Genomic DNA, 112,650 nt, shown 5'->3' with positions numbered 1-112,650 from the left:
GACCAGCTTCTTGAGCAGGCCACCGATCAGGAAGTACAGCTGTCGCAGGCCCATCAGCGCGAAGGCGTTGGCGGTGAAGACGATGTACGGGTCCTGGGTGAGGCCGAAGATCGCGGGTATCGAGTCCAGCGCGAACAGGACGTCCGTGGTGCCGATCGCCAGCATGACGATCAGCATCGGGGTCATCAGCCGCTTGCCGTTCTCCATGATGAACAGCTTGGTGCCGTGGTACTGGTCGGTGGACGGGAACCGCTTCTCGACCGCCTTGAGCAGCCGGTTCTCCTCGAACTCCTCTTCCTCCTCATCGGCCCGCGCCTCCTGGACGAGCTTCCAGGCCGTCCAGATGAGGAAGGCACCGAAGATGAAGAAGACCCACGAGAAGGTCGAGACGATCGCGGCGCCGGCGGCGATGAAGACCGCGCGCAGCACGAGGGCGATGAGCACGCCCACCATGAGCACACGCTGCTGGTAGATCGTCGGCACGGAGAACTTCGCCATGATCAGGACGAAGACGAAGAGGTTGTCGACGCTCAGCGACTTCTCGGTGATGAAGCCCGCGAAGAACTCACCGGAGGGCTGGCCGCCCGCGAAGACCAGCAGCCCGAGCCCGAAGAGCGCGGCGAGAGCGACCCAGACGGCCGTCCAGATCCCGGCCTCCTTGATGGAGACCTCATGCGGTTTGCGGCCGCCTATGAAGAAGTCGGCGGCGATGAGGGCGCAGAGGCCGACGATCGTCAGCCCCCACATGGTCACGGAAACGTCCACAGTTCCTCCGGCATTCGTACGGCAATCTCAGCGTCGTCGCTGCCGGAGGTCTCTTCCGCCCATGGACCGCGCCACGGACCGGCGCCCCGGGATTCCGTCCGGCCTCCTGGGGCCGGACGGAATCCGTGGTGACGGGAACACCGCTACAGGAGTACTCCCCTCCGCGTATACGAGGGTACAGGAATCCCCATGGAAGAGTAAAGAGATGGGCAAAAGACCAGGTCAGTTGCCATATGACGGACGGGCCCTGGCAGCCTTCAGAGCCTTCGCGGCCCGGCCCGCCTCCCCCAGGACCTGGTCCAGCACCCGGCTGCCCCGCGGCACCATCGACGGCTCGTACGTCCACGCATGGCCCACCCAGGGGTCGGCGAGGTGGTCGTCGGCGACCGGCGTGAGCCGCAGCAGCGACCGCCACAGCGGGTCCAGCACCGGACCGTAGGCCCGCGCGTCCTCGCGGTCGGCGACCATCATCAGATGCACGCCCACGGCGGGCCCCTCGTCCGCCAGATAGCGCAGCTGGGTGACGGCCCGGTCGTCGAAACCGTGCGGGAAGTCGTGGACGATCAGCAGCTGCTCGGCGGTGTCCAGATCGGGCGGCAGCGCGTCCGTGGCGCCGCTGCGGACCGCCATCTGCACCAGGTCGACGCGGCGGGTCAGGGCGGCCAGCACCGAGGAGACCCCCTGGGCTCCGGCCGCCGGCGGCTCGGCCAGCGCACCCGACCCCACCAGCGGGGCGAACGAGCCCGCGGCCGAACCCGCCGGGTCGATCACCTGCACCGCGATCTCCCCCGCCGGATAGACGGCCAGCAGCCGCGCGGCGATGGCGACCGCCGCGTCCGCGGCCAGCCTGCGCAGCTCACCGGAGTCGGCCGGCCCCTCGTCGAACCCGCCCGAACGCCCGGCGTCGATCCACAGCCCCCGCTCCAGCGGCAGCCGCACCAGCATGGGGATGCGCAGACCGGTGCGCTCCGGGAGGTGCAGATCGCCCACACGCAGGGCCATCGGGATCTCCATCGGCACCTGGTACGCCTGCCACACCGGGCTGTCCCAGCGGGCGTAGGCGGGCGGCAGTGCGGGCTCCACCACCTCGGCCTCGGCGGTGAGCTGTGCCAGATCGCGGTCGAGGGCGGCGCGGGCCTGCTCGACGAGGTCGGCGTGCTTGGCGCGCGCCTCGGCGCGGGCGGAGTCGGCGGCCGGGCCCACCCGGGAGCGCGGGTCGGAGAGCACCCGGTCCAGCTCCTGCTCCATCCGGGACTCGGCGAAGTCCACGGCGCTGCGGTAGGCCGCGGCCGTCCGGGCCAGGTCCTCGAACATCCCCCAGACCTGGTTGTAGAGCCGCTCGTCCATGGTCCAGCCGGAGGCGTCGCCCGCGACCGGCTGGGCGGGCTGTCCGGGTGCGGCGGGCGGCGCGGCGGGCGCGGGCGTGGGCGGCGCGGCCGTACGGCGGCCCGGGTGCTCGTAGTTGACCGGCCCTCCGGGGGCGGGCGCGCCCTGTGGCTGCTGCGAAGGGGTCTGCGGCTGGGCGGGGGCCGGGTCGGCGCCGCCACCCGCAGGCACCGGATCGCCACCGCCGCTCGCAGGTGCCGGGGCGGCGCCGCCGCCCGTGGCGGCCGTGCGCACCCGGCCGTCGCCCTCGGAGCGGGGCGGGGGCTGGGCGACCGAGCGGGCCATGCCCCGCGCCACCGCCTCGTTGATCCGCGCCGCGAGGTCGGCGGCCTCCGCCAGCCCCTGGTCGTGCAGCATGGCGGCCAGCCCACCCGCGTACCCCTGGCCGACGGCGCGCACCTTCCAGGCGCCCTGCCTGCGGTAGAGCTCCAGGGCGGTCACCGCGGACTCCGAGTCCAGATCGGTGATGGTGTAGCCGGCGATCTCAGTGCCGTCGAGGCCGGTGACGGCGACGAACGGCGCGGCCATGACGCCGAACCGGGCCGGGCCGCCGACGCCGGCCGGCAGCGCGAGCAGCACGGTGACCCGGTGGATGTGGCCGGGCATCGCGTCGAGGTCGACGGCGAGCCGGTGGTCGGCCGCCGCCTGTTTGGGCACCTCTATCCCGGCCAGTTGGGGCGAGGCGGGATGCGCGACCCATTCCGCGCCATGCACCGTGCCCCGCTCATCGCCGAGTGTCGCCCCGGCCACGATCGGATTGCCCGCAGAGATCCGGATCTCCAAACGGGTCTGGGGCAGGGGGTGGTTCTGCCCTCGGACCAGCTCGGCCGTCATGGCTGCGTCCCCTCGTTGTATTCCGCTGATGCCGTAGGTGTGCGGTGAGCGCGTCGGCCCGGCGAGCTGTGCTCCACCGGGCCGACGCGCTCATCTGGGCGGTTCGCCTCCGGGGCGGATCCGCTGATCGACTTGTCCGCCGCTCGTCCGAGCGGCGGTGACAGGCCCTTTTACAGATGCGGCACGATGTGCGGCATCAGGTCCTGGAAGGTGCGCCCGTTGGCCGGCTCGCCGACCGCCTTCATCTGCCAGGCGCTGCCCGCGCGCTGGACCGTGGCCATGATCTGGGCGGTGTACTGACCGCCACCGGTGAGGGTGTAGCGGGCGAGCTCCTGCCCGTTGGTCTCGTCCACCAGCCGGCAGAACGCGTTCTGCACCTCGGCGAAGGTCTGGCCGGTGAAGGAGTTCACCGTGAAGACGATCTGGTCGATGTGGACGGGCACCCGCTGCAGATCGACCAGGATCGCCTCGTCGTCGCCGCCCTGCCCGGCCCCGCCCACGAGATTGTCACCGGTGTGGCGGACCGAGCCGTCATCGCTGACCAGGTGGCGGAAGAAGACGACATCGGTCGGCTGCTTGTCGGCGAAGAGCACGGCCGACGCATCGAGGTCGATCTCCCTCGTACGGGAGCCGAACAGTCCGCGGCGGGGCGCCGCCTGCCAGCCCAGCCCCATCCGCACTGCGGTCAGGGCGCCCCCGTCGGCCTTCTGCAGGCTGATGGCCTGTCCCTTGGACATGTTGACCGTCACGCGCTGTCCCTACTCTCGTCTCTCGATTCCCCGTGGCCGCCGCGGGTGTGCGGCCGTGGCCGCGCCGTATGCACGGCCCTCCGAAAACCCTATGCACTGCCGCCAGGGCTCCGGCCGGACGAGCGGGCTTTTGTGTCGGTCTTGCAACACAGCGAAGCTGCGGGCGCCCCGGCGCAGGCCCGGGGCGCCCGGCTGTCAGGAGACTCCCGCCTCCCTCATCTGCCGCAGCTCCTTCTTCAACTCCGAGACCTCGTCGCGCAGTCGCGCCGCCACCTCGAACTGGAGCTCCGCCGCCGCGGCCCGCATGCGGTCGGTCATCTCCTCGATCTGCTCGGCGAGCTCGGCCGCGGGCCGGTCGGTCAGCACTTCTTCCTTGGCCTTGCCCTTGGCGGCCTTACCGCCCTTGGCCGCCTTGCCGCCGGCCGCCGGCACGGGCGTCTTCGCGTCCTTGCCGTCCTTCACCTTGCGGTAGCCGGTGCCGAGCAGCTGCTCCGTGTCGACGTCCTCGCGGGCGATCTGGGCCACGATGTCGTTGATCTTCTTGCGCAGCGGCTGCGGATCGATCTTGTTCGCCTTGTTGTACGCGATCTGCTTGTCGCGGCGGCGGTTGGTCTCGTCGATGGCCTTCGCCATCGCCGGGGTGACCTTGTCGGCGTACATATGCACCTGGCCCGACACGTTACGAGCGGCACGGCCGATGGTCTGGATCAGCGAGGTGCCCGAGCGCAGGAAGCCCTCCTTGTCGGCATCGAGGATGGCGACCAGGGAGACCTCCGGAAGGTCGAGGCCCTCCCGCAGCAGGTTGATGCCCACCAGCACGTCGAACTCACCGGCGCGCAGCTCGCGCAGCAGCTCGACCCGGCGCAGGGTGTCCACATCGCTGTGCAGATAGCGCACCTGGATGCCCAGCTCGAGCATGTAGTCGGTCAGGTCCTCGGCCATCTTCTTGGTGAGGGTGGTGACCAGGACGCGCTCGTCCTTCTCGGTGCGGGTGCGGATCTCGTGGATGAGATCGTCGATCTGGCCCTCGGTCGGCTTGACGACGACCTCGGGGTCGATCAGGCCGGTCGGGCGGATGATCTGCTCCACGAAGCCATCGCCCCGGGAGAGCTCGAACGGGCCCGGGGTCGCGGAGAGATAGACCGTCTGGCCGACCCGCTTCAGGAACTCCTCCCACTTCAGCGGGCGGTTGTCGAGCGCGGAGGGCAGCCGGAAGCCGTGCTCGATCAGGGTCCGCTTACGGGAGGCGTCGCCCTCGTACATCGCGCCGATCTGCGGCACCGTGACATGCGACTCGTCGATGACCAGGAGGAAGTCCTCCGGGAAGTAGTCCAGCAGGGTGTGCGGCGGGGAGCCGGACTCACGGCCGTCGATGTGCAGCGAGTAGTTCTCGATGCCCGAGCAGGTGCCGATCTGGCGCATCATCTCGATGTCGTAGGTGGTGCGCATCCGCAGCCGCTGGGCCTCCAGCAGCTTGCCCTGCTTCTCCATCCGGGCCAGGGTCTCCGTGAGCTCGGCCTCGATCCCGGCGATGGCCTTCTCCATGCGCTCGGGCCCGGCCACATAGTGGCTGGCCGGGAAGACATAGAGCTCCCGGTCCTCGCTGATCACCTCACCGGTGAGCGGGTGGAGCGTGGAGAGCGCCTCGATCTCGTCGCCGAACATCTCGATGCGGACCGCGAGCTCCTCGTAGACCGGGAAGATCTCGATGGTGTCGCCGCGGACCCGGAAGGTGCCCCGGGTGAAGGCCATGTCATTACGGGCGTACTGGATATCGACAAAGCGACGCAGCAGTTGATCGCGGTCGATCTCCTCGCCGACCTTGAGCGGCACCATGCGGTCCACGTACTCCTGCGGCGTACCGAGGCCGTAGATACAGGAGACGGATGCCACCACGATCACGTCACGCCGGGTGAGCAGCGAATTCGTGGCCGAGTGGCGCAACCGCTCCACCTCCTCGTTGATCGAGGAGTCCTTCTCGATATAGGTGTCCGACTGCGGGACGTACGCCTCGGGCTGGTAGTAGTCGTAGTACGAGACGAAGTACTCGACCGCGTTGTTCGGCAGCAGCTCGCGGAACTCATTGGCCAGCTGGGCGGCGAGTGTCTTGTTCGGAGCCATGACCAGCGTGGGCCGCTGCAGTTTCTCGATCATCCACGCGGTGGTCGCGGACTTACCGGTGCCGGTCGCGCCGAGCAGCACGACATCCTTCTCACCCCCGCGCACGCGCCGTTCGAGGTCGGCGATGGCGGTGGGCTGGTCACCGCTGGGCTGATAGGGGCTGACGACCTCGAAGGGCGCCACCTTGCGTTCGAGCTGAGTTACGGGCCGCATGAGACCAACCGTACGACTCGCCACTGACAACGGCGGGGCGTTCCCGCGCGCCGCCCGCCGCAGACCCTCTGGCCGAATTTAGATGATCATGTGCCTGATGTCGCCCGTGGCATGAATTTTACGTCCATCCGATATCTATCCTCCGCTACCGCGCATCTGGGACCCTCTGCCCGTCCATGAGTCAGACGAGAGTCAGACGACGCGAGGAGTCCGTATGCAGATCCGCCCGGCCGCCGCGTTAACCGGCGCGCTCATCGGGATGTCCGCGCTCTTCCTCCCCACGGCCACGGCGACGGCCCAGGCCACCGGCCAGACGCACCACCACACGGTCACCGTGGCCCATCGCGGCGCCTCCGCCTACGCCCCCGAGAACACCCTGGCCGCCGTCGACGCCGCCGACGACCTGGGCATCGACTGGGTGGAGAACGACGTCCAGCGCACCAGGGACGGCGAGCTGATCGTGATGCACGACACCACGCTGAACCGGACCACCGACGTCGAGCAGGTCTTCCCGGACCGGGCGCCCTGGAACATCTCCGACTTCACCCTCGACGAGATCGAGAAGCTGGACGCCGGAAGCTGGTTCGGCGCCGAGTTCCAGGGCGAGACGGTGCCGACCCTGGAGGAGTACATGGACCGGGTTTCGGACAACCACCAAAAGCTCCTGCTGGAGCTCAAGGCTCCTGAGCTCTATCCGGGGATCGAACGCCAGACGCTGCGGGAGCTGCGAAGAGAGGGCTGGCTGGACCACCGGCACAAGCGCCGGCTGATCATCCAGAGCTTCAGCGCCGACTCCGTGCGGTCGGTCCACCGGCTGCGACCGGACCTCAAGACCGGCTTCCTGGGCACCCCGGCCGTCGCCGACCTGCCGGAGTACGCCGAGTTCTCCGACCAGATCAACCCCAGCTACAAGACCATCGACGCCGGCTACGTGGCCGCGGTGCGGTCGGTGGACGGGGCGCACGGCAAGCCGCTGGAGGTCTACACCTGGACCGTCAACGACGGCCCGTCGGCGGTCTCGGTCGCGGGCATGGGCGTGAACGGCATCATCACCAACAAGCCCGATGTGATCCGGGACGCCCTCGACGACGCCTCGTAACCCACGGCTCCCGGACGAGTCGCCCCGCCGGCCGACCGGCGGGGCGCTGTCGGTGGTGGGTTCTACGCTGAGGGCGTGACGATCGCAGAGCGGCAGACACAGCGGGACCCGCACGAGGGGCCGGAGCGGCGGGACGCGCGCGCCTGGGCCTGGGCGGTCCCCGCCACGCCCATCGGCCCGCTGCTGCTCGCGGCCACGGACGAGGGGCTGGTCCAGGTGGTCTTCCACGCGGAGGAGAAGACGGCGGCCGAGGCCGTCGCCAGGCTTACGCGCCGCCTCGGCGCCGAGCCCACGCCCATGCCGTCCGCGGGCTCCGGCACCGCGGCCACCCCGGTGGCGCCTCGCTGCGCCGAGCATCTCGCCGAGGCGATCCGGCAGGTGGAGAGCTATTTCGCCGAGGACACCAAGGCGTTCACCCTCTCCCTGGACTGGTCCCTGACCACCGGCTTCAACCGCCGGGTGCTGCGCGAGCTGGCCGCCCATGTCCCCTACGGCACGGTCGTCGGCTATCAGGACCTCGCCGACCGGGTGGGCGAGCCGGGCGCGGCCCGCGCCGTCGGCATGGCCATGGGCAGCAATCCACTGCCGGTCGTGGTCCCCTGCCACCGGGTGGTCGAGAGCGACGGCGGCATCGGCGGCTTCGGCGGCGGGCTGGAGACCAAGCGCTCCCTGCTGGCACTGGAAGGCGTTCTTCCGCAACCGCTCTTCTGAATCGTTCTTCCCGGCCGGGACGGAAATATCTTGTTCCGGAATTCCTCGGCCGTCTTGTGGCGCTTGCCTATCACCCCTATCTTAAGAGCGCCCATCGCCCTGGCTTTCCGTCACCCGCCGGGCATGGGGCTCTCATTGCGTTCGGCCGTACGAACCGTACCGCGCGATAACGCTCTTCCCCGCTCTTCTGCTCTTCCGCTCTTCCCCGTTCCACCGATCTTCCGCTCCACCCGCTCCCGCGGTTCCCCCTGCCCTGCCCCCGCACGCCCTGTTCTTCCCGCTCCTTGGAAATTCACCGCTCAACTACGTCCCCACAAGTGATCGAATTGGAGAGCCATGTCCGGTGTTCTGCTCGCGGGCGGCGCAGCCGCGGCGCTATTCGCCTCGGCCCTTTCCACCCAAGGTGTTTCCTCGGCTCCTGATGGGCCGCCGGAAAAGATCCAGATAAGCGTCAAGACGGTGAACGGCTCGGGCTGCCCCAAGGGCACCGCCGCCGTGGCTGCCGCCGCCGACAACTCCGCCTTCACCGTGACCTACAGCGACTATCTCGCCCAGGTGGGCCCCGACTCGGATCCGACCGACATCCGTAAGAACTGCCAGCTCAGCCTCGGCGTGCATGTGCCGCAGGGATTCACGTACGCCATCGCCCAGGTCGACTACCGGGGTTATGGCTACCTCGAAAAGGGCGCCAAGGGCACCGAGAAGGCGAGCTACTACTTCCAGGGCTCGGCGGACACCGCGTCACGGACCCATGAATTCAGCGGCCCGTACAACGACAACTGGCAGACCACCGACAGCACCGACTACAGCGCCCTGGTGTGGGCCCCCTGCGGCCAGGACCGCAACTTCAACGTCAACACCGAGCTGCGGGTCAGCGCCGGCACCTCCTCCGCGGGCAGCACCAGCTTCATGGCCATGGACTCGACGGACGGCGGCGTCAGCACCATTTACCACCTCGCCTGGAAGGAATGCCCCTCCGCCGTCCAGTAGCACGGTAAATCCACCATCGAATGGAGAATCATGCCCGGTGTTCTGTACGCAGGCGGCGTGGTCGCGGCGTTATTCGCCTCGACGCTCACTTCCCAGGCATATGCGCAACCCCCGTTCGACACCGTGCCACCCGACAAGATCGTGATCACGGTCGCGACCGTGAATGGATCGGGCTGCCCGGCGGGCACCGCGGCGATCGCCGTCTCCCCCGACAACACGGCCTTCACCGTGACCTACAGCGAGTATCTCGCCCAGGTGGGCGTGGGATCCAAGCCGACGGACTTCAGAAAGAACTGTCAGCTGAGCCTGGTCACGCATGTGCCACAGGGCTTCTCCTACGCCATCGCCAGTGTCGACTACCGTGGTTTCGCCCATCTGGAAAAGGGCGCGTCCGCCACCCAGAAAGCCTCGTACTACTTCCAGGGGCAGTCGCAGACCTCGTCCAACACGCATGAGTTCGCCGGTTCCTACGACGACAACTGGCAGGTCACCGACACGGCCGATATCGCGACCGTGGTGTGGTCGCCCTGCGGTGAACTCCGCAACTTCAATATCAACACCGAGTTGCGGGCCAACGCCGGAACGTCCAACACCAAGGAAACGACCAGCTTCATCGCGATGGACTCGACCGACGGCGATGTGAGCACCACCTATCACTTCGCCTGGAAGGAATGCCCGTCGGCCAAGAAGTGACCTTTCGCGCACCACCCCGGACATGACGTCCTGCGCACCGCCCCGAGACGTACCCGGTTACGGCTCGGGGCGGTGCCAGGCCGGATGCCGGGGGTCGTCCATCCGCACCACCACATCCGCCGCCTCACCGGGACCCACCTCGTCCTCGTAGCGCGCGAAGGCCGGCAGCGTCCAGTGGTCGTCCTCCTCCGTGCGGCGGGCGAGGGCGGCCGGGGACAGCCGCAGATGCACCGACAGATCGAACGGGAACCAGTGCCCCAGCAGCAGAGCGCCGTGCAGCAGCAGCACCCCGCCCCGCGGAAGTTCGGCGTACGGGCTGCGTGTGGCCCGGTCGGTCACCGGATCCCACAGGTCGGGCAGCACCCGCCCGGTGCCGCCCGCCCCCGGGTCCAGCGGATCGAAGACCTCGCGCCACAGGGCGCCGGTGTCCAGCCAGCGGTCGTAGTACGCGTCGGGGTCCCGCTTCCCGTACTCGTAGCGGAGCGAGGCGGGCCGCCAGAACCCCGCCGACCCGACCACCAGCACCGGACGCCCCCGGATCCGCAGCGCCTCCGACAGATCCCGCGCCAGCTCGGCGGTGGGCGCCGCCGGAGGCCCGTCGACGGCCACCCTCAGCCAGGGGCCGCCGTCCGCCGCCGTCAGCCCGGCGATGCGGTCGGCGGTCGCGTCGGTCAGCCGTTCCCAGGTGATCGCTTCGAGCCGCACGCCCCCATCATGCCGTGGGCCCCACGCCATGGGCCGCGGGGGCCCGGCTCCCCGGCTCAGGGAGAGGTACCCTCCGGCCATGGCATTTCAGATAGCGCTGCTCCGCGGCATCAATGTGGGCGGGAACAGGAAGTTCCCCATGGCCCGGCAGCGTGAGCTGATGGCCGAGCTGGGCTTCGAGGACGTCACCGTCCACCTCCAGACCGGCAATATCGTCTTCGCCGACCCCGGCACCCCGCCCGAGCGGACGGCCCGCACCCTCGAGGACGGCTTCGCCGCCGACCTCGGCTTTCCCGTGCCCGTCATGGTCCGTACGCGCGATGAGCTGGCCGCGGCGATCGAGGCCAACCCCTATCCGGAGGCCGCGGCCGAGCCCAAGACCCTACATGTGGTCTTCCTGGCGGACGTGCCCACGGACACGGCCATGCTGGACGCGGTGGATCCGGCCACCTACGCCCCGGACGAGTTCCGCCTCATCGGCCGCGAGATCTTCCTGCGCTGCCCGGACGGGGTCGGCCGCTCCAAGCTGGCGGCGAAGGTCACCAACGCCCGGCTCGGCGTGCCGGCCACCGCCCGCAACTGGAACACGGTCACCAAGCTGCTGGCGCTGGCCGACGCCTGAGACGTCTCCTCGGCGAGAGGCACGTCCCGCAACGGCCGAGGCGCGTTCCCCAGCGTGAGGCGCATTCCCCAGCGTGAGGCGCGTTCCCCACCCTGAGGCGCGTTCCCCAGCGTGAGGCTTTCTCAGCTCCAGCCGTACCGCTGCCGCAGCCGCATCACGACCAGGTCGAAGCGCGGCCGGTCGAGCGCGCACGCCTCGCGCCGCATCCCGTCCGGGTGCACCCGCAGCACCCGGTCCACATCGACCCAGGAGTCCCGCCCGGCCCGGTCCCAGGGCCCGGAGCCGATCGGCACCCACTCGCGGTCGGCGTCATGCCGCTTGCTCGACAGCTGCACGGCGAGCAGCGTCCCGCCCTGCTCCCGCGCGACCACCAGCACCGGCCGGTCCTTGCCGCGGCCGTCGTTCTCCTCGTACGGCACCCATGTCCAGACGATCTCCCCGGGGTCCGGGTCCCCGTCCGGATCGGGTGCGTACTCCGTCCGTACCCGCCCGACCTGGCGCGGATGAGCCTCGACGGTGGCGGCGGGACCGGTGCTTCCGGGAAGCGCCGCGCCGTCCTCCGTCCCCTGCGTTCCGTTGAATGGCCTGATCACGCGCGACACGTTAACCCGTACGCGGCGGCCGATGACATGGCGGCCCCCTCCGCGTGGAAGAGGCATGTACGTGCCTGATGTTCCCGACCCGGTGGCAGAGTTCGTCAAACGGCGCCACGATCCGGTCGTCGTCCAGACAGTGCGTTCCACGGCGGCCGCGACCATCGCGTACGTCGTCGCCCTCGAGCTCAGCAAGGAACCCGCCCCGCTCACCGCCCCGCTCACCGCCCTCCTCGTCGTCCAGGTCACCCTCTACGCGACCCTCACCCGGAGCCTGCGCAGGGTCGAGGCCGTGATCGTGGGCGTCCTGATCGCCGTCGCCTTCAGCGTGCTGGTGGGGCTGACCTGGTGGAGTCTGTGCCTGATCATCCTCGCCGCCCAGACCGCCGGCTATCTCACCCGGGTGGGCGACTGGGTCCAGGAGGTGGCGATCAGCGCGATGCTGGTCCTCGGCGTGACGCAGGTGACCACCTACGCCTGGGACCGAGTGCTGGAGACCCTCATCGGAGCCGGTGTCGGGATGGCCTTCAACTTCTTCCTCGCCCCTCCGGTGTGGGTCGAGACGGCCGGCAAGTCGATCGAGGACCTGGCCCGCCGGATGCGTCAGCTCATGCTGCACATCGGCCAGGAGCTGGGCAGCCAGATGGCCGTCGACCGCGCCGCCGCCCGTCTCTACGAGGCCCGGCGGCTCGACCACGACATCACCCAGGTCGACGCCGCACTCCGCCAGGCGGAGGACAGCGTGCGGCTCAACCCCCGCGTCAAGGAGGGCCTCCTCTACCGCGTGGTGCTCCGCACCGGCCTGGACACGCTGGAGATCTGCACCGTCATCCTGCGCGTCATGTCCCGGACCCTGACCGACCTCGCCAAGGCACGGACGGAGGAACCGCTCTTCCCCCCGGAGGTGGCGGAGGCCCTCAAGGACCTCTTCGTCCATCTCGCCGCCGCCGTCGAGAGCTTCGCCGTCCTGGTCACCACGCAGGTCAGCGCGAACGCCGAAGAAGCCGAATCCCGCCTCTCCAGCGAGCTTGTGAAGGCCCACGCCAGCCGCGACCGGGGCGCCGATCTCCTGCTGCGCCGCGTCCAGGAGCACCCTCGCCAGTGGCAGCTCCACGGTGCCCTGCTCGCGGAGATCGACCGCATCCTCGACGAACTCGACATGGAGCAGCGCTCCAAGCGCCTCATGGAAGAGCTCGACCGCAGCACCCGCGAGAAGCGCGAGCGCTTTCTCTTCCTCCACAAGATCCAGCGCTGGATCCGGCGCGACCGTAAGGACGGCTCCACGGCTGTCTGAGCGGGATCCGGGGGCCGCCGCTCACCCCGGCTCCCGGGCACGGTCAGCTGAGCACTGCCGGGCGCGGTCAGCTGAGCGGGTAGCGGTCGCGGGGGAAGACCACGTCGTCGTAGGGCTCGTACAGCTCCACGGAGCGGTGGAACTCGGAGGCGAAGTCGTCGGCGAGCTCGGCGATCGTGCCGCGGCCCTCGGTCCGGGCCAGCCAGGACAGGGGAAGGCGGAGGTCGCCGAGGTGGGCGCCGAGGAGGTTGCCGCAGATCGAGCCCGTCGAGTCGCTGTCGCCGGAGTGGTTGACGGAGAGCAGAAGGGCCGCCTGGACGGGGGTGCGCGGGGGCGCCGGATCGTAGCTGATCTTGCCGCCGGGGCCGTAGAGGATCTGCTGGGCGGGGGTACGGGCCAGGGCGCTGTAGACCGCGATGGCCAGCGCCTCCTCGGCGACCCAGCCGCCGCCGAGCGATTCGGCCTTCTCGGCGGTCGGATCGCCCTCGGCCGCCAGCTCGACCGCCTTACGGAGGGCGGCGGTGGTCTCCTCGTGGCGGGGGTAGCGGGCGAGGAGTTCCAGGGCGCGCAGGGTCGCGCCTTCGAGGGACTCGCCGTCGAGCAGGCACGCGATCATGGCGGCCAGGGCACCGGCCGCGTAGGAGCCCGTCGGATGGCCATGGGTGATCGTGGCGCAGCGGGCGGCGAGTTCGAAGCAGTCGCGGGGGTCGAGCCCGGTGAGGCCGAACGGCGCCGAGCGCATCACGGTGCCGCAGCCCTTGGAGCCGGGGTTCACCGGGCCGGGGATGCCGTCCAGGGGCGCCCGCGGGGCGGGGACATGTTCCTTGGTGAGGCCGGAGAGGCAGGCGTTGCCGGGGGCGCGGCGGGCGTACAGCCAGGGCTGGGTGCGCAGCCAGCCGGTGCGGACCAGGTCGCCGGTGCCCTCGGCGGGCGGCGGCCCGGGGTGGTTCTGGGTGTCCAGCCAGCGCAGATAGGCATGGCGGACGACGGCGGTCTCGGATCCTTCGATGCCCTTGGACGAGGATCTGGCGTGGGCCCGTATCAGGCCCTCCGCCGTGAAGAGCGTCATCTGGGTGTCATCGGTGACCCGGCCCACGACTCCGCTGCCGTCCGGGACGAGGGTGGTGATGCCCGTGCCGCCATAGGTCTCGCGGATCGACCGCAGGGAGAGGAACTCGATCGGATTGCCGAGAGCGTCCCCGATCGCCCCGCCCAGCAGGCAGCCGCGGATACGGGCCCGCTTGGCGGCCGATTCGTCCCATGACTGGCGGATCACTGGCAGCTCCTCATCGTCCTGGTCCCATGCCGTCCCGTGTGGATGCTCACGACAGGATCTCAGGTATCGGGGGGCGCCCCTCGGCGGTAGATTCGAGGAGTCACAAAGCGGAGGAAAATAGAAGAAGGCTGCCGAAAACGGGAGATACGATGCCCATGCCGACGCGGTTGATCCGAACGGGTGACGAACCGGTACACGCGCGCAGCCCGCTGCGGATGCGGCTTGGGCTGGCCACGTGGGGGCTGCTCTGGACGCTCGGCGGCGCGGTGGCCTTCGCGGTCGTGGGCCGGCCGGGATGGGCGGCCGCGTGTGGGGCGCTCGCCGTCGTCACCCTGGTCGATCTGATCCTGGTCATCCGGCACATCCGGCAGGGGCCGCATTATCAGCCCGGCCCGGATGTGCCGCCGTACGCGCCGATCGGCGAGCGCAGGCGGAGCCGCGGGCGGCGCCGGACACCGTAAGGCATGCACGGGGTGGCGGCCACAAGGCATGGACGCCGTAAGGCGTGCACGGCGCTCCGGGGGTGACGGGATATCGACGGCCGGGAGCCCCGCATTCCGGGAGATACTGCCGAGTACCTGCTGAGTACCTGCCGCGACAGGGGGCCGTCATGGGGGTGCTGGCGATCGGCATCGCGCTCTGTGCGCTGGGGCTGATGCTCTCCGGAACCGGAGAGCCGTACGGGCGGCGGGAGGCGCGGCCGGGACAGGAGGCCGACCCGTACGACCTCGTCCGGCAGCGCGGAGTGGCGCTGGGGCTCGGCGGGGTGGTGCTGCTGGGCGCGGTGGTCCTCGGCGGGTTCGCCCTCTGGCGCTGACCGGGGCCGGGCCGCCGCACAGCGGCCCGGTATGGGCCGCCGTGTACGGATCGGCGGATGGGGCGGAGTCCGGGCCCGGCAAGCGCCGCGGACGAGCCCGCGCCCCGCCTGTCCGGCCCTTCAGCCCCGCTCGCCGAACCGGGCCGCCTCGACGAAGTCCGGGCGCGGATCGAGCGCCGCGGCCAGCCGGAAGTGGCGGGTGGCCTCGGCCGAGCGGTTGGCCCGCTCCAGGGTGCGGGCCAGGGCGAAGTGGGCGAACGCGTTGTCCGGCTCGCGCTCGATGACGAGCTGGAACTCCAGCTCCGCCGAGCGCAGCTGCGCCGCGAGGAAGAACGCGCGCGCCCGCAGCAGCCGGGCCGCCGTGTTCTCGGGGTGGGAGCTGATGACGGAGTCGAGCAGCTTCACGGCGCCCCGTGGATCTCGGGCGGCGAGCAGTTGCTCGGCGGCGCGGTAGTCGATGACGTGGGTCTCGGGCGTGGGCTCGGGCACAGCCGTTTCCTTCCCCGGGTACGTGCTCGGTGATGAGGCGGTGGATCGGGTGAGGGGACGGGATGAACTGTCACGGATGATCGTTCGCCACGAGGACCACAACAATCACCCCGCACGCCGCATTCCCCGCCACGGGCGCGCGCACGCTCCGCGCCGCGCCCCGGCTCAGCCCCGCGCGCTCCGCGCCACGCCCTCGCTCAGCCCTCCGCGCCGACCGCCCGCGCCACCAGATCCGCCCAGACCTTGGTGATCTGCGGCTCCAGCGCCTCGATCGGGCCATTGTTGTCGATCACGACATCGGCGATCGCCAGCCGGTCGGCGCGGGTGGCCTGCGCCGCCATCCGGGCCCGCGCCTCGTCCTCGGCCATGCCGCGCAGCCGTATCAGCCGGCCGAGCTGGGTCTCGGGCGTGGCGTCCACGACCATGACCAGGTCGTAGAGCGAGGCCAGCTTATTCTCGGCCAGGAGCGGGACGTCATGGACCACGACGGCATCGGGGGCGACCGCCGCCTGGAGCTCGGCGGAGCGGTCCCGGACCAGGGGGTGGATGATCGCGTTCAGCGCGCTCAGCCGCTCCGGGTCGTTGAAGACGATCCCGCCGAGTTTGGGCCGGTCGAGATGGCCGTCGGCGGTCAGCACCTCGGGGCCGAACTCGGTCACGACGGCGGCCAGTCCAGGAGTCCCCGGCTCGACCACCTCGCGAGCGATTCGATCCGAGTCGATCAGCACCGCTCCCAATGAGGTCAGGATCCGTGAGACCTCGCTCTTGCCCGCGCCGATTCCGCCCGTGAGCCCCAGCTTCAGCATGGGGCCCACGCTATACGGCGCACCGGCCGGGCCCTCGCTCAGGCTCCACCCTCGCCCTCCCGCTCGGCCAGGAACCGCTCGAACTCCGCCGCCAGTTCGTCCGCCGAGGGCAGCTCGGCCGGCTCCGCGACCAGATTGCCGCGGCTCTCGGCCCCGGCCACCGCGTCGTACTGGTGCTCAAGACCCCGTACGAGCGCGACCAGCTCCTCGTCCCCCTCGGAAATCTGCCGCTCGATCTCCTCCTGCGTCTTGAGGGCGTCGTTGCGCAGGGCGTGCGTGGGCCCCGGCAGGACCAGACCGGTGGCCGCGGTGATGGCCTCCAGCGCGGTGAGCGCCGCGTCCGGATAGGCCGACCGGGCCAGATAGTGCGGCACATGCGCGGCGACGCCGAGCACATCGCGTCCCGCCTCGGCGAGCCGGTACTCGATCAGGGATTCGGCGCTGCCGGGCACTTGGGCCTCGTCGAAGAAGCCGCGATGACCCGGTGTCAGATCGATGCGGTTTCCATGCGGGGTGATGCCGACCGGCCGGGTGTGCGGCACGCCCATCGGGATGCCGTGAAAGTTCACCGCGAGCCGTACGTTCAGCCGCTCCACCATCTGGCGTACGGCCGCCGCGAACCGCTCCCACTCCACGTCCGGCTCCGGCCCGGCGAGCAGCAGGAACGGGGCCGCGGTCGCGTCGCGCACCAGATACAGCTCGAGCTTCGGGGTCTCGTACGCCGTCCAGCGGTCGCGCTGGAAGGTGAGCAGGGGGCGCCGGGCCCGGTAGTCGACCAGCCGGTCATGGTCGAAGCGCGCGACGACCTTGCGTGGCAGGCCGTCGAGCAGCCGCTCGACGATCTGGTCCCCCGTCTCGCCGGCGTCGATATAGCCGTCGAAGTGGTACAGCAGCACCAGCCCGGCCGAGTCCCGCGAGGCTATCGCGTCGACCTCCGCCAGCCCGCTCGGTTCCCATGCGTACAACTCCTGCGGATCTTGCACTGTGACCGCTCCTCCTTGTGTCCGCTCCGAAGAACACCGAACGAGGGCGGGGGCATTCCCCGAGCCGGAGCCGCGATGGCCCGGCGGCCGTGAACCGCGTTGCGGAGGAGCTCATTTGGGCTAACGGGAGCGGCCCGAACTCGACGTCGGCGCACTTCGCGGGGTTGACGCGCATATGCGGCACGCCTATCTTCGCCAGCCGTCAGCGGTTCATCATGTCATCCGGCGTTCACTGACCAGAACCCAGCGTGTTCACCTCTGGCCACGGCACAGGAAGGCAGCCTCCTATGCACTCCCCCGGCCGCACTCCCACCCGATTACGCACCTTCGTCACCGCCTCCGCCGCCGGGCTGGTCGCCGCCGGCGGGCTGATCGCGGCCGGTACGACCGCGCGGGAGGCCCCCGCCGCCACCACCGTCCCGATCTCCGTGAACGACGCGGACGGGCTCAGGGAGGCCCTCGCCGGGGCCCGGCCCGGCGATACGATCCGGCTCGCCGACGGCAGGTATCGGGGCAGCTTCGAGATCACCGCCTCCGGCACCTCCGGCTCGCGGATCACCCTCACCGGCTCGTCGAAGGCGGTCCTCACCGCGAGCGGCGGCTATGGGCTGCGGCTGAACGGCGCCTCGTACTGGACCGTCAGGGGGATCACGGTCCGCGGCGGCCGGGAGGGCATCAGGATCGACGCCGCCCGGAGCGTGACCGTGGACTCCGTTTCGGTCAGTGTGCGGCGACCCGGGCATGCGTAAGGCCCGCCCCCCAGGGGGAGCGGGCCTTACCCATTCAACTGGTGCCGACTAGCGGCCGGTGATCAGCTCTGGCCGCCGGCCAGCTTCTCGCGAAGCGCGGCCAGCGCCTCGTCCGAAGCCAGGGCGCCGGAGTTGTCGGCCGACTCCGAGGAGTACGAACCGCCGCCGCCACCGGACGCCTGCCCGCCGGGCGCCGGAGCGGCGCCGCTGCCCGCCTCGGCAGCGGCCTGCTCGTCGGCCTCGCGGGACTTGATGACCTGCGCCTGGTGCTGCTCGAAGCGCTGCTGCGCCTCGGCGTACTGGGTCTCCCACGCCTCCCGCTGGGTCTCGAAGCCCTCGAGCCAGTCGTTGGTCTCGGGGTCGAAGCCCTCGGGGTAGATGTAGTTCCCCTGGTCGTCGTAGGACGCGGCCATGCCGTACAGGGTCGGGTCGAACTCGACCACGGACGGGTCGGCACCGAACGCCTCGTTGGCCTGCTTCAGCGAGAGGCTGATGCGGCGGCGCTCGAGGTCGATGTCGATGACCTTGACGAAGATCTCGTCGTTGACCTGGACGACCTGCTCCGGGATCTCCACGTGGCGCTCGGCCAGCTCGGAGATGTGGACCAGGCCCTCGATGCCCTCGTCCACGCGGACGAACGCACCGAACGGAACGAGCTTGGTGACCTTACCCGGGACGACCTGGCCGATCTGGTGGGTCCGGGCGAACTGCTGCCACGGGTCTTCCTGGGTCGCCTTGAGCGACAGGGAGACGCGCTCGCGGTCCATGTCGACGTCCAGGACCTCGACCGTGACCTCCTGGCCGACCTCGACAACCTCGGAGGGGTGGTCGATGTGCTTCCAGGACAGCTCCGAGACGTGGACGAGACCGTCGACGCCGCCGAGGTCCACGAACGCACCGAAGTTGACGATGGAGGAGACGACGCCGGAGCGCACCTGACCCTTCTGGAGGGTGGTGAGGAAGGTCTGGCGGACCTCGCTCTGGGTCTGCTCCAGCCAGGCACGGCGGGACAGGACCACGTTGTTGCGGTTCTTGTCCAGCTCGATGATCTTCGCCTCGAGCTCCTTGCCCACGTAGGGCTGGAGGTCGCGGACGCGACGCATCTCCACCAGGGAGGCGGGGAGGAAGCCACGGAGGCCGATGTCGAGGATGAGACCACCCTTGACGACCTCGATGACGGTACCGGTGACGATCCCGTCCTCTTCCTTGATCTTCTCGATGGTGCCCCAGGCGCGCTCGTACTGGGCGCGCTTCTTCGAGAGGATCAGGCGGCCTTCCTTGTCCTCCTTCTGGAGAACCAGGGCCTCGATCTCGTCGCCGACGGCCACGACCTCATTGGGGTCGACGTCGTGCTTGATCGAAAGCTCGCGGGAAGGGATGACGCCTTCGGTCTTGTAACCAATGTCGAGCAGGACCTCGTCCCGGTCGACCTTCACGATGACGCCGTCGACGATGTCGCCGTCGTTGAAGTACTTGATCGTCTCGTCGATCGCGGCGAGGAAGGCTTCCTCGGAACCGATGTCGTTTACCGCCACCTGCGGAGTGGTGCGGGTTGCCTCGGTGCTGCTCGTCATGTGGGAAAGGGCTCCGGTACGGACATTGAGTCGTAGGTACTGCTACGCCGGGGCCCTTATCGCACTGCCGATGCCGGACAGCCTTGGAGGCACCGAATCTTTCCGATTTCGAATGATCGAAAAGCCCATGCACCTCGACAACCGAGGGGACATACAACAGATGCGAGTGCGGCCTGCTCGGTCCGAGGCGCACATGCCCGCAGCGCAACTTGTAGCATACGGGGGCAGCCGGGCATGGTCAATGCACGAAGAGCACACGTGGGGATTAACTCCCCGAACCCGGCAAATTGCATGGTCCGTACTGCGACGCGGTCTTCACCGTGCCCCGCAGCCACAGGTCGATACAGAGAGTACGACGACGCGCGCGATGGTCCAAGAACACGAGCCCAGCACCCCTGCGGAGGCGGCCGATCCGACGGCCACCCGCCGGATCGCCGACGAGGCGGAGAGCAGCCGGGCCAGCCGGGGGTGGTGGGACCGCAACGCGGACGAGTACCAGGAGGAACACGGCGCCTTCCTGGGCGACGACCGGTTCATATGGGGCCCGGAGGGGCTGGACGAGGCGGAGACCGGGCTGCTGGGCCCGGTGGAGGCGCTCAAGGGGCGCGATGTGCTGGAGGTGGGCGCGGGCGCCGCACAGTGCGCCCGCTGGCTGGCCGCCCAGGGGGCGCGGCCGGTGGCGCTGGACCTCTCCCACCGGCAGCTACGGCACGCGCGGCGGATCGACACGGAGGCCGCCGCCGGGGGCGGCGACGGGACGGGCGACGGGGCCGGGGTCGCGCTGGTGCAGGCGGACGCCACGGCCCTGCCCTTCCGGGACGGCTCGTTCGACCTGGCGTGCTCGGCGTACGGGGCGGTGCCGTTCGTGGCCGAGCCGGTGCGGGTGATGCGCGAGGTGCGCCGGGTGCTGCGGCCGGGCGGACGGTGGGTCTTCTCGGTGACGCACCCGATCCGCTGGGCGTTCCCCGACGAACCCGGCCCCGAGGGGCTGTCCGTCGCCGGCTCCTACTTCGACCGCACGCCCTATGTGGAGCAGGACGAGTCGGGCCGGGCCGTCTACGTGGAGCACCACCGGACGCTGGGCGACCGGGTGCGGGACGTGGTGGCCGGGGGCTTCCGGCTGCTCGACCTGATCGAGCCGGAGTGGCCCGCGTGGAACCACCAGGAGTGGGGCGGCTGGTCCCCCCTGCGCGGGAACCTCATCCCGGGCACGGCGATCTTCGTATGCGAGCGGGACTGAGCGGAATCGGAGCAGAGGCGTTGACCACTCCTGGGGACCCGCGCGCCGAGGCCCTCGACCGCCTTCCCGTGCGCGAGGCCGTGCCCGCGCTGCTGCGCGCGCTCGAGGACCGCGGGGTCGCCGTGCTGTGCGCGCCTCCGGGGACCGGTAAGACGACGCTCGTGCCACTGGTGCTCGCCGGGCTGGTGGGCGGCGGACCGGTGCGGCGGGTGCTGGTCGCCGAGCCGCGGCGGATCGCGGCACGGGCCGCCGCGCGGCGGATGGCGTGGCTGCTGGGCGAGCGGCCGGGCGGGAAGGTCGGCTTCACCGTGCGCGGGGAGCGGCAGGCCGGCCGCGGGACCGTGGTCGAGGTGGTCACCACCGGCGTGCTGCTGCAACGGCTGCAACGCGACCAGGAGCTGACCGGCGTCGATGTGGTCGTTCTCGACGAATGCCATGAGCGCCATCTGGACGCGGACACGGCCGCCGCCTTCCTGCTGGACGTCCGGGCCGCCCTGCGCCCCGACCTCCGGCTGATCGCCGCCTCGGCGACCACGGACGCGGAGGGCTGGGCGCGGCTGCTCGGCGACGGCGGGGAGAGCGGGGAGAGCGGGACGGACGTCGGGGACGGTCCTGAGGGGCCCGCGCCGGTCGTCTCGGCACCGGGCGTGTCCCATCCGGTGGAGGTGGTCTGGGCGCCGTCCGAGCGCCCCGTACGGCCGCCGCACGGGATGCGGGTGGACCCCGCCCTGCTGGACCATGTCGCGGCCGTGGTGCGGCGGGCGCTGCGCGAGCGGGAGGGCGATGTGCTGTGCTTCCTGCCGGGCGTGGGCGAGATCTCCCGGGTGGCCGGGAAGCTGGGCGGGCTCGCCGAGGCGGAGGTCCTGCAGGTGCACGGGCGGGCGCCGGCCGCCGTACAGGAGGCGGTGCTGGCGGGCTCGGACGGCGGACGGCGGCGGGTGGTGCTGGCCACCTCGGTCGCCGAGTCGAGCCTGACCGTGCCGGGCGTGAGGATCGTCGTGGACTGCGGGCTGGCGCGTGAGCCCCGGATGGACCACGCACGCGGGCTGAGCGCGCTGACGACCGTAAGGGCGTCACGAGCGGCCGCCCGGCAGCGCGCGGGCCGTGCGGGGCGTGAGGCGCCCGGGGTGGTCTACCGCTGCTGGCCGGAGGCGGAGGACGCCCGGCTGCCGCGTTTCCCGTCCCCGGAGATCGCCGGCGCCGACCTTACGGCCTTCGCGCTGCAGACGGCGTGCTGGGGCGATCCGGACGCCTCGGGGCTGGCCCTGCTCGATCCGCCGCCCACCGGGGCGATGACGGCCGCCCGCGAGACGCTGACCGCGATCGGCGCCGTGGACGCCGCCGGACGGGCCACCGAGCGCGGCACCCGGATGGCCCGCCTCGGCCTCCACCCCCGCCTCGCGCGGGCGCTCATCGACGGCGCGAAGGAGGTCGGCGCACGCCGGGCGGCCGAGGTGGTGGCCCTGCTGAGCGAGGAGCCCCCGAGGGAGTACGGCGACGACCTCGCCGCCGCCTGGCGCACCGCCCGCCACGGCGGCGACCCCTACGCCGCCCGCTGGCGCCAGGAGGCCCGGCGGCTCGAACAGGCCCTGACCGGCGCGGGCGACGCGCGGCCCGATGGCGCACGTGGCGCACAGCGGGCGGCGCGCGGCGATGACGCCGTGGCGGGGATGCTGGCCGCGCTGGCGTTTCCGGAGCGAGTGGCCCGGCGGCGCGGCGAGCGGGTGTACCTCATGGCCGCGGGGACGGGCGCGGAGCTGGGCGACGGCTCGCGGCTGGGCGGGTCGCCGTGGCTCGCGGTGGCCGTCGCGGACCGGCCGGTGACCTCCGCGTCGGCGCGGGTGCGGCTCGCGGCCGTGACCGACGAGGACACCGCCCGGGCGGCAGCAGCGGCGCTGGCCTCGGAGGGTGCGGAGGTGCGCTGGGCCGACGGGGACGTCGTGGCGCGCCGGGTGGCCCGGCTCGGCGCGATCGAGCTGGTGTCCCGGCCGCTGGCCAAGCCCGATCCGGAGCTGGTGCGGCGGGCGCTGCTGGAGGGGCTGCGCCGCGAGGGGACGGGGCTGCTGCGCTGGTCGGCGCAGGCCACGGCGGTCCGGCAGCGGATGGCGTTTCTCCATCAGGAGCTGGGCGGGGCCTGGCCGGATGTCTCCGACGCGGCGCTGCTGGACCGCACGGACGACTGGCTCGGGACGGAGCTGGCGCGGGCCCGCGGGCGGGCCGATCTGGGGCGGGTGGACGCGGGACAGGCGCTGGCCCGGCTGATGCCGTGGGCCACGGGCGAGGCCGCGCGGTTCGAGGAGCTGGCGCCGGAGCGGATCGAGGTGCCGAGCGGCTCGCGGGTGCGGGTGGACTACGGCGCGGACCGGCCCGTGCTGGCGGTGAAGCTGCAGGAGCTGTTCGGCTGGCAGGAGGCGCCCCGGATCGCGGGCGGACGGGTGCCGCTGCTGGTGCATCTGCTGTCCCCGGCGGGGCGTCCGGCCGCGGTCACCGCCGATCTGGCGTCGTTCTGGAAGGACGGCTACCGCTCGGTGCGGGCCGAGCTGCGCGGCCGGTATCCCAAACATCCGTGGCCGGAGGACCCGGCGACGGCCGAGCCGACCCGGCGGACCAACTCCCGCCGCTGAGCCGCCCAACGTCAGCCGCTGAGCCCGGCTGACGCCCGCCGCTGAACCCACAGCCGCCGAGCCCGCCCAACGCCACCGCTCAGCCCACAACCGATGGGGGCCGTACAGCGGGCCGTATCGGACATCGGCGGGCCACGTCGGGCATCGGCAGGCCGCGCCGGGCATCGGCGGGCCACGTCGGGCGTCAGTCGGCCCAGTCGCGCAGCCTGCGGGCGGTCTCGCCGAGCCGGAATCCGCTGATCTCCCGTATCTCGCGGACGAGTTTGACCATGCCACCCGGCGGAGGCGTGATCGGCTCTCCCGACTCCTCCATGTACATCCGCGCGCAGGCCGCACCGATCGTGGCGTTGTAGTCGGAGAACGGCTCAAGGATCAGTGAGGTGTGCAGAAAGGTCGCGGCGCGGGCGGCGGCCTCCTCGTAATAGGGCTCGCCCGAGAACCGCTCATAGCGGTGGCGTTCGGTCATGCAGTGCAGCGCACCCCAGTCCCGGACCGGGGTGTTCACCGGGGAGACCTCGACCTGGACGTTCAGCACCCAACCGGCGTCGACATACAGGATCACCGCATGCCGTGCGGGAACTCCCGCTCGAACTCGGGCTTGTACTCCAGGGCGAACTTCACGGCGCCCTCGACGAAACGCTGCTTCTGACGCCGCCGGACCACGTCCTCGGTCAGTATGTCGTGCGCCAGGCGCTTGATCGCGACGCCCTTCTCCCTCGCCTCGGCACGCAGCTCGGCCAGCTCCTGCTCGGTGAACTCAATCGTGATGCCAGGCATGGGCGGCATGCTAGCCACGCCTCTGCCCTGATCACTACTGGCTTGGCCACCACGAGCGAATCGCGGGGACGCAGGTTGACGCGGGGATTGACACGGCGATTGACGCGACGGCCGCGCGGCTCAGCACTCCAGCCTCAGGGCGAACTGCTCGCCCGTCGGGAACGGTTCGTCCACGGGGTGCGGTCCGACCCATATGAGCGCCTGCTCGAAGGTCATATACGAGCCGTTGTCGACGCACTGGCCGACCACCACCGCATTGCCGCCGCAGCGCCACGCGGCGTAGTTCCACGGGTGGTCGCCCTTCTCGTCCCGCACGACGGTCTCCGGCTCGCCCAGGCGCTCGCCGAAGGCGTCCACGGCGGCGCGCCACCGGCCGTCGAAGACGGAGCGGTCGGCGTCGCGGTGGAAGACCCATGCGGGGTCCTCGGAGTGGTACTCGGCGAGCCAGTCGACATTGCCGCTGAGCCCGTCGGCCTGCAACTCCGCGTCGAAGTCGTCCGGCTCGTAGTAGTAGCAGAACGGGATCAGGCATTCGGTGTCCGCGTCATCGGGCCCGCCGAACCACTCGGGGCGGACATAGTGCCCGGTGTTGGTGGCGTGCGAGGACGCATGGGAGCCGTCGGGCACCCAGCCGAAGCGCTCGGCGGCGGCCGCCGTGGCACCCGGAGTCCATTCCAGGCGCGCCAATTCGACGATGTGGCCGACGAGTTCGGGCCCGGGGACGCAGCTGTTCACTGGCATGGTCATACGCTACGGCCCGCCACTGACAACGGGGTCGGCGCCGCCGGGGCCGACGGCGGGCGCGCCGCGCGCCCGCGGGCCTCCAGCAGCAGGGCGAGCGCGAGCAGGGCCATGCCGAGGGTCAGGAAGCCCCATGGCAGATAGGCCGTGAGCAGCAGGACGAGCTGGCGCTGGGACTTCACCATGTCGACCGTGTGCCGGATGTAGTCCTCGCGCATCTTCACATGGCCGGAGAAGACGGTCACCCGGTCGCGGTCGCCCAGCAGTGTGCCGCCGCGCAGCTCTTCCTTGTGGATCTCCTGTCCGTTGACCGGGGCGCCGGTGGTGGGCTCGACCCAGAACATCCGCTTGGTGCTGTACCAGCGGGAGGTGCCGGCCTTGCGGACGGTCTCGGGGGTGACGCCCTCGACCGGCATGGTCTTGGGCAGCGCCACCTTGGTCCAGGGGATGGTCTGTTCGAAGTAGTAGACCTTCAGGCCGCGGAAGGTCTGGGTGCCCTTGTAGTGGATGGGGGCGGAGGTGCGGGTCTGGGCGTCGAAGTAGCGGTAGTCGCGCTTCTCGGTGAGGAACGGCCATTTGAACTCGATGCCGTCGCGGCGGACCGCGTCCCCGTCGACATGTTCCCCGCCCGCGTGCACCGGGTCCTGGGAGTGGGCGTCGAAGACATAGCGCTCGGGGATCTTGGAGACCATCTTGCCGTCGGGCCCGGCCACATAGGACAGGGCGTCCCAGACGACGACATCGCGCCCGGTCGCCTTCCCGGTCTTCTCGGCGGCGGGCACATTGCCGCGCAGGGTCTGCACGATGCTGACCTTGGAGACCTTGCGGGGCTGCATGGTGCCGTAGTCGAGCAGGGTGGCCGGGCTGGCCTCCAGGACCGCCGTCTGGTACTCGCTGGGCGGGATCTTGGCCAGCCGGGGATAGGCGTACCAGCGCAGCAGCGGCGCGAGTGCGGCGAAGAAGACGGCGAAGGCCAGCAGCACCAGGCTTGCTCTGCGGCGCATGGCGGATGTCCCTCCCTCAGGGGTGCTTGGGGACGGTGGTGAGCAGGGGTTTCGGGGAGGTCTCACCGCTGGGGGCGCCGATGGCCGTCATCGTGAGGACGATGGCGAGGGCGGCGGCGAGTCCGATCGCGGCGGCGGCGAGGGCGCGCATACGGGCCTCCTCGTGGTCCGGTACGAGGCACTGCCTGACGGTTCGTCAGGGATGGGGCACCGTAGCAACGGGGGCCGCAGATGAGAACACGAAGGCGGAAAAGCGTCGCGCCGCCCCTGGCCCGGTGGGGGCTCAGGGGCGGCGCGAGGAACCGCGTGATCCGCGGCGGTGTTCGGTTACCGGGCGGCTTACGAGGCGGGGGCCTGGGCCTGGGTGACCGTCAGCTCGATGTCCAGGACGGCGCCGCCCTCGGCGGTGAGGCGGAGCAGGAAGGTGCCCGCGTGGTCATCGGTGAGGATCTTCGGCAGGGTGAGCTGCCCGAGGGCGTTGGTCTTCAGGGCGGTCAGGGTGCGCACCGGCTTGCCCTTGTCGTCCAGGAAGTAGGGCCCCTTGTCGGCCGGCTCGGGGTCCTTCGCCGAGGTGATCATCGTGGCGGTCACCGGCACATCCGCCGTGGCCTTGCCCTTGCTGGTGGCCGTGACGGTGAGCGCGTCGGCGAAGGAGGCGCCGGTCTGGGCCGTGAGCTCCTTGTCGCCGAGGCGGGCCAGCGCATCGGCCTGCGGTACGGGACGGGCCTTGACGGTCGCGGTGAACTCGACCGGGGCGGCCTCCCGCCCCACGGCGGTGGCGCGCACGGTGAAGGTGCCGGTCTTCTCGCCCGCGAGCAGCTTCGGCGCGGTGGCGGTGCCATCGATGCCGGTCACCATGGTGGCGGACTTGACGAGGCCGATGAAGCGCGCGTCGGTCTCGCCGAGGATCTCGTACCTCACGCGCGCACCGGCCACCGGCTTGCCCGCGGCGTCCACGGCCTTGACGCGCGGCGACTGGGCGAATCCGGTGCCCGCGGTGGCGGACAGCTCCTTCGCGCCGACCGTGGTGAGCTTGCTGGTGCCGCTCGGGGTGGACGGCGGAGTGGTCGGGGGCTTGGGGGTCGGGGTCCCGGTGCCGGGGGTCCCGCCGTGCTCGCCGGACGGAGGGGTCGGGGTGGAGGTGTCGGGCTCGTCGTCGGGCTTGGGCAGGGTGTGGGCGTCCTGGCCCTTCCCGGTGTCCTTGCCGTTTCCGCCGCCCTTGCCCGAGTCCTTGCCCTTGTCGCCCGAGCCGCCGGAGCCGTCCCCCGAGGGCAGCACGCCGGTGCCGTCGGGGACCTCGTGGGTGCCGCGCTTGTAGTACTCGAACCACGACAGGACGGTGTTCAGATACTCCTGCGAGTGGTTGTAGCCGAGGATCGCGCGGTCCAGATCGGCCTTGACGGACAGATCGCGGCCGTCCGCGCAGAGGTAGTTGCCCGCGGCGAGGGCGGCGTCATAGACGTTGTTGGGGTCCTTCTCGCCGTCACCATTGCCGTCCCGCCCCCAGTTGGCCCAGGTGGACGGGATGAACTGCATGGGGCCGACCGCTCGGTCATGCGTGCTGTCGCCGTCGTAGGCACCGCCGTCGGTGTCCTTGATCAGGGCGAAGCCGTCGCCGTTGAGGACCGGGCCGAGGATGGGCGAGACGGTGGTGCCGTCGGCCTCCACATTGCCGCCGCGGGCCTGGCCGGACTCGACCTTGCCGATCGCGGCGAGCAACTGCCAGGGCAGATTGCAGCCGGGGTTGGACTCCTTCAGGGCCGCTTCCACCTTCTTGTAGGCGTCCAGCACGCTCGCGGGTATGCCCGCCTCGGCCTTGGTGTTGCCACTCCCGGGGAGCCCGGGCAGATCGATCGAGGAGCCCGGCTTGTCGGGGGTGACCAGCGGTGGCAGATCAGTGTGGTACGACGAACCACCGTCAATGGGGGTGTCGTCGGGCGCCGGTGCCTCCCCCGCCCGCTGCTCCCGGTTCCGGTCGCCCTGGTCGGAGTGGGCGAACCCGGGTGCCTGGGACGCGGTGAGGGCGGCCATCGCGGCGGCCGCCACCGCCGTCGTGGCGGCCCCCTTGCGCAGTCGTCGGCCGATAAGCGGTGCCATCCGTGTGTCCCTCCCGTCGAACACAGTGCGCTCCCCCGGCGCGTCAACTCTGGTGACACTACGACAACTTATGGCCCGCAGCTACCGGTGCAAACGCCACATCAGTGGAACCCTCAGTGAGCCGCCGATTCCCAGTCCGACCCGGATCCTACCGATACGCCCAGCGGAGCGCTCAGACTGAAGGCGCCCGTCATCTCCCGGCGGACCAGCTCCTCGACCCGCTCCCGCTCACCGGGCGCGATCTCCAGCACGATTTCGTCGTGGACCTGCAACAGCATCCGCGACGAGAGTTTCTCCCCCGTCAACGCCGCGTCCACCTTGAGCATCGCGATCTTCACGATATCGGCGGCGGTGCCCTGGATCGGGGCGTTGAGCGCCATCCGCTCGGCCATCTCGCGGCGCTGGCGGTTGTCGCTGGTGAGGTCCGGGAGATAGCGGCGGCGGCCGAGCATGGTCTCGGTATAGCCGGTGGCGCGCGCCTCCTCGACGACCCGCTGCAGATAGTCGCGCACCCCGCCGAACCGCTCGAAGAAGGTCTCCATCAGCTTGCGGGCCTCATCGGGGGTGATGCCCAGCTGCTGGGAGAGACCGAACGCCGAAAGGCCGTACGCCAGCCCGTAGGACATGGCCTTGATCTTGCGGCGCATCTCCGGGTCGACCGCCGACTTGTCGACGGAGAAGACCTGGGAGGCGACCGTGGTGTGCAGGTCCTCACCGGAGGTGAACGCCTCGATCAGGCCCTCGTCCTCGGAGAGATGGGCCATGACGCGCAGCTCGATCTGGCTGTAGTCGGCGGTCATCAGCGACTCGAAGCCGTCACCGACGACGAAGCCGCGCCGGATCGCCCGGCCCTCGTCCGTGCGCACCGGGATGTTCTGCAGATTGGGGTCGGTGGAGGAGAGCCGGCCGGTGGCCGCCACGGTCTGGTTGAAGGTGGTGTGGATGCGGCCGCCGGGGGCGATCGTCTTGATCAGGCCCTCGACGGTGGAGCGCAGCCGCGCCTGCTCCCGGTGGCGCAGCATGATCACCGGGAGTTCGTGGTCGGTCTGCCCGGCGAGCCACGCCAGCGCGTCGGCGTCCGTGGTGTACCCGGTCTTGGTCTTCTTGGTCTTGGGCAGGCCCAGCTCGCCGAAGAGCACCTCCTGGAGCTGCTTGGGCGAGCCGAGGTTGAACTCATGGCCCACCGCGGCGTGCGCCTCCTGCACGGCGTGCTGCACGGCGGCCGCGAACTGCTGCTCCATGCGCTCCAGCCACCCGCGGTCGGCGGCGATACCCGACCGCTCCATCCGGGCCAGCAGCTCTGAGACGGGCAGCTCCATGTCGTGCAGCAGCCCGGCCGCGCCCACGTCCTTCAGCCGGCCGCCGAACGCCTCGCCCAGGTCCAGGATCGTCCGCGCCTTGATCATCAAGGCGTCCCGCTCGGCCTCGTCATCGGCGCCGAAGGCCAGCTGGCCGCTGTCGGCGGCGACCGCCGGGGACAGCTCACGGCCCAGGTACTCCACCGACAGGGCGTCCAGCTCGAAGGAGCGGCGGCCGGGCTTGACCAGATAGGCCGCCAGCGCGGTGTCCATGGTGACGCCCGCGACGGACCAGCCGTGCTCGGCGAAGACCCGCATGATCCCCTTGGCGTTGTGCAGCACCTTGGGGCGGTCCGGGTCCGAGATCCACTCGGCGAACGCCCGCTCGTCGGCCTCGTCCAGCTGCGAGGGGTCGAAGAACGCGGCGGGGCCGGAACCGGTGGCCAGCGCGATCTCGCTGACGCTGCCGCTGCCCAGCGCCCAGGTGTCGACGGTGGCCAGGCCCAGCGGGGCGTCACGGTGGCTCTCCAGCCAGGGGGCGAGCTCACCGGCGCCCAGCGCCACTCCGTCGACCGCGATACCCGGCTCCGCGGCCGCGGGCTCGTCCGCCGCCGCGCCCGGGTCGACGGCCATGATCCGGTCGCGGAAGTTCTGGTGGCGGAACTCCAGCGCGTCCAGGATCGCCGAGAGCGCCTCCCGGTCGTACGGAGTGCGCCCCAGCCCCTCGGGGCCGGCGGCCAGCTCCACATCCCGCACCAGCTCGGTCAGCTGGCGGTTGAGCTTGACGGACTCCAGGTGGTCGCGGAGCTTCTCGCCGACCTTCCCCTTGACCTCGCCGACCCGCTCCACCAGCTCCTTGAAGGAGCCGAACTGATTGATCCACTTCGCCGCGGTCTTCTCGCCGACACCCGGGATGCCGGGGAGGTTGTCCGACGGATCGCCGCGCAGGGCCGCGAAGTCGGGGTACTGCGCCGGGGTGAGGCCATACTTCTCGTGCACCTTCCCGGGGGTGAACCGGGTCAGCTCGGAGACGCCCTTGGTGGGGTAGAGCACCGTGACATGGTCGGTGACCAGCTGGAACGAATCCCGGTCGCCGGTGACGATCAGCACGTCGAAGCCCTGCTCCTCGGCCTGGGTGGCGAGGGTGGCGATCACGTCGTCGGCCTCGAAGCCGTCCACCGCGAAGCGCGTGATGTTCATGGCGTCCAGCAGCTCGCCGATCAGCTCGACCTGGCCCTTGAACTCGTCGGGGGACTTGGAGCGGTTCGCCTTGTACTCCGTGAACTGCTCGGAGCGCCAGGTCTTGCGCGAGACGTCGAACGCCACCGCGAGGTGTGTGGGCTGCTCATCACGGAGCGTGTTCGCCAGCATCGAGGTGAAGCCGTAGACCGCGTTGGTGGTCTGGCCGGTGGTCGTGCTGAAGTTCTCCGCCGGCAGCGCGAAGAACGCCCGGTATGCCAGGGAATGCCCGTCCAGCAGGAGCAGGCGGGGACGGTCCTCCCCCGTGCGGTCGGAAGCGGGCGCTGCGGTCTTCTTCGATGCTTTCTCTGCCACGCCCCCGATCCTGCCACGGCCCACCGACAATGCCTCCCGCCCCGGCCACCGGACCGGCCCGCCCCCGGCCACCCGGACCGGACCGGGCACAAGATCGGACCGGGCCGCGTACAAGATCGTGCCCCCGCACAGCCGGACCGGGCCGCCGCCCCGGCTGTCGTAGGCCCGTGACAGGATTTGACCCACAGGTCCACGCACAGGTCCCGCAACGCTCGAGCCCAAGGGGAGCGACGATGGCAGCCAAGCCGCCCGCAGGCGATCCGATCCAGGACGCGCCCGAGGTCACACCCCCGCAACATGCCGCGGCCGGGCTGCCGGCGGTGGGGCATTCGCTGCGCATCGCCCAGCAGCAGATGGGGGTGCGCCGCACCGCGCTCACGCTCCTGCGCGTCAACCAGAAGAAGGGCTTCGACTGCCCCGGCTGCGCCTGGCCCGAGCCGGACAAGCGCCACGCGGCCGAGTTCTGTGAGAACGGGGCGAAGGCCGTCGCCGAGGAGGCCACCCTTCGCCGGGTCACCCCCGACTTCTTCGCCGCCCACCCGGTGGCCGATCTCGCCACCCGCAGCGGCTACTGGCTCGGCCAGCAGGGCCGGCTCACCCAGCCCATGTATCTGGACGAGGGCGCCGAGCGGTACGAGCCGGTGTCCTGGGACCGGGCCTTCGACATCATCGGCGACGAGCTGACCGCGCTCGACTCCCCCGACGAGGCGGTCTTCTACACCTCGGGCCGCACCAGCAACGAGGCGGCCTTCCTCTACCAGCTCTTCGCGCGCGAATTCGGCACCAACAACCTCCCCGACTGCTCCAACATGTGCCATGAGTCCTCCGGCTCGGCGCTCACCGAAACCCTCGGCGTCGGTAAGGGCAGCGTGCTGCTCGAGGACCTCTACCAGGCCGACCTGATCATCGTGGCCGGGCAGAACCCGGGCACCAACCACCCGCGCATGCTCTCCGCCCTGGAGAAGGCGAAGGCCAACGGCGCGAAGATCATCTCCATCAACCCGCTGCCCGAGGCCGGGCTGGAGCGGTTCAAGAACCCGCAGAACGCGCGCGGCCTCTCCGGCGTCGGCACCGCGCTCACCGATCTCTTCCTGCAGATCCGGCTCGGCGGCGACCAGGCGCTGTTCCGCCTCCTCAACAAGCTCATCCTGGAAGCGTCCGACAGCGCCTCCGGCGCGGGCGAGGGAGCCACCGACGAGCAGTTCATCGGCGAGCACACCCACGGCTTCGAGGAGTTCGCCAAGGCCGCCCGCGACGCCGACTGGGACGAGACGCTGCGCGCCACCGGCCTCGACCGCGCCGACATCGACAGCGCGCTGCGCATGGTCCTCGACTCCAAGCGCACCATCGTGTGCTGGGCGATGGGCCTGACCCAGCACAAGCACTCGGTGCCCACCATCCGGGAGGTCGTCAACTTCCTGCTGCTGCGCGGCAACGTCGGCCGCCCCGGCGCCGGGGTCTGCCCGGTGCGCGGCCACAGCAATGTGCAGGGCGACCGCACCATGGGCATCTTCGAGCGCCCCGCCCCGGCCTTCCTCGACGCCCTGGAGCGCGAGTTCGGCTTCGCCCCGCCCCGTGAGCACGGCTTCGACGTCGTGCGGGCCATCCGCGCCCTGCGCGACGGCCAGGCGAAGGTCTTCTTCGCCATGGGCGGCAACTTCGTGGCGGCCTCCCCCGACACCGAGGTCACCGAGGGCGCGATGCGCGCCGCGCGGCTGACCGTCCATGTCTCCACCAAGCTCAACCGCTCCCATGTGGTCACCGGGGCGCGGGCGCTGATCCTGCCCACCCTCGGCCGCACCGAGGCCGATCTGCAGGGCGGCGGCCCGCAGTTCGTGACCGTCGAGGACTCCATGGGCATGGTGCACGCCTCCCGTGGGCGCCTGGAGCCCGCGAGCTCCCATCTGCTCTCCGAACCGGCCATCGTCTGCCGGCTGGCCCGCCGGGTGCTGGGCCCCGAAAGCCACACCCCCTGGGAGGAGTTCGAGAAGGACTACGCGCGGATCCGCGACCGTATCGCCGCCGTCATCCCCGGCTTCGAGGACTTCAACACCCGGGTGAGCGACCCCTCCGGTTTCGCCCTGCCGCACGCCCCGCGCGACAGCCGCAGCTTCCCCACCACCACCGGTAAGGCCAACTTCACCGCGGCCCCCGTCGAGTACCCCACGGCGCCCGAGGGCCGGCTGCTGCTGCAGACCCTCCGCTCCCACGACCAGTACAACACCACCATCTACGGCCTGGACGACCGCTACCGCGGCATCAAGAACGGCCGCCGGGTGGTGCTGGTGCACCCCGAGGACGCCCAGGAGCTCGGGCTGGCCGACGGGAGCTATGCCGATCTGGTCAGCGAGTGGACGGACGGCATCGAGCGGCGCGCCACCGGCTTCCGCGTGATCCACTACCCGACCGCGCGCGGCTGCGCCGCCTCGTACTACCCGGAGACCAACGTCCTGGTCCCGCTGGACGCCACCGCCGACACCAGCAACACCCCGGCGAGCAAGTCCGTGGTGGTCCGCCTGGAACAGACACCCCCGGCCTAAGCGTTTGCTCAGTCACCTGGTAAGAAGGTGGCCACCACAAGCAATCGAACGGAGCCGGTCCGATGGGCGAGCAGACCAGCGTGAAGTTCCCGCAGGAGGTAATCGACGAGTACGCGGCGCTCGGCGTGGATCTTCCCGCGCTGTTCTCCGCCGGGCACCTGGGCACCCGCATGGGCGTGCAGATCCTGGAAGCCTCCGCGGACCGCGTCGTGGCCACCATGCCCGTGGAGGGCAACACCCAGCCGTACGGCCTGCTGCACGGCGGCGCCTCCGCCGTGCTGGCCGAAACTCTCGGTTCGGTCGGCTCGATGCTCCACGGCGGCAGCGGGCGGATCGCGGTCGGCGTCGACCTCAACTGCACCCACCACCGCGGAGTGCGCTCCGGCCTCGTCACCGGCGTCGCCACCCCCGTCCACCGGGGCCGCTCCACCGCCACCTACGAGATCGTCATCAGCGATGAGCAGGACCGGCGGGTGTGCACCGCGCGCCTCACCTGCCTGCTGCGCGAGGTCGACGAGGCCGGCCAGGCCAAGACGGTCGCCGAGGTCACCGAGGCCAAGGAGCGCGGCGAAGCGTGACGCCCGGCGGGCCGGACGCCCCCGGGCGGCGTCCGGCGCCCCGCTTCCGGCCCGGCCGATCCGGCCCTCGCCGCAACGGCCTGCGTCATCGCCGTTGTCCCCCCGGGAGGCCGGGTCTAGCGTGACTCCCCATGGGGGCAACGGCCCGGGCGGGTTCCTGGCCCGCCACCGTCTGTGGCTGCACTCTCGTACTCGCCGTGACACTGACCGGATGCGGCGGATCCGGTTCCGGCAGCTCTGACGGCTCTCGCGGCTCGGGTGACAGCGCCCCGTCCGCATCCGGCCCCGGCCCCAACAGCCCCACGCCACAGGCGCCTTCGCCCGTACGGCTGTGCGCCGATCTCATCTCCTACTGGGCCGAACAGGACCTCGCGGGCAGCCGCTGGGCCGGGCTCGACTGGGAGCAGAAGGGGCTCTCCAACCAGCAGTACGAGATCTACGACGACATCGTCCACGCCGCGCGCGCCGAGCGGCGGCGGCATGGCACCCCGGCCGCCAAAGCGCTGATCAAACGCCTGGCCGAGCGCCGCTGCGCGGCCACGAACGGCGCCACCCACAGCTCCGAGAACTGGCGCCCGCCACCCTGAGCCGCACCCGTCCGGCACCCCCGCCACCGCACCGGACCGACGCCGACAGTCGTAACACTCCGTAACACTGACGCAATATGAGATCGCATTTTCGCCACCCGCGACGCCCCTGAACTCGATCTTTCTCCGCTCGCCCGCACCCGGCGCTTCGCGCATCGTTCACCAGTCCCCCGCACTCCTTAGCGGAACTGCAGCTTCTCAGGATCCGGACCTAATGGTTGGATCAGATTCGCCCCATTCATCCCTTACGTTCCGCTACACGGACATCCTGGGTGACGCGCGTCATAACAAGACAGTCACATCATCGTCTAGACCTCTGCCCCCGATCGCGCCCCGCGCTTAGAGTCACAGCCAGTCACGGCCCCGTGGGGTGTACGCCGCACCCGCACGGCCATTCCAGGTTCATCCGGCGAGGACACGGCACCCCATGAACCCGGGGTGCCGGGCCAGCGAAAGGATTCCTCGTGCGACACCGTTCCTTGCTCATCATCACGACCGCGATCACTGCGGGCGCCCTCACCCTCAGCGCCTGCGGGTCGCGCGACGACAAAGACGACAGTGGCGGCAAGGACAGCAAGACCACCGTGGTCATCGGTGTCGACGCCCCGCTCACCGGCTCGCTGTCCGCCCTCGGCCAGGGCATCAAGAACTCCGTCGACCTCGCGGCGAAGGTGGCCAACAAGAACAACGAGGTCGACGGGGTCACCTTCAAGGTCAAGTCCTTCGACGACCAGGCCGTGCCCTCCTCCGGCAAGGCGAACGCGACCTCGATGGTCGACGACGAGGACATCCTCGGCGCGGTCGGGCCGCTGAACTCGGGCGTCGCCCAGTCCATGCAGGGCGTCTTCGACCGGGCCGACCTCGCCCAGGTCTCCCCCGCCAACACCAACCCGGCCCTCAGCCAGGGTGACGACTGGGCCTCGGGCAAGAAGTCGCGTCCCTTCAAGACCTACTTCCGCACCGCGACCACCGACATCATCCAGGGCCGCTTCGCCGCGCAGTACTACTACAAGGACGCGAAGAAGCGGAAGGTCTTCGTCGTCGACGACAAGCAGGCGTACGGCAACGGCCTCGCCACCATCTTCGCCGAGGAGTTCAAGCGCCTCGGCGGCAAGGTCGTCGGCCGGGACCACCTGACCGTCAAGGAGACCGACTTCTCCGGCATCTCCAGCAAGGTCAAGTCCACCGGCGCCGACTCCGTCTACTTCGGCGGCCAGTACCCCGAGGGCGGTCTGCTGTCCGACCAGGTCAAGCAGGCCGGCGCGCAGGTCCCGATCATGGGCGGCGACGGCATCTACGACCCCGCCTTCATCAAGGCGTCGGGCACCAACAACGACGGCGACCTCGCCACCTCCGTCGGCTACCCGGTCGAGCAGCTCGACTCCGCCAAGACCTTCGTGAAGAACTACGGGGACCAGCACTACAAGGACCCGTACGCGGCCTACGGCGGCTACTCCTACGACGCCGGCTGGGCCATCATCCAGGCCGTCAAGGCCGTCGTCGAGGACAACGACGGCAAGCTCCCGGACGACGCCCGCGCCAAGGTCACCGAGGCGCTCGGCAAGGTCTCCTTCGACGGCGTCACCGGCAAGGTCTCCTTCGACCAGTACGGCGACACCACCAACAAGCAGCTGACCGTCTACAAGGTCACCAAGGGCACCTGGAAGTCCGTGAAGAGCGAGACCTTCAAGGACTGACCCCCGGCGGCGATCCGCACACCCAACGAAACGAATCCGCGCGAGGGCGTACACCATCGCCCTCGCGCGGCGTCATATCCGACACGCTCATCGGAGGCCCTGCGGTGCACGAACTGCCGCAAACGCTGGTCAACGGCCTGACCCTTGGCGCCCTCTACGGCTTGATCGCCATCGGGTACACCATGGTCTACGGCATCGTCCAGCTCATCAACTTCGCCCACGGCGAGATCTTCATGATCGGGGGCTTCGGGGCCCTCACCATCTACATCTGGCTGCCCAGCGGCACCGCGCTCTCCCTCGCCCTGCCCCTCATGCTGATCGGCGGCGTCATCGCCTCGGTCGCCATCGCCACCGCGGCGGAACGCTTCGCCTACCGGCCCCTGCGCGGCGGCCCCCGGCTCGCCCCCCTGATCACCGCGATCGGCCTGTCCATCGCGCTGCAGCAGGCCGTCTGGGCCTTCTACCCCGACGCCAAGAAGCCCCGCAGCTTCCCGCAGTTCGAAGGCTCCTCGTTCGAGATCTTCAGCGATCTCCACATCCAGCGCGGCGACGCCTTCCTCCTCATAGCCGCCCCGGTGTGCATGCTCGCCCTCGGGCTGTTCGTCTCCAAGAGCCGCGCCGGCCGCGCCATGCAGGCCACCGCACAGGACCCCGACACCGCCAAGCTCATGGGCATCAACACCGACCGCATCATCGTGATGGCCTTCGCCATCGGCGGTGCGTTCGCCGCCGTCGCCGCCCTCTCGCACGGGCTCAAGTACGGCCAGATCAACTTCGAGATGGGCTTCATCGCCGGTCTCAAGGCGTTCACCGCCGCCGTGCTCGGCGGCATCGGCAACATCTACGGCGCCATGCTCGGCGGCGTCGTCCTCGGCATCGTCGAGGCCCTGGCCATCAAGTACATCCAGGACATCCCCGGGATGGATCAACTCGGCGGCGGCGCCTGGAAGGACGTATGGGCCTTCACCCTGCTCATCGTCGTCCTGCTGGTCAGGCCACAGGGCCTGCTCGGCGAACGCGTCGCGGACCGGGCGTGAGGGAGTGAACCGATGACCACCGACAAGACCCAGCCCACCCCCGTGAACGAGGCCGAGGCCGGCGCCACCGCGCCGCGCACCACCCTGCTCCGCGTCCTCAGCGCGGCCGGCGGCGCCGCCGCCGTCGTCTCCACCTTCCTCGCCTGGACCTGGACCGCCGAATTCCCCGGCGATCTGACCGTCTACGGCTACCCGGGCGGACTGCAGCTCCTCACCCTCGTCCTCGGCATCGCCACCGCCGTCTTCGCGCTGGCCGCCCTCGACCTGAAGGGCCTGCGCTGGCTCACCCCCAGCGGCTCCACCGGGGCCCTGCGGATGCTGGCCCTCGGCACCTTCGCCATCACCTGGTTCACCGTCATCGCCATCGCCGTGGATCTGGACGGCCTGGTCAACCTCGAACCCGGCGGCTGGATCGCCGCGGTGGTGACCGCCGCCCCCGTGGCCACCACCTTCCTGCTCCCGGACGACACCCGCCCCCAGTGCCGCCCCAAGAAGCTGCCCTCCTGGGCCGAGATCCTGATCATCGCGGGCGTCTTCGCCCTCGGCCTCTACGTGGTCAACTACGGCATCCAGACCGACGCCGACCACCCCGAGCCGTTCATCGGCTACCTCATCGCCGTCGCGTTCGCCGCCGTCGCCCTCGTCAAGGCCGGGCTCGTCAACCGGGTCAGCGAACTCACCAGCGCCTACCGCTCCACCACCCTGGTCGCGGCGCTGATCACCGCGATCGTCTTCCCCTTCTTCCAGGACAAGTCCAGCTTCACCGAACTCGGCGTCAACATCGCGATCTTCGCGACCGTCGCCCTCGGCCTGAACATCGTCGTCGGCCTCGCCGGCCTCCTGGACCTCGGATACGTCGCCTTCCTCGGCGTCGGCGCCTACACCGCCGCCCTGGTCTCCGGATCCACCGCCTCGACCCTCGACGTCAGGTTCCCCTTCTGGGCCGCCGTCATCACCGGTGGCGTGGTCTCGCTGATCTTCGGCGTCGTCATCGGCGCCCCCACCCTGCGGCTGCGCGGCGACTACCTCGCCATCGTCACCCTCGGCTTCGGAGAGATCTTCCGTCTCGCCATGCTGAACCTCGACGGCACCTCAGGACCCTCCGTCACCAACGGCCCCGACGGCATCCCCAACATCCCGCCGCTGGAGATCTTCGGGTTCAACTTCAACGACGACCACAGCATCGCCGGGCTCAGCCTCGACTCCAACGGCAACTACTACCTGCTGATGCTGCTGGTCACCGTCGTCGTCGTGCTGATCTTCAGCCGCGCGGGCAACTCCCGCATCGGCCGCGCCTGGGTCGCCATCCGCGAGGACGAGACCGCCGCCACCGCCATGGGCATCAACGGATTCCGGGTCAAGCTGGTCGCCTTCGCGCTCGGCGCCACCCTCGCCGGAGTCGCCGGCGCCGTATGGGCCCACTTCCAGTCCACCGTCGTCCCCGAGCAGTACGTCTTCGCCGGCCCCGTCCCGCCCAACTCCACCTTCCTGGTCGCCGCCGTCATCCTCGGCGGCATGGGCACCATCGGCGGCCCGCTACTCGGCGCCACCCTGCTCTACCTGATCCCCAAGAAGCTGGAATTCCTCCAGGACTACCAGCTCCTCGCCTTCGGTATCGCGCTCATCCTGCTGATGCGCTTCCGCCCCGAAGGGATCGTCCCCAACCGGCGGCAGCAGCTCGAGTACCACGAGACCGGCCAGCTCGACGTCCCCGGCGCGACCGGACTCAAGGACGGTGCCGTCGGCGTCACCAAGGCGGAGGCATGACACAGATGACCACCACCACGACCTCCCCCGTCCTCACCGCCACCGGCGTCACCATGCGCTTCGGCGGACTCACGGCCGTACAATCCGTCGACCTCGACGTCCACCCCGGCGAGATCGTCGGCCTCATCGGTCCCAACGGCGCGGGCAAGACCACCTTCTTCAACTGCCTCACCGGCCTCTACATCCCCACCGAGGGCAGCGTCGCCTACCGGGGCACCGTCCTGCCGCCCAAGCCCCACCTCGTCACCCAGGCAGGCATCGCCCGCACCTTCCAGAACATCCGGCTCTTCGCCAACATGACGGTCCTCGAGAACGTCCTCGTCGGCCGCCACACCCGCACCAAGGAGGGCCTGTGGTCGGCCCTCCTGCGCGGCCCCGGCTTCAAACGCGCCGAGGCCGCCTCCAAGGCCCGCGCCATGGAACTCCTGGAGTTCACCGGCCTCGCCGACAAGGCCGACCACCTCTCCCGCAACCTCCCCTACGGCGAACAGCGCAAGCTGGAGATCGCCCGCGCCCTCGCCAGCGACCCCGGACTGCTGCTCCTCGACGAGCCCACCGCCGGAATGAACCCCCAGGAGACCCGCGCCACCGAGGAACTGGTCTTCGCCATCCGGGACCTGGGCACCGCCGTACTCGTCATCGAGCACGACATGCGCTTCATCTTCAACCTCTGCGACCGGGTCGCCGTCCTCGTCCAGGGCCAGAAGCTCGTCGAGGGCAGCTCGGAGGTCGTCCAGAGCGACGAGCGCGTCATCGCCGCCTACCTCGGCACCCCCTTCGAAGGCGCCCCCGGCGCGGAGGAGGCCGCCGAGGTCGAGGCCGCGGAGGCCGGGGCCACCACCGGCGCCACGACCGGCGCCCCGCAGGACGAGACCCAGCGGGGCACCACAGCACGTACGGAGGACGGACAGTGACCGCACTGCTCGAGGTCGAGGACCTGCGCGTCGCCTACGGCAAGATCGAGGCCGTCAAGGGCATCTCGTTCAGCGTCGAGGCCGGCCAGGTCGTCACCCTCATCGGTACCAACGGCGCGGGCAAGACCACCACGCTGCGCACCCTGTCCGGCCTGCTCGAGCCCCTCGGCGGGGAGATCCGCTTCAACGGCCAACCGCTGAAGGGCGTCCCCGCACACAAGATCGTCGCCCTGGGGCTGGCCCACTCGCCCGAGGGGCGGCATATCTTCCCGCGGCTGTCGATCGCCGAGAACCTCCAGCTCGGAGCGTTTCTCCGGAAGGACGCGGACGGCATAGCCGCCGACATCCGCCACGCGTACGACCTCTTCCCCATCCTCGGCGAACGCCGCGCCCAGGCGGCCGGCACCCTCTCCGGCGGCGAGCAGCAGATGCTCGCGATGGGGCGGGCCCTGATGTCCCGCCCCAAGCTGCTGATGCTCGACGAGCCCTCGATGGGCCTCTCGCCGATCATGATGCAGAAGATCATGCACACCATCGCCGAGCTCAAGTCCCAGGGCACGACGATCCTGCTGGTCGAACAGAACGCCCAGGCAGCTCTGTCGCTGGCCGATCAGGGCCATGTGATGGAGATCGGCAAGATCGTGCTGTCGGGGACGGGGGATGCGCTGCTGCACGACGAGTCGGTGCGGAAGGCGTACCTCGGCGAGGACTGAGGACTAAGGACTGGCAGAAACGGTAAGGGGCCCGTACCGCCAACGCGGCGGTACGGGCCCCTTCCGCTCGTCCCCTACTACTCCTTGGCCTTTTTCTCCGCCGCGTCCTCGATGACGGCCTCGGCCACCTGCTGCATCGACAGCCGGCGGTCCATCGAGGTCTTCTGGATCCAGCGGAAGGCGGCGGGCTCGGTCAACCCGTACTGCGTCTGCAGAATGCTCTTGGCCCGGTCGACCAGCTTGCGGGTCTCCAGCCGCTGGGAGAGGTCGGCGACCTCCTGCTCCAGGGTCTTCAGCTCGGTGAAGCGGGAAACGGCCATCTCGATGGCCGGGACCACATCGCTCTTGCTGAACGGCTTCACCAGATACGCCATCGCCCCGGCATCCCGGGCCCGCTCGACCAGCTCGCGCTGGGAGAAGGCGGTCAGCATCAGGACGGGGGCGATACGGTCGGCCGCGATCCGCTCGGCGGCGGAGATGCCGTCGAGAACCGGCATCTTCACATCGAGGATGACGAGGTCGGGGCGGTGCTCCTGGGCAAGCGCGACAGCCGTCTCACCATCGCCCGCCTCGCCGACGACGGAGTACCCCTCCTCCTCGAGCATCTCCTTCAGGTCGAGGCGGATCAGGGCCTCGTCCTCGGCGATGACGACGCGTGTGGTGTACGGCGGAATATGCGACTGCTCGTCGACGGGCTCGGTGGCGCTCACGGGGCTCCTCGTTCCTGGCAGGTACTGCACCTTGAGCCTACCTGCGAGACGAGTTCGACTCGCACACGGTAAGCTATGCGCGCTGCAACTCCTTGCCGGGTTGGTGGAACGGTATACACGGAGGTCTCAAACACCTCTGCCCGAGAGGGCTTGCGGGTTCGAATCCCGCACCCGGTACTTGAAGCGGACTCTCACATTCGCGTGGTACGGGCCGAATTCGGCTCAGCGCCATCCCCATAAGTGCGACGCTCGGCACATGGACGATTACAGCCCGTCGCTTCGACACGACGCTGTGGCACTGATGCGACAAGGCGTCGCCAATCGCGACGTGGCCGAGCTTCTCGGAATCCCACGGGGCACCGTTGGCTGGTGGCGGTATCAGGACCGAAAGCAGCGGGGCGAGCTCTTCGTGCAGCCCACGGACTGCCCCCAATGCACTGACCGAGCGTTCGACCACCGGTCGTATGCATACCTTCTGGGCCTCTATCTCGGCGACGGCCATATCGTCTCCAAGCCCAAACAGCACCATCTGTCCATCTTCTGCGCCGACGCCTGGCCCGGTCTGATCGACGAGGCGGAGACCGCCATGCGCAAGGTGATGCCCAAGCCCAGCGTGAAGCGGCGGCAGAAGAACGGCTGCGCCGAGGTGAAGTCGTACACGAAGCACTGGACGTGCATGTTTCCGCAACATGGGCCAGGAAAGAAGCACGACCGCGTCATAGCCCTGGAGCCCTGGCAGCAGGCGATCGTGGACGCACACCCATGGGAATTCATCCGCGGGTTATTCCACTCCGACGGCTGCCGCGTCACCAACTGGACCACCCGCATCGTCGCCGGGAAGCCGAAGCGCTACGAATACCCTCGGTACCTCTTCACCAACAAGTCCGACGACATCCGGAAGCTCTGCTCCGACACCCTCACCAAGGTCGGCGTCGAGTGGACCACGCTCGCGCGCGGGAGCGATCCGTTCAACATCTCCGTCGCCCGGCGTGCCTCCGTCGCCCTCATGGATACGCACGTCGGGCCGAAGTACTGAGCCCAGTACTTCGGCCCCAAGGGAGCGAGGTTCGGCTACCTCAGGTCGTCCGCGCCGATGTGGTGGACGCGCACGAGGTTGGTGGAGCCGGAGACGCCGGGCGGGGAGCCGGCGGTGATGATGACGAGGTCGCCCTTGCGGCAGCGGCCGAGGCGCAGCAGTTCCTCGTCGACCTGGGCCACCATCTCGTCCGTGGAGTTGACCATCGGGCCGAGGAAGGTCTCGACGCCCCAGGTCAGATTGAGCTGGGAGCGGGTGCCCGGGTCCGGGGTGAACGCCAGGAGGGGGATCGGGGAGCGGTAGCGGGAGAGGCGGCGGACGGTGTCGCCGGACTGGGTGAAGGCGACGAGGAACTTCGCGCCGAGGAAGTCGCCCATCTCGGCCGCCGCGCGGGCCACCGCGCCGCCCTGGGTGCGGGGCTTGTTGCGCTCGGTGAGCGGGGGGAGGCCCTTGGCGAGGATGTCCTCCTCGGCGGCCTCGACGATGCGGCCCATCGTCTTGACCGTGACGATCGGGTACTTGCCGACGCTGGTCTCGCCGGAGAGCATCACCGCGTCCGTGCCGTCGATGATCGCGTTGGCGACGTCGGACGCCTCCGCGCGGGTGGGGCGGGAGTTCTCGATCATCGAGTCGAGCATCTGGGTCGCGACGATCACCGGCTTGGCGTTCCGCTTGGCCAGCTTGATCGCGCGCTTCTGGACCATCGGCACCTGCTCGAGCGGCATCTCCACGCCGAGGTCGCCGCGGGCGACCATGATGCCGTCGAAGGCGTCGACGATGCCCTCGAGGTTCTCGACCGCCTGCGGCTTCTCGATCTTGGCGATGACGGGGAGCCGGCGGTCCTCCTCGTCCATCACCCGGTGGACGTCCACGACATCGTTGCCGTTGCGGACGAAGGAGAGGGCGATGACGTCGGCGCCGATGCGCAGTGCCCAGCGCAGGTCCTCGATGTCCTTCTTGGACAGCGCGGGGACGGAGACGGCCACGCCGGGGAGGTTGAGCCCCTTGTGGTCGGAGATCATGCCGCCTTCGATGGCGATGGTGTGCACCCGGGGGCCGTCGATGTCGACGACCTCGAGGGTGACCCGGCCGTCGTCGACGAGGATCCGCTCACCCTTGCTGACGTCGCCGGCCAGCCCCTCGTAGGTGGTGCCGCAGCGGAACCGGTCGCCCTCGATGGGTTCGACGGTGATGATGAACTCGTCTCCGCGTTCAAGGAGTACGGGTCCTTCGCGGAAGCGGCCGAGCCGAATCTTCGGACCTTGAAGGTCGGCGAGGATGCCGACGCTGCGGCCGGTTTCCAGCGAGGCTTTGCGCACTCGCCGATAACGCTCCTCGTGCTCGGCATAGGTGCCGTGGCTGAGGTTGAAGCGGGCCACATCCATTCCGGCTTCGATGAGTGCCTTGATCTGCTCGTACGAGTCGGTGGCGGGTCCCAAAGTACAGACGATTTTTGCTCGGCGCATGGTGCCGAGCCTATGACTTACCGGCGAGTAAAGAGCCCAGAACTTCACACTCCTCCATGGCCTTTGGATGGCGGGCTATTGACAACTAATGAAACGTGCAGCGGGGTGCTCCGATGAGCGTTTCGGAGGTTGGTTTCAAGACTGGGAAGGAGGGCCCTCAGAGCTCGGGAGGGGTGATCGTGAAGCGCGCGTTGACATGCGCATACACCGTCTGGCGCTGCGGTTCGAGGTCGAGCGCGGCGACGTCGTCCCGGTCGGCGGGGCCACCGAAGGCGGACCGGCCGCGCGTGGCGGCGGCCACGGGCTGCAGCGGGCTCTGCTCCGCCTCGAGGTCGGCGAGCTCGGTGAGCGCGACCAGCCGGGAGCCGAGCGCTCCGGCGTACTCGCGGGCCCGCTGCACCGCCTCCCGCACCGCCTGCTGCCGGGCCCGGCCGTAGGCGGGCGAGTCGGGGCGCAGCCCCCACCAGGGGCCGTCGACGCGGGTGAGGTCGAGGTCGGCGAGGCGGGTGGTGAGCTCGCCGAGGGCGGTGAAGTCGGTGAGGGTCGCGGTGAGGTGCACCCGCCCGTGGTAGGCGCGTACGCGCTCATGGCGGCTCTTGGGGTTGATCTCGGGGGTGACCGAGAAGGCGCCGGTCTCCAGCTTCTCGACGGCTTCGCCGTAGGGCTTCACCAGCGCGAGGACCTGGTTGTTACGGCGGGTGAGGTCGTCGAGCGCGGCGCGCCGGTCGGCGCCGCGGGCGCTGACGGTGATGGTGAGCCGGGCGATCTCGGGGTCGACCTCCAGCGTTGCCTCGCCGCGGACGGCGACGCGCGGGGTGTCGGGGGTGCCGTAGGGCACGGGGGCGGCAGGCGCCGGGGCGGCGGGCTGCGGCGGCTGGCTGGGGTGGGCCGGCTGGTCCATGGCGGCTCCTGGTCGGGTGTGCGCGGGGTGGTGTCCGGAGCGTACGACGCCCGGGGCCTCGGCGGGGTGGGACGACCCGGCCGTTGAATTCTGGTCTGACCGCCCCTCAAGGAGCGCCGGGGGCAACCTGATCGCAATCTGCCGGGGGTGGTGCGGAGCGGTGCGGCTGGGCCAGAATCTACGCGCGTTGTGCTCATTTCGCAGGTATCTCAGAGGAGATCAGCCATGCCGCTCAACCGTCGGAAGTTCCTGGGTCGCACCGCGGCGACCAGTGCGGGGGCCGCCCTCGCCTCGGCCGCGGCCGCCGTCCCGGCCGAGGCGCGGGGGCACGGGCGCCCCCGGCGGCGGTACGCCTTCACCGTGATGGGCACGACCGATCTGCACGGCAACGTCTTCAACTGGGACTACTTCACCGACGCCGAGTTCGACGACACGGCGCACAACGATGTGGGCCTGGCGAAGATCTCCACGCTGGTCGATCAGGTCCGTGAGGAGAAGGGGCGCCGCAATACGCTGCTGATCGACGCGGGCGACACCATCCAGGGCACCCAACTGTCGTACTACTACGCCAGGGTGGACCCGATCACCGGGGCGGACGGCCCGGTGCATCCCATGGCGCAGGCGATGAACGCGATCGGCTATGACGCGGCGGCGCTGGGCAACCATGAGTTCAACTACGGCATCCCGGTGCTGCGGAAGTTCGAGGAGCAGTGCGACTTCCCGTTGTTGGGGGCGAACGCGCTGGACGCGAAGACGCTGCGGCCCGCCTTCGCGCCGTACTGGATGACGCGGCTGCGCACCCCGTGCGGGCGGGATGTGAAGGTGGCGGTGCTGGGGCTGACCAATCCGGGCATCGCGATCTGGGACAAGGTCAATGTGCAGGGCAAGATGACCTTCCCGGGCCTGGAGGAGCAGGCGGCGAAGTGGGTGCCGCGGCTGCGGTCGATGGGCGCTGACGTGGTGATCGTCTCGGCGCATTCGGGGACCAGCGGCACCTCCAGCTACGGCGACCAGGTGCCGTATATGGAGAACGCGGCGGCGCTGGTGGCCGAGAAGGTGGCGGGGATCGACGCGATCCTGGTGGGCCACGCGCATGTGGAGATCCCGGAGTCACGGGTGGTCAACAAGGAGACCGGGCACGAGGTCGTGTTGTCGGAGCCGCTCAAGTGGGGTCAGCGGCTCACCCTCTTCGACTTCGAGCTGGAGTGGGAGCGGGGCCGCTGGCAGGTGGCGTCGGTGTCGGCGAAGGTGCTGAACTCCAACACGTCCGAGGAGGACCCGCGGATCGTGCGGCTGCTCGGCGATGAGCACAAGAAGGTCGTCGGGTACGTCAACCAGGTCATCGGCACCTCGACGGCGGCGATGGCGGCGACCGAGGCCGCGTACAAGGACGTGCCGATTCTCGACTTCATCAACCATGTGCAGTCGGAGACGGTGAAGGCGGCGCTGGCCGGGACGGAGTACGCGGCGCTGCCGGTGCTCTCGCAGGCGTCGTGCTTCTCCCGTACGGCGTCGATCCCGGCCGGGGAGGTCACGATCCGGCAGGTGGCGGGGTTGTATCCGTTCGAGAACACGCTGGAGGCGCGGGTGCTGACCGGCGCCCAGATCAAGGAGTACCTGGAGTTCTCGGCGCGGTACTACGTGCAGACCGCGCCGGGCGGGGATGTGGACCCGTCGAAGCTGACGAACGCCGACAACACGCCCGACTACAACTACGACGCGGTCGGCGGCCTTACGTACGAGATCGACATCGCGAAGGCGCCGGGCTCGCGGATCGCGGGGCTGAGCTTCGACGGCAAGCCGATCGATGAGAAGGCGCAGTTCGTGCTGGCGGTGAACAACTACCGGGCGAGCGGGGGCGGCAACTTCCCGCATGTGGCCTCCGCGAAGCAGGTGTGGGCCAATTCGGAGGAGATCCGGAACACCATCATCGCCTGGGTGCAGGCGGAGAAGACGATCGATGTGTCGCGGTTCGGGTCCGTGGACTGGAAGCTGACCCGCGACGGCGTTCCGGTGTTCTAAGGGTCCGTCTTCGGACGGATCCTGCCCGGGGCAGGACTGACGCGTACGTGACCGCCGCTTCGCAGGAAGCGGCGGTCTTCTTCGTTCTCGTTGCGATGAGCGCGGCAGGGCGATGCGAAAGATTCCCGAAACCAGGCGTTGACGAACCTACAATATTGTCCCACACTTTTGCCCCATCGACTCGGGTGCCGCCTCGGAACACCCTCCGCGCGCCGACGAACCCAGACGACAGGGAGAAACACATGTCTCACTTGCCCGGCGCCCCGCCGCCCCCACAGATATCGGGTCCCCTCACCGAGCGTCCGCGGCGGCGACGGTGACCGCCACGGGCCGGGCGACCGTACCCACCGGGTCCGCCCCCGGCGCCCACGGCACAGGCCGCTGGTACCGACAAGTGGACGCCACGGCATGGCGAGCCCTCATCGCGGGCGGCGGGGCGTGGCTCTTCGAGGTATTCGACGTCACGCTGCTGTCCCTGACCACCCCCGCGCTGCTGGCCGACTTCAGCACCACCAAGGCACAGATCGGTCTCATCGGCACCATCCAAGCCGTGGGAATGCTCGTCGGCGGTATCGCAGGGGGTGCGATCGCCGACCGCATCGGCAGGGTGAGGTCCCTGAGCTACGCCACCGCCCTATACGCCCTCTTCACGGGCCTGGCGGCCCTGTCGCCCTCCTTGGGCGTCTTCGCATTGCTGCGGCTCCTCGCCGGCCTGGGAATGGGCGCCACCTGGTCGGCGGGCGCCGCGCTCATCGCCGAAACCTGGCCCGCGGAGCACCGTGGCAAGAGCGGCGCGCTGATGCAGATCGGGTGGCCGCTGGGCAACCTGCTCGGATTGGGCGTCGCGGCCGTGGTCACCGCGTCCAACGGGGGAGAACTGCACCACGGTGGTTGGCGGATCCTCTACGCGGTCGGGGCGCTGCCGCTGCTGCTCGCTCTCTACATCCGGGTGGCCACACCGGAATCAGCAAGTTGGTCAAGGGACAACGCATCGGACCACTCGCGCCCCCGGGTCCGCACACTGCTCGCCCGCGGAACGCGTGAACCGCTGCTGCTGGGCGTGGTGTTCGTGCTCCTGCTGCAGTACATGTTCTGGGGCGTGGTCTCCTTCCTGCCGACATACCTGGTCGAGGTGGACGGGATCTCGCTGGCCAAGAGCCTGGCATTCCTGCTCATCCAGCAGGCGGGAGTGGCGGTGGGAATCATCGCCTACCTGGGTGTCGGGGACCGGTGGGGCCGCAAGCCCACCTTCATCGCCTACCTCACCCTGACCGCCTGCGGCATACTCCTGCTGATCAGCACACGCTCACATCCCGCAGTCATCGTCGCCAGCCTCCTCGCCGGGATGGGAGTGAGCGGAATCCTCGCGGGGATCGTGCCCTGGGCCGCCGAAATGGTGCACCAATCCCCCATCCGCGCGACGGCCATGTCCGTCATCTACCACGGTGGACGCGTCGGCGCCGCCGCCGCGCCCTACATCATCGGCTCCCTCGCCGTGGGTACGACCGGATTCAAAATCGGAATGCTCACCACCGCGCTCGCCACGGTCGCGGGCATCATCGTCATGTCATTCGCTCCCGAGACCAAAGGCCGGGAACTGACCGCGAACGCCGCCTTCCACACATAGGACAGGCGCTGCGCCCGCCCACGCCTCCCTTCTGCCTCTCTCGTCCAGCCCAAGGACCCCACCCTCATGTTGAGCACCATGCAGGATGTTCCGCTTACCCTCGCCCGCGTTCTGAACCACGGCTCGACGGTGTTCGGGAACTCCACCGTCACCACCTGGTCCGAAAGCCACCCACCACGACGCCGCAGCTACGGGGAGACCGGCGCACGTGCTGCCCGCCTCGCCCACGCGCTTCGCGAGGAGCTCGGGATCCGCGACGGCGACAGGGTCGCCACGTTCATGTGGAACAACGCCGAACACTTGGAGGCCTACCTCGCCATCCCCGCGATGGGAGCAGTGCTGCACACCCTCAACCTCCGGCTGGCACCACATCAGCTCTCCTGGATCGTCAACCACGCCGCTGACGCTGTGATCATCGTTGACGGATCGCTGCTGCCGCTCCTCGCCCCGGTGCTGTCCGGACTGTCCTCGGTCGAGCACCTCATCGTCGCGGGCCCCGGGGACCATTCCGGGCTCGACGAGGCCCTCACGGCCCGGCGCCGGGCCGGCCGCGGCATCCACGTCCACGACTACGAGGAACTGATCGCAGCGCGGCCCGAGGAATATCCCTGGCGCGAGGACATCGACGAGCGGTCGGCCGCGGCGCTTTGCTACACCTCCGGCACCACCGGAAATCCCAAGGGCGTCGTCTACAGCCACCGTTCGATCTACCTGCACTCTCTGCAGTTGCAGGCCGCCGAGGCGTTCGCCCTCAGCTCCGCGGACACCGCCCTTCCCGTGGTCCCGATGTTTCACGTCAACGCCTGGGGCATCCCGCACGCCGCCTTCATGACCGGTGCCTCCTTGCTGATGCCGGACCGGTTTCTCCAAGGAGCGCCACTCGCCGACATGATCGCCGCCGAACGGCCCACTTTGGCGGCCGCGGTACCCACCGTGTGGGCCGCCCTGCTCGCCGAACTCGACGCGCGACAGCGCGACGTGTCCAGCCTGCGCACCGCGATCGTGGGCGGTTCCGCATGCGCCCCGTCACTGATGCGCGACCTCGAGAGCCGGCACGGCGTACGGGTCCTTCAGGCATGGGGAATGACCGAGACCTCACCCTTGGGGGCACTGGCCCGACCACCCGCCGACGTCGACCCCGAGCAGGCATGGAAGTACCGGGTCACCCAGGGCCGCGTCCCCGCCTCGGTCCAGGCCCGGCTGGTCGGCCTCTCCGGAGCCCCCGTCCCCCACGACGGGCGCACCAGCGGTGAGCTACAGGTGCGCGGCCCGTGGATCACCGGCTCCTACTACGAGGGGGCCCACCCGGCGGCGCCGTCGGACCCTCAGACCCCCGAAGCGCACGAGCGGTTCGACGGGGACTGGCTGCGCACCGGGGACATCGCGACGCTGACCCCGGACGGCTACCTCACCATCACCGACCGCGCGAAGGACCTCATCAAGTCAGGAGGCGAGTGGATCTCCTCGGTCGAACTCGAGAACCGCCTCATGGCGCACCCGGCGGTGACCGAGGCAGCCGTCGTCGCCGTACCCGATGAGCGTTGGGGGGAGCGCCCGCTGGCGGCAGTCGTGCTCCGTCCAGATGAGGACATCACATTCGGGCCGCTGCGCGACTTCCTCGCCGGGCACGTCGCGCCCTGGCAGTTGCCGGACCACTGGGTCTCGCTGCCCAGCCTTCCGAAGACCTCCGTGGGCAAACTCGACAAAAAGGCGCTCCGAGCTCGGTACGCCGACGGCAAGCTGGGCACCACTCGCGTCCCTGGGCGCCGGGAGCCGAGCGCCTGAAGGGGCGGTGGACTCTCCCCGCTCACGGGTTCGCCTGCCCGGCGGCACAGGGGACAGCGGAACCCGCCCCCCTGACCGGCTGGACAAGATCCCTCAGGCGAAGTCGCCGTCCGGGAGCTGCATGATGCCGCTTCTGGTGTGCCTCAGGTGACGGCGCATCAGTTCTTCGGCCCGGGTGCCGTCGCCGTCGAGAATTGCCTCGGCGAGGCTTTGGTGCTCGGTGACCGAGTATTCCCGCATGCCGGTCCTGTCGTGTATCGCCGCCGCCGAGCGGAACTGGATGCGGAAGGTCTGGATTTGGAGCTGGTCCACCAGCTCCTCCAGGCGCGGATGGGCGCTCAGCTCGACGATGGTGCGGTGAAAGTGAATGTTCTCGTCCATGTACGTCGGCAGTTCGGCGGTGCGGGCGACCTCATGCATGGACTCGAGTGCCGCCGACAGGCGATCACGGTGATCCGTTTCGTCGATCCGTTCGGCGGCGAGGCGGGAGGCGAGCCCTTCGAGGACTTCGCGCAGTTCGTAGAGCTGAGCCACGTCCTCGCGGGTCAGCCGGCGAATCGAGGCACCCCGATGCGCTTCGATCTGCACGAAGCCGTCGCTGCGCAGTCGTGACAGCGCCTCGCGCAGCGCGTTGCGTCCGACGCCGAGTTCTCGCATGAGGTCGGCCTCCACAAGGCGCTGACCGGGGACGTAGCGGCCGCTCTTGACTCCCTCCCGCACGGTGGCAACCACCCGCTCGACGGCGGATGACGCCCCATTGCGCCCCTCGCCGGTCACTGCTTGCTCACGTCCGGTCACTTTCGGTTTCCTCTCACTCGGCCGGGGCCGACCTTGTCAGACCCAGAACGCTACCCACATTTTGCCCCCTTGCATTATCCTACAATTTCGCCCTACCATCGGCGGGAAAATGAGACGTCTGCGAGGAGGTGCTTGTGAAGACGTTGGTCGAGAAGGTGTGGGACGCCCATGTCGTGCGGCGCGCCGAAGGCGAACCCGACCTGCTGTACATCGACTTCCACCTGCTGCACGAGGGCTCCAGTCCCCAGGCGTTCGCCGGGCTGCGTCAGTCCGGCAGGCGGGTGCGGCGCCCGGAGCTGACCATGGCGACCGAGGACCACATCGTCCCGACCCTCGCCATCGACCGCCCGGTCGGGGACCCGGTGGCCCGCATGATGATGGACGCGCTGCGGAGCAACTGCGCCGAGTTCGGAGTCCCGCTGCGCCGTATGGGCTCGGCGGACCAGGGGATCGTGCACGTCATCGGCCCGCAGCTGGGGATCACCCAGCCCGGCATGACCGTCCTGTGCGGCGACAGCCACACCAGCACCCACGGCGCGTTCGGGGCGCTGGCCTTCGGAATCGGCACCAGCGAGGTCGAGCATGTGCTGGCGACCCAGACGCTGCCCCTACAGCGGCCGAAGACGATGGCCGTCACGGTGAACGGCCGGCTGCCCGCCGGAGTCACCGCGAAGGATCTGATCCTGTCCGTCATCGCGAAGATCGGCACCGGCGGCGGCCAGGGCCACATCATCGAGTACCGCGGTGAGGCGATCCGGGCCCTGTCGATGGAGGGCCGGATGACGGTGTGCAATATGTCGATCGAAGCCGGCGCCCGGGCCGGGATGATCGCCCCGGATGAGACAACGTTCGCCTACCTGGCAGGCCGGAGGTACGTCCCGAAGGGCAGGGACTGGGAAACGTCGCTGGAGCGCTGGCGGTCCCTGGCCACCGACGAGGGTGCCGCCTTCGACACCGAGGTCGAACTGGACGCCACCGGACTGTCGCCGTACGTCACCTGGGGCACGAACCCCGGCCAAGCGGTACCGCTGTCCGGCACAGTCCCCGCCCCAGACGGCTTCGCCGACCCTCACAAGCGAACCGCCGCCGAGCAGGCCATGGCCTATATGGGACTCTCCCCGGGCACGCGGATGCGTGACATCGCCGTCGACGCCGTCTTCCTCGGATCGTGCACCAACGGGCGCGTCGAGGACCTGCGAGCCGCCGCCGAGATCCTGCACGGCAAAAAGATCGCGCCGGGCGTACGGATGGTCGTCGTCCCGGGATCCATGGGCGTCAAAGCCCAGGCCGAGTCCGAGGGACTGCACAAGGTCTTCCTCGCCGCGGGCGCGCAGTGGCGGGCTGCCGGCTGCTCGCTGTGCGTCGGCATGAACGACGACCGCCTGGGGCCCGGACAGCGCTGTGCTTCCACGTCCAACCGCAATTTCGAGGGCCGCCAGGGCAAAGGTACACGCACTCATCTGGTCTCTCCAGCCACCGCCGCTGCCACCGCTATCACCGGCCGTCTGGCCGCCCCCGCCGACCTGGACGCGTGATCATCATGCAGTCACTGAGCGTGCACACCGGACCCGCCGCCCCCTTGCGCCGCAACAACGTCGACACCGATCAGATCATCCCGGCCCGGTACTGCCTGACGGTCTCCCGCTCCGGATTCGCCGACCATCTGTTCCATACCTGGCGTCAGGACCCCGACTTCGTGCTCAACCGACCCGAGTACGCGCACGCCTCCGTGCTGCTGGCCGGGCCCGACTTCGGCACCGGCTCCTCCCGGGAACACGCCGTGTGGGCCCTCCAGGACTTCGGCTTCCGCGTCGTGGTGTCCGCCCGCTTCGGCGACATCTTCCGCGGCAACGCCACCAAATCGGGTCTCCTTCCCGCGCAACTCGACGAGGACGCCGTCCTCGCGCTGCAGCGGTGCGTCGAAGCCGACCACACCCAGCCGGTCACCGTGGACATCATCGAGCGCCGGGTGCGCTGCGCGGAGTTGGATCTGCCACTGGAGATCGACGACTTCACTCGCCGACGGTTCCTCGAAGGACTCGACGACGTCGACCTGACACTGCAGCATGCCGCCGCCATCACCGCTTACGAGTCCGGGCGGCCCGCGGGGCTGCCCGCCGTCCTGAACTGAGGAGCGGGACCATGAGCACTTCCCCTGCGGCGCGACTGCGCCGGCTGATCACCGGCGACGACCTGATCGTCGCTCCCGGCATCTACGACGGTCTGACGGCCGCCCTGGTCGAGCGTCATCGCTTCCCCGCGGCTTACGTCAGCGGCGGGGCGGCCTCTTCAGCCGTCCTCGGGCGCCCCGACCTCGGCCTGATGACGGCCTCGGAGATGATCGCGCACACCTCCCGGCTGCGCTCGGCGACCTCGCTCCCGCTGGTGGTCGACATCGACACCGGTTACGGCAACGAGCTCAACGTCCGCCACACGATCGAGTCCTACATCCGTGTCGGAGCGGCCGCGGTGCACCTCGAGGACCAGGTCTTCCCCAAGCGCTGCGGCCACCTGGCCGGCAAAGCCGTCATCCCCACGGAGGACGCCGTCTCCAAGGTGCGAGCAGCGGTGGCCGCTCGCGCCGACGCAGACCTGGTGGTCATCGCCCGAACTGACGCCCGCGCGCCGCTGGGGTTGCGGGAGGCCATCGACCGAGCCAATCGCTTCGCCGACGCCGGCGCCGACATGATCTTCCTCGAGGCACCTCAGAGCGCCGCGGAGATGGAGACCATCGCCGCGCAGGTCGACGCCCCGCTGGTCGCCAACGTGCTGGCCAACTCCAAGACGCCGGTGCTGTCCACCGCGGAGCTGGCACAGCTCGGTTTCCGGCTGGCCCTCTACCCTGCCATCACCGCGGGCGCGGCGGTCACCGCGGTGGACACCGCACTGGCGACCCTCGGCGAGCAGGGCCGCCCTCCCGAGCAGGACGCATTCGGGCCCGCCGACCTGTTCAAAATCGTCGGGCTCGACGACTGGCTGGAATGGTCCGAGCACTACACGGGCACCAGCGCCGCCAAGCCGCACACCCTTCAGTGAGCTCGGCCGGCAGATCGCCACGAAGCCTTCCGACACCGAACCCCGCAAAAAGAGAGACCGAACGGCATGAGCACATCGCACCGCCCCCGGAACACCGGCGCCCCGGCAAGCGACCCCACCGGGCCGACCGGCAGACTGGCAACCTGGCTGGCCACCACAACCCTCGACGACATCCCGGCCTCCGTACGCGAGCGCGCCAAGCACCTGCTGCTCGACGGCGTCGCCTGCGCACTGGTCGGCGCCCAACTCCCCGTATCACGCACCGGCGTCGAAGGCGTCACAGCCCTGGACGACGCCGGAAGTGCCATGATCATCGGCTGGGACGGTCGCACCACCAGCGCTCCGTCGGCGGCGATGCTCAACTCCAGCTTCATCCAGGGATTCGAGCTCGACGACTACCACCCCCTCGCTCCGCTGCACAGCAACTCCCTCGTCCTGCCCGCCCTGCTCGCCGCCGCACCCCACGTAGGAACGGTGTCGGGCTCCCGCTTTCTGCTCGGCACGATTCTCGGTTACGAGACCGGGCCGCGGGTCGGACTGGCCCTCCACGGCCTCGAGATGCTCTCCCGCGGCTGGCACTCGGGCCCGGTGTTCGGCACCCACGCCGCAGCCGCGGCGACCGGCGCTCTCTACGGCCTTGACGCGGCAGGATTCGAGGACGCCCTCGGAATCGCCGGCACACAGTCCGGCGGGCTGATGGCCGCCCAGTTCGAGTCGAATGTCAAGCGGATGCAGCACGGCTTCGCCTCTCGCAACGGCCTCACCGCCGCCGCGCTCGCCGCGTCCGGATACGTCGGCATCAAGCGCGTCTTCGAGCGCGAATACGGCGGCTTCCTGTCCACCTTCGGCGAAGGACACAGCCCCGATGCCCAACAGCTCACCGACACACTGGGCAGTCTCTGGGAGACCGAACGCATCGCCGTCAAGGCGTACGCCGCCATGGGCGGCCTACACGCCGCCATCGACGCCGCTCTGAAGCTGCGCACGGAACTCCCACTGCCCATCGAGGACATCGAGCACATCCGTATCGACGTCTCCGAAGCCGCCTATCACCACGGCGGATGGCAAGCCGTGCGCCCCCTGGAACCGATCGGGGCCCAGATGAACCTCGCCTACGCGGTGGCCGCCGCGCTGATCGACGGAGCCGTCCTCGTGGACCAGTTCACCGATGAACGGATCAACCGCGACGACGTCTGGTACCTGATCGACCGGACCGAGACCCGCCACGAAGCAGCCTACGACCGACTCGCACGCGACGAGAAGCTGACCACCCGGCTCACCCTCACCCTCAAGGACGGCAGCGTCCACGAAACCGTCGTCACCCACCCCCGGGGCACCGGCGACCGGCCGCTCACCAACAGCGAAATCATCACCAAATACCGCGAACTGACGCACGCGGTCATCACCCCGGACCGGCAGGCCGCCATCGAGCACGCCGTCCTTGGCCTCGACCACCTCGAGGACATCACCGAACTGATGGACCTCCTGTCCCCCGCGGTACGCCCGGCACTCCGCTGATGAGTCACGCCGGAGGGTGAACCGGATCTTGACAACACCGACGCACCGGCAGCACCGCTCGTCCCCGAGCCTCGTCCCGTCCGGGACTGGGCACCCTCCACATACCCCGAGCATGAACGGAGGCGCTGACAGCATGACCACGTCCGCCGACGCCCGGTCCGTCTCGGCCGCAGGGCCCACGGCCGAACTTGCCCAGTTCGTCTCGCGACTGCGCTTCGAGGACCTTCCAGCCTCAGTGGTGACACGGCTGTCGCAGTGCCTGCTCGACTTCATCGGCGTGACCGCCGGCGGCAGCGCCCAGGCCGATTCCAGCCCGTCCATCATCAACGGTGTGAGCAGCCTCGCGCCCCTTGACGGCCCGGGCACCTGCATCGGCCGCAGTCACGGCTACCCGTGGCAGTACGCCGCACTGCTCAATGGAGCTTTCGCGCACAGTCTCGACTTCGACGACACCAACATCACTGGCGCGCTGCATCCCGGGGCCCCGGTGATTCCGGCCGCCCTGGCCATCGCCGAGCGGGAAGACGCCACCGGAGTTGAGTTCCTCGCCGCGCTCGCCGCAGGCTACGAGACCTGCTGCCGCGTTGGTGCCGCGCTCGGGCAGAGCACCTACGACCGCGGGTTCCACCCCACCGCCATCGCGGGCCTGTTCGGCGCCGTGGCGGCCGGCGCGCGGCTGATGAACAACACCGCCGAACAGCTCACCGCCGCCTTCGGACTCGCTGGTTCCATGGCGGCCGGGTCCATGCAGTACCTGGAGAGCGGAAGTTGGAACAAGCGGCTCCACCCGGGGCTTGCCGCACACAACGCCGTACTGTCCCTCGCCTTCACCGCATCCGGATTCCACGGAGCAGAGCAGGCCCTGGAAGGACGCCATGGACTGCTCAACTCCTACAGCGATACCCCGCGCCCCCAGCTGATCAACGACGGCCTCGGCGAACACTGGCTACTGTCCGACACCGGAATCAAGCCCTACCCCGCCTGCCGCCTCGCCCACGGGGCGATCGACGCGGCCCTGCGGCTGCGCCAGTGCCTGGGCGGAACCATCCCGCCGTCCGCAGCGGTCAGCGTGCGCGTCTCACCACGGGCCTACACGATCGTCGGTACAAACGAGTCACGCAAGACCAATCCGGCCAACACCGTCGACGGCCAGTTCAGCGTCTACTTCCAGACGAGTGTCGCGCTGCTCGACGGCGCCGTCGACTGGTCGAGCTACCAGCGCCTGGGCGACGCCGACATCCTGGCCCTCACCAAGCGTCTCCACGTCACCGCCGACAGCCGGGTTCCCGACGCGGGAGCCGTCCTCACCTGCTGCCTGGACGACGGCCGGACCCACGAAATACGCGTTGACCAGCCGTCCGGCGAACCCGGCGGCGACCTGCCGTGGGACCCGGTCGAAGCCAAGTACTACGCACTCGTACGCACCATCTACGAGGACGATCAGGCCCGCGGAATCGTTCAGCAGGTCAGAACCCTGCCGGAGGGAGTCCGCATCCGCTCGCTCGCCCGCTGCCTTCGTGCTTGACACACCCCTCGCCCCCGGCGCGGTCAGGTCCGCGTCGGGGCGAGGGGTGTGCGCTGGTCGGGGAGGTGCGGGCCGCCGATGACGGTGCCGCACCGCCCTGACGGCTGGAGGCCGAAGGTGGTGAACGCGGTACGCGGCGGGAGCGGGTAGACGGGTGTGGCGGCCAGCGAGTTGAGGATGACGGCGGAGCGCCAGGCGGCGAGGCCGAGGTCGGGGGTGCCGACGCCATGGGTGTGGCGCTCGGCGTTCTGGACGTACACCGAGCCCTTGATCATGGGGTCGAGGACGAGTCGGTGGTCGGCGTCGATGCGGGGGCGCTCGGAGGCGTCGCGCCGGATGTAGGGGTCGAGGGCGGCGAGCAGGGTGTCGACACGGCGCTCGCGGTAGCCGGTGGCGAGGACGACGGCCTCGGTGGTGTGGCGGGTGCGGGTGCCCTGTTCGGTGTGTTCCAGGTGGAGTTCGAGGCGGGCGGCGGCGATACGGCCCGCGGTGCGGACGGTGACGCCGGGGGTGAGGGCGACGCCGGGCCAGCCGCCGCCGTGCTGGGCCCGGCGGTAGAGCTCGTGGTGGATGGCGGTGATGGTCTCGTGGGCGATGCCCTTGTAGAGCTGCCACTGGCCGGGGAGGAGCTGGTCGCGTACGGCTTCGGGGAGGGCGTGGAAGTAGCGCGTGTAGTCGGGGCTGAACTGCTCCAGGCCGAGTTTGCTGTACTCCATGGGCGCGAAGGACGGGGTACGGGCGAGCCAGTGGAGTCCTTCGGCGCCCAGCGGCCGGTGGCGCAGCAGGTCGAGGAAGACCTCGGCACCGGACTGGCCGGAGCCGACGACGGTGATGTGGCCGGTGGACAGGAGCCGTTCGCGGTGTTCGAGGTAGTCGCAGGAGTGGAGGACGGGGACGTTGGGGGCGTCGGCGAGGGGGCGCAGGGGTTCGGGGACGTACGGTTCGGTGCCGACGCCGAGGACGATGTTGCGGGCGTAGGCGCGGCCGAGGCCCCTGCCGTCCTCGTCGGCCCCGGTGGGGTGGGGCGCGTGGGCGTCGTCGGCCGGGCCGCCGAGGCGGGTGAAGTCGATTTCGAACAGCTCGTATTCGTGGTGCCAGCGGACGGCGTCGACGCGGTGGTCGAAGTGGAGTCCGGGGAGCTGTTGGCTGACCCAGCGGCAGTAGGCGTCGTATTCGGCGCGCTCGATGTGGAAGCGCTCGGCGACGTAGAAGGGGAAGAGCCGCTCATGGGCCTTGAGGTACTGGAGGAAGGTCCAGGGGCTGCCGGGGTCGGCGAGGGTGACCAGGTCCGCGAGGAAGGGGACTTGGATGGTGGCGCCGTCGATGAGCAGGCCGGGGTGCCAGTGGAAGGCGGGCCGCTGTTCGTAGAAGGCGGTGCGCAGGGCGGGGACGCCGTGGGCGAGGGCGGCGAGGGAGAGGTTGAACGGGCCGATGCCGATACCGGCCAGGTCCAGGGGCCGGTCGACGCCGGGGGCGGCCCCGGCGGCGGTGGCGGGATCGCAGGCGGGGGTGGGGGGTTGTCCGGTGCTCATGGGGTGGTGTGGCCTTCCACGAGTTCGAGCAGCCCGCGCAGATCGTCGGGCTGGGTGTGCGGGTTGAGAACGGTGGCCTTGAGCCACAGCCCCTCGGGGGTGGCGGCGCGGCCGAGGACGGCCGTCCCGTGGTGGAGGAGGCGGCGGCGCAGCGCGGCGACGGCGGCGGGCGGTGCCCCGGTGGGGCGGAAGAGGACGGTGCTGATGGTGGGGCGGGCGTAGAGCTCGAGCCCGGGGCGGGCCTCGATGAGGTCGGCGAGGTGTTGGGCGGCCGTGCAGACGTGGTCGACGAGGTCGCCGAGGCCGCGTCGGCCGAGCGCCCGCAGGGTGACGGCGATCTTGAAGATGTCGGGGCGGCGGGTGGTGCGGAAGGAGCGGCCGAGCAGGTCGGGCATCCCCGCTTCGGTGTCGTCGTCGGCGTTGAGGTACTCGGCGCGGTGGGCCAGCGGGGCGAGGGCGGCGCTGTCGGGGACGGCGAGGAGGCCTGCGGCGACCGGCTGCCAGCCGAGTTTGTGCAGGTCGAGGGCGACGGTAGGGGCGCGGTCGAGCCCGTGGAGCTGTTTGTGGAGGGTGTCGCTGAAGAGGAGGGGTGCGCCGTAGGCGGCGTCGATGTGGAGGGTGGCGGTGTGGTGGTCGCAGACGTCGGCGATGTCGGGGAGCGGGTCGATGGCTCCGGTGTCGGTGGTGCCGGCGGTGGCGACGACGAGGGTGGGGGCGTCGGCGTCGGGCAGCCGGTCGAGGGCGGTGTGGAGCGCGGCCGGGTCGAGGACGCCGGTGGGGGTGGGGAGGGTGTGGGGCGCGGGCAGCCCGAGGAACCAGGCGGCGCGGTGGATGCTGTGGTGGGCGTTGCCGCCGCAGATGATCCGCAGGGGTCTGCCGACGCCGCCCGCGGCCTCGCGGGCGAGGAGCAGCGCGAGCTGGTTGGACTCGGTGCCGCCGGTGGTGACGAGCGCGTCGGGGGCGGGTCCGTGGGGGTGGACGAGTTCGGCCAGGGCGCGGCAGGTCAGCGCCTCCAGTGCGCAGGCGGCGGGGGCCTGGTCCCAGGAGTCGAGGGAGGGGTTGAGCGCGGACACCGCGAGGTCGGCGGCGGTGGCCACGGCGAGCGGCGGGCAGTGCAGATGGGCGGTGCAGCGCGGGTCCGCGGGGTCGGCCGCGCCATGGGTGAGGGCGCGGACGAGGGTGCGCAGCGCGTGGTGGGGCCCCTCCCCCTCGTCGGGGATGAGCGGCCGGGCCGCACCGCGTATCCGCCGGTCCACCGCGGCCGGACCCCCGGCCGGGAGTGGCCCGCCGCGGTCGGCGGCCCCGTGGGCGAGGGCGTCGAGGACGGTGTCGACCATCGGGCGGAGCGCGCCCGGCCCGCCATGGCCCCCGGCGAGGAGGCGGGCGGTTCCGGATGCGGGCACGGGCATGGGTGTGCCCCTAGGGGGTGTCTGGGAGTCGGGCAGGTGGAGGCGGTCGGGCGGCGGTCAGGGTTGCCCAAACTACTTCGCGCACCAGCGGTCCGGTCCGGGGTCCGCGGGAAGTGCACCCATACGTGGTACGGCCCGGTCACACGGATTGATCCGCCCGCCCGGCTACTCGATGTAGCCGGTGCCGGGGTCCACCTGGCCGAGGAACTCCCGTGCGGACTCCTCCAGTTGCTGTGTGCTGAGGGAGTCGGCTCCATGGACCCGGGTGGTGAAGCCGTATCCGGGGTTCGGCCCGGTCAGCCAGGTGAAGTCGTAGGTTCCGGGTTCGTCGGGACGCTCGGCGACATCGAACTTCTCCCCGTCGACTGTCAACGTCCGCTCAAGAGTTTCTCGATCCATGCCCGTCAGTCTGCCCCCTGCCCGAACGGACGCTGATGCCTGCCCGATCCAGGCGGCGCCAGGCCCAGGGAGCGGGCGCGCACCCTGCGAACCCCACACACCCCATAGGCCCCGTCTCGTTCAGCCCCCAGGACGTCGCTCTGGTCGAACAGCGCGCCGTCCGGCTCCTGTTCAGGCGGCGAGGGCGAACTGGGGCCGGTACGGCGGTGTCCCTCCGGGCGGGGGGCGGTGGTGGTTACTCGCTCTGCTTTTCTCGTACGCGCAGGGCGCGGCGCAGGTCGTCGATCTGGTCGGCGAGGCGGCGGCTCAGGGCGGGCAGGGCGTCGGGGTTCGCGAGGCATTCCTCGCCCCGTCGCAGGGTTTCGGCGTCCACGGTGCTCGGGAAGCCGAAGCGGGCGACGGTGTCGGCGATGGCGGGGCCGCGGCGGGTGCCCAGCGTGACGGCGGCCGGGAAGTAGCGCGGCACGTAGTCGGCGAGGACGTCGTGGTGCTCGGGCTGCCAGAAGCCGGCGAGGGTCGCGGTGACCAGGTAGTTGGAGAGCTCGGGCCCCTGGCCGTCCCTTTCAGGGTCGAAGAGGGTCTGCCACGCGGCCTCCTTGGCGGTGGCGCCGGGCAGGGCGGCCCGGCAGCGGGCGGCGCCCTCCTGGCCGGTGGCGCTGGAGTCGCGGGCGAGTTCGGCGTCGATGTGGGCGGGGCCGACGGCGCCGAGGACGGCGAGCCGGCCGAGGGTCTGCCAGCGCAGTTCGGGGTCGAGGGCGGGGCCGCCGGGGACGGTGTCGCCGTCGAGCCAGTCGGTGAGCTCGGCGGGGTCGGTGGCGCTGCCGATGAAGGTGCGCACGGCGGCGAGCCGCAGCCCCGCTCCGGTGCCGTCCTCGGTGCGGCGCAGCAGATCGCGGCAGGTGGCGCGGATGGTGGCCAGGGCGGCGGGGCGGCGGTCGGCGGGGAGGTAGCGGTCGGCGATCTGGGTGCGGGCGAAGGCGAGGACGCCCTGGACGATCGCTATGTCGGTCTCGTGCGGCAGATGGGCGCGGGCGGCCTCGAGGAAGTCGGCGGGCGGGAGGTCGCCGTCGCGGACCATGTCGCGGGCGGCGTTCCAGACCACGGCGCGGCTGACGGCGTCGGGGAGGCCGGACAGGGCGCGGTGGACGGCCTTCCAGGAGCCGGGGTCGAGCCGGATCTTGGTGTAGGTGAGGTCGCCGTCGTTGAGGAGCAGCAGATCGGGGCGGGGCCCGGTGAAGGAGAGGCTGAGGGCGGGCTCGGCGCCGTCGAGTTCGGCCTCGACGCGTTCGCGCAGGACCAGTTGGTGCGGGGCGGCGGGCGCGTGGTCGTAGAGGCCGATGGCGATGCGGTGCGGGCGGCGGGTGGGAGTGTCGCCGTCCGGGCCGCCGCCCTGGTGGCGGATCTCGGCGCTCCACCGGTCGCCGTTGGCGGTGACGACGGGGGCGAGGGTGTCGACACCGGTGGTGCGCAGCCAGCGGTCGGCCCAGGCGTGGACGTCGCGGCCGGAGGAGCGGGCGAGGGAGTCGATGAAGTCGGCGAGGGTGGCGTTGCCGAAGCGGTGCCGGGTGAAGTGGTCGTTGATGCCGTCGAGGAACGTCTTCTCGCCGAGCCAGGTGACGAGCTGGCGCAGCGCGGAGGCGCCCTTGGCGTAGGAGATGCCGTCGAAGTTGAGCCTGGCGGCGGCGGTGTCGGGGACCAGCTCGGGCGCGGGGGCGACCGGGTGGGTGGAGGGGCGCTGGTCGGCGTCGTAGCCCCAGTTCTTGCGGCGGACGCCGAAGTCGGCCCAGGTGTCGGTGTAGCGGGTGGTCTCGGTGAGGATCTGGTAGCCCATGTACTCGGCGAAGGACTCGTTCAGCCAGATGTCGTCCCACCACTTCATGGTGACGAGGTCGCCGAACCACATATGGGCCATCTCATGTGCGATGACCATGGCGCGGGTCTGGCGCTCGGCGTCGGTGACGGCGGAGCGGAAGACGAATTCGTCGCGGAAGGTGACCAGGCCCGGGTTCTCCATGGCGCCGGAGTTGAATTCGGGGACGAACGCCTGGTCGTAGGAGTCGAAGGGGTACGGCTCCTCGAAGATCTCGTGGTAGCGGTCGAAGCAGCGCCGGGTGATGTCGAAGAGCTCGTCGGCGTCGGCCTCGAGGTAGGGCGCGAGGGAGCGGCGGACATGCAGCCCGAAGGGGAGTCCGGCGTGCTCGGTGCGCACCGAGTGGTACGGGCCGGCGGCCAGGGCCATCAGATAGGTGCTGATGGGCGGGGTGGGCGCGAGCTGCCAGCGGCCCTCCTCGGGGGCGCCGACGCGGGTGGCGATGCCGTTGCCGAGCACGGTCCACTGGGGCGGGGCGGTGACGCGGACGTCGAAGACGGCCTTGAGGTCGGGCTGGTCGAACGCGGCGAAGACGTCGTTGGCGTCCGCCATGCAGCACATGGTGTAGAGGTACGTCTCGCCGTCGGCGGGGTCGGTGAAGCGGTGCATGCCCTCGCCGGTGTGGGAGTAGCGCATGTCCGTCTCGACGCGCAGCTCGTGCTCGCCCTCGGTGAGGCCGGTGAGCGGAAGCCGACCGTCCGCGAGCGCCTCGGCGGTGTCGCCGGTGAGGTCGAGCTCGCGGCCGTCCAGTACGGCCCGGTGGACCGCGGCCGGCGCGAGCTCGGCGAAGGTGTCCGCGCCCGCCTGGCGCGCGCTGAAGCGGATGGTCGTGGTGGAGCCGAAGAGCTCCTCCCCGCGGGTGAGGTCCAGGTCGATCGTGTAGCGGTGGACCTCGATGAGGCGGGCTCGGATCTGCGCTTCCTCGCGCGTCAGTACGGACATGGGGACATGCTGCCCTACGTGCGGCGGGCCGCACACGGGTGGGAAGCGGTCGACCGGGGCGGACGGCTGTGCGGGCGCACCACCGGAGTGCGCCCTCGGGCCGGTGTCAGGAGCGGGCGATGGTCTCGTGGTGCCGGATGACCTCGGCGATGATGAAGTTGAGCAGCTTCTCGGCGAATCCGGGGTCGAGCTTGGCGCTCTCGGCGAGCTGCCGCAGCCGGGTGATCTGGCTCGCCTCACGGGCCGGGTCGGCCGGAGGGAGCCGGTGGGCGGCCTTGAGGTGGCCGACCTGCTGGGTGCATTTGAAGCGCTCGGCGAGCATATGGACCACGGCCGCGTCGATGTTGTCGATGCTGTCGCGCAACCTGCTCAGCTCGTCGAGGACGGACGGGTCGATCCCCTCGGGGCCTCCCGGCGTCGCCGGCTGTCCGGCGGTGTGGTCGCTCATGCTGTGCGTCATGCCTCCCGAGACTACTTTTTCTCGGGGCTCGGTTCCTCTCCGGGGCGCTTCGGCCTGCGCTCCGGCCTGCGCTCCGGCCTGCGCTCCGGCCTCCGCCTGCCGCCGCCGGGAGGCGGCCCAAGCCCCCGCGGCATTCTGTGCCAGGGCCGGTCGCGGCCCCGGGCCCCGGACCGCCCCGACCCCTGTGGGGGGTTTCGGAACCGGCCCTCAAGGGGGCCGGAAGGGGGCGGGGCGGTCATGGTGGAGGGCCGCTCCCGAGGCGGTGCTCCACCGTGGAGGAGTCGCCTGGGCGGGGGGAGGTTCCACTTCCGGACCGACTTTCCCGCGGCTCGTACCGGACGGAGCCGTGGCGGGCGCAGCCGTCCCCGGGCGCGGCCGTCCCCGGGCCGAGCGGTGCCGGGCGCGGCCGTTTCGGGCAGAGCCGTTCCGGGCTAGGGTCCGCAACATGATCGCGACGCTTCAGTGCACCGTCATCGACTGTCCCGACCCCGCCGCGCTGGCCGCCTTCTACGGACGGATCCTGGGCTGGCGGGTGGACGACAGCGATCCCGAGTGGGCGAACCTGACGGCCGAGGACGGCCGACGGCTGGCCTTCCAGCTGGCGCCGGACCATCAGCCGCCGCGCTGGCCGGACCCGGCGTATCCGCAGCAGATCCATCTGGACTTCGACGTGGACACGATCGAGGACGCGGAGCGGGCGCAGCAGGAGCTGATCGAGCTGGGGGCGACGTTCTTGCACGACAGCGGCGGGGAGCGGTCGGGGTTCCGGGTCTTCAACGATCCGGCCGGGCACCCGTTCTGCATCTGCTACGGACAGAGCGGACAGAGCTGAGGGCACCGGTAGAACCGACAGAACCGGCAGAGCTGACCGGGGCCGGCCCGATGGCCGGACCCCGGTCAGCTCTTGGCGGAGGCGAGGCTGAGGAGGCGTCAGCCGCCGAGCTCGCTCGCGGCCGCCTTGATGTCCTTGGCGAAGGTGCTCACCTCGGTGTAGACGCCGGGCTTGCCGGGCCGCGCGCAGCCCTCGCCCCAGCTCACGATGCCGACCTGGATCCACTGGCCGCCGTCGTCCTTGCGGAACATCGGGCCGCCGGAGTCGCCCTGGCAGGTGTCCACGCCGCCCTGAGCCATCCGGCCGGCGCAGATCTCCTCGCCGGGCACGAGCTCGTCGTACGCGGAGTTGCAGGTGGCGTCGTCGACGAACGGCACGCTGGCCTTGAGCAGGTAGCGCTGCTGGCCGCCGCCCTCGACGGCCGCGCCCCAGCCGGCGACGGTGAAGTCGCCCTGGTTGTACGCCGTGGTGTCGGCGATCTTCAGGGTGGGCTGGTTGATCGGCTTGGCGAGCTTGATGAGCGCCCAGTCCTTGCCGGTGCCGTTGTAGCCGGGGGCCTGGAGCACCTCGGTGGACTTGACCTTGATGGCGCTCGAGCTCTGGAGGTCGACGACGCCCGCGGTGGCCGTAATGGAGGTGTTGGCGCCGCTGCCGTCCACACAGTGGGCGGCGGTGAGCACGATGTCCTGGGTGTAGAGGGCGCCGCCACAGCCCATGGACAGCCGGACCATGAAGGGGAATTCGCCCTGGGCGGCGCGGGTGCCGCCGACGACGGAGGGGCTCGGCTCGGGGCCGGTGGGCGCGGCGTTGGCGCTGCCGGGGGTAAGGCTGAAGGCGGCGAGGGCGACTGCGCCGGCGGCCGAGGCTCTCTTGAGGTGCTTCAGGGTCTTCCGCAACGGACTGTCCTTTCGTGGGGGGTTCGGTGCGCATGTCAGGCTCATGCCAAGCAAAAAATCCGGAAACCTCTCCGAAATCCCGTGGATGAGCCGGTAAAACGCCCTGTGATTATGTGGAGCGGGTGAAGGGGGTGACAAGGGTCGGTTTTCAGCCAGCGCGGCCTACCCACTGCCCCACCGAACGACCGTAAGGTTGAGATGAGACAGGGCGCACGGCTGGCGACGGGCACGGGGTGACGGCGTGGCGGCACCGGGCAGCGACATCGAGCACGGCTTTCCTCACCTGGACACCGTCCGGGCCTCGATCACCGCGCTCTACCGCAGGCTGTCCCGCGACACGGTGGACACCTTCGGACTCAGCGTGGTCCCCGGCGATGTGGCCTTCTCCGACCAGGACGACCTCTACCTGGGCGTTCAGCGGGTGGCCGGGGTGATGGTGCAGCATCTGCGGCTGCCCGACGCCCGGATGATCGTGAGCTTCCGGGAGATGCGGCATGCGGGGAACGTGGAGCTCGCCGCGGGCCCGGAGTACTTCATCGAGCTCAACTCCCGCTTCAAGACGCACCGTCGGGACATCGGCGCGGCCCTCGCCCATGAGGTCACGCATGTGTACCTGCACCGCCTCGACCTGTCGTTCCCCGGCACACGCGACAACGAAATCCTCACCGACACCACCGCCGCCTATCTCGGCACGGGCTGGTTGCTGCTCGACGCCTTCCGCCAGGACTCGCTTTCCAGCCAGAAACTGGGCTATCTGACGCCGGAGGAGTTCGGCTACGTACTGGCCAAGCGGGCGCTGCTCTTCGATGAGGACCCCTCCCCCTGGTTCACCTCTCCGCAGGCGTACCAGGCGTACGCCAAGGGGCTGGAGCTGGCGCGCCACGACCAGGCCCGGCCGCCCCTCGCCGCCGCCGGCTGGACCGGCCGCCGCCGCTACGCCAAGGACCGCCGGTCGGCCCAGTCCGGCGACCCCTCCCCCACCGGAGGCGACTACGCCTTCGACGGCGGCCCTCCGCTGAGCGTCTCCTTCCCCTGCCCGACCTGCCGTCAGCGCATCCGGGTCCCGGTGCGCGGCCGGGTGCGGGCCCGTTGCGGGCTGTGCCGCACGGTGCTGGAGTGCGACACCTGACACGACACCTGACGGGACATGTGACGGGACATGTGAAGCGGCACCTCACGCCACATCCGACGCGGCGCCGGTCCGGTCCGTGGCCGTGCGGGCTTGGAGTGCGCTCGACGTCGTACGCTCGCCTGCATGAGCCCCTCCATCGCCACCAACACCCGTGTCGGCCTCGACGAACTGCTGGAGTTCGTACGCCCGCGCCACCGTGCGCTGCTGATGACCCGCCGGGCGGACGGCTCGCCCCAGGCGTCCCCGCTGACCTGCGGAGTCGACGACTCCGGCCGTATCGTCATGTCCACCTACCCCGAGCGCGCCAAGGTGCGCAACGTCAAGCGCGAACCGGCCGTGAGCCTCGTCGTGCTGTCCGACGAATGGAACGGCCCCTGGGTGCAGATCGACGGCACCGCCGAGGTGGTCGACACCCCGGAGTCCGTCGAGCCGCTGGTCGAGTACTACCGCAATATCGCGGGCGAGCACCCGGACTGGGACGAGTACCGCGAGGCCATGCGCAAGCAGGGCAAGTCGCTGATCCGGGTCACCCCCGAGCGCTGGGGCCCGGTCGCCACGGGCGGCTTCCCGGCCCGGCTGGTCGAGAACGAGGCGTAAGCCCGCCCCGTAATCCTGAGCGCTCAGCAGCGCCCCGCGCGCCCGTAGAGCACGATCCGCATCCCGGTGACGTCCCTGACGGCGCATCGGTGGAAGTGCTCCGCGAGCACCTCCCGTTTCACCCGCTCCTGAGGGGTGTCGTCCAGCGGCTGGCCGGGCGGGTCGTTCACCGTGACGATCCGCCCAGCCATCAGCATCCGGGCCCGGATCCGCGGTGCGGGCAGTTCGATGCCGTGCAGCGTGCCCGAGGGGATCGCGTGCCGGGCCAGCGCCAGCTCCCGCAGGCCCCGGAAGTCCTCCGGGCTGGACATGATCGGCTCCCGGCGCCGCGCGGGCAGGAAGAGCACCCCGTCACCTGGCCGCCCCAGCTCCCGTACGGCGCGCGCGGCCGCGAGGGTGTTATCGAGCCGACTCCCCGGGGTCCTCAGTTGGAGCGAGTACGGCAGCAGGGCCGCCACGGCGACCACCGCCAGTCCCCCGGCCAGCGCCCGAGGGGCGGCGACGGTACGCGACAGCGCGTCCAGCCGGGCCCCGATCAGCAGCGCGAGACCGACATGGGCGTAGAGCACATACCGGTCGACGTAGAGCGGATGGAGATACGACACCGCCATCAGCGCGGCCGGTGGCAGGATCAGCAGCGCCAGGGCGAGGTCGCGCAGCGGGACGGACCCCCGCGCGGGCAGCGGTCCCCGGGCGCAGACGAGGCCGGTCAGGGCGAGCGCGCCGAAGCCGAGCAGCTCGGGCGGGCCCGGCGCGGAGATCCAACCGACCAGCGCCGCCTGCTGCTGACTGACGATCACCAGCGGTGCCAGCACCACGGCCACCGCGGAGGCCGCCTGCCCCCACGCCCAGCCGGACCGCGCGCCCACCCGGGCCCGGTACAGCGTGACGCCGTGCGCGGCGACGGCCAGGATGGCGAACTCGTGCAGCAGACAGGCCAGCGAGGCGACGGCCGCGTATCCGGCCCAGGTGCGCTTGCGGGGCCTGGCCACGGCGCTCAGCAGCAGATGCGTGGCCGCGACGACGGCGGCGCTGACCAGGGCGTACGACCGCCCCTCCGGTGCATACCGCTGCACCGCCGGGGCCAGCGGGAAGACCAGCCCGGCGACGAGTCCGGCGCGGGGTCCGGCGAGCCGGTGGCCGAGCAGCCCCACCCCGGCCGCGGTGGCGGCCATGGCCAGCACCGAGGGGAGCCGCAGGGCGAGCAGTCCGCCGTCCCAGAGGGCGAAGACGGCGTGCATCAGCAGGTAGTAGAGGCCGTGCGCCACATCGGCGTTGCCGAGGAGATGCCCGATCTCGCCGAGGCTACGGTGCGCGACCTGGTACGTCGTCGACTCATCCCGCCACATGCTGTTCTCCCGGCGGATCCCCCACAGCCCGAGCGCCAGCGCCAGCCCGGCCGGGGCGAGCGCGACGACGGCCGGGCCGGGGCGGCTGCGCACCGGGGGCGCCGGGTGGACGCGTGGGACGCCCCGGGCGGTGTCGAGGGCGGGCGAGATGGCCATGGGGAAGGGGACTCCGATCGGAGCGGAAGGGCGAGGGGCCGCGGAAGGGTGATATGCCGCGGAAAGGTGCGGAGCCGTGGAAGGGGGCGCTGGTCAGGCCCGTCTGCGCCCGATCCGCCACACGCAGAACGCGGCGAGCGCGACGGCCACCGCCAGGCAGATCCCGGCCTGGATCCACTGCATGGACCAGAAGTGGCCGATGGGGTGGTAGTCCTCATACTCGTCGGCCAGATGGCGGCGGTCGAGGCAGCGGAAAATGGCCGGCCACCCGCCGAGCCCCTGGCAGACCGATCCGTCGACCCTGGCACCGGTCCCGTCGAGATACCCCGAGCCGACGTACCACCCGCCGAACGGCGACTCCGCGTGGGTACGGACGCTCGCTGTCACGGTGAGCCGGGGCATCAGATGCGGGCGCAGCTGCTGGAGGCCGTACACGACGCCGGCGGTGGCGGCGAGGGTGCAGGCCATGGCGGGCAGCGTCCGCCGGAGCAGCAGGCCGAAGGCCGTGCCGAGGAAGAGGGACAGCAGGGACAGCGACACGAAGGCCGGACCCATCACGTCGAAGGGCAGGGTGTCGCCCCAGTGGACGTCCGGGAAGGTGCCGCGCACCGGCCACCACCACCAGGTGAACAGCGCGGCCAGCAGTGTGGTGGCGGCCAGGGTGCCGACGACGGGGAGGGCGAGCGTGGCGATGAGCCAGCGCACCCTGCCGACCGACTGGGACCAGACGAGTGCGGCGGTGCCGCTCTCGAATTCGCGCGCGATCAGCGGGGCGCCGACGAAGGCCCCGATGACCGCAGGGATCGCGAGCAGCAGCCGTGCGGTGTCGAGCAGCGCCGTGCGGTAGGTCTCCAGCCGGACGAACGCCTCGGACAGCAGGTCCGAGGTCACCACGGGCGCCCCGTTGCAGTCGCGCCACACCCGGCAGTCGGCGACGCCCCGGTCGTGGATCAGGGCGGCCATGCCGGTGCGCTGGTACAGGAGATATCCGGCGAAGGCGAGGATCAGCACTCCGCCCGTCACCAGGACGGTCCGCTGGCGGCGCCAGGCCAGCCAGAGCGGACCGCGCGGGCTCAGCGGGGAGCCGGTGTGTCGCGGCCTCGGCGGGGAGCCGGTGTGCGGCGGGCCCGGGCGTTGGACGGTTCCGGTCTTCACGCCGCCTCCTTCACCGCGGGTCGCCGCCGGATCCACCACACGCAGAACGCGGCGAGCGCGACGGCCGCGGCCAGGCAGATCCCGGCCTGCATCCACTGCATGGGCCAGTAGTGGCTCGCCGGGTGCAGCTCCTCGTACTGCCTCTCGGTGGCGCCGAACCGGGCGAGGCAGCGGTTCCAGCCGTCCTGACCGATGGCGGACGAGCAGCGGTCCGAGGGGATCTTCGCCCCGGAGCGGGCCACAAAGCCGTCGCCGTTACCGCGCCAGGAGGTGAAGAAGACCTCAAGGGGGGTGTGCGCGAAGTCGCCGCTCGCGTCGGAGACGATCGTCCGGGGGGTCATCAGGTGGGGACGCAGAGCGCCGAGCCCGTACTGGACACCGGCGGTGACCCCCAGGGTGCCCGCCATGGCGGGCACGGTACGCCGCAGCAGCAGCCCCGCCGCCGCGCCCACGAAGAAGGCCAGCGGGGCGAGGGCGACTGCCGCCGGGCCGGTCGCGTCGAACGGCACGGCGGTGCCCCAGGCGATGTCCTGGAACTGGGTCCGGGCCGCCCGCCACCACCAGGTGTAGAGGGCCGCGAGGACCGCGGTGCCGGCCGTGACGGCGACCAGGGGGAGGGCGAGTTTGGCGATGACCCAGCGGGTCCGGCTGACCGACTGCGTCCACACCAACTGGTGGGTGCCCACCTCCAGTTCCCGGGCGAACAGGGGCGCGCCGATGAAGACGCCGATCAGCGCGGGCAGCGCGATGAGCAGCCGTCCGGTATTGAGCAGCGGGCCCCGGTAGGCGTCGTTGAGGTGGCGGAACGCGCCGGCCGTCGGGTCGGTATCCCTGTGGAGGGATATCCGCCTGCCGTGGCAGAACATCTTCCAGTCCGCGCAGCCCTCGATGCCGTGGGTCCGTATGTAGCCGACCATCTCGGTGCGCTGCCACACGATGTACGCGGCGACCGCCACGACGACGGCGAGGCCCGCCCAGAGGGCGGCGCGGTGCTGCCGCGCCACCAGCCACACCAGCCCTCGGGTACGGGGCCGTGCGCCGGGTGCCGGGAGCCGTATGCCGACCGTGCTCATGCCCCCACCTCCGTACCGGGCGTCCGCGTGTCGTCCGCGAGCAGCGGCGGGGCGTCGGGTGTGCGCAGATAGCCGAGCAGGACCTCTTCGAGGGAGGGTTCGGTGACGATCCAGCCGTCCCCGCTCGGGGTGCCCTCCGGGCGTATCAGCGCGGTGAGCTGACGGCCTGTCGTGCGGGTCTCGACCACGGTGTGGCGGGCGAGCGCGGCCGGTGTTCCGCCGCCGGTCGCGCTCGGGCCGGTGACGAGGCGGTGAGCGGCCTGGATCTCGTCCGTCTCGCCCGCGAGGCGGATCCGGCCGCCGCCCATCAGCAGCAGGTAGTCGCAGACTCCGTCGAGTTCGGCGAGCACATGGGTGGAGATGACCACGCCGGTGCCGTGCTCGGCGGCCTCGGCCATCAGCACGCCCATCATCCGGTGGCGGCGCAACGGGTCCTGATCGGACATCGGCTCGTCCAGCAGGAGCAGATCGGCGCGTTTGCCGAGGGCGAGGGCGAGGGCCACACAGGTGCGCTGGCCGCCGGAGAGCGAGCCGACGCGGGCGGACAGCGGCACCTCGGCCTCCTCCACCACCCGTTCGGCGGCCTTCTGGTCCCAGCGGGGGTTGAGCTCCCGGCCCAGGCGCAGGGTGTCGGCGACGGAGAAGCGCGGGTAGAGCGGCTTGTCCTGGGCGACGAAGGCGACGCGCTCGCGGGCGGCGGGCGCGGAGGGCGCCTGGCCGAAAACCCGCAGCGTGCCGGTGGTCGGGGTCAGCAGACCGGCGGCGAGGGACAGCAGGGTGCTCTTGCCGGAGCCGTTGGGGCCCACCAGCGCGCAGATCCGCCCGGCGGGCAGGTGGAAGGCGACATCTCTCAGGGCCCAGCCACGCCGGTACTTCTTGCCCAGCCCGGACGCCTCCAGTGCGCCGGCCGCGTCGATCTCGTCGATCACCCGTTCTCACCGTCTTCCTCACGGCCACTCTCGCTGAGGGTGGCGGTCTCGCCGAAACGCTCTTCGAGGACCGAGGCCACCAGCGCCGTCACGTCCTCACGGTCGAGCCCGGCGGCACGGGCCCGGTCGGTCCAGTCGGCGAGCTCCGCGCGCAGCGGCGAGTCCGCGGCGGCGCCGGGCCGGGCCAGCGACCGGCGGACGAAGGTGCCCAGGCCCGGCCGGGGCTCGACCAGCCCTTCGCGATCCAGCTCGCGGTATGCCTTCAGGACGGTGTTGGGGTTGATGGCGGTGGCCGCGACGACCTCCTTGGCCGTGGGCAGCCGGTCCCCGGGCTGCAGCAGTCCGAGGCGGAGCGCCTGTTTGGTCTGCTGGACGATCTGCAGATAGGTGGCGATGCCGCTGCGCCGGTCGATGCGGTACTCGACCATCCGTCCACCACCCTTTCACTAATCAGTTAGTGGAATGATGGTGGAGCGCGCCCGAGACAATGTCAACTCTGCTGAGCGAATGCCGACCGCTGAGCGAACGTCGGCCGGTGAGCGAACGTCGACCACTGAGCGCATGCCGACCGCAAACGCCACGCGGCGCCTCCCCCCTGGTCGGGTAGGGGGAAGGCGCCGCGCGGCCGGTCCGTACGCCGTTGTACGGGCGGAGATCCAGGAATCCGGGAGTCCAGTCCCAGACGTCCCGGGAGTCCCAGGAGACCGAAAGCCGGGAAGACCGGCAGGGGACGGACCGGTCAGACCATGAGGGCCCGGTCGGTGGGGAGGATCGGGGCGGGCAGTTCGCTGGCCCCGGCCAGATAGCGGTCCACCCCGCGCGCCGCGGAGCGGCCCTCGGCGATGGCCCAGACGATCAGCGACTGGCCGCGGCCTGCGTCACCGGCCACGAAGACACCCGGCACATTGGTGGCGAAGTCGGCGTCACGCGCGATGTTGCCGCGCTCGTCCAGCTCCAGACCGAACTGCTCGACCAGGCCGTTCTTCTGGTCAGTGCCGGTGAAGCCCATGGCGAGGGTGACCAGCTGGGCCGGGATCTTCCGCTCGGTGCCCGGCTTCTGCTCCAGCTTGCCGTCCTTGAACTCCACCTCGATCAGGTGCAGCCACTGGACGTTGCCGTCCTCGTCGCCCTCGAAGTGGGTGGTGGAGACGGAGTAGATCCGCTCCCCGCCCTCCTCGTGCGCGGAGGTGACCTTGTAGAGCATGGGGAAGGTCGGCCAGGGCTGGCCCGCGCTCCGCTCATCGCCGGGACGGGGCATGATCTCCAGCTGGGTGACGGAGGCGGCGCCCTGCCGGTGGGCGGTGCCGACGCAGTCAGCGCCGGTGTCACCGCCGCCGATGACCACGACGTGCTTGCCCTCGGCGGTGATGGGGGCGGTGGTGAGGTCGCCCTCCTGCACCTTGTTGGCGAGCGGCAGGTACTCCATCGCGAAGTGGATGCCGTTCAGCTCCCGGCCGGGGGTCGGCAGGTCGCGCGAGGTGGTGGCGCCGGCCGCGATGACCACGGCGTCGTACCGCTTGCGCAGCTTGGCGGCGTCGATGTCGCGGCCGATCTCCGTCTCGGTGCGGAACTTGGTGCCCTCCGCGCGCATCTGCTCGATACGGCGGTTGATGTGCCGCTTCTCCATCTTGAACTCGGGGATGCCGTAGCGCAGCAGCCCGCCGATGCGGTCGGCCCGCTCATAGACGGCGACCGTGTGGCCGGCCCGGGTGAGCTGCTGGGCGGCGGCCAGGCCCGCGGGGCCCGAGCCGATGACGGCGACGGTCTTGCCGCTGAGCCGCTCGGGCGGCTGCGGGGTGACATCGCCCGCGTCCCACGCCTTGTCGATGATGGTGACCTCGACGTTCTTGATGGTCACCGCGGGCTGGTTGATGCCGAGCACGCAAGCCGACTCGCACGGGGCCGGGCACAGCCGCCCGGTGAACTCCGGGAAGTTGTTGGTCGCGTGCAGCCGCTCGCTGGCCTCGCGCCAGTCCTGCCGGTAGGCGTAGTCGTTCCACTCGGGGATGAGGTTTCCCAGCGGACAGCCGTTGTGACAGAACGGGATGCCGCAGTCCATGCACCGTCCGGCCTGCTTGCTGATGATCGGCAGCAGCGAACCGGGGACGTAGACCTCGTTCCAGTCCTTGACGCGCTCGTCCACCGGGCGGGTCTCGGCGACCTCGCGGCCAGTGGTCAGGAAGCCCTTGGGGTCAGCCATTGATCGCCGCCTCCATCATCTTCTCGGTGGTCTCGGACTCGGAGAGCCCGGCTCGCTCGGCGGCGTCCTTGGCGGCGAGCACGGCCTGGTACGTAGCGGGGATGATCTTGCTGAAGCGGGTGAGGGCGGTCTCCCAGTCGTCGAGCAGCGCACCCGCGACGGTGGAGCCGGTCTCCTCGTGGTGGCGGCGCACCGCGTCGTGCAGCCACTGCTTGTCGGTGTCGTCCAGCGCGCCGAGGGCGCCCCGCAGATCGACGTTGACGTTGTCCGGGTCGAGGTCGATCACATAGGCGATGCCGCCGGACATACCGGCCGCGAAGTTACGGCCGGTGGGCCCGAGGACGAGCGCGTGGCCGCCGGTCATGTACTCACAGCCGTGGTCGCCCACGCCCTCGGAGACGACGGTGGCGCCGGAGTTGCGCACGCAGAACCGCTCGCCGACCCGGCCGCGCAGGAACATCTCACCGCCGGTCGCGCCGTACGCGAGGGTGTTGCCCGCGATGGTGGAGTACTCGGCGAGGTGGTCCGCGCCCCGGTCCGGGCGGACGACGATCCGGCCGCCGGAGAGGCCCTTGCCCACGTAGTCGTTGGCGTCGCCTTCGAGCCGCAGCGTGACACCCCTGGGCACGAACGCGCCGAAGGACTGGCCGGCCGAGCCGGTGAAGGTGATGTCGATGGTGTCGTCGGGCAGGCCCGCGCCACCGAACGTCCGGGTCACCTCATGGCCGAGCATGGTGCCGACGGTCCGATTGATGTTGCGGATCGCGACCTGGGCGCGGACCGGCTGGGCGGCCTCGGCGCTCTCGGCGTTCAGCGCGTCGGCGGCCAGCTTGATCAGTTGGTTGTCGAGCGCCTTGGCCAGGCCGTGGTCCTGCGCGATCGCCTGGTGGCGGACGGCGCCCTCGGGCAGCTCGGGCACGTACAGCAGCGGGGCGAGGTCCAGGCCCTGTGCCTTCCAGTGCTGTACGGCGCGGGCGGTGTCCAGCAGCTCGGCGTGGCCGATGGCCTCGTCCAGGGTGCGGAAGCCCAGCTCGGCGAGGAGCTCGCGGACCTCCTCGGCGATGAACTCGAAGAAGTTCACCACGAACTCGGCCTTGCCGCTGTAGCGCTCGCGCAGCACCGGGTTCTGGGTGGCGATGCCGACCGGGCAGGTGTCCAGGTGGCAGACGCGCATCATGACGCAGCCGGAGACCACCAGCGGCGCGGTGGCGAAGCCGAACTCCTCGGCACCGAGCAGCGCGGCGATGACCACGTCACGGCCGGTCTTCAGCTGGCCGTCGGTCTGCACCACGATGCGGTCGCGCAACCCGTTGAGCAGCAGCGTCTGCTGGGTCTCGGCGAGGCCGAGCTCCCAGGGGCCGCCCGCGTGCTTGAGCGAGGTGAGCGGCGAGGCGCCGGTGCCGCCGTCGTGGCCGGAGATCAGCACCACATCGGCGTGGGCCTTGGAGACGCCCGCGGCCACCGTGCCGACGCCGACCTCGGAGACCAGCTTGACGTGGATCCGGGCCTGCGGGTTGGCGTTCTTCAGGTCGTGGATCAGCTGGGCGAGATCCTCGATCGAGTAGATGTCGTGGTGCGGCGGCGGGGAGATCAGGCCGACGCCCGGGGTGGAGTGCCGGGTCTTGGCAACCCAGGGGTAGACCTTGTGGCCGGGGAGCTGGCCGCCCTCGCCGGGCTTGGCGCCCTGCGCCATCTTGATCTGGATGTCATCGGAGTTGACCAGGTATTCGCTGGTCACACCGAAGCGGCCGGAGGCCACCTGCTTGATCGACGAGCGCCGGGCGGGGTCGTGCAGCCGGTCGGAGTCCTCGCCGCCCTCACCGGTGTTGGACTTGGCCCCCAACTGGTTCATGGCGATGGCGAGGGTCTCGTGCGCCTCCTGGGAGATGGAGCCGTACGACATGGCGCCGGTGGAGAACCGCTTGACGATCTCGCTGACGGACTCGACCTCGTCGATCGGGATCGAGGGGCGCTCGCCCTTGAAGGAGAACAGACCGCGCAGCGTCATCAGCCGCTCGGACTGCTCGTTCACCCGCTCGGTGTACTTCTTGAAGATGTCATAGCGACGCGACCGGGTGGAGTGCTGCAGCCGGAAGATCGTCTCGGGGTCGAAGAGATGCGGCTCGCCCTCGCGGCGCCACTGGTACTCGCCGCCGATCTCCAGCGTGCGGTGGGCGGAGGGGACGCCGGAGGCGGGGTACGCCTTGGCGTGGCGGGCGGCGACCTCCTTGGCGACGACGTCCAGGCCCGCGCCGCCGATCTTGGTGGCGGTGCCGTGGAAGTAGGTGTCCACAAAGGACTCGTCCAGGCCGACGGCCTCGAAGACCTGCGCGCCCCGGTAGGAGGCCACGGTCGAGATGCCCATCTTGGACATGACCTTCAGGACGCCCTTGCCGAGCGCCTTGATGAGGTTCTTGATCGCGGTATCGGCCTCGACGCCGGGCAGGAACGTCCCTGCCCGGACCAGGTCCTCGACCGACTCCATGGCCAGGTACGGGTTGACGGCCGCGGCGCCGTAACCGATCAGCAGCGCGACATGGTGCACCTCGCGGACGTCGCCCGCCTCGACCAGCAGCCCCACCTGGGTGCGCTGCTTGGTGCCGATGAGGTGGTGGTGGACCGCGGAGGTGAGCAGCAGGGAGGGGATCGGGGCGTGCTCGGCGTCCGAGTGCCGGTCGGAGAGCACGATCAGCCGGGCGCCGTCCTCGATGGCGCGGTCGGCCTCGGCGCAGATCTCGTCCAGCCGGGCGGCGAGCGCCTGACCGCCGCCACCGACCCGGTACAGGCCCGAGAGATTCGCCGCCTTGAGGCCCGGCATGTCCCCGTCGGCGTTGATGTGGATGAGCTTGGCCAGCTCATCGTTGTCGATCACCGGGAAGGGCAGGGTGACGCTGCGGCAGGCGGCCGAGGTCGGCTCCAGCAGATTGCCCTGCGGGCCCAGCGAGGAGATCAGCGAGGTGACCAGCTCCTCGCGGATCGCGTCCAGCGGCGGGTTGGTGACCTGCGCGAAGAGCTGGGTGAAGTAGTCGAACAGCAGCCGCGGCCGCTCGGAGAGGGCGGCGATCGGCGAGTCGGTGCCCATCGAGCCGATCGGCTCGGCACCGGCCTTGGCCATCGGCGCGAGCAGGACGCGCAGTTCCTCCTCGGTGTAGCCGAAGGTCTGCTGGCGGCGGGTGACCGAGGCGTGGGTGTGCACGATGTGCTCACGCTCGGGAAGGTCGGCCAGATCGATCAGACCGGCCTCGAGCCACTCGCCGTACGGCTGCTCGGCGGCCAGCTCGGCCTTGATCTCGTCGTCCTCGATGATGCGGTGCTCGGCGGTGTCGACCAGGAACATCCGGCCCGGCTGCAGCCGGCCCTTGCGGACCACCTTGGCCGGGTCGATGTCCAGGACGCCGACCTCGGAGGAGAGCACGACCAGACCCTCGTCGGTGACCCAGTAGCGCCCGGGCCGCAGACCGTTGCGGTCCAGCACGGCGCCGACCTGGACGCCGTCGGTGAAGGTGACACACGCCGGGCCGTCCCAGGGCTCCATCATCGTGGAGTGGTACTGGTAGAAGGCGCGCCGGGCCGGGTCCATGGAGGGGTGGTTCTCCCACGCCTCGGGGACCATCATCAGCACCGAGTGCGGCAGCGAGCGGCCGCCGAGGTGGAGCAGCTCCAGGACCTCGTCGAAGGTCGCCGAGTCGGAGGCGTCCGGGGTGCAGAGGGGGAAGATCCGCTCCAGCCCCTTCTCCCCGAACAGGTCGCTGACCAGCTGGGACTCCCGGGCCCGCATCCAGTTGCGGTTGCCCTGGACGGTGTTGATCTCACCGTTGTGGGCGACGAAGCGGTACGGGTGGGCCAGCGGCCAGCTCGGGAAGGTGTTGGTGGAGAACCGGGAGTGGACCAGCGCGACGGCGGTGGCGAAGCGGCGGTCGGAGAGGTCCGGGAAGAACGGCTCGAGCTGGCCTGTGGTCAGCATGCCCTTGTAGACCAGGGTGCGGGCGGACAGTGAGGGGAAGTAGACCCCCGCCTCGCGCTCGGCGCGCTTGCGCAGCACGAACGCGGTGCGGTCCAGGGCCACGCCGGTGCTGGTGCCGTCGGCGACGAAGAGCTGACGGAAGGAGGGCATGGTGGAACGGGCGCCGTTGCCCAGCAGCTCGGGGGCGACGGGCACCTCGCGCCAGCCGAGGACGGTCAGGCCCTCCTCGGCGGCGAGCCGCTCGATGTGCTCCGCGGCGGCCGCGCTCTCGGTCTCGCCCTCCGGGAGGAATGCGATGCCCACCGCGTAGGCACCGGCTTCCGGCAGCTCGAAGCCGGTCACACTGGCCCGCAGGAAGGCGTCCGGAACCTGGATGAGGATGCCCGCGCCATCGCCCGAGTCGGGCTCAGAACCGGTGGCGCCGCGGTGCTCGAGGTTCCTCAGCACGGTGAGAGCCTGCTCCACGAGCTCATGGCTGGCCTCGCCGGTGAGGGTCGCCACGAAGCCGACGCCACAGGCGTCGTGCTCATTGCGCGGGTCGTACATCCCCTGGCGGGCGGGGTGGGATGCGGAACGCATCGGCTCTCCCGTCGTCGTCATGGCATTTTGCGTGTGCCGAGGGACGACGTTGGCCCTCCGCGAGAATTTCGTGCAGGTTACATGATGGGTCGAATCTCGGGAAGCGGATATTCCGTTCCATCATGCGGACACCCCAAGGACGGGGCGATATCAGGCAATACAGGCAGTAGTGGACTGGGCGACCAACGTCGCCATAGCGCGGACCGGGCGACTCTGCCCAAGCGCTTTCGGCTTATGCCCGCCTGTAAAAGGATCGAAACCGAGGAGTAACGGCGTAGTTATGCGGCTCACCGTATGCCTGTCATCCTACGGCCGTCCCGAACAAAGCGCCCAGGGCATAGGTCACACCCGCCGCCGCGCCGCCCAGCGCGAGCTGCCGCAGCCCGCTGTACCACCAGGAGCGGGCGGTCACCCGCGCCACCGCCGCACCACAGCCGAACAGCCCGATCAGCGCCAGCACCACGGCCGGCCACAGCGCCGAGGCGCCCAGCAGATACGGCAGCACCGGCAGCAGCGCGCCCAGCGCGAAGGAGCCGAACGAGGACACCGCCGCGACCAGCGGTGAGGGCAGATCGTCCGGGTCCACGCCCAGCTCCTCGCGGGCGTGTATCTCCAGCGCCTGCTCGGGGTCGCGGGAGAGCTGCTCGGCCACCTCACGGGCCAGCGCCGGCTCCACACCGCGCGACACGTAGAGCGCCGCCAGCTCCTCCAGCTCGTCCACGGGGTGCTTGCGCAGCTCGCGCCGCTCCACCTCCAGCTCGGCCTCGACCAGCTCGCGCTGCGAGGCGACGGAGGTGTACTCCCCGGCGGCCATGGAGAAGGCACCGGCCGCGAGGCCCGCCAGACCGGTGATCACGATGGTCTGCCGGTCCACCGCGCCGCCGGCCACACCGGTCATCAGCGCGAGGTTGGAGACCAGTCCGTCCATGGCTCCGAAGACAGCGGGGCGCAGCCAGCCGCCGGTCACATCACGGTGGGTGTGGTTGTCGCGGTGGGCGATGTGCGGGGGCTCGGCGGTATCGATGACGGACATATGAAGATATGCTCCCTTCGAGAAGGGTGCGGCGATGCGGCCCCACCCCAACGGTTCGAAGGTACGCACGAATTACCCCGCTCCGCCAGCAAGGAAGGCCGAACTTACCTCGCTGACCTGCGGAAACGTAAAGAGGCCACCGAACCCCGAGGGGTCCGGCGGCCTGTTGGACGCGACGCGGGGCGCGTCAGGGCTTCTTGGAGGGCTCCGCCTCGGCGGCCACCGCACCGGCTTCGTCCGCGCCGCCGGTCTCGGCCGCGCCACCACTCCCGGCCGGAACGCCGTCGCCCGCCTCGGTGGCGGTGGCCGGGGCCGGTCCGGCGCTCACATCCGCGCCGTCCTCGACCGCGGCGGGCTCGACGACCTCCTCACGGCCGGGGGACTTCTTCGCGGAGATCACCAGATAGGCCACCGCGGCCAGGAAGACCACGACGGACGTCCAGTTGTTGAGTCGCAGCCCGAGCACATGGTGGGCGTCGTCCACCCGCAGGTACTCGATCCAGAAGCGGCCCACGGTGTACGACGCGACGTAGAGGGCAAACGCACGGCCATGCCCCAGCTTGAAGCGGCGGTCCGCCCAGATCACCAGCAGGGCCACGCCGATGCACCACAGCGACTCGTACAGGAAGGTCGGGTGGTACGTGCCGGCCACCCGGCCCGCGTCGGCGTCGCCGTCGATCTTCAGCGCCCACGGCAGGGTGGTCTCCTTGCCGTACAGCTCCTGGTTGAACCAGTTGCCCCAGCGGCCGATCGCCTGGGCGAAGGCGATGCCGGGCGCGATGGCGTCCGCGTAGGCCGGGAGCGGGATGCCCCGGCGGCGGCAGCCGATCCAGGCACCCAGCGCGCCCAGCGCGATGGCCCCCCAGATCCCGAGGCCGCCCTGCCAGATCTTGAACGCGTCCACCCAGTCACGGCCGTCGGTGAAGTACAGCTCGTAATCGGTGATGACGTGGTAGAGGCGGCCTCCGACCAGGCCGAAGGGCACCGCCCAGACGGCGATGTCGGCGACGGTGCCGACGCGGCCGCCCCGGGCGACCCAGCGCCGCCCGCCGAGCCAGACCGCGACGAAGACGCCGATGATGATGCAGAAGGCATAGCCGCGCAGCGGGACCGGGCCGAGATAGATCACGCCGGACGACGGGCTGGGAATGTAAGCGAGGAGGTCCATGACAGGACCGACGCTACCGTGCCGGGCGGGAGATGCGGCAACCCACCCGGCAACGGCTGCGTAACAAGGATCAGTCCCGGGCCGCCGCGAGGACCATGCGCTTGAGCTTGTTGGGGCTCAGCGGCTTGTCGGGGTCGCCGTACACGGACTTTCCGCCCAGCAGCACCGTCGGCGTGGACGCATAGCCGGAGTGGGCGAAGACATCGTTGGACTTGCGCACCCAGGCGTCGTGCCGGCCCTCCTCGACGCACTTGCGGAAAGCGGGGGTGACCAGCCCGGGGACCTGGTCCGCGAGCTTGATCAGCCGGGCGTTCTTCGCGTAGCTGTCCCGGGTCTCCGCGGGCTGATGGCGGTAGAGCACATCGTGGTACGCCCGGAACTTCCCGGCGTCCTGGTCCTGGGCGCAGGCCGCCGCGTTCGCCGCGCGGACCGAACCGGTGCCGCCGAGGTTTCCGTCGATGATCGTCACCAGGTGGTACTCGACCTTCATCCGGCCCTCGTCCTGCAGCTCGTGGACGGTCTTGCGGAAGACATCCTCGAACTGCTTGCACCCGGGACAGCGGAAGTCCTCGTACACCGTCAGGGTCACCGGGGCCGACTTCCCGGCCTTGTCCGCCTGCCCGGCCTTCCCCGTCTTCTCCACCATCCCCGAGGGGATCACCAGGCGCGCCTTGCCGACCGCTCCGCGCGGTGGCACCACGGAGCTGCCCGACTTGCCCGAGTCGTCTTCGGTCCTGGACGCGACCATGCCCACCCCCACGGCCCCGGCGAGGACGGCCACCACGGCCCCCAGGACGCCCAGCGTCCGCTTCCGCTTCGCGCGCGACCGCTCCCGCTCGCGCTGTTCCCGCAGGCGCTCTCGGGCGCCGCGCTTTCCCTCACGGTTTCTCTGACTCACGCCCTCGCCAACGAGGCGGAGGAGCACCGCCGAGCTCCTCCGCCCCGTTCTTCCCTCTAACGAGCGACGGGCGAGGCGTCTAACGGGCGGGGCGTCTAACGGGCGGGGCGTCTAACGGGCGGCGCGCACGCCTTCCGCCAGCTCACCCGCGAGCTCGCGCAGCCCCGCGAGACCGGCCTCGGTGTCACCCTCGGCGTCCAGCAGCCGCTTGACGAAGGCCGAGCCCACGATGACCCCGTCGGCGAACGCCGCGACCTCGGTGGCCTGGGTGGCGTTGGAGACGCCGAGCCCCACGCAGACCGGAAGCGTGGTGGTGCCGCGGGTGCGCTCCACCAGCTCGCGCGCCTCCTGGCCCACCGATTCCCTCGTTCCGGTGACGCCCATCAGGGACGCCGCGTAGACGAAACCGCTGCCCGCCGCCGTGATCTTCGCCAGCCGCTCATCACGGCTGCTGGGCGCGACCACGAACACGGTCGCCAGACCGTGCTGCTCGGCGGCCTTCCGCCAGATCTCCGACTCCTGGACCGGCAGATCGGGCAGGATGCAGCCCGCGCCGCCCGCCTCGGCGAGATCGGCGGCGAACCGCTCGACGCCGTACCGGTCCACCGGGTTCCAGTACGTCATGCACAGGATCGGGGCGCCCGTCCGGGCGTGCACCTCCCCCACCGTGCGGATCACATCGCGGATCTTGACCCCGCCGCGCAGCGCGATGTCGTCGGCGGTCTGGATCACCGGCCCGTCGAGCACCGGATCGCTGTGCGGCAGCCCGACCTCGACGATGTCGCAGCCGCCCTCGATCATGGCGGTCATCGCGTCCACCCCGCCGTCGATGGAGGGGAAACCGGCGGGCAGATAGCCGACGAGCGCGGCGCGCCCCTCGTCCTTGGCGCCCGCCAGGACGGATCCCAGCAGCTCCAGATTCCCGGCCATCACTTCGCTCCCTGGTCGCTCTGCTGGTCGTAGAGCCCGAAGTACCGAGCCGCCGTGTCCATGTCCTTGTCGCCGCGCCCGGAGAGGTTGACCAGCACCAGGCCGTCGCTCCCCAGCTCACGGCCGAGGTCCAGGGCGCCCGCCAGCGCGTGGGCGCTCTCGATCGCCGGGATGATGCCCTCGGTCTCCGAGAGCAGCCGCAGCGCCCGCATCGCCTCGTCGTCGGTGACCGCCCGGTACTCGGCGCGGCCGATGTCCTTCAGATAGGCGTGCTCCGGCCCGACGCCGGGGTAGTCGAGACCGGCCGAGATCGAGTACGGCTCGGTGATCTGGCCGTCCTCGTCCTGGAGGACGAACGACCGGGAGCCGTGCAGGATCCCGGGCTCGCCCTGGCTCAGCGTGGCCGCGTGCTCCCCGGTCTCCACACCGTGTCCGGCGGGCTCGAAGCCGACGATGCGTACGCTCTCGTCCGGCAGGAAGGCGTGGAACAGCCCGATCGCGTTGGATCCGCCGCCCACGCAGGCCGCGACCGCGTCCGGCAGCCGCCCGGTCCGCTCCAGGATCTGCCGCCGCGCCTCCACGCCGATCACCCGGTGGAAGTCGCGCACCAGCGCCGGGAAGGGGTGGGGGCCGGCCACGGTGCCGAAGAGGTAGTGGGTGCGGTCCACATTGGCGACCCAGTCCCGGAACGCCTCGTTGATGGCGTCCTTCAGGGTGCGGCTGCCGGACGTCACGGAGATGACCTCGGCGCCCAGCATCCGCATCCGCGCCACATTGAGCGCCTGCCGCTGGGTGTCGACCTCGCCCATGTAGATGGTGCATTCGAGCCCGAACAGCGCACACGCGGTGGCCGTGGCCACGCCGTGCTGACCGGCGCCGGTCTCGGCGATGACGCGGGACTTGCCCATGCGCTTGGTGAGCAGGGCCTGCCCCAGCACGTTGTTGATCTTGTGGGAGCCGGTGTGGTTGAGGTCCTCCCGCTTGAGGAAGACCCGGGCGCCCCCGGCGTGCTCGGCGAACCGCTGCACCTCGGTCAGCGCACTGGGCCGGCCGGTGTAGTTGACCAGCAGATCCTCGAGCTCGGCCGCGAAGGCGGGGTCCGTCTTGGCCTTCTCGTACTCGGCCGCGACCTCGTCGACGGCGGCGACGAGCGCCTCGGGGATGAACTTGCCGCCGAAGGCGCCGAAATAGCCCTCGGCGCTGGGCACTCGACCCTCGGGGTCGGGGATGAAGAAATCAGAGGACATGGGTGGTACTCCTCGATCGGGGCAGCGCCCCGCAACGGATGCGATGGGTGGGAATGCCATGGCCCGCCGGACAGAAACGCCTCCGGATACGGCCCACGGCTACGGCCTGCAGCGCGCTCTCAGCGCGTTGCCGTCCGACGCCATCGCCGCCCGTTGATCTGCCCCGGCTCGCATCCGATGTGGTAGCGCACGCGCCGCCCCCGCACCCGCCTCGCGGGCGCGCGGCAGCCCCGGGGCCGACAGCCCCGGGCCAGGCGCGCGTACGTCTCCATGGTCCGCCGGTCCCGTCCCGTCAGTCCCGGCCGTGGCGCAGCGCCGGGTGGGCGCCCGCCGCCACCAGATCGGCCACCGCGGCCTTGGGGTCGCGCCCGGTCACCAGGGACTCGCCGACCAGCACCGCGTCCGCGCCGTCGTTCGCATAGGCGATCAGGTCGTGCGGACCGCGCACACCCGACTCCGCGATCTTGACGATGTGGTCCGGGATCTCCGGTGCGACGCGTGCGAAGGTCGAGCGGTCCACCTGGAGGGTCTTGAGGTCGCGCGCGTTGACGCCGATCACCCGGGCCCCGGCGTCGACCGCCCGGACGACCTCTTCCTCGTCGTGCACCTCGACCAGCGGCGTCAGCCCGATCGACACGGCGCGCTCGATGAGCGAGACCAGCGCCTCCTGCTCCAGCGCGGAGACGATCAGCAGGATGACGTCGGCGCCGTACGCCCGCGCCTCCCACAACTGGTAGGAGGTGACGATGAAGTCCTTACGGAGCACCGGAATGTCGACCTTGGCCCTTACGGCTTCCAGGTCGGCCAGCGAACCGCCGAAGCGGCGCTGCTCGGTCAGCACGCTGATGACGGACGCGCCGCCCGCCTCGTAGTCGGCGGCGAGCCCCGCGGGGTCGGCGATCGCGGCGAGCGCGCCCTTGGACGGGCTGGACCGCTTGACCTCGCAGATCACGTTGACGCTGTCGCCCTTGAGCGCCGCGACGCCGTCCTTCGCCGGCCGGGCCTTGGCCGCCCGCTCCTTGAGCTCGTCGAGGGTGACGCGCGCCTGCCGCTCCGTGAGGTCGGCACGGACTCCGTCGATGATCTCGTCGAGCACACTCATCGAGCGGGCCCCCTTCCGTGACGGGGATGAAGCTGGCTTTGAATCCGCCGGGTGTGGCGGCAAGCCGCCTCACCTGGCACTGCGATGGTAGCCGCCGGGACGCCGAGGTCTCGCATCCGGTTGACGCGGACGGCCCCCACATGCACATACACAACAGCGGTCACGGCGCCAGTAGTCCCCCGAACGGGAAATTCCGGACGATTGTGAAGACCAGGGCCACCGCGCCGAGCGCCCCCGCATGCCACAGCCGCGCCGCCGGGAAGCGTCCGCGCACGCACCACACCACCCAGCAGACGGCGAAGAGCGCGTAACAGCCGACGGCGAGGGCGTTGTCACGCAGCGCGGTCGCCAGATCGCCATGGGCCAGGGCGTGGGCACCGCGCAGCCCGCCGCAGCCGGGGCAGTACAGCCCGGTGAGCCGCAGCAGCGGGCAGACGGGGTAGTGACCGGGCTCCCGGGGGTCGACGGCGCCGACGTAGCCGAAGGCGACGAGAACGCCCGCGAGCACCCCGAAAGGTGCCACGAGACGCCAGACCACGGGGGCCGGGGCGGTCGGCGGTGGTTCGCTCACACCGCCAAGTCTCCCCCGGGATCCACGAAGGCGCAGCTCAGAGCCGGTGCGCCGACCTCCGTACGGCTCAGTGCCGAGCGCGGTGGAGGCGAGCGCGGTGGAGGCGGGCGCGGCCCCGGGCCGCGCCCGGGCTCACTGCTGGGTCTGTGCCTGCGCCTGCGCCGTGGGCTGCGGCTGCGGCTGCAGGAGCGAGTGCTGCTCCTTGGGCAGGCCCAGCCCGGCCGCGCGCATCGCCGCGCCGACGACGCCACCGAGGACGATGATCACCATGCCCACCCAGAAGCCGAGCGGGTTGGCCGCCACTATGAACGCGCCGGCGACGCAGAAGCCGATGAAGGCGATGGTGACACCGGTCCAGGCGGCCGGGGTGTGTCCGTGGTTGTGACCCGCCATGAATTCTCCTCGTAGCTGTACTGCGCCTGGTCCGGGCGCTCGGGGGCGAACGCTCCCAGGCCATTGTCCCCGACCCGCGAAATGCCCTTGAGCGGGGGTGGACATTGCGGTCCGAGACGGGACGGTGGCGCGGGCCCCGGCGGCTCTCAGCAGATCGGCGGAAGTCGGCTGCGGTTGGGAGGCGCCGTGAAGGGGCGCGGGGCTGTGTCGATGTGCGGCTCCGCCGCGTGGGCGCGATCAGCCACCACGGTGCCGCAGACGATCGGCGGCAGCTCAGGGCACTTCCGGCGGAGCGCTCAGGCGCCCCGCTCGGTCTCCTGCCGCGCCGGGGCCTGGGTCGGGTCCTCGCCCCGGTCCAGGGCCTTCCACAGCTCCTCGGGGCGGTCCGGGTCGGGGGCGGGGCCGCCGCGCCGGGTGCGGCCCCGGCCCGCGGTGCCCTCGGTGCCCGCGCGCTCGTACCGCCCGGACATGGCCGGCCAGTGGCGGCCGTAGCCCAGTGCGAGCACGCCCGCGAGCAGCAGCAGCACACCGCCGGCCGCGGCGACCCACGGCCAGGGGGTGTACGCCACATCGTGGATGGGGCTGTGGGTCAGACCGCTCACCTTGGACGCCTTCTCCTCCAGCGCCGCCTTGTCGGTCGCACCGAGGGCGGAGCTGACGACGATGCCCGCGCCGCTGAGGGCGAGCAGCGCCGAGACGGCGCCACGGCCGAGGCGGCGCACGGCGAAGACCGCGACCAGCGCGGCGAGGCCGACGATCGCCAGCGCACCGGGCAGCCCGGTGATGTCATCGCCATTGGCACTCTGCGGGAGAGAGCCCTGGGCGACGGAGGCGGTGCCCTCGGCCCACTTGCGGCTGGTGGCCAGCAGGACGAGGGCGGCGCCGAGCGCACCGGCGAGCAGGGCGATGGCAAGGCTGCTTCGGCGGCCGCGCGCGGCGGGGGCGGAGGGCTCGTTCTCGGCCCTGGGCTGGGGTACGGCTGCTGCAGTCACGCCTACCACTATCCCCCACCCGGGTACGGGACCGTCCCCGGGTGGGGGATATGGGAACTACCGGGAACTACCGCCCCAGCCGGCCCGCCGCATGCACCGCCCGCAGCACCGCCGCCGCCTTGTTGCGGCACTCCGCGTCCTCGGCCACCGGATCGGAGTCGGCGACGATCCCCGCGCCCGCCTGGACATACGCCGTGCCCTCGCGCAGCAGCGCGGTGCGGATGGCGATCGCGGTGTCGGAGTCGCCCGCGAAGTCGAGATAGCCGACACAGCCGCCGTAGAGCCCGCGGCGGCTCGGCTCCAGCTCCTCGATGATCTGCAGCGCCCGCGGCTTGGGGGCGCCGGAGAGGGTGCCCGCGGGGAAGCAGGCGGTGAGCACGTCGAAGGCCGTACGGCCCTCGGCGAGGCTGCCGGTGACCGTCGAGACGATGTGCATGACATGGCTGTAGCGCTCGATCGACATGAAGTCGACGACCTCCACGCTGCCGGGCTCGCAGACCCGCCCGAGGTCATTGCGCCCGAGGTCGACGAGCATCAGATGCTCGGCCCGCTCCTTGGGGTCGGCGAGCAGCTCCTCCCCGAGGGCCGCGTCCTCCTGCGGGGTGGCCCCCCGGTGGCGGGTGCCGGCGATGGGATGCAGCATCGCCCGGCCGTCCTCGACCTTGACCAGGGCCTCCGGGCTGGAGCCCACCACGTCGAAGCCCTCGAACCGGAAGAGGTACATATAGGGGCTCGGGTTGGTGGCGCGCAGCACCCGGTAGACGTCGAGGGCACTGGCCGAGCACGGCGTCTCGAACCGCTGCGAGGGGACGACCTGGAACGCCTCGCCCGCGCGGATGCGCTCCTTGATGTCGTCCACGGCCGCCATGAAGTCCTCGCCGCCCCACAGCGCGGTGTACTCGGGCAGCTCGGACTCGGGCAGCGCGGTGGGGTCGGTCGGCACGGGGCGGACCAGGTCGGCGGCCATCGCGTCGAGCCGGGCCACGGCGTCCGCGTACGCCTCGTCCACGCCCGTGTCGAGGTCGTTGTGGTTGATCGCGTTGGCGATCAGCAGCACGGTGCCGTCCCAGTGGTCCAGCACCGCGAGGTCCGAGGTGAGCAGCATGGTCAGCTCGGGCAGGCGCAGATCGTCCCGCCCATGCTCGCCGACCTTCTCCAGGCGGCGGACGATGTCGTAGCCGAGGTAGCCGACCATGCCGCCGGTGAACGGCGGTAGCTGGACCAGGCCCCCGAGGTCGCGGGGGGTGTGCAGGGTCTCGACGGTGGCGCGCAGCGCCTGGAGGGGGTCGCCCTCGGTGGGGACGCCGACTGGCGGGGTGCCCAGCCAGTGGGTGCGGCCGTCGCGTTCGGTGAGGGTGGCGGAGCTGCGGACGCCGATGAAGGAGTAGCGGGACCAGGAGCGGCCGTTCTCGGCGGATTCGAGGAGGAAGGTGCCGGGGCGCTCGGCGGCCAGTTTGCGGTAGAGGCCCACGGGGGTGTCGCCGTCCGCGAGCAGCTTGCGGCTGACGGGGATGACGCGGCGGTCGGCCGCCAGCTTGCGGAAGGTCTCGAGATCCATCGTGACAACGTCCTGGGTCAAGGGCTGGGGAGCCCGGCGGGCGGGTGCGGTGATGGCCGGTCCACCGGCCGAGCGGAAGGTCGTCTGGCCGGTCTACCGGCCGAGCGGGAGGTCGTCGGCGTCGAAGCAGGTGCGGTCGCCGGTGTGGCAGGCGGCGCCGACCTGGTCGACCTTGACGAGGATGGTGTCGGCGTCGCAGTCGAGGGCGACGGACTTGACCAGCTGGATATGGCCGGAGGTGTCGCCCTTGACCCAGTACTCCTGGCGGCTGCGGCTCCAGTAGGTGCAGCGGCCGGTGGTGAGGGTGCGGTGCAGCGCCTCGTCGTCCATCCAGCCGAGCATCAGCACCTCACCGGTGTCGTATTGCTGGGCGATGGCGGGCAGCAGGCCGTCGGCGCCGCGCTTGAGGCGGGCGGCGAGGGCCGGGTCGAGGGCGGAGGGGCGGTCGGAGCCGGTCATGCGACCATTCTGCACGCCCGGAGGGGGGTCTCCGCGAATGATCTCCGTCGGGCCGGTATGCCGGGCCCGATGGTCGGGTTGTCGGTGGAATGGGGCATGCTTCGGGCATGACGTTTCCGCCGCCGTCGAATGACCCCAACCGGCCTGGAAACGGCGGGGGGTTCGGTCCACCGCCGCAGCCGCAGCCACCGTCTCAGCCCCCGCAGGCTCCTCAGCAGCGGCCGCAGGGCTTCGGGCCGCCGCCCCCGGCGGACCAGCCGGCGCAGCCGGGCGGGCCGGGGCCGCAGGCCCAGCCCGGTCCGTACGCCCAGCCCGGTCCGCCCGGGCAGCCGAGCGGCGGTTTCGGCCCGCCGACCCCACCGGCCCTGCTGCCCGGCGGGCCGCCGCCGGGCGCGCTGCCGCCGGGGGCCATACCTCCGGGCGCGCTGCCGCCTCCCCCGCCGCCCGGCCCCGGCGGTTCCAAGGTCACGGCGATCGTCATCGCGGCGGTGGTGGCCGTGGCGGTGGTCGTCGGCGCGATCGTCATCGGGACGAAGGACGACGGGGGCAAGAAGACGTCGGCCGACGCCGGCCCGTCCGCCGCCGCCTCGGACCGCCCCCTCTCCTCGCCCTCGGACGGCGGGCCGTCCGCCGCCCCGCCGGGCTCGGAGGACCCCGGCCAGGGCGCGCCGCTGGGCGGCGGAAGCGATGCCCCCGACGCGGATCCGGACACCTCGGATTCGGCGGCCCCGGATGCGTCGGAGTCCGGCGAGCCCGGTGACAAGGTGCCGTATGTGGTGCTCGACCCCGGCCAGTGCTTCGACCACCCGGCGATGGACAGCAGCGTCACCAAGGTCGAGAAGCGGTCCTGCCACGGCCCGCACGACGGCGAGGTGATCGCCAACGAGAAGCTGAGCGGCGACTTCTCCTCCGAGAAGGCGATTCAGACCAAGGCGCTGTCGCTGTGCGGGACGGACGCCAAGAAGCGGCTCAAGACCATCCCCAACGACGGCCGGATGTATTACTACTACGCGCTGTATCCCGCGCTGGGCACCTACTCCATCCAGGGCGAGGACCAGGTCTCCTGTGCGCTCACACTGAGCGCCGCACGCGACGGCAAGAAGCTGAGCAAGCCCCTGCCGGGATAGGCCCGGTCAGGACGCCCTCTCGCGCGGGGCGCGCGCGGCGGCGCTTCTCATGGCAGCGGGCGGGCCCCGGTCGTAGGGTGGACGTATGTCCACTCACGCGAAGCGCGAACGCCTGCTCCTCGCCGACCTCTTGGACGGCGCGGGCCCCGGGGCCCCGACGCTGTGCGAGGGCTGGAACACCCGCGATCTGGCGGCCCATCTGGTGGTCCGCGAGCGCCGCCCCGACGCGGCCGCCGGGGTCCTGGTCAAGCCGCTGGCCGCGCGGCTGGCCCGGGTGCAGGAGGAGTTCGCGGCGAAGCCGTACGAGGAGCTGCTCCAGCTCTTCCGCACCGGTCCGCCGCGGATGTCGCCGTTCGCGCTGAAGCAGGTGGACGAGGCGGCCAACAGCTTCGAGTTCTACGTCCACGCCGAGGATGTGCGCCGCGCCCGCCCCGAGTGGACACCGCGCGAGCTGGACCCGGTCTTCGCCGACACGCTGTGGTCCCGTATCGAGCGCGGCGCCCGGATCTTCGGCCGCCGCTCCCCCGTCGGCCTGGTACTGCGGCGTCCGGACGGCCGTACGGCGGTGGCCCACCGCGGCGTCCCGGTCGTCACGGTCACCGGCGAGCCGGGCGAGCTGGCGCTCTTCCTCAGCGGCCGCCAGGATGCCGCCCGGGTCGAGCTGGAGGGCGACAAGGAGGCCGTGGCCGCGGCGCGTGAGGCCAAGCTGGGCGTCTGAGACCGCGGCGCATCCCCGCCGCCATGCAGGCGGCGGGGATTGCTGGAGGCATCCTTAACAGGTCTCGCGGACGTAATCCTCACCGTCGTCGGTCGAGACATCCTCGTCCCGCAGGACAATGCTGAGCCGGTCGCCCCAGCCCTCGCACGCCTTGGCGAAGCCCTCCTCGCCGTACTCGACCACCACGACATGGTCGTCGTAAGCCTTGGCGAACTCACCGCACTCGTCGTACTCGCCGCACTCCTCGACCACCGCGAAGTCCAGCCCGGCCGCCTTACGGTCGGAGAGGAGTTCCGCGGTGTTCTTCTGCGCGATGGCCAGCCCCTGGGCGTGCGCGTGCTCCGACAGCAGGGCCATGAACTCCTTGGCGTGAGCGGTGGTCAGCAGCTTCTGGGAGCGCTCGTAGCTGTCGTAGTTGTCGGGCTCGACGGCGTCGAAGCCGTCCTCGGCGCAGCCGTCGATCCAGCCGTTGACCTTCTCCGCCGCCCGCTCGCGCTTCTTGGCGGTGCTGATGTCGAGCAGCGGTTCCTTCCACTGGGTGTCGATGACGAGATCGCCGTCGCGGTCCCGCAGCAGCAGGTCGTCGGGCCACTGGTCGCGCTCGCCCGGCTGGACCTGGAAGGCGTTGACGTAACAGATGTTGTACAGCCCGTCCGCCGGGGAGTCCGCGCGGTCGCGGCTGACGATGTCGACGCCCTTCGGCGGGGTGTACTCCCCGCCGATCTGGTAGTCGAAGCCGCCATGGACGGGCGGCAGCGCCACTTCGGACGCGCTGGCCCCCGAGGACATGGACACGGCCACGACGGCGGCCGCGGCGGCCGCGGCCGTCGCCACCGACGCGAGGACCCAGCGGCGACGAAGGCGGGCGGCATGGCTGGCTGGCATGAAAGCTCCAACACTCGCGGGTAACGGCCCCGCCTCGGATGGCATCCGCCGTCCTGGCGACTGAGTCCGGGCTCGGGACCGGAACCGGACCCCCTACCGGCTGGGCGTACCTCTTGGGCGGCACGGGGGCGGTACACCCGTGCGGCTGTTGTGATCAAAGCGGCCCCCGGCAACGGCGTCAAGTCGGCAGCCCCCGGGACCGACCCGCCGGACCGACCCGCACCCAACCACCACGACGCCCTCCTCCCGCGCGGCAGTTCGCGCCCCCCGCCCGGGCCCCTACTGGGCGCTCGCGGCCGGGCGCACCACGATCTCGTTGACGTCGACCCCGGCCGGCTGGCTGATGGCGTACGCGATGGCGTCGGCGATCGCGGAGGCGGGCAGGGCCACCGAGCGGTAGGTCTTCATGGCCTCACGGGCGGCCGGATCGGAGATGGAGTCGGCGAGTTCGGACTCGGTCACGCCCGGGGAGACCAGGCTGACCCGGATGTCACCGGCCGATTCCTGGCGCAGCCCCTCCGAGATGGCGCGTACGGCGAACTTGGTGGCGCAGTACACCGCGGCGGTGGGCGACACCTCGTACGCGCCGACCGAGGCGATGTTCACGACATGCCCGCCGCCCTGCTCCTTCATCACCGGCAGCGCCGCGGCGATGCCGTACAGCACACCGCGCACATTCACATCGAGCATCCGGTCCCACTCGTCGACCTTCAGCGCCTCGAGCGGCGAGAGGGGCATCACCCCGGCGTTGTTGACCATCACATCCACCCGCCCGAACCGCTCCCGGGCGGCGGCCACAAAGGCCCGCATGTCCCCGGCCGCGGTGACATCCAGCCCCTGATACGCCGCGCTGCCGCCCTCGGCGGTGATCTGCCCGGCCAGCTCCCCCAGCCGCTCGGTCCGCCGCGCCCCCAGATACACCCGGTGCCCCTCGGCGGCGAGCCGACGCGCGGTCGCCTCGCCGATCCCACTGCTGGCCCCGGTGATGAGCACGACCTTGCCCGTCTCGGTGATGGCGTTCATGGCGATATCCCTTTCGCTCCTGATCCCGTTCTGCCCTGCCCCACCGAGTCTGGGCAGGTCAGCGCCCCCATACCAGGACGCACTCCTCCTGGGTGCGGCACACCCTGTCAGTGCGCTGCGCCATCATTGAACGAGCGCTTCGCAGACGAGCGCTTCACAACGGAAGGGAGCACACAGCCGATGGGCCGACAGCACTCCTACCGCGCCACCGTCCGGTGGACCGGCAATACCGGTTCGGGGACGAGTGGTTACCGGGGCTACGAGCGGGCGCACGACATTCTCGGGGACGGCAAGCCGACCCTGCGGGGCAGCGCCGATCCGGCGTTTCTGGGGGATCCGGAGGTCTGGAATCCGGAGGAGTTCCTGCTGGTCTCGCTCTCGCAGTGCCACATGCTGACGTACCTCTCCATATGCGCCCGGGACGGGGTGAGGGTCACCGCGTACGAGGACGTCGCCACCGGGGTGATGGAGGAGGCGGCCGGGCACAGTGGGCGCTTTACCGAGGTGGTGCTCAATCCGGTGGTCACCGTCGCGGACGCGGCGATGGTGGAGCGGGCGCGTTCGGCGCACCATGACGCCCATCAGGCGTGCTTCATCGCCAACTCGGTCAACTTCCCCGTCCATCACCGGCCGACCATCCGGGTCGGCTGAGCCGGGTCGGCTGGGCTCAGGCCGCCGTCAGCGTGGGGTAGTCCGTGTAGCCGGTCTCGCCGCCCACGTACATCAGATACGCGTCCCGGATGGGGTTGAGCGGGGCGCCGGTGCGCAGGCGGGTCACCAGGTCGGGGTTGGCCAGAAAGGTGCGGCCGAGGGCGATCAGGTCGGCTCCGGCGGCCAGCAGCCGCTCGGCCTGGCGCATGCCGCCGTCGGCGGGGACGCCGTCGCCGGGCAGTGACGGGTTGGCGATCAGCGTGGCGGGCCAGGCGGCGCGGAGTTCCCGGAAGAGCGGGTGGTCCGGTTCGGCGCGGACGATGTGGAGGTAGGTAAGGCCGGTGTCCGCCAGTTCCTTGATGAGGGCGGGGTAGAGGGTCTCGGTGTCGCCCTCCTTGATGCCGTTGACGGTGGATCCGGGGGAGATGCGCAGGCCCACCCGCTCGGGGCCGATCGCATCGGCGACGGCGTGGACCACCTCGGCCACGAACCGGATGCGCCCCGCCACCGAGCCGCCGTAGGCGTCGGTGCGGCGGTTGGTGTTCTGGGCCAGGAACTGGTGGAGGAGGTAGCCGTTGGCGGCGTGCACCTCCACTCCGGCGAAGCCCGCGTCGAGGGCGTTGCGCGCGGCGGCGGCGAAGTCGGCGACGGTGGAGCGGATCTCCTCGACCGTCATCTCGCGTGGTACGACGGCCTCTTGGTGGCCGCCGGGGGTGAAGATCGTCTCCGGGAACGGGACCGGCGAGGGGGCCAGCGGAGTCAGCCCGCTGGTGTCCGGGTGGCCGACCCGGCCGCCGTGCTGCAGTTGGAGGAACATCCGGCCGTCCGCCGCGTGCACCGCGTCGGTCACTCGCCGCCATCCGGCCACCTGCGCCGCGCTGTGGATCGCGGCGATATCGGGGTAGGTCTGCCCCACCGCGTTGGGCGTGGCGGCCTCGGCGACGATCAGCCCGGCCGTGGCGCGCTGTGCGTAGTAGGTGGCCATGATCGGTTCGGGTACGCCGTCGGCGGCGGCGCGGTTGCGGGTCATCGGCGCCATCACCAGGCGGTTGGGGAGGTCGAGAGGGCCGAGGCGGGCGGGTTCGAAGAGGCTGGGTATCCGGGGTGTGTGCGTCATGCCGGTACGGTAGAACTTGACATCAGTGTCAGATTCAAGTCCTCAGATTCAAGCCCTCTGAGTCACGTCCTCTGAGTCACGTCCCAACCCGGCAGACGAGGTGAGCATGCGGATCGGCGAACTGGCTCGGCGCACCAGCGTGAGCGAGCGCTCCCTGCGCTATTACGAGAAGCAGGGTCTGATGACGGCCGAGCGCACGCCGGGCGGCCATCGCGATTACCCCGACAGCGCGGTGGACCGGGTCATCCGCATCCAGGAGCTCTTCGCCGCCGGGCTGTGCAGCGAGAAGATCGCCCAACTGCTCCCCTGCATGCGCGACTCGGACGGCGGCCCGTCGCGGGTGGCCAACGGGCAGCTGGTCTCCGACCTGACGGTGGAGCGGGAGCGCATCGACCGCATGATCGCGGACCTGCTCCGCTCCCGTGAGGTCCTGGACGAGGTGATCGAGGCGGCGTCGGTCCCGGCCGAGTAACCGGGCCCCTCAGCGCCCGCGCTCCACGTGTGGCGCAGGTCACGGGAACTACCTCCGCCGTGCGGAGAGGCACGGGTGTGAGGTGTAAACAACATGAGTGATGGCCTGCGAGCGCGGGTACGGGCGGGTGACCGCGAGGCGTTCGCGGAGCTCTACGCGGAGTACGCGCGTGCGGTCTACAACCATGCCTACCGGCTGACCGGCGACTGGTCGGTGGCCGAAGAGGTGATGGGGGACACGTTCCTCGACGCCTGGCGTACCCGAGCGCAACTGGAGCCGGGCGACGGCACGCTGAAACCGTGGCTGCTGGGCGTGGCGACGAACAAGGCCCGCAACGCCAACCGCGGCATCGGCCGGCGCCTGGCCTTCCTGGCCCGCCGCCCGGCGCCCGCCCCGGTGGCGGACTTCGCCGACGAGGCCGCCGGGCGGATCGACGACGCCCGCCGGCTCGCCGCCGTGCGCACGGTGTATGGCCGGCTGCGGCGCGGCGAGCAGGAGGTGTTGGCGCTGTGCGTGTGGTCCGGGCTGGACTACGCGCAGGCCGCCCAGGCGCTGGGGATTCCGGTGGGCACCGTGCGCTCGCGGCTGTCCCGGGCCCGCGCCCGGCTGCGCAAGCTCGCCGAGCAGCGGCTCGCGGAAGAAAAGACGGAACCGCCACACCGTCGCGGAGAGGTACAGCGTGAGGCCGCGTTCGCGGCCCTGCCCTATCAGGAGTTTCAGGAGGAACCCCGATGAACGCCGCTGGCTCCGGGCCCGACCGGGCCGAGCACGAGGAAGCGGAGCGCGAGGAACTGGCCCGGCTGCTTCCCGCCCCGGCCGAGCGGGACGTTCCTTCCGAGCCCTACCTCCACCACAAGGACCGTTTGATGCAGCACATCGATGACGACCAGAACCGCACCCCCGCCTCCGCCCCCGCCCGGAAGGCCCGGCCGCGGCTGCTGCGCCCCGCGCTGGTGATGCCCGCCGCGGCCCTGGCGCTGGCCGGGGCGCTGGCCGTCACCTTCACCGGGGGCGGAGGGTCCGGCGACAGCGCCGCCCAGCCCCGCGAGACCGCCACCGTCCTGCTCGACCGGATCGCCGGGACCGCGGCGAAGTCGGACGTCAAGCCGGTGCGGCAGGACCAGTTCGTCTACGTCAAGAGCGTCGGGGCCGGGGCCGAGATGAAGGAGAACGGCGCCTCCAAGCTGGAGCCGCGGGGCGAGCGCGAGGTCTGGAAGTCGCAGCGGGTGAAGCGGATCACCAAGACCGGCGAGATACACGATGAGGGGGGCTACTCCTCGATGTACGAACTGGGAGGGTCTACGGCGGGCATCGACCGCCCCACGTACCAGTGGCTGGCGTCCCTGCCGACCGACCCGGACGCCCTGCTCAAGGAGATCGACCGGATGACCGAGCCGGAAGAGGGCCAGGAGAAGGCGCAGGCCGTCTTCGACCAGATCGGTCGGTTGCTGGGCGATGTGATGCCGCCGGAGACCGCCGCCGCGCTGTACAAGGCCGCCGCGAAGATCCCCGGAGTGACACGGCACGAGGACGCGGTGGACGCGGCGGGCCGCCACGGGTTCGCCATCGCCCGCGTCGACAAGCGGACGTGGGTTGCGACCGAGTGGGTCTTCGACCGGGACAGCCTCGCCTACCTCGGTGACCGCAGCTACCGGACGAAGGACTTCGCGGCGGGCAAGAAGGGCGACGTCCTGGAGGAGTACGCCATTCTGGAGCACGGGATCGTGGACGCGTACCGCGAGCGGCCGGAGTCGGCCACGAAGTGACAACCAACCTCGGGCCACGCAGCAGGCTGCTCCCGTCCCCGCCCTTCCCGCGGCATCAATATGCGGCGCTGCCCCAGACCCCGGGGTCCAGGGGCAAAGCCCCTGGCAACGCAATCCAGCCCCTCCGGCGTTTGAGGAGCGGGGTCCGGGGGCGGAGCCCCTGGTAGCGGGGAGGGGAAAGCATCGATATGCGGCTCCGCCGCGTGGTCCGTCGGTCACCCCGTGGCGCGCGCGTGGGCGTGGTTGACGTGACGCCCTGAGGGCCATGGCGTGAGACCACGAAGCGGGGGATCACCATCCGGTGATCCCCCGCTTCGGCGCGTCTCGCTCAGCGCACCGGGTGCCCCGCGTCCCGCAGCGCGTCCTTCACCTGGCCGATCCGCAGATCGCCGAAGTGGAAGACGGACGCCGCCAGCACCGCGTCGGCACCCGCGGCGACCGCCGGCGGGAAGTCGGCCAGCTTGCCGGCGCCGCCACTGGCGATGACCGGGATGGTCACATGTTTGCGGACGGCCTCGATCATGGCCGTGTCATAGCCGTCCTTGGTGCCGTCCGCGTCCATGGAGTTCAGCAGGATCTCCCCCGCGCCCAGCTCCGCCGCGCGGTGGGCCCATTCGACGGCGTCGATGCCGGTGCCGCGGCGGCCGCCGTGGGTGGTGACCTCGTAGCCGGAGGAGGTCACCGTCCCTTCGGGGCAGCGGCGGGCGTCGACCGAGAGGACGAGCACCTGGCTGCCGAAGCGCTGGGAGATCTCGCGGATGAGCTCGGGGCGGGCGATGGCGGCGGTGTTGACGCCGACCTTGTCCGCCCCGGCGCGCAGCAGCTTGTCGACGTCCTCCGGGGCACGGACGCCCCCGCCGACCGTCAGCGGGATGAAGACCTGCTCGGCGGTGCGGCGGACCACGTCATAGGTGGTCTCGCGGTCGCCCGAGGAGGCGGTGATGTCGAGGAAGGTCAGCTCGTCCGCGCCCTCCTCGCCGTAGACCTTGGCCATCTCGACCGGGTCGCCCGCGTCGCGCAGATTCTGGAAGTTGACGCCCTTGACGACCCGGCCGTTGTCCACGTCCAGGCAGGGGATGACTCGGACCGCCAGGGTCATGTCTGTCGTGCTCCTCGGAATGCTTCCAGTTCGACTTCCACCAGGACGCGCGAGTCGACGAAACCGGACACCACGACCAGCGTCGTGGTGGGGCGTACGGCGTCGAAGAGCTCCTTGTGGGCGCGGCCCACTTCGTCCACGTCGCGGGCGTGGGTGAGGTACATACGGGTGCGGACCACCGATTCGACGCCCAGGTCGAACTTCTTCAGCGCGTCCAGCGCATGGCGGAAGGCGGCGAGCGTCTGTTCGTACGGATCCCCCTCGCCCTCCAGTACGCCGCGCTCCGCCAGCGGCATCGTCCCGGCGACGAGCACCAGGTCACCGACCTCGACGGCCCGGGCGAACCCGATGGTCTCCTCCCAGGGGCTGTCGGTCTGGACCCGCCGCGCGGACTCGGGTGAGGTCATACGGATACCGCCTCCAACGCCTCTTCCAAGGTGAACGCCTTGGCGTAGAGTGCCTTGCCCACGATGGCGCCCTCGACACCTTCCGGTACCAGAGTCGCAAGGGCACGCAGGTCGTCAAGCGAGGAAACGCCGCCGGAGGCGACGACGGGCTTTTCGGTCGCGGCGCAGACATTGCGCAGCAGCTCCAGGTTGGGGCCCTGGAGGGTGCCGTCCTTGGCGATGTCGGTGACGACGTAGCGGGCGCAGCCCTCGGAGTCGAGGCGGGCCAGCGTCTCGTACAGATCGCCGCCGTCCCGGGTCCAGCCGCGGCCGCGCAGCGTGGTGCCACGCACATCGAGGCCCACCGCGATGAGGTCGCCATGCTCGGCGATGACCTTGGCGACCCATTCCGGGGACTCCAGGGCGGCCGTGCCGAGGTTCACCCGGGCGCAGCCGGTGGCCAGGGCGGCGGACAGCGAGGCGTCGTCGCGGATGCCGCCGGACAGCTCGACCCTGAGGTCCATGGCGCGGGCCACCTCGGCGATCTGCTCGCGGTTGTCCCCGGTGCCGAAGGCGGCGTCGAGGTCCACCAGGTGCAGCCATTCGGCGCCCGCCCGCTGCCAGGCCAGGGCGGCCTCCATCGGGTCGCCGTACGACGTCTCGGAGCCGGACTCGCCGTGGACAAGGCGGACGGCCTGGCCGTCGCGGACATCGACGGCGGGGAGGAGTTCGAGGCGGTTCGAGCGCATGCGGACAACCTTCGGTGAGAGCGTGCGGGCGGTGCGGGTGGGGAGGGCAGGTGCGGACCGGGACCGGCGCGGGCCGGTCAGAGCGTGTCGAGCCAGTTGCGGAGCAGCCGCGCTCCGGCGTCACCCGACTTCTCGGGGTGGAACTGGGTGGCCCACAGCGGGCCGTTCTCCACGGCGGCGACGAACGGCTCGCCATGGGTGGCCCAGCTGACCTTGGGGGAGGGCATGTGGGGGTTGGTGACCTCGAGCTCCCAGGTGCGGACCGCGTAGGAGTGGACGAAGTAGTAGCGCTCGCCCTCGTCCAGGCCCGCGAAGAGCTGTGAGTCCTCGGGCGCCTTGACCGTGTTCCAGCCCATGTGAGGGACGACGGGGGCGCGCAGCGGCTCGACCGTGCCGGGCCATTCGTCCAGGCCCTCGGCCTCGACGCCGTGCTCGATACCGCGCCCGAAGAGGATTTGCATGCCGACGCAGATGCCCATGACCGGGCGGCCGCCGGACAGCCGGCGCCCCACGATCCAGTCGCCGCGCGCCTCACGCAGCCCGTTCATGCAGGCGGCGAAGGCACCGACGCCGGGCACGAGGAGGCCGTCGGCGGCCATGGCCTTGTCGTAGTCGCGGGTGATCTCGACCTGCGCGCCGACATGGGCGAGGGCCCGCTCGGCGGAGCGTACGTTGCCGAATCCGTAGTCGAAGACGACGACGTTCTTCGCGGTCGTGCTGTTCGTCAGGTCGCTCAATTCCATACCTCAAGCCGCAGGATCCCGGCGAGCAGCGCCATCGTGGCACCGATCCCGAGCAGCGTGACGATGCTCTTGGAGATGCCCTGCTTGACGAAGGAGATGACCCCGCCGAGCAGAAACAGCCCCACGAGGATGAACACGGTCGACAAGCCGTTCAAGACGCTACCTCGTTCGCTTCTCCGCCCGCGCGGCGAAACCGCGGGTCGAGTGCCGTCTGCGGCCCGGCGGCCGCGCGCGCGACGCTCGCCGCTACCTCGTTCGCTTCTCCGCCCGCGCGGCGAAACCGCGGGTCGAGTGCCGTCTGCGACCCGGCGGCCGCGCGCGCGACGCTCACAGGGCCCCCTTCGTGGAGGGGAGGATCCCGGCGGCGCGGGGGTCGCGCTCGCTGGCGTAGCGCAGGGCCCGCGCCAGGGCCTTGAACTGGCACTCCACGATGTGGTGCGCGTTGCGCCCGTACGGGACGTGGACGTGCAGGGCGATCTGCGCCTGGGCCACGAAGGACTCCAGGATGTGCCGGGTCATCGTGGTGTCGTAGCTGCCGATCATCGGCGCGATGTTCTCCGGCTCGGTGTGCACCAGGTACGGGCGGCCGGAGAGGTCGACCGTCACCTGGGCCAGCGACTCGTCCAGCGGCACCGTGCAGTTGCCGAACCGGTAGATGCCCACCTTGTCGCCGAGCGCCTGCTTGAAGGCGGCGCCCAGCGCGAGGGCGGTGTCCTCGATGGTGTGGTGGGTGTCGATGTGCAGGTCGCCCTCGGTCTTGACCGTGAGGTCGAAGAGGCCGTGGCGGCCGAGCTGGTCGAGCATGTGGTCGTAGAAGCCGACACCTGTCGACACATCGACCTGGCCGGTGCCGTCGAGATCGATCTCGACGACGACCGAGGTCTCCTTGGTCGTGCGCTCCACACGTCCCACGCGGGTCATGTGCTCTTCTCCTTCATCAGCTCGCGTACCGCGTCGAGGAACGCGTCGTTCTCGGCCGGTGTGCCCGCGGTGACCCGCAGCCGGCCCGGTACGCCGTTGTCACGGACCAGGACGCCCCGGTCCAGCAGGCCCTGCCACGCCGCGTGGGCGTCCTCGAAGCGGCCGAACTGGACGAAGTTGGCGTCGGAGTCGGTCACCTCGCAGCCAAGGGTGCGCAGCTCGCTCACCAGCCGGTCGCGCTCGGCCTTCAGCGCCTCGACGTACCCCAGCAGCGTATCGGTGTGCTCCAGGGCGGCCAGCGCGGTGGCCTGGGTGACGGCGGACAGGTGGTACGGCAGGCGGACCAGTTGGACGGCATCGACGACCGCCGGATCGGCGGCGAGGTAGCCGAGCCGCAGTCCGGCCGCGCCGAACGCCTTGGACATGGTGCGCGAGAGCACCAGCCGCGGCCGCCCCTCGATCAGCGGCAGCAGCGACGGACGGTGGCTGAACTCCCCGTACGCCTCGTCCACGACGACGAGGGCCCCGGCGGCCTCCGCCCTGGCGGCCTGCGCCGCCTCGTAGAGCGCCAGCACCGTCTCGGCCGCGACGGCCGTCCCCGTCGGATTGTTCGGCGAGGTGATGAAGACGACATCGGGGCGGTGCTCGGCGATGGCCTTACGGGCGGCATCGACATCGATGGTGAAATCGTCGTTCCGGGGACCGGAAATCCAGCCGGTGCCGGTGCCGCGCGAGATCAGCGCGTGCATCGAGTACGAGGGCTCGAAGCCGATCGCGGTGCGCCCCGGCCCGCCGAAGGTCTGCAGAAGCTGCTGCAGCACCTCGTTGGACCCGTTGGCCGCCCACACCTGGGCGACACCGACCTCGAGACCGGCCGTACGGCTGAGGTAGCGGGCCAGCTCGGTGCGGAGCTCGACCGCGTCCCGGTCCGGGTAGCGGTTGAGGTTCCGGGCCGCCTCGGTGACCCGCTCGGCGATGCGGGCGACCAGCGGCTCGGGCAGCGGATAGGGGTTCTCGTTGGTGTTCAGCCGTACGGGCACCTCGAGCTGCGGGGCGCCGTACGGGGATTTACCACGGAGCTCGTCCCGGATCGGGAGATCGTCAATGCCGGTCACTTGCTCGGTGGCACCTTCCAGTCGAACCTTGCCTTCACCGCGGCGCCGTGGGCGGGCAGATCCTCCGCCTCGGCCAGCGTCACCACATGGCCGGCGATCTCGGCCAGCGCCTCCCGGCTGTAGTCCACCACATGGATGCCGCGCAGGAACGACTGTACGGACAGCCCCGAGGAGTGGCAGGCGCAGCCGCCCGTGGGCAGCACATGGTTGGAGCCCGCCGCGTAGTCGCCGAGCGACACGGGCGCGAAGGCCCCGACGAAGATCGCCCCGGCATTGCGCACCCGGGCCGCGACGGCCGCCGCGTCCTCGGTCTGGATCTCCAGGTGCTCGGCCGCGTACGCGTCCACGACGGCCAGGCCCTGCTCGAGGCCGTCGACCAGCACGATGCCGGACTGCCGCCCGGACAGCGCCGGACGGATCCGGTCCTCGACGTGCTTGGTGGCCCCCAGCTGGACGTCCAGCTCCTTCTCGACCGCGGCGGCCAGCTCCTCGGAGTCGGTGACCAGCACGGAGGCGGCCAGCGGGTCGTGCTCGGCCTGGCTGATCAGGTCCGCGGCGACGTGCACCGGGTCGGCGGTGGCGTCGGCGAGGATGGCGATCTCGGTCGGCCCGGCCTCGGCGTCGATGCCGATCCGGCCCTTGAGCAGCCGCTTGGCCGCGGCCACAAAGATGTTGCCCGGCCCGGTCACCATCGAGACCGGGCGGCAGTCCTCGGTGCCGTAGGCGAACATGGCGACGGCCTGGGCGCCACCCGCCGCGTACACCTCGTCCACGCCCAGCAGCGCGCACGCCGCGAGGATCGTGGGGTGCGGTAGCCCGCCGAACTCCGCCTGCGGCGGGGAGGCGACGGCCATCGAGCCGACCCCGGCCTCCTGCGCGGGCACCACGTTCATCACCACGGAGGAGGGGTAGACCGAGCGCCCGCCCGGTACGTACAGCCCGACGCGCTCGACCGGCACCCAGCGCTCGGTGACCGTGCCGCCCGGCACCACCTGGGTGGTGTGGTCGGTGCGCCGCTGGTCGCGGTGGACCAGCCGGGCCCGCCGGACGGACTCCTCCAGGGCGGCGCGCACGGCCGGGTCCAGCTCCACCAGGGCGCGCTCCAGCGCCTCCGCGGGGACCCGCACCCGTTCTATGGCGACGCCGTCGAACCGATGGGCGTAGTCGATCAACGCAGCGGTACCGCGATGGCGCACGTCGTCGCAGATGGGCCGCACCTTCTCCAGGGCGGCCTCGACGTCGAGCTCGGCACGGGGCAGCAAGTCGCGGTCGATCCCGCCTTCCGGGAAGGCGGCACCGCGCAGATCGATACGGGAGATCACGCGATCAATTGTCTCAGACCCGCCACGACGCCCCTCCCCCCGTATCAGTCAGTGATACGGACGCCCTAAGTTGACCCTGACCGTTGGCGTTCAACCGGTTACTCAGCGGGAATGTGCTCCGTACGGGGACACGGAGAATCAGGAGGGGACACGGCTGTGACCGAGCCGCACGATGGCGACCCACCCCCGGGCCTCGATCTGACCACCGCCGAATGGGGCATGTGGCAGGCGTTCCGCAATGGCAGCACCCATGATCTGCGCACCTCGCACCCCCAGCGGAACGACCCCGCCGGCCCGTATGCCTGGGGCCCGGAGCGCAGTGTCCGCGCGCGTGTCGTGGCCCTCCTGCTGCTGGACGGGCCGCCCGCGCAGCCGGGCCGGGTCGCCGCGCTCAAGCTCAACGGGGTGCACATCACCGGCACGCTCGACCTGGCCGGCGGGAACATCGAGCCCTATGTGGAGCTGAAGAACTGCCGCTTCGAGCGGGAGGTGCTGCTCCCCGAGGCGCAGTTCACCACCCTGCGCCTGGTGGGCTGCGCCCTTCCCCGGCTGGAGGCGGCCCGGCTGCGCACCGAGGGGGATCTGCATCTGCCGCGCTGTGTGGTCGAACACGGGATCCGGCTCACCGACGCCCATATCGGCACGGATTTACTGCTCAACCAGCTCATCGTGCGCCGCGACCGCCGGGGCATGTCCATCAGCGCCGACGGGCTGACCGTCGCCCAGGACTTCCAGGCCGACATGATCGAGTCCTATGGCGAGCTGAGCCTGCGCGGGGCGCAGATCGGGGTATCGCTCAGCCTGCGCGGCAGCCGGCTGCGCAACCCTCACGGCCGCCGCGCGCTCAACGCGCCGCAGCTCACCGTGGAGCGCAGCCTCTATCTCACCGCGGGCGGGGTGAGCACGTACTCCAGCGGCTCCACCCCGCCGTACGGCACCGCCTCCACCCCCACCCGGGGCACCCGGATCCAGCGCTTCGAATGCGAGGGCGGGATCCGGCTGGACGACGGGCGGATCGGCGACGCCATCGACTTCGACCAGGCCCGCTTCATCATGGAGAACGACCAGGAGCTGTCGCTGCGCCGGGTCCAGACGCCCGAGCTGCGCTTCCTCGGGGAGCGGCCGCAGCGCGGGCGGGTGATCCTCTCCGGCGCCCGGGTGGTCAATCTTGTCGACAAGTCGGTGAGCTGGCCGGGGCCGGGCGGGCTGACCATGGCCGGGTTCAGCTATGAGTGTCTGATTCCGCGCGGCCACTTCCCGCTGGCCCGGCGGCTGGAGTGGGTGGCCGCGGCGACCCCCGAGTACGCGCCCGAGCCGTACGAGATGCTGGCCAACACGATGCGGGCCAGCGGCGAGGACGCCGACGCGCGCGAGGTGCAGCTCGCCAAGCAGCGCCGCCGCCGGGAGACGCTGCCGGTCGCCGGGAAGGTGTGGGGCTATCTCCAGGACTGGACGGTGGCCTACGGGTACCGCCCGGGCCGGGCCGCGGTGTGGATGGCGGTGCTGTGGGCGGTCGGCTCGGTGTTCTTCGCCCACAACCGGCCGGAGGCGCTGAAGCCGGCTGAATCCCCGAACTGGAACGCCTCGCTGTACACGCTCGATCTGCTGATCCCGGTGATCGATCTGGGCATGGACGGCTACTGGAGACCGGACGGCGCCGTCCAATGGGCGTCCATCGTGATGATCCTGCTGGGCTGGGTGCTGGCCACCGCGGTAGCCGCCGGTGCGTCCCGGCTGCTGCGCCGCCAGTGACCGGCTGCTGCGGCGCCAGTGAAAGGAAACGCGCGGGGCCATTAGGCTTACGCCCCGTGACCTCCGCGCGCCTTCCGCTCTTCCCGCTGAACACGGTGCTGTTCCCGGGGCTCGTCATGCCCCTGAACGTCTTCGAGCAGCGGTACCGCTCCCTGATGCGCGATTTGTCGGCGCTTCCCGAGGACGCGCCGCGCCGGTTCGGGGTGATCGCGATCCGGGACGGCCATGAGGTCGCCCCGAGCGCGGTCGGCCTCCCGGACTCCGTCACGCGGCCGGACCCCGGCCCCACGGCCGGGTTCGGACCGGATCCCGCCAAGTCCTTCTACGCCGTGGGGTGCGTGGCGGACGCGGCCACCATCCGGGAGCAGGAGGACGGCACCTTCGAGGTGCTGGCCACCGGCACCACCCGCTTCGAACTGGTCTCCGTGGACTCCTCCGGCCCCTATCTGACGGCCGAGGTCAAGGAGCTGGAGGAGGAGCAGGGCGAGGGTGCCGGGGCGCTGGCCTCGGGGGTGGTACGGGCCTTCCGCATGTACCAGAAGCGGCTCGCGGGCGCCCGTGAGCGGACCCTGGCGAACGAGCAGGACCTGCCGGGCGAACCGTCCGTGCTCTCCTACCTGGTGGCGGCCGCGGCCGTACTCGACACGCCCGCGAAGCAGCGGCTGCTGCAGGCGCCGGACACCGCGAGCCGGCTGGCCGACGAGCTGAAACTCCTTCGCGCCGAGAGCGCCGTCATCGGTAAGCTCCCGTCGCTCCCGGCCGTCGATCTGACCCGCGGTCCCACCAGCCCCAACTGACGCGGACGAATATGCCCAAGAAGACCAAGAAGACCTCGGCGGGCACCCCCGCCACCACCGCCCTCACCGCGGCGGGCACGGATTTCACCCTGCACTCCTACGAGCACGACCCGGCAGCCCCCTCCTACGGCGAGGAGGCCGCCCAGGCGCTCGGCGTCGAACCGGGCCGGGTCTTCAAGACGCTTGTCGCGAGCGTCGATGACCGCCTTACGGTCGCCATCGTGCCGGTCTCGGCCACGCTCGACCTCAAGGCGCTCGCCTCGGCGGTGGGCGGCAAGCGCGCCACGATGGCGGACCCCGCGGCGGCCGAGCGCACCACGGGCTATGTGCGGGGCGGGATCTCCCCGCTCGGTCAGCGCAAGCGCCTTCCCACGGCCCTGGACGAGTCGGCCACCGGCTACGAGACGATCTGCGTCTCGGCGGGCCGCCGCGGGCTGGAGGTCGAGCTGTCGCCGGGGGATCTGGCGTCGCTGACAGACGCGGTACTGGCGCCGATCGCCCGCGCATAGCGCCCGGGGGCGGACGCGCTCGTAGCGCTTCCGGCCAGCCCGCGAAGAACCTCCGTACCGGGCCTACGGGATGTCCGGCGGGATCTTTCCCCTCCCCGCCCCTTCCCGCGGCATCGATGCGGCTCCGCCGCGTGGCAGGGGCTCCGCCCCTGGCCCCCGGGGTCTGGGGCAGCACCCTGCCACGCGGCGGAGCCGCATATCAATGCGCGGCAAAGGGTCGGGGAGGGGAAACAGCCTGCCCGCCCCTTCCCGATACCAGAGACCCCGTCCCTCGAACCCGGGGCCTGGGGCAGCACCCCCCACACGGCGGAGCCGCATATCAATGCGCGGCAAAGGGCCGGGGAGGGGAACAGCCTGCCCACCGCTACCCGATGCCAGAGACCCCGTCCCTGGAACCCGGGGCCTGGGGCGGAGCCCCAGTTTCGGGAAGGGGCGGGGAGGGGAACAGCCCCTGGAACCCGGAGCCTGGGGCAGCACCCCGCCACGCGGCGGAGCCGCATATCGATGCCGTGGGAAGGGGCGGGGAGGGGAAACAGCTCGCCGCAGGCGTCACGATCCGCTGGACAACCCCTAGGCGCTTCGAGGCGGGCCTAGCGCTTTGGGCGGGCCGAACCGCTCTCAGCGTGCTTCCGGGCTCGCCACGTGCGGCAGCGCGGGCTCCGGGTCCCGGGGGCCGAACAACCCCGTCAGCGCCAGATGGATCACCATCGCCGCCACCGACCACGCCAGCAGCGCACCCTTCGCGCCCAGCTTGAGCGGTCCGTCGAAGGTGACGCCCTTACCGGCCTCCTTGGCATGGGCCACGACGTCCGAGGTGGGCCCCAGCCAAAGGCCCAGCCGCCAGGCGATCACCGAGGCGAGCACCCCGCCGATCGCCAGGCCGATGACCAGCGCGATACCGCCGTGGCGGAAGAGCAGAAAGACGATGAGGGCCGAGACGGCCCCGAAGGCGAGCCCGAGCAGTGTGAACACACCGTCCGCGCCGATCGCGTCCTCCCCTTCCGAGTTCTTCAGATAGACGGCGGAGCCGTCCGAGACCAGGGGAACCTTCGGCGCCAACCACAGCCACAGCAGTCCCAGAAGCACCCCGGAGACCGCCACCGCGATGGCGACCAGCGACGCCTGCACCAGTTCGGCGCGCAACTCGGGCCCCGGCTCGGAGTGCTCGGAGTGCTCCGAGCCCTCCGGATGCCCGGAAGGGTGCTCGGGGTGCTCGGGGTGCTCCGGGTATCCGGAGGGATTCGGCACGGAGGAGTCCCCGGCAGGCTGCCCGTGGGCCGGGGGGCGGCCCTCGGCGGGGTCCTCGTGCGGCGGAGGCGGATCATGTGGCGTCAACGGTGCGGTCACCCCGTCATCGTGCCAGGCGGACGGCGTACTTCGGTCGGCGGGACGTTCGCTGCGGCGCGTCACCGCACGGCCGCCCGCCGATAGGCCCAGGTCGCGGCGGCGAGGGACACCACGGCCACCCCGGCGCACACCCCGAGGTCGGCACAGACCACCCACCAGTCGGGCTGCCCGTCGAAGGTCCGGGCCAGGGCCTCCACACCGTACGTCGACGGCAGCAGATCGCGCGCGTACGACACCACCTGCGGCATCCGGTCCGCGGGCAGCACCCCCAGCAGCAGCGCGGCGGACATCCCCAACTGCCCGCACAGCGTGGCGAGTTCCTGACGCGGGGCGAGCAGCCCCAGCACGGCGCCGAGTCCGGCGAGGGCGGCGCCGGAGAGGGGGATCACGGCGAGGAGGATCCACAGATGCGTCATGGGCAGTTGGAAGAGCACACTGCCCATGACCGCGGTGACGATGGTTCCGGGCACGGTGAAGGAGGCGTACGCGGCGGCCGCCCCGAGCACCACGGCCGAGGGCGGCACCGGCAGGGTCGCGTAGTGGTCGAGCCCGCCGCTGGCCCGGAGCTGGCCGAAGTACTGGGCGAGCAGGTTGAGCGCCACGAAGGCGACGACCAGCACGCTCGACCCGGCCACCACCGACCGCGCCTCGCTCCCGCCGTCCACCACCCCGCGCATCAGGATCATGATCCCGATGGACTGGAAGGTGGCCACGAAGAGCAGCGGTATCCGGGCCACCCGGGCCCGCGAGAGCTGGGCGCGGTAGACCGCGGCGAGCGCGGGGAAAAGCCGCGCCCGCGCCGCCAGCGGCGCGGGGATGTTCCCGGCCTCACCGGACACCCCCGACGTACCGGAGGTACCGGATGTACCGGACGAGGCACCGGGCGCACTGGGCAGCCCAGCGGAAGCACCGGACACACCAGTGGTCCCGGACACACCGGACACGGCGGGCATGACACTCACGTTGCGCGGCTCCTCTTCGCCTCTACGGCTCTTACGGTCACGGTCACCGACGTGTTCACCGGCTCGCCCCGGCGGTCACGCCTTCACCAGCCCCTCCGCGCCCTCCGCACGGCCGCCCAGGGCGATGTACACATCCTCCAGGCTCGGCGTGGCAAGGGTGAAATCGTCCAGCGCCGCGAAGGCGGGGCCACCGGTCACGGTGGCGATGGCGGCGCGCGCCTCGTCCGGCGGGAGCCGGAGCGTCCAGCGCCGCCCGGAGACTCCGTCGGCGGCCCGGGCCGCCTCGGCGGCGCTCCGCAGGGCGGCGACCTCGGGCACGTCCAGCGGCGGCTCGGCGCGCCACACCAGCTCCAGCCGCACCTCGTCGGCGACCAGCGCCTTCAGACCGGCGGGCGTGTCGCAGGCGATGACCTTGCCGCGGTCCAGCACGGCGACCCGGTCCAGCACCGTTTCCGCCTCGATCACATTGTGGGTGACCAGCACCACGGTCACGCCCCGCTCGGCCCGCCGCCGGTCCACGGCCGCCCATACGGCGCGCCGGGCGACGGGGTCCATCCCGCTGGTGGGCTCGTCCAGCACCAGCAGCGGCCGCTCCCCCACCAGCGCCGCGGCGACGCAGGCCAGCCGCCGCTGGCCGCCGGAGAGCTTCTTCAGCGGGCGCCCGGCGATCTCCCCGAGCCCCAGCTCCTCGATCACCGCGTCCCGCTCGGCACGGGCCGCGCGGGCCTCCAGCCCGCGCAGCCGCGCGGTGGTCTCGGCGGCGAGGGCGACGGTCAGCTCGTCCAGCGCGGTCGAGTCCTGGCCGAGGTAGCACAGCAGCCGGGCGGCGCGCTCGGGGTGGCGTACGAGATCGTGGCCGAGCACCCGCACACTGCCCTCGTCGGGCCGCAGCAGGCCGGTGAGCTGCCGTACGAGGGTGGATTTGCCGGCGCCGTTGGGCCCGAGCAGCCCGAAGACCTCGCCGCGCACCACATCGAGGTCGATGCCGTCGCTGGCCCGGACGGCGGGCGTGGCGGGGGCGCCGCGGCGGCCGCGCGCCGCGGGATAGGTCTTGACCAGGCCGCGCACGGTGCACACCACATCGCCACTCGTCGCCTGTTTCGCGCCCGTCCTCACGAGCTATGAGGGTACGCGCCCAAACACCCGCTCCCGTCCTCGGGGCCCTCGGGGACGGATCGGAGGATCACAGGACGAGGAGGGTCGGCGGCCCGGCCGTGTCGGTGTCGGTGCGGCCCTCGATGGGGTGGTGTGCGCGGGCGTGGTGACCGTGAGCTCGCCGTCGGTCGGGGGCGGGAACGTTCCGGTGGCCGCGCCGACGGATCCGAAGGTGACGCCGGTGGCGGTCAGGAAGCCCGTGCCTAGGAGCGTGACAGTAGTGGGCCCGGCCGGTCCGGCATTGCTGCTCAGGCCGTGGCAGACCGGTGCGGGGATGACGAAGAGAGGAACGACAGGCGCAAGAGGCGCATTACGGCGGGCATGGAGCGGCGCGCCCGCCCGCAGCGAGCCCCCTGGACCCCGGGGCGGAGCCCTGCCACACGGCGGAGCCGCATATCGCTGGGGGAAGGGGAGCAGCCCGCCGCAGGCGTCAAGATCTGCCGGATATCCCCTAGCCGCCCGTCTGGGCGGGCTCCGCGGCCGAGCGGAGGTCGATTTCGCGCCAGAATCCCGCCCGGATCGCATAGCGGTCGTGCTCGTCGATCTGGTCGTCCTTGTGGGCCAGCAGCCCGAAGCGGGCCGCGTAGCGCAGCAGTTCACCGTCGATGCGGTGCGGGATGCGGGGGTACTCCGTGGAGATCTGGCGCAACGGACCCGGGTCGGCGAGCCGGTCGGTCCAGCGGCGGGCGAACACCTGGCCGACCTCGAAGGGGTCGCCGCTGACGGCCGTGATGTCCTCCTCGCGGTCGGCCCAGCGCTGCTCGGCGCTGGTGAGCTGGGCCAGCATGGGCAGGTTGGCGGTCTCCGGCGGCTCCCCCACGGCGCCGGGACCCCGGTCGACCCAGCCCTTGTCGGAGGACCAGCGCAGGGTGGCGCCGGCGGCCTGCTGCCGCTCCGGCTGGCCGCCGGGCGCGGCCGGGCCACGGCCCAGGTCGGCGAGGTCCTTGGGGGTGGGCACCCCCTTGCCGGCACCCGCCCCCGCGACGTCCGTGCCCGCCTCGGGGGCCGGGGTGGCGGGGCGGCCGGGGGCGGCGGCCGGGCCGGTCACGTCGGCGCCGGGCCGGGCGGCGCCGTTACGGCCACCGGGTGCCTCCGCCGTGCCGGGCGACCCGCTCGCGGCCGCGGCGGCGGCCGTCTCCGGCAGCGGGGCGGAGAGAATGGCCGCGATCTCCGGGCGGGGCTCGGAGACGGGCGCACAGGGCCCGGGAAGCTCCTTGGCGCGCACCGCCCTGGTGATCCAGGTGCGGTCGAGGACGCGCCGCTCATCGGCCTCGGCGACGAGGTCCTCGGACTGGTTGTAGTCGCCGTCGGCGGCCTGGACCGCCCAGAGGTGGACGGCGACGCCGTGCTCCTTGGCCGACATCAGCCCGGGCAGCAGGTCCCCGTCGCCGGTGATGAGGACGATGTCGGCGCAGGCCCGGTTGCGCGCGAGCTCGGTGAGCTCGGCGTGCATGGCGGCATCCACGCCCTTCTGGGCCCAGCGGCCGTCACTGCGAGTGAGCGCGCCGAGCCGTACGGTCACCCGGGGCATCACGCGCAGCCGCCGGTGCTCGGGCTGGGGCACCCGGTCGGGGGCGCCGTCGAACCAGTAGATCCGCAGCAGCGGACACTCGGTTTCGGCCTCGGCCCGCTCCCGCAGGCCCTGGATGAGGGTCGCGTGGTCGACGGAGATGCGCGCTCGGGCGGGCTCCCCGGCCAGCAGGCTCGCGGCGGCGCCCAGCAGATACCCGGCGTCCACCAGGACGACGCAGCGGTCCACGTTCCACCCTCTTTCCTGACGGTCCAGTCCTCGGTCGCCCCCCGCGCACAGCCGTGCCCCCGGATGTGGTTTTCGGCTTTCCTTCGAGTCTGCCCGACCGTGCGGGGGTTATCAGTCCGAACTGGATCACCGGCGTGGCGGATACGGCTTACCCGCCAATACCCTCCTTCTCACTCACCGTAATTGCCCGAAATGCACGGGTCACCATGGCATGTCACTGTTTCTTCCCGAAGGGCTTCGCCCGGGAGGGCCCTTCGCCAGGGGGCTGATCCCAACCGGAGGAACACCACCATGGGCAAGAACAAGAACCGCGATCGCAAGCAGCAGCAGGAACAGCGTCAGGAGCGCGGCACGGCCGACCGCCCCGCCGAGCAGCAGCCGTCGATGGACGGGCAGTCGCAGGCGATGCGGCCGGAGGGCAGCCCCTCGACGGCGCGCAAGGGCCGGCAGAAGAGCTTCGGCCACAACTGACGCCCGCGCACCGGCGCTGAGCCACCGCGGTGGCAGGCCGCGTGACCGTGGCCCCCAGGGGCGCGCCCGATGCGGGCGCGCCCCTGGTGCGCTCTCGTCCCCGCCCTCGCCCTCGCCAACGTCGAGGGCGCGTCAGCGGGGCCGGGCACTCACCCGGCCAGGCAGGACGCCCCCAACAGCACCTTGAGATCGCCGAAGAGCGCCGGGTCGGCGGTGACGCGGTGCCGGTCGAGCCGCAGCACGGTGGTCTTCCGCGCCCCCTGGAGCTTGATCCGCACCTCGGTGGCGCCGCGGTGGTGGGTGAGCACCTCGCCCAGCTTCTCGACCAGCGGCGGGGTGACCTTGACCGTGGGAATGGTGATCGTCACGGGCGCGTTGGCCGATGCCTCGGAGAGATCGGGGACCATCAGCTCCATGGCGACCAGCCGGGGCACGTCCTCGCGCTTGTCGAGGCGGCCCTTGACGAAGACGACGGCGTCCTCGACGAGCTGGGTGGAGACCAGCTGATAAGTGGCCGGGAAGAACATGCACTCGATGGAGCCGGCCAGGTCCTCCACGGTGGCGATGGCCCAGGCGTTGCCCTGTTTGGTCATCTTGCGCTGCAGACCGGAGATGATGCCGCCGATGGTGACGATCGCGCCGTCCGCGTGCTCACCCCCGGTGAGCGCGGAGATCGCCGCGTCCGCCTTCTCGTTCAGCACATGCTCGATGCCGAACAGCGGATGATCGGAGACATACAGGCCCAGCATCTCCCGCTCCTGGGCCAGCAGATAGGTCTTCTCCCATTCGACGTCCGAGAACTCGACGTCGAGGCCGAAGCCCGGCCCCTCGCCGTCCCCGCCGTCACCGGCCATGCCGCCGAAGAGGTCGAACTGCCCCTCGGCCTCCTTGCGCTTGACCGCGACCACATTGTCGATC

Annotated in this window: 104 protein-coding genes and 1 tRNA gene (1 of these 105 only partly in view); 42 read left to right on the top strand and 63 right to left on the bottom strand. The window is 70.9% G+C overall.

Annotated features, from left to right (window positions below; translation table 11 throughout):
• The 4 genes from J5X86_RS25165 to uvrB form a co-directional block, all read right to left on the bottom strand.
• Positions 1-765: the 5' portion of a TerC family protein gene (locus J5X86_RS25165; protein WP_208519008.1), read on the bottom strand. 240 nt of this gene lie to the left of the window's left edge; 765 of the gene's 1,005 nt are visible here — the first part of the coding sequence; the start codon lies at positions 763-765; its stop codon lies off the left edge, out of view.
• Between the two features lie 222 nt (positions 766-987).
• Positions 988-2,985, bottom strand: a complete 1,998-nt coding sequence (locus J5X86_RS25160; protein WP_208519007.1) for a TerD family protein — start codon at positions 2,983-2,985, stop codon at positions 988-990.
• A gap of 170 nt (positions 2,986-3,155) precedes the next feature.
• On the bottom strand, positions 3,156-3,734 hold the full coding sequence (locus J5X86_RS25155) for a TerD family protein (RefSeq protein ID WP_078640828.1): 579 nt from the start codon (positions 3,732-3,734) through the stop codon (positions 3,156-3,158).
• Between the two features lie 195 nt (positions 3,735-3,929).
• Complete coding sequence (gene uvrB, locus J5X86_RS25150; RefSeq protein ID WP_208519006.1) at positions 3,930-6,068, bottom strand: excinuclease ABC subunit UvrB; 2,139 nt, start codon at positions 6,066-6,068, stop codon at positions 3,930-3,932.
• Positions 6,069-6,282: 214 nt separating this feature from the next.
• Here uvrB and J5X86_RS25145 point away from each other — a divergent pair, with 214 nt between their 5' ends.
• The 4 genes from J5X86_RS25145 (at position 6,283) to J5X86_RS25130 (ending at position 9,561) form a co-directional block, all read left to right on the top strand.
• Positions 6,283-7,167, top strand: coding sequence for a glycerophosphodiester phosphodiesterase family protein (locus tag J5X86_RS25145; protein WP_208519005.1), 885 nt, complete (start codon positions 6,283-6,285; stop codon positions 7,165-7,167).
• Between the two features lie 75 nt (positions 7,168-7,242).
• The gene (locus J5X86_RS25140; protein WP_374229290.1) at positions 7,243-7,878 is read left to right on the top strand and encodes a methylated-DNA--[protein]-cysteine S-methyltransferase; all 636 of its coding nucleotides are present in this window, start codon (positions 7,243-7,245) and stop codon (positions 7,876-7,878) included.
• A 336-nt stretch (positions 7,879-8,214) separates the two neighbouring features.
• Positions 8,215-8,868: a DUF4360 domain-containing protein gene (locus J5X86_RS25135; protein ID WP_208519004.1), complete on the top strand. Its 654-nt coding sequence runs from the start codon at positions 8,215-8,217 to the stop codon at positions 8,866-8,868.
• Between the two features lie 30 nt (positions 8,869-8,898).
• Complete coding sequence (locus J5X86_RS25130) at positions 8,899-9,561, top strand: DUF4360 domain-containing protein (RefSeq protein ID WP_078640833.1); 663 nt, start codon at positions 8,899-8,901, stop codon at positions 9,559-9,561.
• Between the two features lie 57 nt (positions 9,562-9,618).
• Here J5X86_RS25130 and J5X86_RS25125 read toward each other — a convergent pair whose 3' ends face one another.
• Positions 9,619-10,266 (bottom strand): uridine kinase, encoded by a 648-nt coding sequence (locus J5X86_RS25125; protein ID WP_208519003.1) that lies wholly within the window; start codon positions 10,264-10,266, stop codon positions 9,619-9,621.
• A gap of 79 nt (positions 10,267-10,345) precedes the next feature.
• Between J5X86_RS25125 and J5X86_RS25120 the strand changes: the two genes are divergently transcribed.
• Positions 10,346-10,888 carry a DUF1697 domain-containing protein gene (locus J5X86_RS25120; RefSeq protein WP_208519002.1) on the top strand — a complete coding sequence of 181 codons (543 nt, stop codon included), beginning with the start codon at positions 10,346-10,348 and terminating at the stop codon, positions 10,886-10,888.
• A gap of 122 nt (positions 10,889-11,010) precedes the next feature.
• Here the strand turns inward: J5X86_RS25120 and J5X86_RS25115 are convergent, their stop codons facing one another.
• Positions 11,011-11,481 (bottom strand): type II toxin-antitoxin system PemK/MazF family toxin, encoded by a 471-nt coding sequence (locus J5X86_RS25115; protein WP_308124712.1) that lies wholly within the window; start codon positions 11,479-11,481, stop codon positions 11,011-11,013.
• 64 nt (positions 11,482-11,545) lie between these two features.
• Here J5X86_RS25115 and J5X86_RS25110 point away from each other — a divergent pair, with 64 nt between their 5' ends.
• Positions 11,546-12,775: an aromatic acid exporter family protein gene (locus J5X86_RS25110; protein ID WP_243981320.1), complete on the top strand. Its 1,230-nt coding sequence runs from the start codon at positions 11,546-11,548 to the stop codon at positions 12,773-12,775.
• A gap of 67 nt (positions 12,776-12,842) precedes the next feature.
• Here J5X86_RS25110 and J5X86_RS25105 read toward each other — a convergent pair whose 3' ends face one another.
• Complete coding sequence (locus J5X86_RS25105) at positions 12,843-14,051, bottom strand: ADP-ribosylglycohydrolase family protein (protein WP_208519001.1); 1,209 nt, start codon at positions 14,049-14,051, stop codon at positions 12,843-12,845.
• Positions 14,052-14,206: 155 nt separating this feature from the next.
• On the opposite strand from J5X86_RS25105, the gene J5X86_RS25100 reads away from it, so the two are divergent.
• Positions 14,207-14,512 (top strand): DUF6343 family protein, encoded by a 306-nt coding sequence (locus J5X86_RS25100; protein ID WP_208519105.1) that lies wholly within the window; start codon positions 14,207-14,209, stop codon positions 14,510-14,512.
• 149 nt (positions 14,513-14,661) lie between these two features.
• Positions 14,662-14,868 (top strand): hypothetical protein, encoded by a 207-nt coding sequence (locus tag J5X86_RS25095; protein WP_208519000.1) that lies wholly within the window; start codon positions 14,662-14,664, stop codon positions 14,866-14,868.
• Positions 14,869-14,988: 120 nt separating this feature from the next.
• On the opposite strand, the gene J5X86_RS25090 is transcribed toward J5X86_RS25095, so the two are convergent.
• The 3 genes from J5X86_RS25090 to J5X86_RS25080 form a co-directional block, all read right to left on the bottom strand.
• On the bottom strand, positions 14,989-15,357 hold the full coding sequence (locus tag J5X86_RS25090; RefSeq protein ID WP_078640840.1) for a tetratricopeptide repeat protein: 369 nt from the start codon (positions 15,355-15,357) through the stop codon (positions 14,989-14,991).
• 197 nt (positions 15,358-15,554) lie between these two features.
• Positions 15,555-16,163: a dephospho-CoA kinase gene (gene coaE / locus J5X86_RS25085; protein WP_208518999.1), complete on the bottom strand. Its 609-nt coding sequence runs from the start codon at positions 16,161-16,163 to the stop codon at positions 15,555-15,557.
• A 38-nt stretch (positions 16,164-16,201) separates the two neighbouring features.
• Positions 16,202-17,146: a PAC2 family protein gene (locus tag J5X86_RS25080; RefSeq protein ID WP_208518998.1), complete on the bottom strand. Its 945-nt coding sequence runs from the start codon at positions 17,144-17,146 to the stop codon at positions 16,202-16,204.
• Positions 17,147-17,433: 287 nt separating this feature from the next.
• Between J5X86_RS25080 and J5X86_RS25075 the strand changes: the two genes are divergently transcribed.
• Positions 17,434-17,895: a hypothetical protein gene (locus tag J5X86_RS25075; RefSeq protein WP_208518997.1), complete on the top strand. Its 462-nt coding sequence runs from the start codon at positions 17,434-17,436 to the stop codon at positions 17,893-17,895.
• 62 nt (positions 17,896-17,957) lie between these two features.
• On the opposite strand, the gene rpsA is transcribed toward J5X86_RS25075, so the two are convergent.
• Positions 17,958-19,469: a 30S ribosomal protein S1 gene (gene rpsA / locus J5X86_RS25070; RefSeq protein WP_078640844.1), complete on the bottom strand. Its 1,512-nt coding sequence runs from the start codon at positions 19,467-19,469 to the stop codon at positions 17,958-17,960.
• A gap of 367 nt (positions 19,470-19,836) precedes the next feature.
• On the opposite strand from rpsA, the gene J5X86_RS25065 reads away from it, so the two are divergent.
• A complete protein-coding gene (locus J5X86_RS25065) occupies positions 19,837-20,709 on the top strand; it encodes a class I SAM-dependent methyltransferase (RefSeq protein WP_208518996.1) in 873 nt (290 codons plus the stop codon).
• Positions 20,694-23,333, top strand: coding sequence for an ATP-dependent helicase HrpB (hrpB, locus tag J5X86_RS25060; RefSeq protein ID WP_243981319.1), 2,640 nt, complete (start codon positions 20,694-20,696; stop codon positions 23,331-23,333). The genes J5X86_RS25065 and hrpB overlap by 16 nt, the downstream gene beginning before the upstream one ends.
• Before the next feature lie 184 nt (positions 23,334-23,517).
• On the opposite strand, the gene J5X86_RS25055 is transcribed toward hrpB, so the two are convergent.
• The 7 genes from J5X86_RS25055 to polA all read right to left on the bottom strand — a co-directional run bounded on the left by J5X86_RS25055 (position 23,518) and on the right by polA (position 30,804).
• Positions 23,518-23,868, bottom strand: a complete 351-nt coding sequence (locus tag J5X86_RS25055) for a hypothetical protein (RefSeq protein ID WP_237298834.1) — start codon at positions 23,866-23,868, stop codon at positions 23,518-23,520.
• 23 nt (positions 23,869-23,891) lie between these two features.
• Entirely contained in the window at positions 23,892-24,110 is a 219-nt protein-coding gene (locus J5X86_RS25050) for a hypothetical protein (protein WP_043240610.1), read from the bottom strand.
• 120 nt (positions 24,111-24,230) lie between these two features.
• Entirely contained in the window at positions 24,231-24,851 is a 621-nt protein-coding gene (locus tag J5X86_RS25045; protein ID WP_243981318.1) for a hypothetical protein, read from the bottom strand.
• 2 nt (positions 24,852-24,853) lie between these two features.
• On the bottom strand, positions 24,854-25,855 hold the full coding sequence (locus J5X86_RS25040; protein WP_208518993.1) for a DUF3068 domain-containing protein: 1,002 nt from the start codon (positions 25,853-25,855) through the stop codon (positions 24,854-24,856).
• 16 nt (positions 25,856-25,871) lie between these two features.
• A complete protein-coding gene (locus tag J5X86_RS25035; protein WP_014059917.1) occupies positions 25,872-26,006 on the bottom strand; it encodes an SPW_0924 family protein in 135 nt (44 codons plus the stop codon).
• 188 nt (positions 26,007-26,194) lie between these two features.
• Complete coding sequence (locus tag J5X86_RS25030; RefSeq protein WP_208518992.1) at positions 26,195-27,952, bottom strand: lytic murein transglycosylase; 1,758 nt, start codon at positions 27,950-27,952, stop codon at positions 26,195-26,197.
• A gap of 113 nt (positions 27,953-28,065) precedes the next feature.
• Positions 28,066-30,804 carry a DNA polymerase I gene (gene polA / locus J5X86_RS25025; RefSeq protein ID WP_208518991.1) on the bottom strand — a complete coding sequence of 913 codons (2,739 nt, stop codon included), beginning with the start codon at positions 30,802-30,804 and terminating at the stop codon, positions 28,066-28,068.
• 233 nt (positions 30,805-31,037) lie between these two features.
• On the opposite strand from polA, the gene J5X86_RS25020 reads away from it, so the two are divergent.
• The 8 genes from J5X86_RS25020 to J5X86_RS24985 all read left to right on the top strand — a co-directional run bounded on the left by J5X86_RS25020 (position 31,038) and on the right by J5X86_RS24985 (position 40,637).
• Positions 31,038-33,344 (top strand): FdhF/YdeP family oxidoreductase, encoded by a 2,307-nt coding sequence (locus J5X86_RS25020; protein WP_208518990.1) that lies wholly within the window; start codon positions 31,038-31,040, stop codon positions 33,342-33,344.
• 62 nt (positions 33,345-33,406) lie between these two features.
• Positions 33,407-33,922: a hotdog fold thioesterase gene (locus J5X86_RS25015; RefSeq protein ID WP_119986987.1), complete on the top strand. Its 516-nt coding sequence runs from the start codon at positions 33,407-33,409 to the stop codon at positions 33,920-33,922.
• 197 nt (positions 33,923-34,119) lie between these two features.
• Positions 34,120-34,509, top strand: a complete 390-nt coding sequence (locus J5X86_RS25010) for a hypothetical protein (protein WP_208518989.1) — start codon at positions 34,120-34,122, stop codon at positions 34,507-34,509.
• Positions 34,510-34,973: 464 nt separating this feature from the next.
• Positions 34,974-36,206 (top strand): branched-chain amino acid ABC transporter substrate-binding protein, encoded by a 1,233-nt coding sequence (locus J5X86_RS25005; protein ID WP_208518988.1) that lies wholly within the window; start codon positions 34,974-34,976, stop codon positions 36,204-36,206.
• Positions 36,207-36,310: 104 nt separating this feature from the next.
• A complete protein-coding gene (locus J5X86_RS25000; protein ID WP_014059924.1) occupies positions 36,311-37,243 on the top strand; it encodes a branched-chain amino acid ABC transporter permease in 933 nt (310 codons plus the stop codon).
• A 12-nt stretch (positions 37,244-37,255) separates the two neighbouring features.
• A complete protein-coding gene (locus J5X86_RS24995) occupies positions 37,256-39,010 on the top strand; it encodes a branched-chain amino acid ABC transporter permease (RefSeq protein ID WP_208518987.1) in 1,755 nt (584 codons plus the stop codon).
• Positions 39,007-39,924: an ABC transporter ATP-binding protein gene (locus tag J5X86_RS24990; protein ID WP_208518986.1), complete on the top strand. Its 918-nt coding sequence runs from the start codon at positions 39,007-39,009 to the stop codon at positions 39,922-39,924. The genes J5X86_RS24995 and J5X86_RS24990 overlap by 4 nt, the downstream gene beginning before the upstream one ends.
• On the top strand, positions 39,921-40,637 hold the full coding sequence (locus J5X86_RS24985) for an ABC transporter ATP-binding protein (RefSeq protein ID WP_208518985.1): 717 nt from the start codon (positions 39,921-39,923) through the stop codon (positions 40,635-40,637). Before J5X86_RS24990 ends, J5X86_RS24985 begins: the two co-directional genes overlap by 4 nt.
• 77 nt (positions 40,638-40,714) lie before the next feature.
• Here the strand turns inward: J5X86_RS24985 and J5X86_RS24980 are convergent, their stop codons facing one another.
• Positions 40,715-41,347, bottom strand: a complete 633-nt coding sequence (locus J5X86_RS24980) for an ANTAR domain-containing response regulator (protein ID WP_208518984.1) — start codon at positions 41,345-41,347, stop codon at positions 40,715-40,717.
• 94 nt (positions 41,348-41,441) lie between these two features.
• Here J5X86_RS24980 and J5X86_RS24975 point away from each other — a divergent pair.
• Positions 41,442-41,524: transfer RNA gene (locus tag J5X86_RS24975), tRNA-Leu, on the top strand.
• 79 nt (positions 41,525-41,603) lie between these two features.
• On the top strand, positions 41,604-42,383 hold the full coding sequence (locus J5X86_RS24970; RefSeq protein ID WP_208518983.1) for a helix-turn-helix domain-containing protein: 780 nt from the start codon (positions 41,604-41,606) through the stop codon (positions 42,381-42,383).
• Positions 42,384-42,418: 35 nt separating this feature from the next.
• Here J5X86_RS24970 and pyk read toward each other — a convergent pair whose 3' ends face one another.
• Both pyk and J5X86_RS24960 read right to left on the bottom strand, forming a co-directional pair.
• Positions 42,419-43,849: a pyruvate kinase gene (gene pyk / locus J5X86_RS24965; protein ID WP_078640861.1), complete on the bottom strand. Its 1,431-nt coding sequence runs from the start codon at positions 43,847-43,849 to the stop codon at positions 42,419-42,421.
• 157 nt (positions 43,850-44,006) lie between these two features.
• On the bottom strand, positions 44,007-44,750 hold the full coding sequence (locus tag J5X86_RS24960; protein WP_208518982.1) for an SIMPL domain-containing protein: 744 nt from the start codon (positions 44,748-44,750) through the stop codon (positions 44,007-44,009).
• A 225-nt stretch (positions 44,751-44,975) separates the two neighbouring features.
• Here J5X86_RS24960 and J5X86_RS24955 point away from each other — a divergent pair, with 225 nt between their 5' ends.
• The 3 genes from J5X86_RS24955 (at position 44,976) to J5X86_RS24945 (ending at position 50,184) form a co-directional block, all read left to right on the top strand.
• Complete coding sequence (locus J5X86_RS24955) at positions 44,976-46,772, top strand: bifunctional UDP-sugar hydrolase/5'-nucleotidase (protein WP_208518981.1); 1,797 nt, start codon at positions 44,976-44,978, stop codon at positions 46,770-46,772.
• A gap of 316 nt (positions 46,773-47,088) precedes the next feature.
• Entirely contained in the window at positions 47,089-48,399 is a 1,311-nt protein-coding gene (locus J5X86_RS24950) for an MFS transporter (RefSeq protein WP_208518980.1), read from the top strand.
• A 66-nt stretch (positions 48,400-48,465) separates the two neighbouring features.
• Positions 48,466-50,184 carry a long-chain fatty acid--CoA ligase gene (locus J5X86_RS24945; protein WP_208518979.1) on the top strand — a complete coding sequence of 573 codons (1,719 nt, stop codon included), beginning with the start codon at positions 48,466-48,468 and terminating at the stop codon, positions 50,182-50,184.
• A 93-nt stretch (positions 50,185-50,277) separates the two neighbouring features.
• Here the strand turns inward: J5X86_RS24945 and J5X86_RS52515 are convergent, their stop codons facing one another.
• Positions 50,278-50,982 (bottom strand): GntR family transcriptional regulator, encoded by a 705-nt coding sequence (locus tag J5X86_RS52515; RefSeq protein WP_208518978.1) that lies wholly within the window; start codon positions 50,980-50,982, stop codon positions 50,278-50,280.
• 134 nt (positions 50,983-51,116) lie between these two features.
• Between J5X86_RS52515 and leuC the strand changes: the two genes are divergently transcribed.
• The 5 genes from leuC to J5X86_RS24915 all read left to right on the top strand — a co-directional run bounded on the left by leuC (position 51,117) and on the right by J5X86_RS24915 (position 57,061).
• The gene (leuC, locus tag J5X86_RS24935; protein ID WP_374229289.1) at positions 51,117-52,517 is read left to right on the top strand and encodes a 3-isopropylmalate dehydratase large subunit; all 1,401 of its coding nucleotides are present in this window, start codon (positions 51,117-51,119) and stop codon (positions 52,515-52,517) included.
• A gap of 5 nt (positions 52,518-52,522) precedes the next feature.
• A complete protein-coding gene (gene leuD, locus J5X86_RS24930) occupies positions 52,523-53,113 on the top strand; it encodes a 3-isopropylmalate dehydratase small subunit (RefSeq protein WP_208518976.1) in 591 nt (196 codons plus the stop codon).
• 11 nt (positions 53,114-53,124) lie between these two features.
• Positions 53,125-54,018: an oxaloacetate decarboxylase gene (locus tag J5X86_RS24925; protein WP_208518975.1), complete on the top strand. Its 894-nt coding sequence runs from the start codon at positions 53,125-53,127 to the stop codon at positions 54,016-54,018.
• Between the two features lie 66 nt (positions 54,019-54,084).
• Entirely contained in the window at positions 54,085-55,536 is a 1,452-nt protein-coding gene (locus tag J5X86_RS24920) for an MmgE/PrpD family protein (RefSeq protein ID WP_208518974.1), read from the top strand.
• Between the two features lie 133 nt (positions 55,537-55,669).
• Positions 55,670-57,061 carry an MmgE/PrpD family protein gene (locus tag J5X86_RS24915; protein WP_208518973.1) on the top strand — a complete coding sequence of 464 codons (1,392 nt, stop codon included), beginning with the start codon at positions 55,670-55,672 and terminating at the stop codon, positions 57,059-57,061.
• Positions 57,062-57,084: 23 nt separating this feature from the next.
• Here J5X86_RS24915 and J5X86_RS24910 read toward each other — a convergent pair whose 3' ends face one another.
• The 5 genes from J5X86_RS24910 to J5X86_RS24890 all read right to left on the bottom strand — a co-directional run bounded on the left by J5X86_RS24910 (position 57,085) and on the right by J5X86_RS24890 (position 63,661).
• Positions 57,085-58,593: a lysine N(6)-hydroxylase/L-ornithine N(5)-oxygenase family protein gene (locus J5X86_RS24910; protein ID WP_208518972.1), complete on the bottom strand. Its 1,509-nt coding sequence runs from the start codon at positions 58,591-58,593 to the stop codon at positions 57,085-57,087.
• On the bottom strand, positions 58,590-60,002 hold the full coding sequence (locus J5X86_RS24905) for an aminotransferase class V-fold PLP-dependent enzyme (protein ID WP_208518971.1): 1,413 nt from the start codon (positions 60,000-60,002) through the stop codon (positions 58,590-58,592). The genes J5X86_RS24910 and J5X86_RS24905 overlap by 4 nt, the downstream gene beginning before the upstream one ends.
• A gap of 165 nt (positions 60,003-60,167) precedes the next feature.
• The gene (locus J5X86_RS24900; RefSeq protein WP_119987014.1) at positions 60,168-60,401 is read right to left on the bottom strand and encodes a hypothetical protein; all 234 of its coding nucleotides are present in this window, start codon (positions 60,399-60,401) and stop codon (positions 60,168-60,170) included.
• Between the two features lie 235 nt (positions 60,402-60,636).
• Complete coding sequence (gene pepN / locus J5X86_RS24895; protein WP_208518970.1) at positions 60,637-63,213, bottom strand: aminopeptidase N; 2,577 nt, start codon at positions 63,211-63,213, stop codon at positions 60,637-60,639.
• A 106-nt stretch (positions 63,214-63,319) separates the two neighbouring features.
• A complete protein-coding gene (locus J5X86_RS24890; protein WP_208519104.1) occupies positions 63,320-63,661 on the bottom strand; it encodes a chorismate mutase in 342 nt (113 codons plus the stop codon).
• Positions 63,662-64,118: 457 nt separating this feature from the next.
• Between J5X86_RS24890 and J5X86_RS24885 the strand changes: the two genes are divergently transcribed.
• The gene (locus J5X86_RS24885) at positions 64,119-64,505 is read left to right on the top strand and encodes a VOC family protein (RefSeq protein ID WP_014059937.1); all 387 of its coding nucleotides are present in this window, start codon (positions 64,119-64,121) and stop codon (positions 64,503-64,505) included.
• 98 nt (positions 64,506-64,603) lie between these two features.
• Here the strand turns inward: J5X86_RS24885 and J5X86_RS24880 are convergent, their stop codons facing one another.
• Complete coding sequence (locus tag J5X86_RS24880) at positions 64,604-65,401, bottom strand: trypsin-like serine protease (RefSeq protein ID WP_208518969.1); 798 nt, start codon at positions 65,399-65,401, stop codon at positions 64,604-64,606.
• Between the two features lie 241 nt (positions 65,402-65,642).
• On the opposite strand from J5X86_RS24880, the gene J5X86_RS24875 reads away from it, so the two are divergent.
• Both J5X86_RS24875 and J5X86_RS24870 read left to right on the top strand, forming a co-directional pair.
• Positions 65,643-66,530 (top strand): hypothetical protein, encoded by an 888-nt coding sequence (locus J5X86_RS24875; RefSeq protein WP_208518968.1) that lies wholly within the window; start codon positions 65,643-65,645, stop codon positions 66,528-66,530.
• A gap of 126 nt (positions 66,531-66,656) precedes the next feature.
• Positions 66,657-67,130 carry a PPOX class F420-dependent oxidoreductase gene (locus tag J5X86_RS24870; protein ID WP_078640871.1) on the top strand — a complete coding sequence of 158 codons (474 nt, stop codon included), beginning with the start codon at positions 66,657-66,659 and terminating at the stop codon, positions 67,128-67,130.
• A 23-nt stretch (positions 67,131-67,153) separates the two neighbouring features.
• Here the strand turns inward: J5X86_RS24870 and J5X86_RS24865 are convergent, their stop codons facing one another.
• From J5X86_RS24865 to hisI, 19 genes are all read right to left on the bottom strand, one after another.
• Entirely contained in the window at positions 67,154-68,635 is a 1,482-nt protein-coding gene (locus J5X86_RS24865) for a glycosyltransferase family 39 protein (protein WP_208518967.1), read from the bottom strand.
• 93 nt (positions 68,636-68,728) lie between these two features.
• Positions 68,729-69,790 (bottom strand): transporter, encoded by a 1,062-nt coding sequence (locus J5X86_RS24860; RefSeq protein ID WP_208518966.1) that lies wholly within the window; start codon positions 69,788-69,790, stop codon positions 68,729-68,731.
• Entirely contained in the window at positions 69,787-70,863 is a 1,077-nt protein-coding gene (locus J5X86_RS24855; protein ID WP_208518965.1) for a translation initiation factor IF-2, read from the bottom strand. The genes J5X86_RS24860 and J5X86_RS24855 overlap by 4 nt, the downstream gene beginning before the upstream one ends.
• A complete protein-coding gene (locus tag J5X86_RS24850) occupies positions 70,860-71,792 on the bottom strand; it encodes an ABC transporter ATP-binding protein (RefSeq protein WP_208518964.1) in 933 nt (310 codons plus the stop codon). The genes J5X86_RS24855 and J5X86_RS24850 overlap by 4 nt, the downstream gene beginning before the upstream one ends.
• Complete coding sequence (locus J5X86_RS24845) at positions 71,789-72,220, bottom strand: GntR family transcriptional regulator (protein WP_208518963.1); 432 nt, start codon at positions 72,218-72,220, stop codon at positions 71,789-71,791. The genes J5X86_RS24850 and J5X86_RS24845 overlap by 4 nt, the downstream gene beginning before the upstream one ends.
• A 311-nt stretch (positions 72,221-72,531) precedes the next feature.
• Positions 72,532-73,992 (bottom strand): glutamate synthase subunit beta, encoded by a 1,461-nt coding sequence (locus tag J5X86_RS24840; RefSeq protein ID WP_208518962.1) that lies wholly within the window; start codon positions 73,990-73,992, stop codon positions 72,532-72,534.
• Positions 73,985-78,535: a glutamate synthase large subunit gene (gene gltB / locus J5X86_RS24835; RefSeq protein ID WP_208518961.1), complete on the bottom strand. Its 4,551-nt coding sequence runs from the start codon at positions 78,533-78,535 to the stop codon at positions 73,985-73,987. The genes J5X86_RS24840 and gltB overlap by 8 nt, the downstream gene beginning before the upstream one ends.
• Positions 78,536-78,836: 301 nt before the next feature.
• Positions 78,837-79,568: a VIT1/CCC1 transporter family protein gene (locus J5X86_RS24830; RefSeq protein ID WP_078640878.1), complete on the bottom strand. Its 732-nt coding sequence runs from the start codon at positions 79,566-79,568 to the stop codon at positions 78,837-78,839.
• A gap of 187 nt (positions 79,569-79,755) precedes the next feature.
• Positions 79,756-80,736 (bottom strand): prolipoprotein diacylglyceryl transferase, encoded by a 981-nt coding sequence (gene lgt / locus J5X86_RS24825; RefSeq protein WP_208518960.1) that lies wholly within the window; start codon positions 80,734-80,736, stop codon positions 79,756-79,758.
• A 70-nt stretch (positions 80,737-80,806) separates the two neighbouring features.
• Complete coding sequence (locus J5X86_RS24820) at positions 80,807-81,634, bottom strand: thioredoxin domain-containing protein (RefSeq protein WP_208518959.1); 828 nt, start codon at positions 81,632-81,634, stop codon at positions 80,807-80,809.
• Positions 81,635-81,745: 111 nt separating this feature from the next.
• The gene (gene trpA / locus J5X86_RS24815; protein ID WP_208518958.1) at positions 81,746-82,564 is read right to left on the bottom strand and encodes a tryptophan synthase subunit alpha; all 819 of its coding nucleotides are present in this window, start codon (positions 82,562-82,564) and stop codon (positions 81,746-81,748) included.
• Entirely contained in the window at positions 82,564-83,811 is a 1,248-nt protein-coding gene (trpB, locus tag J5X86_RS24810) for a tryptophan synthase subunit beta (protein WP_014059952.1), read from the bottom strand. The genes trpA and trpB overlap by 1 nt, the downstream gene beginning before the upstream one ends.
• Before the next feature lie 119 nt (positions 83,812-83,930).
• The gene (trpM, locus tag J5X86_RS52945; protein WP_372458418.1) at positions 83,931-84,083 is read right to left on the bottom strand and encodes a tryptophan biosynthesis modulator TrpM; all 153 of its coding nucleotides are present in this window, start codon (positions 84,081-84,083) and stop codon (positions 83,931-83,933) included.
• Positions 84,084-84,103: 20 nt separating this feature from the next.
• Positions 84,104-84,913 carry an indole-3-glycerol phosphate synthase TrpC gene (gene trpC, locus J5X86_RS24805; protein ID WP_014059953.1) on the bottom strand — a complete coding sequence of 270 codons (810 nt, stop codon included), beginning with the start codon at positions 84,911-84,913 and terminating at the stop codon, positions 84,104-84,106.
• Positions 84,914-85,073: 160 nt separating this feature from the next.
• Positions 85,074-85,484, bottom strand: coding sequence for a DUF2752 domain-containing protein (locus tag J5X86_RS24800; protein WP_208518957.1), 411 nt, complete (start codon positions 85,482-85,484; stop codon positions 85,074-85,076).
• A gap of 132 nt (positions 85,485-85,616) precedes the next feature.
• Positions 85,617-85,877: an HGxxPAAW family protein gene (locus J5X86_RS24795; RefSeq protein ID WP_208518956.1), complete on the bottom strand. Its 261-nt coding sequence runs from the start codon at positions 85,875-85,877 to the stop codon at positions 85,617-85,619.
• A gap of 296 nt (positions 85,878-86,173) precedes the next feature.
• The gene (locus tag J5X86_RS24790) at positions 86,174-86,869 is read right to left on the bottom strand and encodes a TIGR02234 family membrane protein (protein ID WP_374229288.1); all 696 of its coding nucleotides are present in this window, start codon (positions 86,867-86,869) and stop codon (positions 86,174-86,176) included.
• 67 nt (positions 86,870-86,936) lie between these two features.
• The gene (locus J5X86_RS24785; RefSeq protein ID WP_208518954.1) at positions 86,937-88,427 is read right to left on the bottom strand and encodes an anthranilate synthase component I; all 1,491 of its coding nucleotides are present in this window, start codon (positions 88,425-88,427) and stop codon (positions 86,937-86,939) included.
• A gap of 93 nt (positions 88,428-88,520) precedes the next feature.
• On the bottom strand, positions 88,521-88,886 hold the full coding sequence (gene hisI, locus J5X86_RS24780) for a phosphoribosyl-AMP cyclohydrolase (protein ID WP_078640886.1): 366 nt from the start codon (positions 88,884-88,886) through the stop codon (positions 88,521-88,523).
• 107 nt (positions 88,887-88,993) lie between these two features.
• Between hisI and J5X86_RS24775 the strand changes: the two genes are divergently transcribed.
• Both J5X86_RS24775 and J5X86_RS24770 read left to right on the top strand, forming a co-directional pair.
• Positions 88,994-90,013 (top strand): hypothetical protein, encoded by a 1,020-nt coding sequence (locus J5X86_RS24775; RefSeq protein ID WP_208518953.1) that lies wholly within the window; start codon positions 88,994-88,996, stop codon positions 90,011-90,013.
• A gap of 85 nt (positions 90,014-90,098) precedes the next feature.
• Positions 90,099-90,731: a TIGR03085 family metal-binding protein gene (locus J5X86_RS24770; RefSeq protein WP_208518952.1), complete on the top strand. Its 633-nt coding sequence runs from the start codon at positions 90,099-90,101 to the stop codon at positions 90,729-90,731.
• A gap of 54 nt (positions 90,732-90,785) precedes the next feature.
• Here the strand turns inward: J5X86_RS24770 and J5X86_RS24765 are convergent, their stop codons facing one another.
• The gene (locus tag J5X86_RS24765) at positions 90,786-91,616 is read right to left on the bottom strand and encodes an endo alpha-1,4 polygalactosaminidase (protein WP_208518951.1); all 831 of its coding nucleotides are present in this window, start codon (positions 91,614-91,616) and stop codon (positions 90,786-90,788) included.
• Positions 91,617-91,895: 279 nt separating this feature from the next.
• Positions 91,896-92,639 carry an SDR family oxidoreductase gene (locus J5X86_RS24760; RefSeq protein ID WP_208518950.1) on the bottom strand — a complete coding sequence of 248 codons (744 nt, stop codon included), beginning with the start codon at positions 92,637-92,639 and terminating at the stop codon, positions 91,896-91,898.
• Between the two features lie 180 nt (positions 92,640-92,819).
• On the opposite strand from J5X86_RS24760, the gene J5X86_RS24755 reads away from it, so the two are divergent.
• Entirely contained in the window at positions 92,820-93,290 is a 471-nt protein-coding gene (locus tag J5X86_RS24755) for an OsmC family protein (RefSeq protein WP_208518949.1), read from the top strand.
• Between the two features lie 16 nt (positions 93,291-93,306).
• On the opposite strand, the gene J5X86_RS24750 is transcribed toward J5X86_RS24755, so the two are convergent.
• Positions 93,307-94,407 (bottom strand): alkene reductase, encoded by a 1,101-nt coding sequence (locus J5X86_RS24750; RefSeq protein ID WP_208518948.1) that lies wholly within the window; start codon positions 94,405-94,407, stop codon positions 93,307-93,309.
• A 106-nt stretch (positions 94,408-94,513) separates the two neighbouring features.
• Between J5X86_RS24750 and J5X86_RS24745 the strand changes: the two genes are divergently transcribed.
• The 3 genes from J5X86_RS24745 to J5X86_RS24735 all read left to right on the top strand — a co-directional run bounded on the left by J5X86_RS24745 (position 94,514) and on the right by J5X86_RS24735 (position 96,645).
• Positions 94,514-94,879: a MerR family transcriptional regulator gene (locus tag J5X86_RS24745; RefSeq protein ID WP_208518947.1), complete on the top strand. Its 366-nt coding sequence runs from the start codon at positions 94,514-94,516 to the stop codon at positions 94,877-94,879.
• A gap of 93 nt (positions 94,880-94,972) precedes the next feature.
• Positions 94,973-95,614 (top strand): RNA polymerase sigma factor, encoded by a 642-nt coding sequence (locus tag J5X86_RS24740; RefSeq protein WP_208518946.1) that lies wholly within the window; start codon positions 94,973-94,975, stop codon positions 95,612-95,614.
• Entirely contained in the window at positions 95,611-96,645 is a 1,035-nt protein-coding gene (locus J5X86_RS24735; RefSeq protein ID WP_208518945.1) for a CU044_5270 family protein, read from the top strand. The genes J5X86_RS24740 and J5X86_RS24735 overlap by 4 nt, the downstream gene beginning before the upstream one ends.
• A gap of 328 nt (positions 96,646-96,973) precedes the next feature.
• Here J5X86_RS24735 and hisF read toward each other — a convergent pair whose 3' ends face one another.
• The 8 genes from hisF to hisD all read right to left on the bottom strand — a co-directional run bounded on the left by hisF (position 96,974) and on the right by hisD (position 102,980).
• Positions 96,974-97,744 carry an imidazole glycerol phosphate synthase subunit HisF gene (hisF, locus tag J5X86_RS24730; protein ID WP_208518944.1) on the bottom strand — a complete coding sequence of 257 codons (771 nt, stop codon included), beginning with the start codon at positions 97,742-97,744 and terminating at the stop codon, positions 96,974-96,976.
• Complete coding sequence (locus tag J5X86_RS24725; RefSeq protein WP_078640896.1) at positions 97,741-98,151, bottom strand: RidA family protein; 411 nt, start codon at positions 98,149-98,151, stop codon at positions 97,741-97,743. The genes hisF and J5X86_RS24725 overlap by 4 nt, the downstream gene beginning before the upstream one ends.
• The gene (gene priA / locus J5X86_RS24720) at positions 98,148-98,879 is read right to left on the bottom strand and encodes a bifunctional 1-(5-phosphoribosyl)-5-((5-phosphoribosylamino)methylideneamino)imidazole-4-carboxamide isomerase/phosphoribosylanthranilate isomerase PriA (protein WP_078640897.1); all 732 of its coding nucleotides are present in this window, start codon (positions 98,877-98,879) and stop codon (positions 98,148-98,150) included. Before priA ends, J5X86_RS24725 begins: the two co-directional genes overlap by 4 nt.
• 77 nt (positions 98,880-98,956) lie before the next feature.
• Positions 98,957-99,622, bottom strand: coding sequence for an imidazole glycerol phosphate synthase subunit HisH (gene hisH, locus J5X86_RS24715; RefSeq protein ID WP_208518943.1), 666 nt, complete (start codon positions 99,620-99,622; stop codon positions 98,957-98,959).
• Entirely contained in the window at positions 99,613-99,777 is a 165-nt protein-coding gene (locus J5X86_RS24710; protein WP_162952980.1) for a hypothetical protein, read from the bottom strand. The genes hisH and J5X86_RS24710 overlap by 10 nt, the downstream gene beginning before the upstream one ends.
• Positions 99,778-99,949: 172 nt before the next feature.
• The gene (hisB, locus tag J5X86_RS24705; protein ID WP_078640899.1) at positions 99,950-100,543 is read right to left on the bottom strand and encodes an imidazoleglycerol-phosphate dehydratase HisB; all 594 of its coding nucleotides are present in this window, start codon (positions 100,541-100,543) and stop codon (positions 99,950-99,952) included.
• A complete protein-coding gene (locus J5X86_RS24700) occupies positions 100,540-101,658 on the bottom strand; it encodes a histidinol-phosphate transaminase (RefSeq protein ID WP_208518942.1) in 1,119 nt (372 codons plus the stop codon). The genes hisB and J5X86_RS24700 overlap by 4 nt, the downstream gene beginning before the upstream one ends.
• Positions 101,655-102,980, bottom strand: coding sequence for a histidinol dehydrogenase (gene hisD / locus J5X86_RS24695; protein ID WP_208518941.1), 1,326 nt, complete (start codon positions 102,978-102,980; stop codon positions 101,655-101,657). Before hisD ends, J5X86_RS24700 begins: the two co-directional genes overlap by 4 nt.
• A 156-nt stretch (positions 102,981-103,136) precedes the next feature.
• Here hisD and J5X86_RS24690 point away from each other — a divergent pair, with 156 nt between their 5' ends.
• From J5X86_RS24690 to ybaK, 3 genes are read left to right on the top strand one after another with little or no spacing between them, the layout of a single operon-like run.
• Positions 103,137-104,732: an oxidoreductase gene (locus tag J5X86_RS24690; protein WP_208518940.1), complete on the top strand. Its 1,596-nt coding sequence runs from the start codon at positions 103,137-103,139 to the stop codon at positions 104,730-104,732.
• Between the two features lie 56 nt (positions 104,733-104,788).
• The gene (locus J5X86_RS24685; protein WP_093461062.1) at positions 104,789-105,529 is read left to right on the top strand and encodes an LON peptidase substrate-binding domain-containing protein; all 741 of its coding nucleotides are present in this window, start codon (positions 104,789-104,791) and stop codon (positions 105,527-105,529) included.
• 11 nt (positions 105,530-105,540) lie between these two features.
• The gene (gene ybaK, locus J5X86_RS24680; protein ID WP_208518939.1) at positions 105,541-106,038 is read left to right on the top strand and encodes a Cys-tRNA(Pro) deacylase; all 498 of its coding nucleotides are present in this window, start codon (positions 105,541-105,543) and stop codon (positions 106,036-106,038) included.
• A gap of 618 nt (positions 106,039-106,656) precedes the next feature.
• Here the strand turns inward: ybaK and J5X86_RS24675 are convergent.
• From J5X86_RS24675 to J5X86_RS24660, 4 genes are all read right to left on the bottom strand, one after another.
• A complete protein-coding gene (locus J5X86_RS24675) occupies positions 106,657-107,385 on the bottom strand; it encodes an ABC transporter permease (RefSeq protein WP_208518938.1) in 729 nt (242 codons plus the stop codon).
• Between the two features lie 59 nt (positions 107,386-107,444).
• Complete coding sequence (locus tag J5X86_RS24670; RefSeq protein ID WP_374229287.1) at positions 107,445-108,347, bottom strand: ABC transporter permease; 903 nt, start codon at positions 108,345-108,347, stop codon at positions 107,445-107,447.
• Between the two features lie 75 nt (positions 108,348-108,422).
• Positions 108,423-109,463, bottom strand: a complete 1,041-nt coding sequence (locus J5X86_RS24665; protein WP_208518937.1) for an ABC transporter ATP-binding protein — start codon at positions 109,461-109,463, stop codon at positions 108,423-108,425.
• 490 nt (positions 109,464-109,953) lie between these two features.
• Positions 109,954-111,261 (bottom strand): NYN domain-containing protein, encoded by a 1,308-nt coding sequence (locus J5X86_RS24660; protein WP_208518936.1) that lies wholly within the window; start codon positions 111,259-111,261, stop codon positions 109,954-109,956.
• Between the two features lie 291 nt (positions 111,262-111,552).
• Here J5X86_RS24660 and J5X86_RS24655 point away from each other — a divergent pair, with 291 nt between their 5' ends.
• Entirely contained in the window at positions 111,553-111,732 is a 180-nt protein-coding gene (locus J5X86_RS24655) for a hypothetical protein (RefSeq protein WP_208518935.1), read from the top strand.
• Positions 111,733-111,881: 149 nt separating this feature from the next.
• Here the strand turns inward: J5X86_RS24655 and J5X86_RS24650 are convergent.
• A partial coding sequence (locus J5X86_RS24650) for an OB-fold nucleic acid binding domain-containing protein (protein WP_243981317.1) occupies positions 111,882-112,650 on the bottom strand: 769 nt, incomplete at its 5' end.

It is taken from the genome of Streptomyces sp. NEAU-YJ-81 (genome assembly GCF_017592595.1).
In the GTDB taxonomy this organism is placed as follows: Bacteria; Actinomycetota; Actinomycetes; order Streptomycetales; family Streptomycetaceae; genus Streptomyces; species Streptomyces hygroscopicus_B.
The sequence above is the reverse complement of the archived record's forward strand: the minus strand, read 5'-3'. Positions and strand labels throughout refer to the sequence as shown.

What these genes read in the sequence shown, in the direction of transcription:
- J5X86_RS25160 (WP_208519007.1), bottom strand. Translation starts at nt 2,985, where the DNA reads ATGACGGCCGAGCTGGTCCGAGGGCAGAACCACCCCCTGCCCCAGACC.
- uvrB (WP_208519006.1), bottom strand. Translation starts at nt 6,068, where the DNA reads ATGCGGCCCGTAACTCAGCTCGAACGCAAGGTGGCGCCCTTCGAGGTC.
- J5X86_RS25145 (WP_208519005.1), top strand. Translation starts at nt 6,283, where the DNA reads ATGCAGATCCGCCCGGCCGCCGCGTTAACCGGCGCGCTCATCGGGATG.
- J5X86_RS25135 (WP_208519004.1), top strand. Translation starts at nt 8,215, where the DNA reads ATGTCCGGTGTTCTGCTCGCGGGCGGCGCAGCCGCGGCGCTATTCGCC.
- J5X86_RS25130 (WP_078640833.1), top strand. Translation starts at nt 8,899, where the DNA reads ATGCCCGGTGTTCTGTACGCAGGCGGCGTGGTCGCGGCGTTATTCGCC.
- J5X86_RS25120 (WP_208519002.1), top strand. Translation starts at nt 10,346, where the DNA reads ATGGCATTTCAGATAGCGCTGCTCCGCGGCATCAATGTGGGCGGGAAC.
- J5X86_RS25110 (WP_243981320.1), top strand. Translation starts at nt 11,546, where the DNA reads ATGTACGTGCCTGATGTTCCCGACCCGGTGGCAGAGTTCGTCAAACGG.
- J5X86_RS25100 (WP_208519105.1), top strand. Translation starts at nt 14,207, where the DNA reads ATGCCGACGCGGTTGATCCGAACGGGTGACGAACCGGTACACGCGCGC.
- J5X86_RS25095 (WP_208519000.1), top strand. Translation starts at nt 14,662, where the DNA reads ATGGGGGTGCTGGCGATCGGCATCGCGCTCTGTGCGCTGGGGCTGATG.
- coaE (WP_208518999.1), bottom strand. Translation starts at nt 16,163, where the DNA reads ATGCTGAAGCTGGGGCTCACGGGCGGAATCGGCGCGGGCAAGAGCGAG.
- J5X86_RS25075 (WP_208518997.1), top strand. Translation starts at nt 17,434, where the DNA reads ATGCACTCCCCCGGCCGCACTCCCACCCGATTACGCACCTTCGTCACC.
- rpsA (WP_078640844.1), bottom strand. Translation starts at nt 19,469, where the DNA reads ATGACGAGCAGCACCGAGGCAACCCGCACCACTCCGCAGGTGGCGGTA.
- J5X86_RS25065 (WP_208518996.1), top strand. Translation starts at nt 19,837, where the DNA reads ATGGTCCAAGAACACGAGCCCAGCACCCCTGCGGAGGCGGCCGATCCG.
- hrpB (WP_243981319.1), top strand. Translation starts at nt 20,694, where the DNA reads ATGCGAGCGGGACTGAGCGGAATCGGAGCAGAGGCGTTGACCACTCCT.
- J5X86_RS25050 (WP_043240610.1), bottom strand. Translation starts at nt 24,110, where the DNA reads ATGCCTGGCATCACGATTGAGTTCACCGAGCAGGAGCTGGCCGAGCTG.
- J5X86_RS25045 (WP_243981318.1), bottom strand. Translation starts at nt 24,851, where the DNA reads ATGCCAGTGAACAGCTGCGTCCCCGGGCCCGAACTCGTCGGCCACATC.
- J5X86_RS25040 (WP_208518993.1), bottom strand. Translation starts at nt 25,855, where the DNA reads ATGCGCCGCAGAGCAAGCCTGGTGCTGCTGGCCTTCGCCGTCTTCTTC.
- J5X86_RS25035 (WP_014059917.1), bottom strand. Translation starts at nt 26,006, where the DNA reads ATGCGCGCCCTCGCCGCCGCCGCGATCGGACTCGCCGCCGCCCTCGCC.
- J5X86_RS25030 (WP_208518992.1), bottom strand. Translation starts at nt 27,952, where the DNA reads ATGGCACCGCTTATCGGCCGACGACTGCGCAAGGGGGCCGCCACGACG.
- J5X86_RS25020 (WP_208518990.1), top strand. Translation starts at nt 31,038, where the DNA reads ATGGCAGCCAAGCCGCCCGCAGGCGATCCGATCCAGGACGCGCCCGAG.
- J5X86_RS25015 (WP_119986987.1), top strand. Translation starts at nt 33,407, where the DNA reads ATGGGCGAGCAGACCAGCGTGAAGTTCCCGCAGGAGGTAATCGACGAG.
- J5X86_RS24995 (WP_208518987.1), top strand. Translation starts at nt 37,256, where the DNA reads ATGACCACCGACAAGACCCAGCCCACCCCCGTGAACGAGGCCGAGGCC.
- J5X86_RS24990 (WP_208518986.1), top strand. Translation starts at nt 39,007, where the DNA reads ATGACACAGATGACCACCACCACGACCTCCCCCGTCCTCACCGCCACC.
- J5X86_RS24970 (WP_208518983.1), top strand. Translation starts at nt 41,604, where the DNA reads ATGGACGATTACAGCCCGTCGCTTCGACACGACGCTGTGGCACTGATG.
- pyk (WP_078640861.1), bottom strand. Translation starts at nt 43,849, where the DNA reads ATGCGCCGAGCAAAAATCGTCTGTACTTTGGGACCCGCCACCGACTCG.
- J5X86_RS24960 (WP_208518982.1), bottom strand. Translation starts at nt 44,750, where the DNA reads ATGGACCAGCCGGCCCACCCCAGCCAGCCGCCGCAGCCCGCCGCCCCG.
- J5X86_RS24955 (WP_208518981.1), top strand. Translation starts at nt 44,976, where the DNA reads ATGCCGCTCAACCGTCGGAAGTTCCTGGGTCGCACCGCGGCGACCAGT.
- J5X86_RS24945 (WP_208518979.1), top strand. Translation starts at nt 48,466, where the DNA reads ATGTTGAGCACCATGCAGGATGTTCCGCTTACCCTCGCCCGCGTTCTG.
- leuD (WP_208518976.1), top strand. Translation starts at nt 52,523, where the DNA reads ATGCAGTCACTGAGCGTGCACACCGGACCCGCCGCCCCCTTGCGCCGC.
- J5X86_RS24925 (WP_208518975.1), top strand. Translation starts at nt 53,125, where the DNA reads ATGAGCACTTCCCCTGCGGCGCGACTGCGCCGGCTGATCACCGGCGAC.
- J5X86_RS24920 (WP_208518974.1), top strand. Translation starts at nt 54,085, where the DNA reads ATGAGCACATCGCACCGCCCCCGGAACACCGGCGCCCCGGCAAGCGAC.
- J5X86_RS24915 (WP_208518973.1), top strand. Translation starts at nt 55,670, where the DNA reads ATGACCACGTCCGCCGACGCCCGGTCCGTCTCGGCCGCAGGGCCCACG.
- J5X86_RS24910 (WP_208518972.1), bottom strand. Translation starts at nt 58,593, where the DNA reads ATGAGCACCGGACAACCCCCCACCCCCGCCTGCGATCCCGCCACCGCC.
- J5X86_RS24905 (WP_208518971.1), bottom strand. Translation starts at nt 60,002, where the DNA reads ATGCCCGTGCCCGCATCCGGAACCGCCCGCCTCCTCGCCGGGGGCCAT.
- J5X86_RS24900 (WP_119987014.1), bottom strand. Translation starts at nt 60,401, where the DNA reads ATGGATCGAGAAACTCTTGAGCGGACGTTGACAGTCGACGGGGAGAAG.
- pepN (WP_208518970.1), bottom strand. Translation starts at nt 63,213, where the DNA reads ATGTCCGTACTGACGCGCGAGGAAGCGCAGATCCGAGCCCGCCTCATC.
- J5X86_RS24890 (WP_208519104.1), bottom strand. Translation starts at nt 63,661, where the DNA reads ATGAGCGACCACACCGCCGGACAGCCGGCGACGCCGGGAGGCCCCGAG.
- J5X86_RS24885 (WP_014059937.1), top strand. Translation starts at nt 64,119, where the DNA reads ATGATCGCGACGCTTCAGTGCACCGTCATCGACTGTCCCGACCCCGCC.
- J5X86_RS24870 (WP_078640871.1), top strand. Translation starts at nt 66,657, where the DNA reads ATGAGCCCCTCCATCGCCACCAACACCCGTGTCGGCCTCGACGAACTG.
- J5X86_RS24865 (WP_208518967.1), bottom strand. Translation starts at nt 68,635, where the DNA reads ATGGCCATCTCGCCCGCCCTCGACACCGCCCGGGGCGTCCCACGCGTC.
- J5X86_RS24855 (WP_208518965.1), bottom strand. Translation starts at nt 70,863, where the DNA reads ATGAGCACGGTCGGCATACGGCTCCCGGCACCCGGCGCACGGCCCCGT.
- J5X86_RS24845 (WP_208518963.1), bottom strand. Translation starts at nt 72,220, where the DNA reads ATGGTCGAGTACCGCATCGACCGGCGCAGCGGCATCGCCACCTATCTG.
- J5X86_RS24840 (WP_208518962.1), bottom strand. Translation starts at nt 73,992, where the DNA reads ATGGCTGACCCCAAGGGCTTCCTGACCACTGGCCGCGAGGTCGCCGAG.
- gltB (WP_208518961.1), bottom strand. Translation starts at nt 78,535, where the DNA reads ATGCGTTCCGCATCCCACCCCGCCCGCCAGGGGATGTACGACCCGCGC.
- J5X86_RS24830 (WP_078640878.1), bottom strand. Translation starts at nt 79,568, where the DNA reads ATGTCCGTCATCGATACCGCCGAGCCCCCGCACATCGCCCACCGCGAC.
- lgt (WP_208518960.1), bottom strand. Translation starts at nt 80,736, where the DNA reads ATGGACCTCCTCGCTTACATTCCCAGCCCGTCGTCCGGCGTGATCTAT.
- trpA (WP_208518958.1), bottom strand. Translation starts at nt 82,564, where the DNA reads ATGGCCGGGAATCTGGAGCTGCTGGGATCCGTCCTGGCGGGCGCCAAG.
- trpB (WP_014059952.1), bottom strand. Translation starts at nt 83,811, where the DNA reads ATGTCCTCTGATTTCTTCATCCCCGACCCCGAGGGTCGAGTGCCCAGC.
- trpM (WP_372458418.1), bottom strand. Translation starts at nt 84,083, where the DNA reads ATGGAGACGTACGCGCGCCTGGCCCGGGGCTGTCGGCCCCGGGGCTGC.
- trpC (WP_014059953.1), bottom strand. Translation starts at nt 84,913, where the DNA reads ATGAGTGTGCTCGACGAGATCATCGACGGAGTCCGTGCCGACCTCACG.
- J5X86_RS24795 (WP_208518956.1), bottom strand. Translation starts at nt 85,877, where the DNA reads ATGGCGGGTCACAACCACGGACACACCCCGGCCGCCTGGACCGGTGTC.
- J5X86_RS24785 (WP_208518954.1), bottom strand. Translation starts at nt 88,427, where the DNA reads ATGGATCTCGAGACCTTCCGCAAGCTGGCGGCCGACCGCCGCGTCATC.
- hisI (WP_078640886.1), bottom strand. Translation starts at nt 88,886, where the DNA reads ATGACCGGCTCCGACCGCCCCTCCGCCCTCGACCCGGCCCTCGCCGCC.
- J5X86_RS24775 (WP_208518953.1), top strand. Translation starts at nt 88,994, where the DNA reads ATGACGTTTCCGCCGCCGTCGAATGACCCCAACCGGCCTGGAAACGGC.
- J5X86_RS24770 (WP_208518952.1), top strand. Translation starts at nt 90,099, where the DNA reads ATGTCCACTCACGCGAAGCGCGAACGCCTGCTCCTCGCCGACCTCTTG.
- J5X86_RS24765 (WP_208518951.1), bottom strand. Translation starts at nt 91,616, where the DNA reads ATGCCAGCCAGCCATGCCGCCCGCCTTCGTCGCCGCTGGGTCCTCGCG.
- J5X86_RS24760 (WP_208518950.1), bottom strand. Translation starts at nt 92,639, where the DNA reads ATGAACGCCATCACCGAGACGGGCAAGGTCGTGCTCATCACCGGGGCC.
- J5X86_RS24755 (WP_208518949.1), top strand. Translation starts at nt 92,820, where the DNA reads ATGGGCCGACAGCACTCCTACCGCGCCACCGTCCGGTGGACCGGCAAT.
- J5X86_RS24750 (WP_208518948.1), bottom strand. Translation starts at nt 94,407, where the DNA reads ATGACGCACACACCCCGGATACCCAGCCTCTTCGAACCCGCCCGCCTC.
- J5X86_RS24745 (WP_208518947.1), top strand. Translation starts at nt 94,514, where the DNA reads ATGCGGATCGGCGAACTGGCTCGGCGCACCAGCGTGAGCGAGCGCTCC.
- J5X86_RS24740 (WP_208518946.1), top strand. Translation starts at nt 94,973, where the DNA reads ATGAGTGATGGCCTGCGAGCGCGGGTACGGGCGGGTGACCGCGAGGCG.
- J5X86_RS24735 (WP_208518945.1), top strand. Translation starts at nt 95,611, where the DNA reads ATGAACGCCGCTGGCTCCGGGCCCGACCGGGCCGAGCACGAGGAAGCG.
- hisF (WP_208518944.1), bottom strand. Translation starts at nt 97,744, where the DNA reads ATGACCCTGGCGGTCCGAGTCATCCCCTGCCTGGACGTGGACAACGGC.
- J5X86_RS24725 (WP_078640896.1), bottom strand. Translation starts at nt 98,151, where the DNA reads ATGACCTCACCCGAGTCCGCGCGGCGGGTCCAGACCGACAGCCCCTGG.
- priA (WP_078640897.1), bottom strand. Translation starts at nt 98,879, where the DNA reads ATGCGCTCGAACCGCCTCGAACTCCTCCCCGCCGTCGATGTCCGCGAC.
- hisH (WP_208518943.1), bottom strand. Translation starts at nt 99,622, where the DNA reads ATGGAATTGAGCGACCTGACGAACAGCACGACCGCGAAGAACGTCGTC.
- hisB (WP_078640899.1), bottom strand. Translation starts at nt 100,543, where the DNA reads ATGACCCGCGTGGGACGTGTGGAGCGCACGACCAAGGAGACCTCGGTC.
- ybaK (WP_208518939.1), top strand. Translation starts at nt 105,541, where the DNA reads ATGCCCAAGAAGACCAAGAAGACCTCGGCGGGCACCCCCGCCACCACC.
- J5X86_RS24655 (WP_208518935.1), top strand. Translation starts at nt 111,553, where the DNA reads ATGGGCAAGAACAAGAACCGCGATCGCAAGCAGCAGCAGGAACAGCGT.